The organism is Nonomuraea sp. NPDC049714, assembly GCF_044465295.1.
In the GTDB taxonomy this organism is placed as follows: domain Bacteria; phylum Actinomycetota; class Actinomycetes; order Streptosporangiales; family Streptosporangiaceae; genus Nonomuraea.
On sequence record NZ_JBITLM010000024.1, the window covers coordinates 1 to 84,993 of the forward strand.

Sequence of the window (84,993 nt, forward strand, 5' to 3'; positions counted from 1 at the left end):
ACCTCCCGTTGGTGCTGGGGCTTGCGGACTTTGAACCGTGCGATGGGTTTGGTGGTGGTGCGGGCGACCTCGGCGATGATCTGGCCGGCGTGGGTGATGCGGAAGGTCCCGTCGGTGTCTTCGATGGTCACGGTCGCTCCGGCGTGGCCAATGCCGACGCGGATGCGCTGTCCAGCGATGGAGAACTGGCCGCGGCTGCTGACCCGCCGCTGCACGCGGACGGGCTCGATGGCTGGTTGGGGTTCGGGGCCGGCGGGGCGGGTTATCTGGGGTGCCGTGAGAGCGTCAGGCATGTAAGGCATGTGGGCTTTCGTGAAACGTGCCTGACAAGTTATCTGGGGTTGTCAGGCACGTTGGGCACCGGGGAAAGGGTCATGCGTGCCGCCCTTGCGCGGTGTGTGGAGGGGGCGGGACCACCGACATCGCCCTGATGGGCTGCGTCCTGGCCGACGGAGCGTTGCCTGGAGGCTGTCGCCCGCCCTGGTGGCGGCGCTGCACCACGACGGCCCGGTCGTAGTGGAGGACTTCCAGCTCTAAGAGCCTGCTGACAAAGGAATTTGGCGTCGGCGTGCGTAAAGGGACTGCCGGGGTGTGGTCATCGTTGAGCTGTTAATCCGTGAACAGGAGCGGGCTCCCGGTAGCTGAGGTGTTGTCTAAGCAGCTCAGCGGCCAGGAGCCCGTGGTTGTCTGTCTACACGCCTGCGGTCGTGAATGCCAGCGGTTGCGCCTCACCGGGGTGCGAATGTCGCGGCCGGAAACCGGCATACCCGTCGGATCTCACCGACATCGAATGGGAGGTCCTGGAGCCCGAGGCTCGGGCGATGATGGCCGAGCTGGTCGTGGTCACGGGCAGGCCGATGATACATGATCTGCGCGCGAGGCTGGATGCGATCAACTACGTGACCCGGTATGGGATCGAGTGGCGGGCCCTGCCGGTCGACTTCCCGCCTCATGCGGCGGTCTACGCCTTCTTCCTGCGCTGGTCCCGGCGTGGTCTGCCCGAACGGCTCGCCGGACGCTTACGCGGCCGCCTGCGCATCCTGGCCGGACGCGGCGAGCTGCCCACGGCCGGGTGCATCGACTCCCAGACGGTCAAGGCGGCCGAGACCGTCGGCGCGGCAGCCTGCGGGTACGACCCGGGCAAGAAGATCAAGGGGCAGAAGCGGCATATCGCGGTCGACACGCTCGGGCTGCTGTTGTGCGTGATCGTCACCGCCGCGTCGGTCCAAGATCGTGACGGCGCACACCCGCTGCTGGCCCGGCTGCGGGAGAAGTTCTCCACCATCGCGCTGGTCTGGGCGGACGGCGCCTACGCCGGGCGCCTGCTCACCTGGGCGCGCGACGTGCTCCACCTGACCGTCACGATCGTCAAGCGCTCCGACGACGTCCGCGGCTTCGTCGTGTTGCCGCGCAGGTGGGTGGCAGAACGAACCTTCGCCTGGCTGACCCGCTACCGCCGGCTGGTGCGGATCTACGAACGCAGGCCCGAGCACCATGAAGCCCTGATCTGGTGGGCCATGGTGCACCAGATGACCCGTCGCCTGACCCGCGAACTGGCAGGCCGGCCACCCCCGGGCCGATGGGCCGACCCGCCGCCACTGCCGGACCTGTCCAGCCCCGACCGGCGCGGCAAGGTCCTGGAACTCCTGGCCGGCCAGCCCTGGCGGGCCTGGAAAGGGGCCGAGCTGGCTGCCATCCTCGGAATCGAGAACGTCAACAGCTTCCGGGTCCAGCTGTCCCAATGGTCCCACCAGGGCTACATCAACAAGATCGGACCAGCACTCTACGGCCCCATGCCCACGAGCGCTTAAGGCTTCGTCAGCAGGCTCTAAGACTTCCTCAACGCCGCCGACCCGGAACTGGTCTACGACCTCGACGAAGCCGAGGAAGGCGTTCTCCTCCCGAGCGTGACCCCAGCCCCAAGGTCGAGTGATCGTCGCAGGTCGCCCCTCGTGACGGCTTCTCATGGCAGGTGCGGGTTTCGGTCGGGACAGCCGGGGATGAGAGTCCGGCGGCTTGTGCCGCGATAACGATGACGGGCACGTTTCCGCAGGTCGTGGTGCTCGCTACCGGCCCTTATTGTCAACCCGTGCACGGGCGTCTGGCTACTCAGCGCTACCTGGCGGCGCGGGACATGTTCGGGAGCGGAGAGCTCTCTAAGAACGGTCGTCAGCTGCTCCCTGACGATGGTGCCGGGGTGAGCGATTTCCACGTGGCTCACGCGGCTACGGGCCTACTCTTTGTCGGTGTTGTCCAGCATCAGAGGTTGGCGGAGGCCATCCGCGCGCGTATGGCGGATCTTGCTCTGGGCGGTGGTCCTGGTGGAAACGGCCGCTATCGTGCTCTCCTGGCAGCTGTCGCCGGAGCCCGCGACAGAGCAGCCCGCGCCGCATGCTCGCGCCGCTGCCACGGAGCTGTCGTTTCCTGAACGTCAGAGTTCCTGCCCGGAGATCTTTGGCCGCTGTCTGGGAGCCCGTTTCGCCGACGTCGACGGCGACGGCCGACGCGACGTCGTCGGGCTGACCTTCAGTAGCGCCGACAGCACGCCGGACGCGCTTGGCACGCTGGTGGCGCATGTCCTGCTGGCCGACGGGACGGTCAGGCGCGAGGCTTTGTATCCCTACAGCTCCCACTCCGATGTGCTTTCCCAAGTCGGCTGGATAGGGCTCAGCGACGTCAACGGCGATGGCCGTGCGGAGTTGTTCGTCGCGCATAGTGACCTCGGCCTGGACAAGGGGGACTACGTCGCCCACGTTTATGCCTTCACCCGGACGTCGGCCCGTCCCGACGAGCCGGTGCCGCACTCGGTGGTGATCGAGCGCACCGAGAGGGATCCCCTGTGGGAGCCGTTGCGGAACATGACCAGGATGACCCTTTCGAAGAGGAGCGGATTCATCTGCGGAACGGGTGAGAGCGGCCGTCCCCAGGTCATCGAGTGGGGCATCGGGCGCAGCGGCGGCATCGACCCGCAGTATTACAAGTTCGAAATATTCTGGGAGGCCGGGCCCGACGGCGTCTTCCACTACGCAAAAGAGCTCACCGATAAATCGCCCACGAAACCGCAGAAGGCCAGCCATCCCTCCGGAGCGCGGTGTGCCGGGCTCTCGCCCTTTCCTCAGCGGTAACCCGGCCGGGGTCAGCTCGGGCGAGAGCACGCCTTAAAGCCCTTGGTATGCGACATGCGCATCGTCTGGTAATCAAACCACCAGCCGTCCTGATACGGCTTGGCACGGCAGGCGGCGACCCGGAACGGCTGCCCATCCTGATCCTTTACGATCAGAGTGCGCACTCCGCGTTCACCTTCCACGGCGTATTGCACATGGAGCGCGAACTGCGCGGTGTAGCGGCTGGTGGTGGCGTGCACAACCAGGATCGCGTCTTTGTCCTTAGGCCGGAACAGGAGCGTCCTCTTGGCGAAGTAGGCGGCTCCTGGGGCATCGGCCCGTGGCGCCTCCCGGGCGACCGGAACCGGAGCATCAAGATCGAAATACAGTTCGGAAGAGGGCTGGCCGCCCTGGTCGCTGACGATGACGACCGTGCCGTTCAGGGGATCGGTACGCCGCAACTCCTCTACGGTCACGTTCGTTACACGGACCTCCTTGTCGGTCAGACGCTCCAACCGGATCTGGACCGCCAACGCGTCGAGGTAGGCCCCGCCTTCCGTCTTGACTCGCGCGGCCAGCGCCTGCAGGTCGCTATTGGGGTAGGCCTTCAGCTGGGTTTGCTGGGCCTGGTCGAGCGGCTTGGGCGATACCACCTTCACGACGCTGCTGTCCGTGCCGACCAGGTGCGCAACATGGCCGACGCGCAGCGGGGCTCCACTACGGAGCGGTTTGCTCACAGCCGGGTTGCTCACGGGGCGCTGCTCGGGGGGATTCATCAGCACGTTGATGAGGACCGCTCCGAGTCCGACGGCGAGGATCCCGGCGAGCCATGTGCTCATACGGGCCCACCTCGAGGGGATGGCGCCTTCGACGATGTGGCCCGGCTCGTGAGCCGGCGGGTAGTGGTGATGGTGTTCGACGCCGACGGCCTTGTTGATGGCGTTGCCGTGAAAGTCGATGTGGTCGCCTTCAGCGGGGCTCATCTTCGTCTTTCGCAGCGGGGGAAGGCTCAGGCTTCAGGCTGGAGACGTGCTTTCCGACGACTGTGCCGTGGAAGGTGTTGTGGTGAAACTCGATGTGGTCGCTGCCATAGGTGCGCTGGTGATCATCAGTCGGATCTTCTTGCCGGTGGGCTGGGCTAACCGCTGGCTCCGGCGAGCGCGATGGGCCCGTCGTGGCCGGGCCAGCGGTGGTGCCGGAGGCTGAGACCTGCGCTTGCCGGTGTTCGGCACGTGTCTGCGCCTGCAGCGTCACCATGGCCACCACCAGCCCGGTCAGACCGAACGCGATCCCGGCGAACATGCTGATCACGCTGGCCCGCCAGCTCAGTATCTCCACCCATTTGTCCGGAACGGCCAGCGGATCAGCGAAGAACCAGATGAGCCCGGCCGTGAGCGAGGCTGCCAGCACCACCGCTGCGGCGATCGCCATCCTGCGCCATGGCCGTGCGGCAGACGCTCGCGTCGTTTCTCCTAAAGCTCCAGGCATACGCCTAGCGTGCTCTTGAATCAGCACGAGGGTGGCCGCGGTGACAAATGCGTTACCCGCGCCTATCTTCCGGGCCCGGCACTCCGATAGGGGGGTCAGAACTGCCCAGGATCCACATTGAGGGCGGACCAAGTACGCCAGAGAGGGGCAGCGGCTTGACATAAAGAGACTTAGCGAGCACCACGACCTGCGGAAACGTGCCCGTCATCGTTATCGCAGCACAAGCCGCCGGACTCATCCCTGGCTGTCCCGACCGAACACCTGCCATGAGAAGCCGTCACGAGGGGCGACCTGCGACGATCACTCCACCTTGGGGCTGGGGCCACGCTCGGGAGGAGAACGCCTCCTCGGCGTTCTGTTCGCTCGGCACGCTGCTCCACCGGTTGCTCGGCCGTGAACCTCCGCTCTGTCCATCGCGCCGGGCACGTCCCCCGCTACAGAACCGTGAGCGGAACGCGTGGCGCGTGGCCAAGCCGCTCGCCGCGATGGTGGAGCTGACGAAGCTGATCGAGCCGGCCGATCTCGTCGGACCGGATCACGGCTTCGACTGGCTGCCGATGCCGTACGGCTCGGGCCGGCGGCTGCCGCACGCGGCCACCGACCCCGGCCCGACCAGCCACGGTTGGCGATAGCGAGCGACGGGACCTGGTAGCGAGGGATGCTCCACGAAGATGGGGACGGCCGCGTAGACAGCACCCGGGCCCTAGTCTCCGAGCGCGAGCCGGATTCCGAAGGCGGCGATCACGGTCCCGGTGACCCGGTCCAGCAGCCGCCTGGCCCGCTCCTTACGGAGCCATCCGCGCAGTCCGCGGGCGAAGGCGACCAGGGCCGTCGACCAGAGCAGCCCGAGCGCGACGTGCACCGAGGCGAGCAGGATCCCCATCGCCAGATGGCTGGTCTGTGCCGGGATGAACTGCGGCAGCACGGCGACGTAGAAGACGCCCACCTTCGGGTTGAGCAGGTTCGTCGTCAGGCCCTGCCGGAAGCCGCGGAGCATCGTGTCCGTTCCCGAGGTGACCGGGTGCCCGTCCATAGGGGTGGCCGGCTCTCCGTCGGCCGCCTTCCTGCGGAAGGTGCCGGCCAGCATCCGGGCGCCCATCCAGACCAGGTACGCCGCGCCGGCCCAGCGCAGCGCCTCGTACGCGATGTGCGAGGCGGTGAGCAGGGCCGTCACGCCGAGCGAGGTGAGCGCACCCCACATCAGGGTGCCGGTCTGGATCCCCAGGACCACGCCCCACGCGCTGCGGTGGCGTCCGAGGGCCGCGGTCCTGAGGATCAGGGTGGTGTCCAGCCCCGGGGTGAGGGTGAGAAGCCCGACAATGAGCGCGAATTGCCATATGGAGGTGGTAACTGCCACGGCAGGCACCTTACCCGGGGGCCGGCGGTGTCACGCGTACAGCAGAGAGACGTCGATGCTGGAGATGTAGTTGATCGCCATGTAGACGGCCCAGTTGCAACCGGCGGTCCCGGTTCCGGTGGACGACTGGCCCTTGTAGATGCCGTAGGCCCGGTTGGCGTTGAACCAGGGGCCCCCGCTGTCACCCGGGTAGCACTTCAGGTTGGCACCGGACACCCGGATCCAGGTGGCCGCGCAGGTGGGGCCGTCGCAGGCGTTGCGCCAGGTCGGGCGGTAGGAGATGGTGCTGACCCGGCCACAGCTGTAGCCGGTGGACTTCCCCCGGTGACAGACGTAGTCGCCGTTCTGGCCGCTCCGCACCACGCGCCCGGTGACCGGCCGCGTCGCCTCGGTGCTGGCGGCATGGAACCTCGCGTAGGCGACCATGTTGGGACGGGTGTGCCACTGCACGTCGCTGGTGGCGTTGCGTTCCTGCCTCCGGAAGGAGGTCGTCACCCAGGTGCTGGAACCGTAGAGGCGGTACCGCTGCGTGTTGCCGCAGTGCCCGGCGGTGAGGATGCCTTTCTCACCTGCGCCGTTCCTGACGGAGAATCCGCTGGTGCACGTGTCCATCCGCAGTCCGCCCCGCTGGCCGTCGCCGGCGGACTGCGGCGTGAGCCTGATCTCGGCGGAGCGGATCTCCGCGGGCAGGGAGGCGGGCAGCGTCGCCCGCAGCGAGGTGATCACCTCCTCCCGCGAGCGGTCGCCGGTGGCCGCGCCGACCATGTCCAGCACGAATCGCTCGTTGGTCGAGTCGTAGAAGACGCCGTCGACCGCGCCGTGCGTGTCGAGGGTGTTCCCCGTCGAGTCGATGATCTTCTCGGCTTGGGCGAGGCTGTATCGCGCACCCGCTTGGAGGGTGACCCCCGGCACGCCCTTCACGATCTGCGCGGCCTGCTCGGGGACCGTGTCACCGGTGAAACGGACGCGCAGGCCGAAGTCGCCCTCGTGTTCGACCGTCGATCCGGCGAACGTGTCGGGATGGGCCGCTTCGATCTCCTCCACCAGGGCGCCGAAGTCGTTCTGCGCCGTGAGCCTGGCCCGCGCCTGCTCTGTCGTGACCCCGAACTCCTTGGCGTAGGACTCGGCGTCCACGGCGAGACCGTCCTCGGTCCCACCGGCCTCGGGGTCGAGGTCCCCGGGGTCGTCGTCGACCACGGCGACGGACGCCGCCTGCACCGGGACCGGCGCCAGTAGTCCGCCCATGGATAAGAGGAGTACGGCCAGCACTCCCGGCACCCGCTTGCTGATCCCCATCTTCGTCCCTTCCTCGTCCGCCTATAATGGTGATCATCGGCGGACTGGATTAATGATCGTTGCACGCGTCGGCAGCAGCGTGGAATACGTCGGGAATACGCCCGGTCTATCCGGCATCGAGAGATGACTTCGGGCGGAGCCCCTTTGCCGGGGGCGCCTGTCTTTGCAGTGATGCTGAAGGAGCCGGGGGGTAACGGCGATCAGCGGCCAGATGCGCCGGCAACCCAGGTGATCGTCAGATTGCACGATCACTCTGGACGCCTCATCACGGACCGCTAACAGGCGAAGAAGCCCCAGGTCGCTACCGCCAATTTCGGCACTCAGCCTCCCCGAAGGCCTATTGCTCGGTGGGCGGTCGGCAAGCCGGAACGGGAGGTCGCGGACTACTACCGTCGTAAGGGCGCTCAGTTCGGGGTCTCAGTAGCAATGGAGCAGGATCCAACGGTGTTGCTACTGACCTGCGGGAACTCCTCGAGAAACACGATCACGGGACGGCGGGCCTAGCTTCCATCCACGCAGGTCAGACCCATATCTGTTGGATTTTCCGCGATTACTACCGGGACCCCGAGGAGTGGGAGGCGGCGGTCAAGCGCCCGATCGTCACCGATGAGATCTACGGGATCGGTGGGCTGGAGGCGCGCACCTACAACCGGATGCCGGCGGGGACCTCAACGCCGGACGAGACGGCCGCCTACCTGGACAAGTGGGCGCTCGCGCACGCCCAGGCCGACGGCCGCGACGTCGGCGAGCGTCCGGTGTCCGGCGGGCTGGCCCGGATGTCTCCCCTGATCGAGCTGATGACCTTGACGGACCGCTCCAGCGCGTTGCGTGAGGAGTTCCTCGCCCACATGACGTCCACGCTGCGCACTGTGCTGCTGCCCGATCTCGACATCGACCTCACCCACGCGATGACCGAGCTGGAGGAACTGCTGCTGACCTACGGCGGCTGGGAAGAAGACGGCGGGGTGGAAGCCGGTGAGCTGCCCGCCCCGCTCGCCGCTGGCGCCGCCCTGAACGCGCTGCGCAGGGTGTGGGACGCGATCGCGCCCACCCAGGGCGAGCGCGCCACCAAGGCCGGGCGGACCGGCCGCCTGCTGGCCAGTGACGGCCGGTATGAGTTCGTGCCGCTGCGCCTGGTCGACGTCGAGGCGGCCGACGTCGACATCCTCGCCGCGGCGGCCCGGGTGCTCGGCGACCCGAGCGCGAGCGACGCCGTACGCGAAGGGCTGGAGGAAGGCCGCGCCAGCATGCCCGCCGGCGAGCTCGTCATGCGCGCCGCCCAGCTCGCCGGGCTGCTGGACCTGGCCGACACCGACGACACCGAGCTGCTGCGCGAGCGCCTGGCCGCCGCCGGCCCCGCCGACGACGTGGTGCTCACCGAGACCGAAGAGCAGGCGTACCGGCGCACCGTCGACCGGGTCAACGGCATGTGGACGCTCGGCGACCCAGTGGAGCGTTTTCGATACGACGGCGACCGCAGGGGGCGGCCATGACAAACCCGGCCTGCTACTCCCTGCCGGTGTTGCTCAGCGCGGCCGCGCGCAGGCCAAGGTCGAGATCGACATCCACCAGCTGCGCCACGCCCACGCCACCGAACTCGTCAATGCCGGGGTGTCCATCGAGGCCGTGCCCCGCCGCCTCGGCCACGCCTCCACCGAGGCCACCCAGCTCTACGCGCTGCTCGACGACAAGGTCACCGACGCCGAAATCCGCGCCGCGCGACGCCGTCGCGACCGCGCCACCTGAACGGGGACGGTCCTCCAGGCCCCCGCACAGCTGTGCGGGGGCCTGATGGTGTCGCCCTTTCACCAGCGGGTCGTGCCGTGACGACCTTGCGGCTACGGAGACGCCTGGGTTTCAGCTCCGGAGCGGGTTCCCTCCACGCGGTGAAGACCACAACGCTGGTGACGTTCACCATGATGGCCAGGCCGTATAGGGCGAAGAGTGTGATCGATGGCTTAGCAACGTGGATGCTGGCCCCGATCGCTAGAAGAGAGGTCGTCGGGAATATGGAGCGAAGCCCCCAGTAGGCGAATCGTCCTCGCGGGAGCGGGTGCTGCTGGACGAAGTGCTCCCAGCCGAGATTATGGTGTCCCACGCGATCTTCCACTCCACTGCGGAGGTAAGCCGCAATACGAGTGATCAGGTGTGCCTTGTACAGCCATACGATGCCCAGGATCAGAGACAGCAGCGGGTAAACCAGGACGATTGCGGCGTTGTTATTTTGAAGCCCCACCGGCACGATGGCGCCGAAGGCTACAACTGTCAGCGTGATGATCTGAGACTGCAGACCTGTTAAGTGCACGATCTCGGCGCGCAGGGCGGTGAATTCAGCAACCGCCAGGGGGGTGGGATCCCACGCGGGAGAAGTCTCTGCCACAGGTGGGATATGTACCCACTTCCCCCGAGTGTTCCCCGCGACCGGGGCTCGGCGACCGTCTGGCTTGCCCCGTCCGGGACCCGACGCTACCGGCCCGGACGCCTGCCCAGCATTCCCACCAGCAGGCCCCCGCACAGCGCGTGCGGGGGCCTGCTGCTGTTCATGGAGCAGCCGTTGACACCCGGCCGCCAGACCTGACCGAGGCCCAAGCGGAAACCTCACTGACCAGAATCCCAGGACCCTGAAACCATCAAGATCACATCAGAGTTAGCGCACAGTGTTGCCCGGCGCTCAGGCAGCGCCGCCGCGCTCGTCGAGCCCGTCAGCCGTCCACCGGTTGGTGAGGATCATCGGCAGGCCGGCCACCACGGCGACCGCGACGACCGGCGCCAGGACGTGCAGCGCCAGCCCCCAGAGGCTGAACGTGTCGGCGACCCAGGGCAGGTGGGGCCAGCCGCACAGCACGAGCATCACCGCGAGGAACAGCCGCTCGATCCGTACCAGCTTCGGCGAGCGGATCGGCTGACCGCGCGTGATCAGGTAGACGCGGGCGCCGAACACGGCCAGTACGAGTAGCGACATCGCCGGTCCGATCAGCCACCCGGTTACCCACTCGCGCGTCCAAGGGGCGGATCCATCTGCGGCGACACCTTGAATCTCAACGCTGGTCCAGGCCAGCGCCAGCGTCAACACGATCATTCCTGCGACTGCCAGCCGGTCGGCGGCGTTGGTGGGGGCCATGCGGTCACCTCAGCACGCGCGGGCGATTGCCGAAAGACGATGTTGGCGGACCTCGCGGACAGGCTTACGCGCCCGTGCGCGACACTCACGTACCGATGCATCTTTGACGTACGGGTTGCTCCGGCATGCCCAGTTGCCGAACGCGCGCGGGTAGGCCGGAGGACATGAGCAGACACACTCCCTGGGACAAGGAAGCCGCCGCCCGGGTGCAGTCCGCGGTCGCCAAGGACCCAGACAGCCCCAGCGCACGCGACGGCCTGGACCGCGAAGCGCAGTCACAGGCCGACAAGAACGAGCACCAGGACGACGAAGACGACTGCTGATGAAGTGGGCCGGCAAGTGAAGGTCACCGAGTCATTTGGTGGCCGTGGGACTGGACGTGGTGGTCGGCGTGGGTGATCCTGGCGAGTTGCCCACAGGGTCGTCGACACGAACCTCGGGAACCTGGCCGGGGGGAGCTCCCTCCTTGACCTTGTCGACAACTGGCGCGATCGCGTTGTACATCCGGAGTGACAACGGATCGGCTGGGCCGCTCTCCGGGAATGCGTCCGATCCCAGGATCCGCAGGTAGTCCACGAGCTGAGGGCCGGACAGGTCGACCGTGACCAACCTGCTGGGGCCGGGAGTCACCTTCGCCGCCTTGATCTCCGGATCGTTATATCCGCCGATGGACGTTCTTTCCCACAAGTCTTTTACGCACACGATCCGGAACGTCGTGAGGCCCGCGGCTTTCCGCAGCCGGCTTTCGTGTTCTTCGGGGGGAGCCCCGCATCCGACGATGCTGGCGAGCATCATGCTCGCCAGCGCGACCGCACTCCACGTACGAGCCAGTGTCACGGCCTGCCTCCCTCGCCGTCGCCAAGCCCTGATGGCCCTCAGGCTCGCCGCGCCCCGCCCGCCAAACAAGATCCCTCATGGGTCACGTGCGGGACACAAAGGTGTGGCAGCAGCCTGGCGCGCCCCCGAGGTTTCCCCTTCTCCGCCGGCAGGCTCAACCGGCACGCACAGCGAGCCGAAGCGGACGATCCAAGATCCTCAACGATTCCCTTCACCAGTCTGGCCACCACAACCTCAGCAATATCTGACAGTCCTCATTGCCCGACATCATCATCAGATGTCACCATTCACTTAAGGTCAAGATCGGAAGAAGAACCCAGGTATGGCTGACGCCATACGAAGGACCGAAGAACCGCAAGTCAGGTGCGGTGCGGGGTGGGTGGAGGTGATCGGGCGTGGCGTGGGTGACGGTGCTCGGTCCCTGCCAGGCGCAGATTGACTACCGGCTGAACGAGGGCGCCGGCTGCGATCAGGTCGCCTACCGCCTCGCCGATGACAGCGCCCGTGGCGAGCTCGCCGGAGGTGAGCAGGAGCAGGGGCGCGGCCTGACGTGGATCGGGTCCGGCCTCGCCCAACTGGGCTTGGAAGGCAAGGGCATCGCAGCGGGCCTGCCGCTGACCGCCGAGCACCACAAGGCCGCCCGGGCGTTGATGGACGGCTGCCACCCGGGCACCGGTGAGCAACTGGTGGAGCCGAAGAAGGCGAGCCATCCGCTGTCACGCCTGGCCGCCATCGGCTTGCTGCAGGCGCTGCAGCAAGCCGCCGGCGAGGCCGACGTCACCGTGGAGACTCTGGGTCATGTGGCACCGATCGGCGCGGCCGGTGCGTGGGCAGGTGGGGGATCCGCATCTGCACGCTCATGTGATGTTCGCCGGCATGCTGCGCGGCACCGACGGCACGTGGGGCGTGTTTGGTGACGGCGGCCGCGACCTGCACCGGCACGTCAAGGCTGCGGGCACGCTGGTGCAGGCGCGGTTACGGCGGCTGCTGAGCGAGCGGTACAGCATCGCCTGGCGGCGCGATGAGCACACCGGTGCGTGGGAGATCGCCGGCGTCGGCGCCGAGCTGCGCGCGCTGTTTTCCAAGCGGGGCGGCCAGGCCGCCGCCGAGCTGCTGGCCGCGATGGGCCTGGACGACATCGCCGTGGCTACCACGGTGGCCAGCACGGCGCAGCGTAAGGCCGCCGGTGCCAAGACTCGCGCGGCCAAAGACAGTGTCCGGGCGGGGCCGGTGGATGCGCGCACGTCCTGGCGTGAGCAGGCCCGCGCCGCCGGCACCGAGGCAGCCGCCCTGACCGCCGCCTGCCTGGCGGCCACGCCCGGCCTGGCGCAGCGGCCCAGCCCGGCGGAGATCGCCGCGTGGATCTGGCGGCCGGAGGACGGCCTGACCGGCCACACCAAGACGGTGTCGCGGGCCGACGTGCTCGCCGAGGTGATGGACGCGTTGCCGGACGGCGTCGAGGGCCTGGCCGACGCCGACGCGCTGACCGACCAAGTGCTGCGGTACGGCCCGGTGGTGCAGGTGGAGAGGCCCGCCGGGGCGGCCACCTTGTCCAACGGCGAGCGCTACACCTCCACCGACATCACCGGCGCCGAACAGGATGGCCTGGCGGCGGCGCGCGCCGGGTACGGGGCGGGCCTGGCCGTCGTCGACGACGCGGCGGCCGCGCTGGCCATCGACGCCTACCAGGCCGGTACCGGGCTGGCGCTGTCGGAGTCGCAGCGGCAGGTGGTGGAGCGGCTGGTGGGCGGCGGGCACGCGGTCGAGGCGGTCATCGGGGTGGCCGGCGCGGGCAAGACGACCATCATGGCCGCCGCCCGATCGGCGTGGGAGAGCCGCGGCCTGGTGGTCGCGGGCGCGGCCACCGCCGCGGTGGCGGCGATGGGGCTGGCCGCCGAGTCCGGCATCGCCTCTCGCACTATCGCCGGCTGGTTGCAGCGCATCGAGCGCGGGCCCGGCCTGGACGGCGTCGACGTCCTGGTCGTCGACGAAGGCGCGATCGTGGACGACCGGCAGCTGGCCACCCTGCTGACCGAAGCCGCCCGCACCGCGACGAAGGTGGTGCTGATCGGCGACCCGGTCCAGCTGCGCGCGATCGGCGTCGGCGGGTTGTTCGCGGCGATCCACCGACAGGTCGAAGGCCTGGTACTCGGCGAGAACCGGCGCCAGCGCGATGCGGGCGAGCGGGCCGCGCTCGCGCTGTGGCGGGCCGGGAAGCGTGAGCAGGCGTTGCGCACCTGGAGCCAAGCCGGGCGGGTGCACGCCGGCCGCCAGGCTGAGGACACGATGGCGCGCATGCTGGCCGACTGGCAGCGCGCCCGCGCCCGCTACGCCGGTGACGTGCACGCCGAGCTGGCCGCGGTGGCGCTGCTGGCCGGCAGTAATGCCGACGTCGACCGGCTCAACAACGCGGCCCGCGCGGTGCGCCGGGCCGCCGGTGAGATCACCGGCCCCGATACCCGCTACCACCAGGTCGGCGGCCGCACGCTGGCCCTGGCCGTCGGCGACCACGTGCGGGTGCACAAGAACGACTACCGGGCCCGGCGCGGCCACGGCGGCGCGGACGTGCTCAACGGCTACCGCGGCCGCGTGCGGGCGATCGACGATCAGCGGCGGGTGCTGGTCGAATGGCGCGCCCCGCACCCCGACGGGCCCCGCCTGCAACAGGAATGGATCACCTCCGACTACATCGCCGCCGGCGGCCTGTCGTACGGCACCGCGATGACGGTGGCCGCCACCCAGGGCGTCACCGTCGACCGGGCCTTGGTCTACGGGATGCATTTGGACCCGCACAGCCTGTATGCGTCCATGTCCCGCGACCGTGAGGCGGTCCGTCTCTACCTGCCGCGTGAGCTGCTGGAGACCGACGCCGACCGGGCCCGGCTCGGCGAGCCGGACGGCTACCCGGTCGAGCTGCAGCGCGCACTGGCTGCCTACGCCAACATGCTGCAAGGCGACCGCGCCGACCGGCTCGTCACCGTCGAACCCCACCCCATCGCCCGCCAGCACGCCGAGCGCGTGAGTGAACTCGAGCTCGCCCCGCAGGCCGACGCCCAGCGGGCTGTCGAGCGGCTGGCCGACTGGGCCCGTGACCGCGCCGAGCGTGACACCGGGCGAGACGCTGAGCCTGAAGCGGGGCGGGAGGGCACGCCCGCGCCGGGGCGAGATGCCGGCGGCCGCCAGGACGACGCCGAGCGCACCCGCAACGCCCCGTCGGCGGGCGATGGCGGGCGGCTGGTCGACCAGGACGCCGAAGTCCTCGCCCAGGCTCGTCAGCGGCTGCAGGACGCCGAGCGGGAGGCGCGGGTCGCCGTACAGCGAGCCGGCGCCCTGCTGGCCCTGAGCCGGCTCCCGCTCGGAGCGGGCCTGCTCACCGACGCGCAGCTGGCCGCCCGGCGGCGGCCGCTAACCGAGCGCCTGACGGCGGCGGCCGCCTCCGTCCGGGCCGCCGAACAGCAGGCCCGCCGCCACGCCCGCGACGGTGGCGGCCCCGCCGAAGCCGCGCTGCAGCGGCTGCGGGACCGGCTCGCTGAGCAGGTCCGCCAGATCGACGCGGCCGACGCGGCCGCCCGGGAGTTGCAGCGCGCCCGGCAGAGTGTGATCGACGGCCGTGAGCAGATCCGTCGGCTGAGCCAGCGCGAGGCCGACCTCCAGCGCGAGCTCGCCTCGCTGGGCAGGCTGCGCCCCTCACACCGGGCCCGCCGTCGCGAACTGCAGGCCGACGTGCCGCGCATCCGTGCCGAGCTGGCGGCCGTGCGCGAGCGGCTGGAGCAGGTCCGTCGGCAGGGCCCGGCCTTGCAGGCGGCTGCCGAGCACGCCGCCACCCAGGCGCCTTCGGGCAACGTGTGGCCGCTGGTCCGCCGCCGCCATCACGACCTCGAACGCGATCTCGACAGCGCCCTGCGCGGCGCCCGGGCCCGCGACGTCGACGATGCCGGCCAGCGCGCGACCCGGGCCCGCCACGACCACGACCTGGCCCACGCCGAGCTGGCGGCGGTCCAGGAGGAACAGCAGCGCCGCGCCGACCTGCCGCCCGACCGGCGCGACATCGAACGTGCCGCCCGCGCTGAGCACGCCCAACGCCAGCGCCAGGCCCGCGAGGACGGCCCCACCCGGCCGGCACCCGGCCAGCAGCGCGAACAGGAACGCCAGCGCCGGGAGGCATACCGGCCGCCGCCCAGCCACGGAGTCGACCGCGGGCCCGGCCTGTCCCGCTGACCTTCCCGGGCCCCGCCGGCTACGCCGACGGGCGGCGGGGACCCGGGGGGCGGTCAGCTCATGCTCTCGGCAAGCAGCTGGTCGACGCGGTCCGGCTCCACGCCGGTCGCGGCCGCGATCAGCGGCACCAGGCTGCTGACGGCCGGGATGTGCTGGCCGTACAGCGGGCCGATCCCCACGTGCGGCGCATCCGCGATCGGGTCGTCGGGCAGGTTGTCGCGCCACAGCTGCGCCCACCAGCTGCCAGTGCCTTCATCCCACCCCCACACGCTGCGGTTCTCCCAGCCCTCCACGTACAAGCCGAACGGCCCTGGATTTCTCATCCCGATTCCCCTCCATCAGCGTCCGCGCCTGTCTCGGCGGCCGCGTGCGTCAGTGAATCAGCCGCCGCCGACGCGGCCCGGAGATCAGCTGTCGCGCACCCACGCGCCTGGCTCGCGGTGTCGGCCGCCCACCGGGGCGGGGTCTCTTCGCCGAGGCCCGTCGTGATCGGTCTCATGATCCGTTGTACGCTGCCGGCACGGCCGGATGAGAGGGAAGCAGCGACATGACTGCTGATCTTGAATTAACTGCGCGTCAGGCCGCCAAGGCGCTGCGCGACTGGACCTGGCGGCAACCCGAGACGAAGGCCGGGGGGCGCGGCGGTACGCACATCGGAGTGGGCGTCCTGCGCTGTGCGCTGTGCGGCGGGACGCTGGTCGGAAGCGACATGGCGACGGGCTGGTATGCCTCGATCGCGTTATATTCCTGCGCCGATTCCGACTGTGAGCAAACTGGTGTGCCTGTAACCGAAGTGGATGGCGAGCTGGAGACGTTTACCCGGAAACGCCTGGCTGAGCCTGCGGTCGTCGCCCGCTGGCGAGCCGCCTACTTGGCAGAGTTGGATGACCGGATCGCTGAAGCCCGTCCCGTTCTCCCATGGTGCCGCGATCAGCGGCGACGCAGGCAACTGAGTCGTAGATTGGCGCTGTTCGACGGTTCGGCCAGGTGTGTGAGCTCATCCATGGGCAATCTGTTCTTCTTCGGGGCCGAGCTGGCGGACGTCGTCTACGAGCGGGTCCGTACGGCTGGGGAATCGAAGCAAGGCCGCTCCATCAGGGAGCTGACACAGGCGGCGGCGGAGTGGAGAACTCTCTGGCGCGACATCCACGGGGTAGCGCGACGAGACGTGCGTCGCGTGCTCGGACGCCGGCACTTAAAGGAGATCTACGACGAGTGGGATCGGCTGCAGGAGCGACTGTGGGATCTGCTGAACGAGACTGACTGGCAGTATCCATATCCGGCACGACTCCCTCTGCAAGACAGGGCCATGGACCAGAAATGGTCACAGTCCCCCGGTGTCATGGCGCGGCAGCGACGATCTTTGCTGGCCTACGCGCTCGGCGACGACCAGCTGGTGGTAGCCGCAACCAAGGCCGCCGGATCCCGTGTCCGGGTCGATGCCCCCGCCAGCGATGACGCAGAACAGAGCTGACACGCCCACGACCCGCTCGCCGGACCGCGGCATGTGATAGCCGAGCTGCTGCGCGCCCACCGCCCCGGCACCAGCGGACTCCTCAAAGGGTCACAACCGTCGCAGCTCGGCGAAGCTCCGATCGACCAGCTTAGTGTCGTCGTGCCGCGCCCTGTCGGGTGGTGGCTCTTGGCGCACGGGCGCAGCCGTACGGCGAGGCGATCAACGGCGCCGGGCGGCCACTGGTCCAGGCACTCGCAGGCCTGATGACCGGTTCGTTCTTCCCAGATGGTGGGCGGTCTGCCAGGCGCAGTACAGCGACGACAGATCTCCGTCTGGATTGTCGCTCGGGGTCGCTAGGGTCTCGATCCACCAGCACATGATCACGTTGGAGGGGCAATGGCTGGACTGCTTCGAGGTGTCGAGGACGAGGTGCCGATCTCGTACGGTCGCTTCGACCTTCGTGACGGATCCGGGCTCGGCCTGGAGGCCGAAGAGGAGGATGAGGTCGGCTCGTTGCTGACCGGCCCGGACGCGATCGCCCTCGGGCAGCTCAGGATCAAGAGCCAGGCGCGGGCGCGTACGGCGCGTGTCCGGATGGAGGCATGGGACGCCGAGCCTCCTGCGCCCGGTGAGCCGTGGGCCGAGGCCGGGCAGGTCGTCTACCTCAGCCCGGGCGGCACGGTGCTGCTGTGCGGCCTCATGCACAGCCCTTCTGGGCAGGCTCTGCTGCTGGGCCCGCCGTTCTTCGCCTACGGCGTGCGCGCTTACACCGGGCCCGTACGCACCCAGCCGGCTGACTACGACGCGAGCGTGAGCGAGGCCGTCGAGGAGGCGTGGCTGCTGAGGTTCTGGCCGCTGGCCGATGCCGCCGGCCCGGTTCTGCGCGCGGAAACGGAGGCGACCGGATGGGATCCCGAGAGGATGCGTGACGTTCTCCCGCTGGCCTCTGACACCACCGTGGCACGGCCAGAGCGCTGGCCCGCACTGCTTCCTTCGGCTGTGCCCGAGTTTCCGGTCAGGGTGCCGCTCCCGTTTTCTCCTGCCCAACTGGAGCGCGTCCCCCGCGACGAGTTCATCAGCCGCCAGTTCATTCCTCAGGAGACCGCCGATGCCTGGCGGCGCATCGAGGAGACGCTGGGCGATCTGCGTATGGACATGCTCGGCAACCTGCCCAGGAACATCCAATCCTGGCCGCAGTCGGAGCTCGATCTGTACGCCGTGCAGTTACGGGTGAGCATGCGCATCGGCGAGGAGTTGAACCCGCACGACGCGCCAACCTACCGACTGGATCCCTCCAGCGTCCGCACCGTTCTGCTCAGGCCCGCTCCCGGGATCAGCGGCCGCGCCTGGACATTTGGCAAGGACGACAACGACCATGCCGAGGTGTTCTCGGTCGACCGGCAGATCATCGCCCGTGACCGCATCCGCCGACTCACCCTGCTGACCGGGATCGTCACCATCCTGCGCCACGAGAACGAACTCGTCGAAGTCCGCGCGGCGACCGAGGCCGAGGCGGCCCGGGTGCTCATGGTCGAGAAGATGCGGGGCTAACCGTGCGCCTGTGCGTCATGATCCGCGCCCGCGCGGCCACCGCTCCCTCACGCCGGTAGAACCGATCGAGGGCCGGCGGGCGCCGAAATTGCGAAGGGCGCGTGACGTTTGTCCACGCGCCCTTCTTCTAGGGTGAGCTCACCTAATCTTCTGCTGGTTCGCCTTCCAGTTCGCCTTCCAGCTTTGCTCGCAGTTCCTCGGGAAGGTCGTTTTTGATCTCCGATGCGACCTTGAAGAGCTTGTAGGCCACAGCGAAGCCCTTCTCTGGAGCGTCTTGGGCTAGGTTTCGGAGGCCATCTTCGTCATCCAGCACAGTGAGGGCGTCGTCATACCGCTTCCAGAGCGAAGACGAGGTGTTCTTGCTCTCCTTCGTGGTGTTCGGCTGGAGGTAGCCCAGGTCAATAGCCGTTTTCTCCAAGGCGGCAGCCGACTTTCGGCCGGGCGTTGCCTTCCACACCTCGATCGCAGCATCGTGGCTTACGTCGTACCAGACCGGGGCGATAGCGTGCCCCTGACCGGCGCTGATCTCTTTATCCGAGTACTGAGCCAGTCCCTGGATTACTGGACCGATCAAGATGAGACGGTTTCCGTAGGACGCTGTCCAGTTCCAGCGGATGCGCAGGTACTCAGGCCACGACTTATAGCCGCTGGGTTCCCACTTCTTGCCGTCCCGGATGTATCCAAGCAGCACGCCAAGCTCGCCGTAGAACTGGCGGTGGATCGTGGTGATCCGGTTTTCGATCTCCTCCAGTGAGGAGTTGCCGTCGATCTCGACAACAAATTTGTTGTCGAGATCCGTAGAGGAGACGATCTTCCCGTCGATCGGCTCAGGATCGGATGAGGCTTCGACATCCGCCCATGGTGGAGAGACGTCACCCAGTTCTTCACGTCGGGCGAGAAGTTCGTCGAAGCCCTTGCGCCTGTTCTGCTTGCTCATGGGTTCATCCCTGGCCGCCGTCATGCGCGGGCCCCGTGGACCCGGCCGATGTTGAGCAGGAGTTCGGTGTGTACGGCCGCGATGTCCTCACGGATCTTCGGCGCGTACCGCTCGTTCCAGCGAGTGATGGGCACGCCCGCTTTGAGGCTGTTGGGCCAGGCCCGGTAGAGCCGGACGAACGAGTGGAAGTGCGGTATGCCCTGGTCTTCGAGAGTCTTCCAGGCGTCCATCACGTGATCAGCGCCGACTTGAGGGTTGGCTTTGGTCACGACCACGGCATGCGGGATGCCCAGTTGGGCTACCCGCTTGGCAGTTCGCAGCGTGGGGAGAACCGATTCTGGCTCATGGTCGTAGGGGATGAGGACGAAGGTGGAGGCCTTGACGATCTGGGAGAGAATGTCGTGGCCCTCCAGACTGCCGGGGCAGTCGACGAAGATGGTGTCGTACTGGCGCATCTTGCGTACGTTGGCGACCTGGCTCGGGTCCAACTCGTGCACCACGTCGTAGCCAGGGGTCTCCATGACGCTGGTCAGATCGTAGGCGTTGGCCTGTGGGTCGATGTCCCAGACGAACGCCTTGCCGTTGGCCTTGGCCGTGTGGGCGGCCAGGGATAGCACCAGCATGGTCTTGCCGACGCCGCCCTTTTGGTTGGCGATGGTCACGAGAAATGTGTCGGTGCGGCGAGTGATGGCCGCAGTGGTTGCGCCGCTCGGAGCGGTGGCATTTGTGGTCATGGGCGCCACGATCTCACATCGGTGTGCACGTGTATCGGACGCTCGCCATAGTGATCATGGGTCAGGTGGTCTCATGGTCGGAAATCATGTCGCTTGCCCTCGTTCTCCCCACGTCACACAAGGATCGTCCAGGAGGGGGGTCAGCGGCCGTAGTCGTCCGTAACGTATTCGAGAAGCTTCTCGGCCGACTTCACGACTTCCTTGGCGAGCGCCCGGGCGGATCTGTTCTTCCGCATCTCTGCCAGCCGCGCCGCGCGTTCGTCCTGACGGCAGTTCAGCGGGTGCAATCCATAGTTCATGATCTGTAGCTCCAGGCAGCCGATCACGAACGCGAAGTCCTCGCGCGTGCCCTCTTTGTACCAGCTGAGGAACTCGTAGATCAGCCCCACAGATTCCGAAACTTCTGTGGGGTCCCAGCAGCGTTCCGTCAAGCAGGAGGCCCATCGGTAGGCTTCCAGCATCCGCTCTCGCTCGGTCACCTCGCCCGCGCCGTATGCCCAGGCAGTTGCTCCGTATCCCGGCATGCCCATCGTGGCCCCCTGCTCAGGCAGTTCCACGTACTCGCCGTAGAGGTCTTGCCCCTACCTGATCAGGTTGTCGCCTTCTTCGCGCATGCGAAAGGGCCCCGACTGAAGCCGAGGCCCTCTTCTTGCGAAGTCAGTTTGACGGTGCTCTGTACTCCGCCGCAGCGTCGTCAGCCTCAACCCACGGCTTGTCCATCGCCCTGGCGAGCGCGTCCACGCCGTCCATCGCCGGTGTGACCCCGAGGGCCCTCAACAACATTGACGCCGCGGTGGAGGCTAGGCGCTGATCGCCTGGGCGGTCGGTGTCGAGCCCGTGCGCGTGCAGTAGCTCCCGCACCTCGCGAACCAGGTGTGTCGGATCGAAGTACTGCCGGTTGGTCGTCACGCGCCGGGCTCCTTCCATGGCATTCCAGTGATGCGCTCGTAGACCTCGATGTACCGGGCCCGGGTGGCCTGCACGATGTCGTCGGGAACTGGCGGGCCCGGCGGGGTGCGGTCCCAGTCCAAGGTGGACGACCAGTCGCGGACAAACTGCTTGTCGAGCGCGTGCTGCGCCCTTCCCGGCTCCCAGGAGTCCGCTGGCCAGAAGCGGGAGCTGTCGGAGGTGAGGACCTCATCGGCCAGGACTAGCGTGCCGTCGTCGGCGACGCCGAATTCGAGCTTGGTGTCGGCGATGATGATGCCGCGCTCGGCGGCGATCTCCGCACCGCGCCGGTAGATCTCCAGAGTTACGTCTCGGAGTTGAGCGGCGGTGTCGGCGCCGATCTGGTCGACGACGTCGTCGAAGGTGATGAATTCGTCGTGCCCGGCCGTCGCCTTCGTGGTCGGCGTGAAGATCGGTTCGGGGAGTTTCGAGCCCTCAAGCAACCCAGCCGGGAGCGGCACCCCGGACACCGTGCCCTTCGCGCGGTACTCCTGCAATCCCAGGCCGGCCAGGTAACCGCGGGCGATCCACTCGACCGGCAGCATCTCCAGGCGCTGGCACCGTACGGCGCGGCCAGCCCACTCGGCGGGCACGTCCGTGTTGATCACGTGGTTTGGGAAGACGTTGGCAAGCTGGTCGAACCACCACAGGCTGAGCTGCGTGAGGACCTTGCCTTTGTCGGGGATGGGCGTGGGCAGCACGACGTCGTAGACGCTGACGCGGTCGGAGGCGACCAGGATGAGGTCGTCGCCGTCTGCATAGACGTCGCGGACCTTGCCTGAATGGATCAGTTCCACAGAGAGGTTCCTTAGTCTTCTAGTTGATCTCGAACTCATATGACTGCCACCGCTCCGGAGCGGACACGTACTCGCCGTACTCCAGCACTAGACCGTCGCTGTCGTAGATCCAGTTTCGGCCTCGCAGGACTGGTGACCCAACAGGAACCCTTAGGTCCTGCGCATCCTGCTCAGTGGCAGCGCTAGCAGCGCTCTGCTCCCGCGAGGTCTTGATGGTGCTCCCGGCAACTTCCTCGATGTAGCCGAAGGTGCCCTGCAGGATCCTCTCGGTCTGCAGGAGACGCGGGGCGAGCTCGGCAAGCTGGCCGTCGAACCAGCTCGTGGACGCGGAGACAGGCTGATCTCCGCGATACGTCACGCGCTGCCGGCGAATGGCGGGAGCGCCGGCCTCGATACCCAGTGCATCGGCCACGTGCTCTGGCGCGTCAACCAGCGCCGCTGACTTGATCTTTGCGTGCTCGTCAGGCGGGTAGATGCGCCCGGTACGCCGGATTGCCACGGCCCGGTCTGTAGGGGAATGCGAGGCGGCAGCGGTCTTCACGACTGTTCCTCGACCGGGCGATGCATCTACAAGGCCTTCGCTGCGCAACGTGGTGATCACCTTGGTAGCTGTCGCGATCGCGACGCCCCATTCCTGCGCGATCTGGCGGCCAGTCGGCACGCGATCGCCTTCGCGGAGTTCGCCGGACATGATCTGGCGTCGTAGGTGGTCGACGATCTGCAGGTAGGGCGGGTCGGGTCGGTTCAGTTGCGGGGCCATAGGTAATCGTCCCAACACGGCGAGATGGACTAGTGCAACTTCAGCGTAATGCACTAGTTCAAGTCAGCCGACGGGGTGGACTTTGCACTAGTCCAAAGTTAACTTTGGACTAGTGCGAGCCGTGTGTCTCGTGCACCGAGTGTCCCGTTTACCTGGAGGAGCTAGATGAGCTCTGCCGTATCACGAGAACTCGTACTGCAATTCGTACAGGTGTCCGGCCTTGGCCATAATCGTGGCTTCGATAGGACGTTCGTTGTCGCTGTACACCACGCGAAAGGTCCGGAGGATCGGCAGCTCGCTGGGCAGCTCCAGGAGTTCGTACTGCTCTTGGGTAGGGACTCGCGCCGAGACGTGGTCCACACACTTGCGGGGCGGGTATCCCATGCTGGCCAGCAAGGTGGGAGTACCACCGCGGATCTTGCGATGCTCCAGCAGGGCAGTACCAGCGGCGATCTCTGTCGGGTAGTAGGAGGTCACAAGCTCCGCTGGTTCGTCGTCCAGCACGAGCAGTTGCCTGCGCATGACGGCGGTGCCGGTCTCGGTGAGCTGCAGCGCTGCCGCCGCATCCTGCGGCGGGCGTACTTCGCCGACTTCCAGAAGCCTGCTACTGGCCTGCCAGCCACGCTGGTTGGCCTTGGCGATCCACGGATAAGACTCGTTCGGTGGTGCCGGCGCCACGAAGTCGGCCGGCCGAATAGTGCGCTGGCGGTGTTGGCGCACGCTAACGCTGGCCCCCGCACGGCCAACTACCAGGCCCTCCTCCTTCAAGAGCTTCAACGCCTTCTGGACTGTGGCGTTCGAGGCCCCGAAGCGCTCGGTGAGCTGGAGAGTTGATGGCAAGTTGGCTCCAGCGGCGAGCTCGCCCGACAAGACTTCCTCACGCAAGGCTGCGGCGATCCGTTGATGAATCGGACGCGAGTCGACGATTCGGCGAGCGCTCATCAGATCATCATTTCGTAGCGAAGCCGCTGGGCGCTGGCAGGGGTGACCATCATGTCCGCCTGAATGGGCTGGCCTTGATCGTTCAGGATCACTCGCGTGAGCACCAGGATGGGGCTCGTTGGCGCCAGGCCGAAGGTTTCACGTTCGGCGTCGGTGGCGTGGCGGGCGCCCACCTCCTCCACCACACGCCGTCCTACATGTCCCAATTTGGCCAGCAATGTGATCGCGCCGCCCCGGATCGGGCGCGGCACAGCCAGGGCGGATCCCTGGGCTATGGCGGCCGGGTAGTAGGAGTCGGTCAGTTCCAGCGGGACGTCATCGAGGTAGATCACGCGCCGCCGCACTATGGCCGTCTCCTCAGGCGAGAGCCCCAGGAGGCCTGCTATCTCTGCCGGCGGTACGGTCTCGCCAGCTTCCACGATGCGCTGGGTCCCGCGGCGATTCTCGGCGGCCGCCGCGGTTGCCCACGCCTCGCTGTGGCCTGGCGGTTGAGCGGTCAGGTATGGCACCGACGTGCTGACCCACTGCTGATCAGCCATGTCCCCTCCCTTGATCAAGAGTCCGAAACCTTACTGCTTTTCACAGTAAGTGCTCAGGACTCTTACTCGCACGCTACCTTGATGCTTTTCGCGAAAAGCGTTACGTTCTCCGTGCGAGCCGCGTGCTGCACGCGACCGATGTCCGGTTCTCAATGCAAAGCGGCCCCGGTGGTGGTGCACCGAGGCCGCGGCGAGTCGCGACACCTGAAGGGAAACCCGACTCATGACAATCATCGCTGATCTGTCCGCGCTCGGCGACAGGCTGCTGACCTCGAAAGAGGTTGCCATCCTCTTCCGCGTCGACCCCAAGACGGTCGCGCGGTGGGCCGCAAAGGGCCAGCTGCCCGCACTCCGGACCCCCGGCGGCCGGGAGCTGCGCTTCTACGCCAGAGCCGTGTACGAGGCACTGCGGAACGGTGCCATCACCATCGCTGACGCAGAGGCGGTGGCCTGAATGGGGAAGCGAACGAGCATCGTCGGAGCTGCTGCATCAAGCGCGGTCAAGTGCGCGGCACTCACACTGATCCTGATCACCGCGACGCCCACAGAGGTCACCCAGCACAAGGCCTCCTGCGCCCAGTGCCAGGAGGCGGTCCGATGACCATCACCCCGCCTGCACGGACCCCCGCCGCCTCCGCCGAGCAGGCCAAGGCGCTGCTGGCCTACGCGGCCGACGAGCGCCACTTCTCCACCCCGTACTACGACGACACCCACGTGATCCTGCAGGAGCGGGACGCCGCCACGGCGCTGTACGCCGCTCAGGCCGCGACCGCGACCGCAATGCTGGCCGTCGCCGGCGAGCTCGCCGAGCTGCGCGCCGAGATCCGCCAAGCCACCGCCATCCGGTCGGACCTGGCCGACATCGCCACCGCGGTGCGCGGTCTGGCCAGCGCCGCGGTGGTGACGTCCGCCTCGCCGACGGCCGACGTCGCCAGCGCGGTGCGCGAGCTGACCACCACGCTCGGCGAGCGCATGGATGAGCGGGCCGACGAGGTCGAGGCCGTGCGGGACGCGGTGGAGGAGGGCCTGGCCGACGTCGCCGACGTGGTCGAGCTGCTGGTCCGCCCGCGCGGCGGCTGGTGGTCTGGGCTGCTGTGGTGGCGCCGGCGCAGCGCCGAGAAGGTCGCCGCCGAGATCATCACGAGGGCTGCCCCCAGCGGCGACGCCGAGCTGCCCGGTGACGTGGGGCGGTGTGCCTGATGACGACCTACTGGGACCCGAAGGCCACCCGCGCGGTGGCGGCCGCCGACGCTGAGACGCGCCTGGCGCAGGCGGAGGCGACGCGCGCCGAGACCATGCTGCGCATCGAGGCACAGCGCGCTGAGCAGGCCGAGAAGCAGCGCAGGGAGCGTCACGAGGCGCAGGTCCAAGCCCGCCGGGAGCGGCTGCAGCTCAAACAGCAGGCCCAGGTGGAGCGGATCAAGCGGCGCAAGGCGCGCGGTCAGGCTCGCCGGCAGGCCTTCCACGCGGTGGCCGGCGCGGTGAGCGCGCGGGTGCCGCTGCTGGTCGGCGTGATCGCGATGGGCGCGCCGATCGCGATCGCGTGGGACGGCCAGCTGGAGTTCGGCGAGCAGATCATGAGGCTCGGCGCGCTGGCGTTCACCGTGCCGGTGGCGCTGGAGGGCAGCGCCTGGTATCTGGCCTGGCTGACGCACACGGCGCTGGAGGCCGCCCGGCCGACCGGGCGGCTGCGGGCCTGGACGTGGCTGCTGGCGCTGACCGCGGCCGGCATGAACGTCTGGCACGGCGTGACCGGTACCGCGTTCGGCGATGACGGGCTGCAGGTCGGCCTCGTGCGCGGCCTGGCCTCCCTGCTGGGGGTCGGGCTGTGGGAGCTGACCGTGATGGCCCGCAGGCAGCGCAACAGCGGCCGGTCGCTGAGCGAGCTGCGGACGGCGCTGTGGCGGCGGGTGCGCTACCCGCGGCTGTCGTGGCAGGCGGCCAGCATCGCCGCCGCGCGTGGCGTCGCCTACTGCCCCGATGAGGCTTGGCGGGCGGCGTGGATCGACCGCTACGGCGTCGGCCCGGAGGCCTGCCGCCGCGAGCGCCGGCTGGCCCGCCAGATCATGCGCCGCCAGGCCAAGGCCGATCGAAAGGCGATCAAGGCGGGCCAGGTGGCCATGGTCGGCGGCCTGATGATCGGACGGCCGGTCCCCCCGGTCATGCCCGTCGATCGATTCCCTCTCACTCCGGTGCATCGGGTGGCGACGCCCGCCGCGTCGATCGACGACCCGATCGAGCCCAAGCGGATCGATCCTCCCAAGCGTCGATCGATCGAGGCCGCGCCGAAGCCGATCGAGTCCAAGAGGATCGACGCCAAGCCTGCCGTCGATCGACGCAAGCGTCGATCGATCCAGCTGCCCGTAGCGGGGGACGGCCCGGCGCCGCGTCGATCGATCGAGGAGCACCGGCAGATCCTGCACGAGCTGATCGGCCAGGCACGGATCAGCTCCCAGCCGACTGCGGAGGAGATCCGCACGACGCTGCGGTGCGCCCCCAAGACGGCCGCCACGCTCCGGGAGGAACTGGTCAGGGGGGTGGCGGCATGAAGAGCCTCCCCATCGTCCAGGGCCTGCTGATGTGGTCGATCGATCGGCAGCCGATCAACGCGATGCTCCGCTACGACATCGGCGACCCGTTCGCGGTGACGCTGGCCTTCGTCGACAACGCGGGCCGCCAGACGGTGTCGTACCTGTTCGGCCGGGCGTTACTGATCGACGGCCTGGAGGGGCCGGCGGGCGAGGACCTGATCCTGATCGGCCCGCATGAGGCGGACGGTTTCACGGTGGTCACGCTGACCCCCGAGCACGGCGCCCTGCCGATGGAGTTCCACGTGGCCACCTCGGTGCTGCGCAAGTTCGTCGAGGCCACGTGCCGGTGGGTGCCGCTGGGCCGCGAGATCGACCACCTGGACCTGGACCAGGCCGTCGCCTACCTGCTGGGGGCGACGTCATGACCACCATGCTCACCAGCACGACCAGGACCGAGACGCCGGCGCGCGATGAGCTGGTGCTGCTGGCGGCCGCCTACAGCGAGCTGCTGGCCGCCTCCCGGGCGAGTGTGGCGGCCGCCGCGCTCGGCGAGACGGATCCGCTGGTCTACGTGCGGGAATGCCTGGCCGGGCACGGCCAGCTCCCGCTCGCGGGGGCGCGGCCGTCGCGGCTGCTGGCGCAGTCGGCCGTCCCGTCGACGCATCGGGCGGGGGTGGCGTAGATGACGAGCACGATCACCGTCCCAGCCGCCCACCGGCAGGTGTTCCCCGGCTGCCCCGAATCGATCGGCCAGGCCCGCGCATGGGTGCTGAGCTGCCTGCCGGCGGGCTGCCCGCGCGCCGACGACGTCGCCCTGGTGGTGAGTGAGCTGGCCACCAACGCCGTGCTGCATTCGGCCTCCGGGGCGACGGGCGGCCGGTACGCGCTGCAGGTGGAGCTGGACCGCCAGTCCCACAGCGTCGGGGTGACCTGCATCGACCTGGGACCGGCGCTGGTCAAGGCGGCCCGGCCCGCCGGTGAGGGCGGCCGCGGGCTGGCCCTGGTCAAGGACCTGGTCGATGTCTACGAGGTCCGCGCCGAGCCGACGTGCCGCACCGTGTGCTGCTGGCTGGACTGGGCCGAGCAGGCCGGGAGCGGGCGATGAGCGCCCGCGCCGTGGTCGCGGCCCTGACCGGACACGCCAACCCCAAGCCTGGCCCTGGCCTCGAAACGCTGTCTGTTTCGTCTGTTTGGTCTGTTTCACAAGGGGGTTCGGTGGTCACCGAGCCGCTGTTTTGGCTGGTAGCGGCTGTGGTGCTGGCCGGGACGATCGCGTTGGGGGTCCGGGCCGGTCACGCCGGGATCGATCCCCGGGCGCTGTGGCGCAACGAGCGGGATCTACGCCGTCCGGGCCGGATCTGGCGCCGCTACGCCCGCGTGGTGCTGGCCGCCGGGCTGCTGACGGTGGCGTGCGCGGTCGGCGCCGCGCTGGTCGCGCTGGTGATCGGCGCCGCGCTGGTGGTGCTGGCCGGGGGGCTGGTCTGGTACTGGCTGCGGATCGGCGCTGACTGGGTCGAGCCGCGGATGAGCGCCGCCGACCGGCGCATTCTGGGCCGGCCCGACCCCTACCCCCACCTGCGCGACTCCGCCCACGACGACCGGCCCGGCGAGCTGCTGGCTGAGCTGGGCGGCCAGCCGGAGACGTTCGAGCGCGCCCGGCCGGGCGCGCCTCACCTGGCCGGCCCCCACGACCCCTCGCCGCCGTCCGGCGGCGTGGTGGTCCTCGTGACCCACAACCCGAAGGAGTAGCGCATGGCCCGACACGAAGATCTCGCGAACCTGCCGACCAGGACCACCGAGGACGTACGCGCCTACAGCCGCGAACTCGACAAGATCGCGCTTGACCTGATCACCGAGCTGGAGTGCCGCGCCCACGAGCTGCGCGGCGCGCTGATCGCGATGCTGAAGTACTGCAAGGCCAACCAGATCGGGGAGGGCAAGTCGATCGGCTGGAAGGCGTCGCGGTCGGTGGCCACCCTCTACACCGCCACGGTCGCGCTGCGCGCGGTACGGCTGTCGGCCAAGCGGATCTACCCGCGGATCGAGAAGTTCTGTGGCGTGGAGCTGGAAGAGCTGCGTCGGCGCAAAGGCAAGACGAAGTCTCCCGATCACGACCCGCTGGACGTGTGAGGCACACCATGAACGGATTCGACGACGAGCGCGGCGCGGCCCGGGCCATGCGCAAGCTGTCGCGGCAGATGAGCACCGACCGGCGCACCGACCGTGAGCAGGGCTATGAGTTCCCCAAGGCACTGCGCATCGGCGCCCCGTGGGCGCTGATCCCGCTGACCTTCGCGGCCGCCGCAGTGCTGCAACTGGCCTTCTACGCCTGGCAGGTCGAGTGGCTGGGCGGGCTGCTGTTCGGCGCCTCCGCCGTGGCGCTGAGCTGCCTGCGCTGGAAGCTGTCGCATCAGCGCAAGTGGTGGCGCAAGGCGCTGGAGGTGGCCGATGTCGCCGCGCCGCTGACGCTGATCATGCTGGTGGTGGGGGTCGGCTACCACGTGGAGGTGATGCTGAGCTTCGTCGCGGTCGGCATCACCCTGGCGATCGCGCACAACATGCGCCATGCCCGCCACGGCGAGGGCGGCGAGCTGGCCACCACCGCAGGTCAGGCCGCCGGCGGCAAGGACCGCTCGGCGGAGTGGCGGGCCTGGACGGCGGAGAACCTGCCCGCCGCGCACGGCTCGCAGCTGACCGTGCTGGAGGACTCCAAGGAGCGGCTGATGGCCGGGGTGGAGCTGCGGCCCGGCCAGGTCCCTGAGGACATCACCGAAGATCTGCCGCGGATCGAGTCGTGGGCGGGCGGCATCCGTGAGGGCGCCACCGCCATCGTCGGCGGCTTCCAGAACAAGCTGCTGCTGATGGTGCCGCGTAAAGACGCTCTGGAGCGCCCGATCCCGTGGCGGGGGCCGGACGGCCCCGGCGAGAACATCATCGAGCCGATCCGGGTCGGCCTGTACCGGGACGGCTCCCCGCTGGTCATGGTGCTGCCGCACACCAAGGTGGCCGGCAGGCCCAAGGTCGTGGCGCACCTGCTGACCGCGGGCATGCCCGGCGCCGGCAAGAGCGAGGCCGGGCAGGTCAGCGACTTCGCCATCGCCTGCCGCGCCGAATCGGCGCTGATCTTGTGCGACTCGGTCAAGGCCGAGCAGTCGCTGCACGGCATCGACCAGGCCGCCGCCTACGTGGCGAGCAACACCACGATGATCCGCTGGCTGCTGACCCGGCTGGTCAACCACACCATCCCGGCGCGAGCCGCCTACCTGGGCAACCCGTCGGCCAACCTGCTGGGCAAGCACCTGAAGAACTGGGTGCCCGGGTGCGGGCTGAAGTTCGTCTCCATCCACTTCGCCGAGGCCGGCGCGCTGGTCGGCGTCGACGCGGTCACCACCATCGTGGAGCGCTGCCGCTCGGTGGGCATCTGGATCGACTACGAGGTGCAGCGCGCCTCGCACACCAAGGTCGACACCGACGCCCGCGCCATGTTCGGCGCCGGCCAGTCCTTCGGCGTGGAAGACGAGATCGACGGCCGGATGGTGCTCTCAGATCGGCTGGTCGACCTGGGCGCCGACCCGTCGGCGTGGGGCACCGACAACCCCGGCTACGTCTACATGGAGGCGCCGTGGGTGCCCAAGGCGCGCCGGACGATGCCCGCCCGCTACGACAACATCGGCGAGGCCGACCTGCAGGCGGCCGTCACCGAGTACCGGCACCTGTTCCAGGACCTGGACCCGGTCACCGCCGAGTCGCTCGGCAAGCCGTATGCCGAGTTCCTGGCCAGCCGCGTCGCCGCCCGTGACGCCGCGCCGCGCCAGCACTCCTTCAACCCGGCCGCCCACGGCCCCACGGCCGCACCTGCCGTCACAGCGCCGGCGGCCACGTCCCTTCGCCCGCCGACCCTGGACGGCATCGCCATGTTGATCCCCTCTCAGCCGGACCACCACGACCCCGACGAGCTCACCCCCGAAGAGGAGAACCAGATGAAGCACGAGGCAGCCGATGAGCTGGCGGCGTCGTTCGCAGAGATGGTGGACCGCGACGACGACCCGGACCTGGCCTTCGAGACCGCCGCCGAGCTGCGCGCCGCGACCGACGACGTCAAACTCGGCGCCGGCGAGCCGGCCGAGCCGGGCGAGTTCGTCCGCAACGAGGCCGCGGACGTGGAGTTCCCCGGCCAGCCGCCGGAGGGCCCCAAGATGTCCAAGGCCGAGGCGATGGCGGTCCTGGTAGAGATCCTGGCCGGGATCGGCGTGGGCAACGAGTTCGCGCCCAAGGACCTGTACGAAGCGGTGGAGGCGCGCACCGGCCATTCGGGGACCTGGGTCCGGCAGACCCTGCCGCTGCTGGCCAGCCAGGGCTACATCGACGCGACCGCGGCCCGCGGCCGCTACGTCGTCCTGGAGACCGAACCCCACCCCGAACTCAGCTACGCACGGTGACCGATCGGGGGTCTTCGCGGGCGTTGTTTGGCCCCCGTTGTTTAACAACGGCCCCTCCGCCGTTAAACAGACAAATCGCCTAATGATCTTGGTTTTCCTAAGGACCCGGGATGTCAAACAACGACTGTGAAACACCCCGGGACAGCACCGCAAACCCTCTCGCGCGGCCAGGCGGCCGCGCACGCACCGTAACCGTGAGACCTGCCACGTACCGACCGGAGGAGGCGCGTTTTCCCGTGACCTGGAGCCCTGCACCCGGCGCCCGCCCGTCCCGCCTGCCGCTCGTTTCCCCGCCGTCGCCCTGGGAGGTCCTGCTGCCGATGCTGCAGACGACGGCCCTGCTGGGCGTGGTCGGGTGGGCGGTGTTCCTGGCCGTCACCACCGACCCGTGGCTGGCCATGCTCGTGATCAGCCTGACCTGCGCTCTGGCCCACAAGATCGTGACCGCGGTCCGGGCCGCCGAGCGCGCCAAGCGGTCGGAGCCGGTGACCTTCGATGCCGGGCGCGTGGATCTGTACGACAACGAGTGGTGAGCGCCCGCCCCCGCGTGCCGTCCCTGGGCCGAAGCTTCGGGCCGCGCTGATCGCGGGAGGGCCGCACCCCCCACCATGATGAACCTTTTCATGATCGTTTCGCTGAGGAGAAGCCCACTATGGCAACCCGCCGCCGTACCGCCCGCAAGCCCCACACCGCTGCCCGTTCCCGTACTGCCGCCAAGCCCGCCGGCGCGGCCCGTAAGCCGGTTCGCCGCTCCCGCAAGAGCGGCAGCGTCGACGTGGCCGCCGCGGCCGCCTGGCTCATCACCGGTCTGTGGCGGGCGGCTTCCCGGTCGGTGGGCATCGCCGTGCGCGCCCTCGGGCGTGATGACGACGACCAGGCGCCGGCGGTCCAGGACCTGCGCGATGGCAGCGCCCTGGCCGTGCTCGCCGCCGCCGTCGCCCTGGCGCTCGCCCTCTGGCACCTGACGCCCTGGTCATGGGCCGCCACCGTCGATCAGGCCGCCCGGCTGTCGGCCGGGGCGCTGACCATGGCCGCGCCGCTCCTGGCCGCCACGCTCGCCTGGCGGATCTTCCGCCGCCCCGACCGTGGCCCAGCGACCGCGCGGGGAGCGACCGGCGCGGCGATGATGCTCACCGGGATCTGCGGCATCGTCCACCTGGCCGCAGGATCACCGTCCCCGGACGCGACCCGGGCCGCCGGCGGTCTACTCGGGCTGGTCGCCGCCGCCCCGCTCGCGGCGATCCTGCCCATGGTCGTGGTGGTGCTGGCCCTGCTGGCCCTGGCCCTGGCCGGGTTGTGCGTGGCCTGCGGCGTGCCCGCCGTCGAGGCCGTCCGCCGGGTGCGGGCGCTGCGCCTGCCCGCCCCCGCCCGCCAGAGCGCCACCGGCGCGGCCGCCGTCACCCCGCAGACCGGACAGTCACCCGCCAGCTCGGTGCCGCTGGTCGTCTCGCCACTGCCGCCGGCCCTGCCTCAGCCGCTCGCCCCCGCCGAGACCGATGAGCAGCCCGCACCCGTCACGTTCGATGCCTCGCCCGCCCCCCGGGTGCTGCCCGGCCGGGTGATCGACCCTGAGCTGATCGCCGATAGCACGCCGTTCGATACGCCGTTGACGGCCTCCGGCGCGGCCGCGCCCACCCGCGACGACAGCGACGAAGACGACAGCGAAGACGAAGAGGGCGGAGAGGAGACCGCCGGCGCCGGGCCTGACACCCCGCCCGCCGCAGCGGCCGCCACGGCTGCAGTGCCTCAGGATGCCTTCGTGCTGCCGCCGCTCACCCTGCTGCAGACCGGGCCGGCCGTGCGCGAGCGCACCCAGGCCAACGACACCGTGGTGGCCGCGCTCACCACCTGCCTGGCCGACTTCAACGTCGACGCCGTCGTCGCCGGACTGATCCGGGGCCCGCAGGTCACCCGATACCTGATCAAGCCCGGCCGCGGCGTCAAGGTCAAGACGGTCACCAACCTCAAAGACGACTTCGGGCTGGCCACCGCCTCAGCGTCGGTACGGATCCTCACCCCCGCGCCGGGACACGCCGCGGTGGGCGTGGAGATCCCCAACCCCGACCGCGACATCGTGATGCTCGGCGACGTGATCCGCTCGCCGGAATTCGCCGCCGAACGGCACCCGCTGACGGCCGGCCTCGGCCGCGACATCGAGGGCCGCACCATCGTGGCCAACCTCGCCAAGATGCCGCACCTGTTGATCGGCGGGGCCACCGGCGGTGGCAAGAGCGTGTGCGTCAACGGGCTGATCTGCAGCGTGCTCACGCGCGCCACACCGCAGGCCGTCCGCATGATCCTCATCGACCCCAAGCGCGTCGAACTCGCGCCGTATGAGGGCATCCCGCACCTGATCACGCCGATCATCACCAACCCGAAGAAGGCATCCGAAGCGCTGGCGTGGGTGGTCACGGAGATGACCCGCCGCTACGACTTGCTCGCCAAGGCGGGCGTCAAGCACGTCGACGACTACAACCGGGCCATCGCGGCCGGCCGCCTGCGCGGCCGTGACCCGCAGCCCTACCTGCTGACCGTCATCGATGAGCTGGCCGACCTGATGATGGTGGCCCCCAAGGACGTGGAAGAGGCCATCGTCCGCATCACCCAGCTCGCCCGCGCCGCCGGGATCCACCTGATCGTGGCCACACAGCGGCCCTCGGTCGACGTCGTCACCGGCCTGATCAAGGCCAACATGCCGTCCCGGATGGCGTTCGAGACCTCCAGCGGCACCGACTCCAAGGTCATCCTGGACGAGGTCGGCGCCCAGGACCTGATCGGCCAGGGCGACGCCCTGTTCCTGCCCACCGGCATGTCCGCACCGCTGCGGCTGCAAGGCGCCTACGTCACCGAGAAAGAGATCGCCCGGATCTGCGCGCACTGGACCAGGCAGAACCGCACCCCGCCCCCCACGCTCACCACCACGGCGCACGACACGAGCGGCACCACCGGCATCGCTGACGGCTCCCAGCCCGGCCCGCACGACCAAGCGCTGCTCAGCCAAGCCGCCGAACTGGTCGTCACCACACAGTTCGGCTCCACCTCCATGCTGCAACGCAAGCTGCGCGTCGGCTTCGCCACGGCCGGCCGCCTGATGGACGAACTCCAGGCCCGCAACGTGGTCGGCCCCGCCGACGGCTCCAAAGCCCGCGCCGTCCTGGTCGCCCCCGACGACCTTCCCGCCCTACTGGCCGACTGGTCCGACGCCCTCGTGCGCTGACACCCGCCCCCGGCGAACCCGTCCACCACCCCTGCAAAGGAACACGCCATGCGCATCAAGAAGGTCGCCACGTACGTGGTCCTCGCCTTCGTCGTCTTCTACCTGTTCACCCGCCCGGCCGAGGCCGCCGCCACCGTCAACGGCGTCTTCGACGGCCTCATCACCGCCGCCAACCAGCTCGCCGTGTTCCTCACCGGCGTAGCCGTCTGAAAGGAAAAACGCTCATGACCCTGCCCACCACCCCGGCGGCCCCGCAGCCCGCCCCCGAGGCCGCGCTGGCCGACCTGGCCCGCCTGGCGCTGCAGCTCGGCACCGCCACCGGCCTGCCGGCCATCACGCTCGCCGTCAGTCCGGGCGTCGACGTCGACCCGGACGTCGACCCGCTGGTCGGCGTCCAGGAGACCGACTGCCATCCCGCCACCGTCCTGCACGTCGACCAGGCGCTGCTGTACGCCGACCCGGACAGCCCGGCCGGGCGCGCGGCCGCCGGCGCCCTGGCCCACGAGATCGTCTGCGCCGCCACCCCGTTTACCCGTGTCGGCGTGTGGCTGGACCGCGCCCTGCCGGTCCTGATCGTCGCCCTGGCGGCCGGGCTGGGCCTGGCCTGGCCGGCCTGGCTGGCAGGCCTGCTGGTGGCTCTGGTGGGCCTGACGCTGCTGGGGCGGGCGGTCGTCGTGGGCGCGCGCGAGGCCTTCGTCGACGACGTCGCCGCCAACCGGCTGACCACCTTCGGCCTTGACGGCGACGCCTGCATCACGGCGATGTTCGACCAGCACGCCGCCACCACCACCCGCGCCGAGCAACTCCTGGACCTGGTGCAGTACGGCACGCCCACGATCACCATGCGCCGCCGCGCGCTGTCCCACGCCCGGACCCAGGCCGGCCAGAGCGCCGCCTGACCAGCACCGCCGTACCCCACACCCGATCACGAAAGAGATCCCGCAATGGCCAAGATCCTCCTCATGTACTGCGGCACCTGCGGCGGCGAACTGCACCTACCGGCCAGCGCGCTGGACCAGCCCGAAGGCCCGGTCTTCCTGCACTGCCCCGGATGCCGCGCCGACGTCCAGGTCACCGGCTGAGCCCACGCAGACGGGCGCGCACCACCGTGGACCTTTCCTCCAAGACCGGCCACGACGGGCGCGCCCGCAACCCCACCAATCCCTAGATCAGGAGGTAGCACCATCATGTCCCAGATCCCGGCCGCCGATCGAGTCGGTGGCCGCGTCACCGCCTTCCCCGGGGCGCCCGCCGCGCTGCAGCGTGAAGGCGACGCTGTGCGCGCGGAGTTGGCCCGCATCGACACCAAGGCGTCCGCTCTCATGGGATGGGCGGGCACCGCGTTCGCCATCCTGGCGGCCACCGCCAGCGTCATCCGCCTTCCGCTGCTTCCCCTGCTCGCGGTCAGCACCGGCGCGGCCCTGCTGGCCGCCGCAGTGACCGTCCTGCTGTGGGTGATCCGCCCCGCACTGCCCGCCCCCGGCGCGGGGTACGGCTTCGTCCGGCACGCGGCCGCCAAAGACGCCGGCGAGCTGCTGGCCATGCTCGGCGCCTACGCCAACCTCGAACAGCGCCTGGCCGGCGAAGCGCTGCGCCTGTCGAAGCTGGCGGTGACCAAGTACCGCAGGCTGCGCACGGCCGTGGACCTGCTGCTGGCCGCCCTGGTGTGCCTGGTGGTCGCGCTGCCGCTGGGAGTCCTGTCATGACCGCCCCCGGCACCGGCACCGGCACCGCGGTCATCTGCGCCGACATCGTGCTCACCCCGGTCCCGTACGCCTTCTACCTCTCCGAGCAGGAGCAGCTCGCCACCACCACCGCCTACACCACCCGCGAGCCCGGCCTGCTGATCCGCAGCCGCGACCCGCGCGAGGACGAGGACAGGTCGCGCTGGCTGATCGCGCACTGGCAAGGCGAGGCGATCCAGGGCCGCCGCGACTACACCTCGTCGTGGCGGGCCCTGGCGGTGGCCGACCAGCTCGGCGCGCTCGGCGTCGACTGGAGGCGCACCAGCGCCGCCCTGAAGGCCGACGGCGAGCCGTACGGGCTGTGGGAGGCGCTGCTGCCCGGCGCGCTGTCCGACCGCGCCGGGCAGCTCATCGAGGCGGTCACCCGCGCAGGCGACCCCGGCCGATGGGACTGCCACGAAGCGGTGATGGACCTGCTGTCCGTGGGCTGGACCCCGGCCGCGCTGACCGGACGGCTCAGCGAGGACTCCACCGCGATCCCGCTGGTCCGCAGGGTGCGGCCGCTGCTGGAGGCGCTCGCGCCGCTGGACGGGCGGCCGACCTGGTGCGGCCAGTGCCTGCCGGTGGCCCGCCAGGCCGTCGACGCCCGCGGCTGGCTGACCTGCTGCCCGCGCTGCCACCCCGGCCGGCCCGACGCGCCGCAGGTGGTGGCCGGATGAGCGCCACCTCCACCCCTGCCGCCGTCCAGGGCGAGGCCCGGGTGCTGGCCATGCTGCGGCAGAGCGTCAACGTCACCAAGATCGCCGACGCCACCACCTGGCCGGTCGCCGCGGTGCGCCGACTCGCCGCCCGTGAGGGGCTGCTGCTCGACGAGCACGGCGTGCCCCACGTGCCGGGCGCTTCCCCCACCCAGGTGGCCCTCGCCCAGGCCGACGTGCGTGAGCTGCTGCGCCTGGCGGCCGCCTGCCCCGACCCGCAGGTCAAGCGGGCGCGGGCCAAGCTGGAGCACGCCGTGGCAGTTCTGCGGGGCTGCCTGGTCGAGGCGGAAAAGCGTAAGGAGCGTCAGGCGTTCGCCGCCCAGGTGATCGCTGAGGCCGAACGGGACATCGCGCGGTTGACCGCGCAGCTGGATCAGGCCAAGGCCCGGCTCGGTCAGGCCAAGGAGATCATCGGCGGCGAGCGTCGTGCCCGCCTGCCGGGCCCGCGGCGCTACCGGCCGGGCACCGACTACGACACCAAGCAGGCCCGCGCCTGGGCCAAGGCCAACGGCCACGGCGCGCTCCTGCCCACCTCCGGCCGGTGGGTGCCCGATGAGGTGATCGACGCCATGCGCGCCGCCCAAGGCGCGCCTCAGACGGCGTCTCCGGCGGCGCCGGAGAACCCCTCATGAGCAGGGGCAGCGCGCGGATGCCGTTCTGGGACCCCGACGGGTCCCGGTTCGGCGGCATCCCCACCTACCCCTGGCGGATGGCCCCGCTCGGGCTGGCCACCAAACGCCAACTGGCCGCCGACGGGCTGCGGCCGGGCGGCCAGCAGGTGTGCGCGCAGCTCATGTGGCGCACCCGGCGCACCAGCGGCGCCCGAGGCGTGCCGCGCGGCATCGGCGTCGCCTACCTGTACGAGCGGGCGCTGGCCAAGCCCAAGCGCCAGCCCAGCGCCGCCCAGCTGGAGGCGATCGGCAAAGCGCTGCGGGCCCGCCGGATCTGCCCCGAGTGCGGCATCGAGCAGCCCTACTGCCTGCCCCGCCGCTACGGCGCCTGCCAGCCCTGCCACGGCTGGGAGCTGAGCGCCTGATGCCCATCCGACCCGAGAACAAGATCCGCTACCCGGCCGACTGGCCGCAGATCAGCGACCGCATCCGGTTCGAACGCGCCGGCGGGTGGTGCGAATCCGCCGGCGAGTGCGACCGTCACCCCGGCCAGCCGTGCACTGCCGTGCACGGCGAACCGCATCCGGTCACCCGGTCGCGGGTGGTGTTCACCGGGCCGACCCCCAAGGACCTCGGCCCCCCAAGCGGCGTTCATCCCGCTCACCGTTTTGCGCGACAGCCTGCCTGGAGGCTCAGCATGAACAGTCGATCAAGCTCGCCATCACCCCGGAACGTCAGCCGCCACCAAGAACAACAGGGTCGAAGCGAGGAACGGCTGAGAGCCGAGCCCTTCGAGCCACCCTTCGGCCTCGGGCTCGAGATAACCGGCATCGATGGCCCGGACCACGTTGCGACGCAGCCCGAACACCTGATCGGCCGTGGTGAAGTCACGGAATACCGGCGCCACCGTCGCCACAGTCCGCACCATAAGGCCCGCCTCCACGCACAGCCGGGCCAGGCTGCGGCCGATGGTCGCGTTGCGGACCATCTCCGCGACCAAGAATCGGCTCAGCCCTCGACTCATGGCCGGCTGAGGGGAGTCGATCAGCAGCCCCTCCCAGTCGGGTTCGGCCATGACGATCCGCCCGCCGGGCCGAGCCACCCGGCGAAACTCCGCCAGCACCTGCGCCGGATCAGCGACATGCTGGAGCGCGCGGTCGGTGCGAGCTCGATCGACAACGCTCTCCTCCAGCGGCAGCGCATGGACATCGCCGGAGCGAACCTCGATCAAGGGCTGTCCCGCGAGGCGGCTACGAGCTTCCGCGATCATCGCCGGATCCCGATCGATCCCGATGACCTGGCCGGTCGGCGCGACAGCGGCTGCCATCGCCGCCAGGTCGGTCCCCGGCCCGCAACCGAGATCGAGCACGGTCTGCCCGCGCTGGAGATCGAGCAGTTCCAGCACCTGCTGCTTATAGCCCCGGCCGGCCGCGCTGGCGGCCACCTGGTCGAGATAAGCGATCGGGTCAGGTCTAGACAAAGAGTCGCTGCTGATCATGATCACAGCCAACCAGACATGGATGCAGTTTCCGAGAAGAAGGTGTCGAGATCTCGTGCATCTCGCGCGCGACTCCCACGATCCAGGCACTCCACGCCTGGCGATCGTTACCTCTTATTCGCCATAACTTGCCACCTGGCCTGCGACCAAGCCCTGCACCGCGCCAACGCCGCCCGGACCCGCCATGCCCGGCGCACCGCCGGCATGGACGCGCTGTTCGAGATCCCCGAGGCGACAGCCCTGCTGTCCCCCGAGCACCCCCGCCTCATCCAGCCCCTTCAAGGGAGATGACCCATGTCCATCACCACTGCCATCCCCGCGACTGGCTCCGTGCCGCCGAACCTGGCCGCCATCGCCACCCGCTCCTACAGCGGCCAGGCCGCCCGCCGCTTGGCCGCCGTCACTCGGGCCGCCAAGCAGAGCGCCGGCCTCGATGTTCTCGATCATGTCGCGCTGGCGTGCCTGATCGGCGCCGGTCACGCCGCGATCAGCACTGACCACTCCGGGCGCGGCGTCGGCTACCTCACCGCGGCCGCCCGGGCGCTGGACGAGCACCGCGGTGACCCGCTGGCCGTCCATGAGGAGATCGCGCTCATCGACGCCCTGCTGGCCGCCTGTTACGCGATCGCCGGAGGCCCGGCTGAGCAGATCGCCGTCCACCTGGGCCGGGCCGCCGCCGAATTCGACCGGCTGCCCGAGCAGGACGCGCTGATCCCACGGGCGCTGCTGGCCCTGGCCTACGCGCTGGCCGCCAAGGCGGCCGCATGAGCACCACCGACACCACCGACACCACCCCCGCCCTGAGCGTCGACGCGCCGCGTCTGGTCCGCCACCTCGACAAGAGCACCGGCGTGCCGCAGGCCCGCTTCACCACCCACGTGCTCGGCGAGCGGCAGATCCGCACCTACACCGCGATGTGCCGGCAGGCCGGCCGCCGCCCCTACGAGCTCGCCGGCGACCTGCTGCTGGCGGCCATCCGGGACGCGCAGCGCGATCCCGAGGTCCAGGAGGCGATCGCCGAGCTGTCGGCTGTCCTGGACGCCGACAGCGATGGCCCGGCCTGCCGGATGTGCGGCTGCACCGAGAACGCCGCGTGCATCGGCGGGTGCGCCTGGGTGCCCGACCCGCTGATGCTGGGCGAGCTGTGCAGCGCCTGCCAGGCCTTCATGGGTCAGGCGGAGGAGGCGGAGCCGCAGGAGGTGTCGGAGCCCGACGCGATCGCCGCGCTGCTGGCCCGTCTGCCCCGCGCGGACGCCGCCGAGCTGCTGCGGCTGGCCGGTAGCTGCCCGGCCGCGCACATCGCCGGCTTCGCCGTCCAGGCGGCCGACCTGCTGGAAGGGCTGCGTGCCGAGCTGACCGCCGTGGTCCAGGCCGCGCACGGCGAGGCCCTGGCCGCGCAGGAGTGGCTCGCCTCCCTGGAGAACGACGACGACGCGCTCGCCGAGCTCGGCGCCGCCTGACCATGCCGACTCCGCCTCGCCTCCCGCACCCCGCCGAGCCCTCGCCCGCTTGCCCGGGCGAGGGCCTGGCCCTCAGCCCCATCCCCTGGAGGAGCACATGAGCCAGACCTCAGAGCAGGCCATCACGGTGCTGCTGAGCGAGTACGACGCCCTCAAGGCCGAACAGCGCTCCCGGATCGGCTTCCGTGACCAGCTGCTCTACGCGGTGCTCACCGCGGCCGCCGCCATCACGGCGGTCACCGCGACGGCCGGACGGCTGGAGCTGCTGCTGGTGCTGCCCCTGGCCGGGACCGTGCTCGGCTGGACGCACCTGCACAACGACCACATGATCACCCAGATCGGCCGGTACGTGCGCGAACGGCTCGGGCCACGCCTGCACACGCTGACCCACCACGACGCCGGCGACAGGCCGCCGATGTTCGAGTGGGAGAGCGACCACCACGACCCGCGCCACGCCTCACGCAAGCTGCTGCAGCTCAGCGTGAACCTGACCGCCTTCTGCCTGCCCCCGGTGGCCGCCCTGATCGTGGTGTGGGCGAGCGGCCCGCACCCGGGCGTGCTGGCCGTCTGTCTCGCCGAGCTCGCGATCGTGGCCGTACTGGCCACGCAGATCATCGGCTACGCCGACCTGGCCCGCTCCTGATGACGCCAGCTGCCACGATCGCCTGCCCGGTCCTCCCCTGTGAGGGCCGGGCAGGTCGACGTCCGCGAACGGCGGGGCAGGGCGCGCAGTTGCTGCCTGCCCGGCCGCTGGCCGACGTCGGCCAGCGCATGCTCACGCAGATTGCGTCGCCCAGCGCGGTAGCCGCCGACGCGCGACGCACGAGCGGGCGTCAGCAGCCCGTCAAAGGCGCAAAACGGGCACTGGCCAGGCTTTCTGACAAGCGTGCCGCACTTGTTGTCAAGGAGATCGCCCTTTTTGTCAGGATCTCTGGTAGGAGTGATCAATGCACAGCGGTGCCGTTCGCGGCCGGGACCCACCCGCGCCCGAGCGGTGTCCGGCTGCGCCCCCGCTGTCCGCTTTGCCTGCGCTTGATGCTGCGTTATGCGCGACACGCCGGGGTTTCTTTGCCCGCGACCGTGTCCTCACAGCCTGTCAAGGTGGAAGGATGCTGGACTGACTCGACTTTGATCACGCCGGGAGGCGACCAGGACAACAAAAAACGCCCCGCTGGCTGCGGGGCGTGGACAACAACTTCATTGAGTAGAGCGCGTCTAGTTCGATCAGCTCGGATGCTTTGGCCGGCTACAAGCGGATCGACGTCGACGGGTTTTCGCACGTCTGGAGACCGACGATAGCAGGCACCCAGGCGGTTAGCCCACCATGCCCTGGCATCGACACGCCGGGATTTTCGGCTTCCGCTGTCCCGATCCCTTCCGCAGTCCCGTCCGTGGCCCAGCTCGAGGCCCTGGTCGGAGAGTTGGACGAGCCCCGGCTGTTGCGCGTCCCGCATTACGAGAGCGCCGATGAGCTGCCGCGGGTGCCCACGGTGTTGTGGTGGCGGCTGCTGCGGCTGCTGATCACGCGCGGGGAGCACCTGCACCCGTGCGCGGCCCGGATGGCCCAGCACGCCGCGCTGGAGGCCGACAAGCGCGGCCGGATCGACGACATCAACGCCTTCCTGGACAAGTACGCCGCCAAGCACCTGGTGACCAGGCGGACCGCGTGGATCGATCTGGACCGGCTGCTGCAGGCCGGATGGATCCGTCAGGCCCTGGCCCCGTGCCCGGGCCGCAAGGCGCGCTACGCGCTGGCCGCGGACCTGGCGGCGCTACCGGACGACCTGCCCAAGGATCTGGCGGCCGAAGTGCGCCGGCACGTCGACAACCCGATCACCATCGCCAAGGGCGGCCAGACCAAGGCCGCCGTCGATGAGAACCTGGCCGACTGCGAGGTGGTCCGCCACGGCTCAGCGACCCGCCGCGAGCCGATCATGACGGCTGTTGGCTGTGGACGACTTCACACGTCTCCTTATACGCGAGAGGGACTCCCCCCTCCCCTGTCACATCCGTCTCAGGAGTCACACCGGTCGCGTCGGCGCCAGGCTTTTGGGGGCAAAAGTCGCAGCGAGGAGGAGGGCGACGCCCTTTACTTTGTACAGAGCCTGGCACCGGACTGGGCACAGCAGCGAGGCGGCGAGGTCCTCGCCGATGCCGAACTGGCCGAAATCGCCCATCTGGTGATGCTACTGCTGCGGCACATGCCGCCGTCGGAGGCGCGCGAGCTGCTGACCCGCCAGGTCGCCACCGCCGCTGACCTGGCGGGCGTGCTGCGCTGGCGGATCGGCCGCGCCCTGGCCGGGCTGCGCCGTGCCGCCCGGCGGGCCTCCCTGCTGGGGGTCGATGACGACGGCGCCCGCCATGCCGCCTGGCTGGCCGCCAACGCCGCACGCAACGCCGCCAACGCCGGTCGCCGCGCCGAGCTGGTCGACCTGGCCGAACGGCTGCGCCTGCAGGCCTCCGAGCCTCGGATCGCCGCTGAGCGGGCCCGCCTGGATGTCCGTACGGCACCCCGCGACGCCTCACGGCCCTCAGAAGCCCTCAGCGGCCTCCGAGTCCCCTTCCGGGGCCACGCCTCCAGCAACCCCGAGAACGCCGTCGGACGGCAGGCTGGGAACGCTGCTACGCCGAGAATCACGATCACGCCTCCGCCGACCGTGGACGTCGACGACGACGGGGCCCGGCACGCCGCCCTGCTGGCCGCCAACGCCGAGCGCAACGCCGCCACCGCGGTCCGCCGGGCCGAGCTCGTGGAGCGGGCCCGGGCGATCGCCGAGCGGCGCGCCGGTGAGCCCACGAGCACCAGGCCCCGACCGGCCGGGGTGAAACCCGCGCTGGCCGACCGGCTGGCCGCGCTGCTGGCCGGCCGCTCCGGTGGCACGTCATGACCCGCCGCCGCACCTGCCCGGCTTTGCGTCGTGGCGAGGCCTCGCGCGGCCGCCGCGACGCTATTCGGCCCTCGGTACTGGTGGGGTCGCGTATTCAACTGTCGCGAGTTGTCGTTGCCCTAGGCCCTACTGGTGACGTTCCGTGCTCGCCGGAGGCGTGGCGGTTCAGTCGTGGAACCCGCGGAAGACGCCGTCCGCGTCGGCGCTCTCGGCGAACTCGCCGAAGTCCATGTTGGCAATGGAGAGGTTGGCGTGAATCACGGGGATCTCGGAGGGGATGACGCGCATCTCCCATGTGAATTCCAGCTCGATGACCAGGAACGGCATCTCCTGCGAATCGACGGTGACCTTGTCGGCGATGACGAGGATCGGGTCCTGGTAGCCGTCCGGGAGCAGGGCGAGGATCTGCTGCGCGGTAAGGCCTTGATAGGCGGAGTCCTCGACGACCTTCACCTGGCCTGAGAACTCCTTTGCCCAGCCGTCCTTGTCGATGTCGCCGAGCGAGTTTCGTACGGCCTGCCATCGTTCCTGGTCAGAGAAGTCGGCACGCACCACGAGCAGGGCGTCGACTTTGGGCAACATGTCCATCTGACGATCTTCGAGACAATGCCAGTGGCTCCGCAAGCTCACCGACGACCGTAGTGTCCGTAGTGGCGTTTTACTGGTGGAGTCGCCTATACGACTATCGCGAGTTCTCGATGCCGAGGGCCGTGGTAGTGACTTTCCGTGATGTCAGCGGCAATAAGCCGGGCTCTCGGACAGCAGGTGTGCGCGGAAGGGTGAAGTGGGCCTGACTATGTCGGTAGGGCCTGCCAAGATCGCGACATGACCATCGATGCGCTGACGCCGTTCCGCTGGCTGCAACCGCCGTACGGCGAGCGGGGCGACCTCCTCGGCGAGATCTACTGTGTGACCTTGCTGCGCGGCCTCGACCCGGCCGAGGTGCTGCGCCGCTTCGGCGCCCGCACGAGCACGGAGATGAGCTTCGCCGAGCTGGAGCTGGCGGTCTCCGACTTCACGGTGGCGACCGAGGGTGGTGACGGAGGTGGTTATGTCGGAGTGGTCGCCACCGGCGACGGGTGCGCAGCGGTGGAACCGTACGGCTGGTCGGGGACGGGCGTCGGGATGCTGGCGCGGCTGTCGGCCGGCACCGACGTGGTGTCCGTCTTACGGCATAACTACGCCTGCGACTACTTCCACTACGCCGCGGACGGCATGCTGATCACGGCCTTCGACCCGACCTTTCCCGAGCGTCGCTCCGGCGCCGACACCGACCGGCTCGCCGGCCTCATGCGCGAGTTCGGCCTGCCCCTGGAGGCCAGCTCGGACGAGGACGGGGACCAGTGCTACGACGACCTGTTCCGGCACGGCCTCGCACGGATGTTCGCGATGGCGGCCCGCCTCACCGGCGTGACGTTCACCGCTGACCTGCTGGACGGACCACTCCTGGTGGGCGCGATCGCCGACCTGCCACCGCCACAAGAGCCCAAGCCCGGGAAGAGCCTCGGTGTTTTAATCGAGCAGCTGAAAGCGGGAAGCGGCCCTAAGCCTGATCACGGCGCCGCTTAACCCTTATGGGCCTCCGGTACTGACTGGTTACTGGTCAACTCGTCTATTGAACTGTTGCGAGTTTCTCGCTGAAGACGAGCCTCACCATGACTGTCCGTGCTCTCCAGCGGCGTACCGGTTCCAGGCACCACCGCCCTCGTTGAGGAGTCGAGCGGTGGTTTTGTCGTGGTAGCCGAGGGCGTCGGCGACAACCGGGGCAGGCATCTCCAGGAGTTGCTGTCGTATAGCGGCGCCGCGGGCGGCCGCAGCGGGGATGCCGATCTCTCTCAGAAGCGCGGACAGATGGTCGGGACGGCAGGGCTGACCCGCTGGCTCCACTTCCTCCTCTGGCCCGGAGCCTGCGCGGCGGACGCGGTGGCAAGGTCCGGCTCAAACTTCTACTCACCTTCCTCTGGATGCAGACCAAAGACCGCGGAGTCGCACTCGCCTATCCCGCACAGGTCTGGGCACGCCTACTCGATCTCGATCAGCCCGAGACCGCCGGCGCCCGGCGCATCAACGAGGCCCAAGCATGGCTGGAAAAGCACGACTTCATCGTCACCCAGGCCCAGCCAGGCCGCGCCAACAAGGTGTCCGTCTTGAGCGAGGCCGGCGACGGCAGCCTCTACATTGCCCCCGGTGCCGCCGCCAAGGCCCTCAGCAACGAGCCGGACAAGGCCCGGCAGCACTACTACGCCCAAATCCCGGCCACCTTCTGGACTAACGGCTACATCCAGCTCATGACCGGCCCGGGCTTGGCCATGTACCTGATCCTGCTTGACCAATACGCCCTCACCGGCGGTCCACCCCAGCCAGTCTGGATCAGCCCGGCCGCCTTCAAGGCCTACTACGGACTCAGCCAGGACACCCGGGCCGCCGGCGTCAAGAACCTCACCGAACTCAGACTGGTCACCACCGGCCGCCAGTCCATCAACCCTGACGACTTCGACCTCGAACGCATCCGGAACGTCTACACCCTCAAACCCGAGCAACTCGATGTACCAGCCCGCCGCTTACCCCCCAAGCCGTCCGCGGCTCTCGCGACGAGTTCCTCGACCTCGTAGACCCCCACTAACGGCTGAAGGGAGAGGATCACCGGTCCGGGGACGCGGTCGGCGGATGGTCGGCGAGACGTGTTGCCTTCCCCACGCTCAGTCGAAGACCTCGGCGACCGAGACCTTGATCCGCCGGGGATAGCTGTCGACGACGAGATAGGCGTCCCGATCCCGAACATGTCCCCAGCCCCAAAGTGGATCATTCGCGCAGGTCAGAGCACTGGCTCCCGGGCCGGTTTCGGCGGCCTGTGCCGGTCCAGCGGCCCGACCGGAACAGTGCCAGGCGCCGCTCCGGCGCGCTGACCTGCGCAGAAGCCATCCGGGAAGTTGGGCAGAACCCATGTCCCTACCTTCAGGCAAAGCGGTTCAGGTCGCTCGTGTTGACGGTTCCGAGCATCGGGGACGAGGAGATCTGCGTGGCGTCGGGGGGCGAAGAGGATCGGGCATCGTTCTTGTCTTGGGTGGCGGCTCGGCGTTGATGAAGCTCGCGGAGCCTGCCCTCGATGTCGATCATGGAGGCGAGGGAGTCCAGCGCGGATGCCGTCGTGCGCTCCAGGTAGTTGTCGAGGGCGACGTTCGGGTCTTCGGCCATGTGGTCACTCCTTTCCTGGTCGTCTAGGTGCCGATCAGCGTCTAGCTGCTGATCGGTCTAGGTGCTGATCGGCACCTAGACGTTGATGGGTTAGCCGACGTCGCCCATGAGCTTCAGGAGCTGGGCGATCGTGGCCCGGCCGTGGCGGAGGTGCGAGCGCACCGTGGCCGGGTTGCGGCCGGTGAAGGCGGCGATCTCTTCGGCGGTGAAGCCCTGGATGTGCCAGCCCATGACCTCACGGCGGTCTTCGGGCATGTTGTGCACGATCTGCAGGAGCTCGCGCACGCCGTCGTTGAGGTCTGCGGCGGGCGCGAGGTGCTTACCGCGCATGTAGGCGGCCTCGGCGGCCGCGGCGTGCGCGGCCTTCCCGCGGAAGGCGCGCACCTTGTTGGTGACGGCCCGGCGGGCGTACGCCAGCGGCGTGTCGATCGTCTCCCAGCGGTCGGCGATGGAGACCATCACGTCCTGGACGAGCTCCTCGGCCTCGAAGCGGGAGACCCGCTGCGACATTCCGTAGAGGACCAGCTTGGGGAAGTCGTACCGGTAGTACTCGTCGAACGACGAGGACTTAACGGTCGGCTGCTGGCCTTCGGGAGAAGTGAACATAGGGGACGCCCTTTCCTGTATCTCTCCACGTCCTCAGCCCGGTTGCCGAGGAACGCAAGTGGAGAGCCGGCGCCACGATCGGGGGAGGGTGTCTCCTCAAGGGAGATCACCACCCCCCCTCGGACGCAGACGGCGGCTAGATACATCCGGGCTCCTTCATCGGAATGGGCGGCGCTGATGCGCCCCTGTCACTATGTAGACGCTTGGACCCGGAGAACGTGCAAACCGTCCCGAAGATTTTTCGGGACGGCTCGCGAGGGGGGCCTACCGGTAGCGGCGCCCCAGGAAGACGAACACCAGCGCCATGACGGCGGTGATCACCGTGACGGGCAGCGAGTGCGTGGTGGCGTAGGCCGCCGGCACCCCGACCAACGCGGTGTTGGCCACCGCCGCCAGCTTCGCCGCGCCGTCCCCGCCCGGCGCCGCCGGCGGAGGCGACGGGACCTCGCCGGCGGGCCGGTCGGCAGACTGTTCAGCAGGCACGTCGGCCATAGCGGGCTCCCTTCAGAACCTGGTCACACCAGGTAGACAGTGAGCACCTCGCCTCTGTGCAAAGAGACATCCCCACCGCCGCCCTTCAATAGGTCCTTCACGCCGTCCCGGCGGCGAAAAAGTCACGCTCGGCGCCTTCACGGAATGTGCAACCGGGGGTGGGCAAGGCCTTGCCGTCCCAGGTCAGAGGTGGGCAACCCCAGAGGTGCACCTTGAAGAACCGTCCGCGAGGGCTACCTCTGCGACCGCGGCCGGTTCGCGAGTATCAGCCGCTGCTCGCAGTCGACGGCGTACGCCTCGATCAGCTCCTCGAGACCGGTCTCCCGGACGGCTTGTTGGCCCTCGGGGAGGAGTGGAACGATCAGTGGCGCCAGTGTGTACAGGAAACTGCACACTCGTTTGCGTCCGGCCGCGGCTATGGGAGCGGCGCAGGTCAGCGGCGCTCGAAGGGATTGATTCCCCAGGGGTCGTGGTGCGGCTCGCCGCGCTCGCGCAGTTCGATCTGGTAGGCCCGCCAGATGTCGGCCTCCGTGAGCGGTGCCGGGGCGCGGTTGCGCAGTGCTCCGGACCGGGCCCGTTCGCGGTACCTGCGGTTGAAGGCGGCATACGACAGGCCCGGCTCGGCCAGGCGGCGGCGCAGCTCAGCCCGCCGGTCGCCGGTGGTGGCGGCCTGGTCCAGGTCGGTCACCGCGCGGGCGCGGGCCAGCTCGTCGATGTCGTAGGCGATCCGGCGCAGCACCGCGGCCACGCGGGCCAGGTCCACCCCGACGTGGTAGGCGTCCTCGTCATCGGCCGGGCGCAGGTTCACCACCGGGGGGAACCCGTCGCCGGCGAGCCGGTCGACCCATTCGGCGCACTCCAGCACCCAACGCACCTCATCGACCAAGCGGTCGGCGATGCTGTTGCGGCCGTCCAGCTCCTCATCGTCGCTGCCGGCGGGATCCTCCGGAGCCGGCCACCCGGCCTGACGCAGCTGCGCCAGCGCCGCCTCCAGCTCCGGCAACGGTGCGGCCGCCGTGGCGATCTGCTGAATGCGCGAGGGTGAACGCCCCGCCTCGACCGCCACCGCCCGCACCGGCAGGCCCTCGGCACGGGCCGAGGCGATGGCCCACTCGTGCTCGATCTCAGCCTGGCGCAACCGCCACGCCGCCCGGCGCACCCGGCGCCGCAGCCGCCGCTCCCGCCGTACCTTCGCCCGTAGCTCGTCACGATCCACGCTAAGGATCATGTCACCGGCCGCCACACGGCGTGCAGTTTTCTGCACGCGATGGCGCCACTGATCGTTCCATTCCTCCCCGAGGGTCGGCCGATGGCGTCAGCCTTACCAACGGGCCGTCACCCGGTCAGAGGATCGCCATCTGCGCTAACGCCATCGCGTGTACCTGATGTCAGCAGTACTACTGACACCCCGACACGGCCGGGTGCCCTATGTGTGCAGGGGTAGGTCTGGGCCGTCCCAGAGTTGGGCCACTTGACGAAGCAGGACCGGATCCTTGATCACGATCCGGCGATAGCCGACCTCGATCAGGTCATGGGTGCGCAGGTATCTCATGGCTCGCTGGACATGGGTGCTTGACACACCGATGAGGCTGCCGACTTCCGTCTGGGAGAGTCCGTCGATTTGGTCAGGCGGAAAGCCGTGGCGGCCGGCGAGGTCGAGCAGTACTCGTGCGAGTCGGGCGTTCGTGTCAACGGCTGCCGTGTCCCGGCGTCGCCGGTTGGCCCATTGCTGGCGTTCCCTTGTGTCTTGGATGAGAACGGCTGCTAGCCCTGTCGAGTCTGAGTGCAGGATTGAGGAGAATTCGAGCGCGGAGATGCCGTATCCCCTGGCGTCCTGGCTGAGGATGATGGTTTCCGACGCGTAGCTGTTGGCCATCACATCCTGATAGCCGATCAGATCTCCGGGCCCGTGGAGGTCCAGAAGTACGAATAGGCCGGTTTCATCGTTAATGCCGCTTTTGGCCCCTCCGGACAGGATCACGAACACAAGGGGGGAGCGCATCCCCTCGCGGATGAGGACGGTGCCGGCTGGCTGTTTGAAGGGCCTTGCGACGCGGCGAATGTCGGTGATCACGTCGGGAGACAGCCTGCTCCAGACCCCCGACGGCTGGTCTGGGGTCCGGAGTGAGGGCTGGGTCCTATTCACCGGCTCTCAGGGTGATCGCTAGAGGCCGGGGGCGGAGTAGATGGCGTAGACGAGCGTGGGTAGGACCACGAGCAGGGAGGCGACAGCCGCGAGGGTGCCGACGATTAGCTTGGTGTTTGGGCTCTTTGCGCGAGTCAGGACCCGGAGGATGTAGCTGACCAAGAGAAAAAAGGCCAGAGTCACGATGACTCCGGCGATGACGGCCACGACGAACTTGTCGGGCATGTGTGCGGCTCCTTCACGGTCTTGGCTGGGATGTGGGACTTTCGTCATCCCCGCAGCCGGTTCCGTGAGCCCCGAAGGCGAGTAGAAACAAGGGTGGAAGCCTTACCCGCCTCTCGCGGCCGTCGCGAGTTGAGGTGACCGTAGCTCGTCACCCTGCGCGAGGGAAGGCCCAATTGTCGGGGCGCGCCAAAGAGGCGACTCCGGTCGGGCTTCCACCTCCGGCCAGATCGCCTCTGGCAACGGCGCCCACATCCCAGCCAGAGACTGGTGCCGTCTAGGAACCTCATGATGCGGTGCTGCCGCACGGCGGATTGCCTCAGATGGGGGAATCAGCAGGAGAAGTTTTGGATTTCTTCTCGAAGTGGTCGACAACACACGCGCACTCGTCAGCTGATTGCCTCAGATGGGGGAATCAGCAGGAGAAGTTTCGGGTTGTGACCTGCCTGAACGTTCTACTTTGTGCCTGGTGACACGAACCCGAGCTCCGGGCCGAGAAGATCAGCACCCGGATCAAGGTGCGGCCGGAGTTCGCCAAGGCGATGGAGTACGCCCGCACCATCAAGCAAGCCGTCCCGCACCAGCGTGTGATCTTCACGGTGCACGAGATGAAGCGCCTGGGCCGGGGCGCGGCAGAGCTGCTTGCCATCGGGCGGCTTCGGACAGCATGTCTTTGGCCTGCGCGGACGCGATGAGGCTGCTTCAAACCTGATAGGGGGTCCCTGCGGTGACCCCTTGGGGCAGAGGAGTATCTGCGTTACACCGCCCAGCGCCCGGGCCTGGACCCCGAGGTGGCCCAGCTCCTGCAGTCCGTCCTGCAGGAGTGGGACAGCTCTGCCGCTGGAATGCGTGCATAAGCCGCTTCCGGTGGTGATTGATCACGCCGGATGGTCCCGAGACCGCTGGCTGGCGCGCAGCGCGGCGAGGATGGCCTGTTCCACGCTGTGATGCACGGTCAGGATGGGCCTGGCTCCGGTGTTGGTCAGCAGGCGGGCGGGGGATTCCTGCAGGGCGGCCAGGTGCAGGTCACCCCCGTGCCGGCGGGTCAGAGCCCGGACGTTGAGCAGCACTCGCAGGCCTGAGTGGCCTAGGAGTGGTACTTCGCTCAGGTCGAGCACCACGTGGTCGCCCGGCCGCCGGCGCGAGCGGCTGATGAAGGTGTCCAACCGGTCGGCGTTGGCGGCCTCCAGGTCTCCGGCCATCGAGATCACGGTGACGCCGGGCATGTGCTGGCAGGCGAACGTCAACGGGGTCATCGCGGCTCTCCGGTAGCGGGCGATTCTTCCGGCAGGACGGGGACAGGTGAGCGCGGTCATGGGCTCAGTCCTGCGTGCGCGCCAGGAAGGTCATGACGGCCAGGGCGAGGCCGACGAACCCGGCGAAGCCGCCCGCCCCGGCCAGGACGGCCAGCGGTACGGGGGTGCCGCCCAGCCAGGCGAGGCCGCCGCCGGAGAAGGCGACGAAGAGACCGGCGGTGACGATCACGGCCACCCAGAGTCCCCGGATGCTGTTCATACGTTCCTCACGTCGTTGTGGAGGGGGTCGAAGTCGTGGAGCGCACCAGGCCTGCCTGCCCTGACCCGGGCAGCGGCGCCGGGGCGTGTCCGTGCCCCCGGGGTGCGCTCCCTCCATGCCTAGTGCCTGGCCAGCACGCCGCTGAGCAGACAGATCGCAATCACGTCGATCCGGAACGAAGGCGTGCCATCGCGCGGGTTTCTCAGGGCTCTGGTCGGGCGCTCCCGGTGCTCGGGCCCGTGCCCTGATGCTGTTCTGTGGCTTCCGCCGTGCGCCGTGCCGCCGTGTCGTGGCGTTCCGGATCGTCCCGCGAGGCCGTTCCGGAACGTCCCGCGCGAGACGTTCCGGAACGATCCGGGCCGGTGAAATCCTGCGCAAGAGACCGTTCCGGATGACGGGGAGCAGGCCCTGTCGTACCGGCTCGTTCCGGATGGGGCTGACGGGGTGATGTGGGTCTCAGTGCCGTGGCGAGTGCGAGAGACTTTTGCTTTCTGTTTACTTCAAGGTGCACTCTGTGATTGGCGGTGACCGCCACGATGACTGGCCGTGTGGTCGACGCTCCCCTGGAGCGGCTCTATGAAGAACTGCGGCGGCTGCGCCGTAAAGCGGGTGATGTCTCCTATGGGTACATCGCCCGGAAGAACACGCGTGGCCTGAGCAAGACCACCGTGGCGGCCATCTTCACCGGCCAGGGCCGTGTGGGGCCGCCGCGCTGGGAGAACATCGCCTGCGTCTTCGATGTCCTGCACGCCAAGCTGGACAGCACCGGTGTGGAAACCGATGGCCTCGGCACCAAGCAGGCTCTGTATCAGCTCCACCAGCAGGCCGTCGACGCCCCGGAGAGCGAGGCGTTGGCTGGGGCGCCGCAGGCGGCTTCGACGGGCCTGCCGTCCGCCGCAGCGGTCAGCATCCCGGCGCCGGCGCCGGCGATGGAACTGGACACGTTGCTCGAGCCGGATGGCATCGCGGATGGGGCCAAGCCCTGGCCCGCAGCGGAGGACCTCCCCGCCGCGCCGGCATCGAGCCCGGCTCGTAACGAGGCCGGGGGCGGTGGGCTGTCCGTCCCCGTGTTGCCGGACCTTGCCCCTGACGGGCCTCAGGCGTCGTGTCCTGAGGTTCGTCACATGGAGGAAGACGCTCAGCCGGTGGAGAAGGAGGCCACCTTCGCCGTCTGGGGTGGCCCGCTGCGTGGGCAGGCCACGGTGGATCGGATGCGCAACTGGTTCGGCCCGTGCGGTCTTCAGCTGCTGCGCGATGCCGACAACGGCCACGCCCTGGCGGCCTTCCGGCTCGGCGTTCTGCTCATCAACAGGGATGCCCCGCAAGAGGGCTGCCTGTTCCTGCAGCGCGCCGTCGACGGGAACACCAAGCTCAGGCTCACCCTGCCCGATCTCGTTGTGCGCGATCGACTGTGCGGTGCCATCGTCACCGACATTTGCCGTCACGTCGCCGATGCCTACCTCACCAGCGGTATGCCGGTTATGGCGGAGCGGTGGAACACCTATATCGACACCATCAACACCAGGTTCCCGCTCGCAGCCCTGCTGTATCGCCGCACCCAGCCCTTCGGCCGCCACGCCCGCGATGTCAGCCACGATCTGGTTCACCTCGAAACCAGCGAGATGAACCAGATCAGCACCATCTACTGGCCCAAGCGTGCGGTCGGCGCCCCGCCGAAGACGGCCCTCGCCGGCGCGGTGGTCGCCGCGCCGTGTCCTTCGGCCGCCCCTGCGCAGGCCAGCCACTGGAAGCCCCTGTGGGGTCATGTCTTCGGCGATCACGAGGATGCCTTCTGGAAAGAGATCACCACTCGCGGTGTCAAGACCGAGCCCCCCGCTCGGCGCCGGCGAGCTGACGCCGAGCTGAGATGACCGCCGAGCCGAACGGCACACACCGGAACAATCTGATCTATCTGGCCCACTGCCGTCACTGACCAGAAGCCTGGCGGCACAGGGGGCGCATTGTGTACACCTATGCCTCATGGCTCACAGTGACACTGACCCGGCCGCCGCGAACGCGGCCGCACCGGCGACCGGTACCTCGACCGAGGCGGCGGCCGGGCCGGCGGGGCGGGAACTGGGCATCCGTGAGGCGCGCGGGCAGCTCGGCGAGTTGGCTGACCGCGCCCGCTACCTGGATGAGATCACCTACCTGACCAAGCACCGCACCCGCATCGCCGCGGTGGTGCCCGCCGAGGCCGCGCGCTCACGCGGCCAACTGCAGGGCACCGTCGAGCAGTCGGCCGCCGAGGCGGAGCGGACGCGGCGCGACTATGAACGGCTGCACCGGGCGGCCGATGCAGTGCTGAACGCGGACGAAGTGCTGTGGGTGCGCGCCTACCTGCGGTTGTGGGACCTGCTGCAGCAGATGGATGGCGCTTTCGAGGCCGCGCTCGAGGACGCCCTGGCCGCCGAGCGCGACCGTGCCGACCCCGCCGAGGGCGCTGACGATGAGGAGAGGTGGGCGAGTGACGATGCCGTCTACTACGGCGACCCCTACCTGGGCGAGCTGCGCCGTCTGCGCCAGGAGGAGCGGGCTCGCCTCGACTTCGCCCGGCAGATAGACCAGGAGGTGGAATCGCACGTTGAGGCCGACGTCCGCTACCCCGGCCGCGGTGAGGTGCTGGACTGGCACGCCTGGGCCTCGCGCATCGACAAACTGGCCCACACCATCGCCGCCGCCCGCGCCGCGGGCGCCGACCGGCCCCAGGTGTTCGGGGCGCGCACTCGGCTGCGTGACGCCCTGGCCGAGGCCTGCGCCATGCTGGAGGACCTGGAGGTCACCGCTCCGGCTCAGCCGCCCGCCGACGTCACCGATTATCTGGCCCGCGAGATCTGGACTGACGCCGCCAAGGTGCCGGCCGGGCCGCTGATCGTCACGATCGCCGCCTTCGTCCGGGGCTCGCACTTGCCCGCCGAGGCGGTGCGCCGTGCCCTCGGCGAGCTGCGTACGGCAGGCAAGATTTCGTGCTACCGCTACTTCCGCGGGCAGCAGACCGAGATCGACCCCACCCGGCTGATTCCCGAGGCCCAGTTCCACCTGGTTCTGCACGGCCAGCTCGACGGGCTGGACCTCAGCCACATCCGACCGGCCGTCATCGTCGACCTGTAGCAGGACCCGCGCGATGCCTCCGGCACCGGACGCGGCACGTAGGGGAAAGCTTCCCCCGAGCCGAGGTCGTCGGCCGTGCCATCGGGGGTCTCAGTAGCAACGGAGCAGAATCCAACGGTGTTGCTGCTGACCTGTAAGTTCCGGCGCTAAATGGCCGAGGTTTCGGCGCTATCTGGCCGACGGGGCACGGGGGCCGAAAGTGCGGATCTGCAAGCGGGGTGGCGTTGACCTGCGATGACGCTGATTCCGTCACGGGACAGAGCCTGGCTTCTGTCTGGTCAGCCTGTCGAGCCCGGCCAGATAGCGCTGAAGATCCTGGCCGGATTGCTCCGAAGGTCACACAGCGACGAGCCACCCTTCTAGGTCTAGACGTGTCAGCGGGAATCCGATCAAGGAGGATGACTGAGGCCACGTTCGGACAGGTCATAGACGAGGTTGAGGACTTCGCGAAGGTTGATGCTGCGGTGCCACTGACCGAGAACACTTTCGTCATTGCCGCCTGACAACAAGGGCGGGCGCGCTTACCGTCAGGGCATGGCCCGTAAGCGCCCCAATCCCAAGAAGGACAAGTCGGCGCGGCGGCGCCGGTCACAGGTGCCTGGAGGGCTACGACGAGCCCACCTCAATCAGCAGGCCGTCTTCAAGGTGATGATGGGCGCCTCGCCTGAGGCGCTTCCGCTGGTGGCGCTGGCGGGCGTGTGGCTGTGGAATGTGGCAGAGGACGGTGCCGCCGCGGCGCACTGCGTGGACGGCTGCCTGACCCTGCGGTACGCGCTGGCCCAGTACGGGATCGACTCGCGCGTGGAAGCAGTCGGCCTGCAGCTCCAAGGGAACGGCACCCACACCCGTTACGGCGACGTTGAATCCGGCCCCCGCTACAACGCTGACGGCAGCTTCAACGGACACACCGTCCTGGTGGTCCCGCCCGCAGGCCGCTTCGTCGATCCGACCCTGCAGCAGTACGCCGAGGTCCCCCACACCGAGAAGGCGATGCTGCCGGTGCTGTGCCCGCTCCCCACCCCCAACGGCCTTGGCGACGAGCCCATCGGGGTCGACCGAGGCGATCACCTGGTGATATATCTGCCCGCCCCTCTACAGCAGCGACAGGCATGGCAGCTCCCCGCCCACACCATCCGAGCTGAGGAGTACCGGCAAGCGGCGCAGAACCTCGCGGCCAACGTGTTCGCCATGATGCGACTGCCCATGCTCCGGGAAAAGGTCGAGGGCGGGCCCTATCCCCGGCTGCGGACCCTGCTGGCCGCGCTGGAAGGAACAGAGCCGGTTGCCGACCCGCGTGGTTTCCGGTTCAAAGACCCGGCAACCGGTAGAGAGATCTGGCTGGCCGACGTGCCTGACCAGTGAGCTGATCGAAAACAGGGCTTTGCGCTCCCGCTCGACTGCCCCCTCATCGCGGGTGGGTTCCTGCGACCAGTTAGTTCGGTGGTGATCACGTCGATACGGTGACCGCCGTGGGCACTGCGAGCACCGTTCACCAGATCAAGGTCACCCTGCGCGAGGTTCACCCGCCGGTGTGGCGGCGCGTTCAGCTGCCGTCGACCGCGACCCTGGACCAGCTGCATGAGGTGATCCAGGTCGCGATGAGCTGGCAGCAGCACCACCTGCATCTGTTCGGCAAGGGCGATGCCGAGTACGGCGACAACGCCCGCGACGAGACGAAGGTGACGCTGGCCGCACTGATCCCGCGCGTCGGGGACTGGCTGGGCTATCGCTACGACTTCGGCGACATGTGGGATCACGACCTGGTGGTGGAGAAGGTCCACCGGCCGGGGGCGAAGGCCGTCTACCCGCGCTGCAGCGCCGGCGGCCGCGCCTGCCCGCCGGAGGACAGCGGCGGGCCGGAGGGGTACTTCGAGCACATGCGGGCGCTTCGGCATCGCAAGGGCTGGAAGTACCGGGTGGCCAAGGAGATTCTCGGCAGCACGCGGTGGGATCCGGCCAAGTGGGACCGCGGCGAGGTCAACGCCGGCCTGGCGAGGTTGGCGAAGCTGTGGGCCAAGCAGGCCGCCCTGGCGGCGAAGGCGGCGGCCGCCGACCGGGCCGCCCCTGAGACGGCCACGAAGCCCGTCACGAAGCCCGTCACGAAGGCCTCCACGAAGACGACGAAGAAGGCGGCGAAGGCGACGGCCGCGACCGCGCCCCGGTCCGCTGGCGCGGTGCCCGCTCACGAAAAAGGGCCGTCCCAGAAACGGTGGTTTCCGGGACGGCTAGGCATCAACGACCAGCCGTTCTACACGGCCAGACTGGCAGGAGGCGGGTTGTTCTGCTGGAACCGCTTGATGCTGATGGCTCGCCAGGCCCCGACCCACTGGTCCGGGTCGGCCTCGCAAGCGGTGACGATCGCACGGACGGCGCGCAAGGGCGGCATCCGGGCGAACTTGGCGTTGAGCGTGTCGTGCACGGTGGTGTACGCGACTCCGCTGCGACGGTGGTCGTCGTAGCCGCTGTGGCGGCAGATCTCGGGGATGCTCACACCAGCCCATACGCGCAGCAGGCTCAGCTGGTAGCGATACTCTTGCGGCGTTTTGGCCTGCCATGGATCCGGCGGAGCGGGCCCCTGCTGCGCAGCCGTGACCGTGGCCTGGCGTGCGCTGGTCTGGCTCTTGGCCGGCGCTGCCCGCCCTGGGCGGCGTGGCGTGGCGTCGCCGGCCTGGTCGGTGGCGGCGTGGGCGAGCCTCCACAAGGTCGGCCACGGCTCCTGGCCGGGCAGGCCGCCGCAGGCGATGACGAAGTGGGTGACCACCTCCCAGGACGGGCAGCGGTAGCCAGCGGCGGCGTCGGCGAGCACCGAGCGCGAGAAGGTTCCACGCTCGGCGAGCTGGGCGTAGGTGGGGATGGGATGGCCCGTGAGCTCCCGCAGGCGGCGGAGCTCACGGGCCAGGTCCGCGATCGGTCCATCCCAGGTGATCGGCTTTTCAGGCCGTGCCATGTCGGACGATCCCTGTACGGCGGGGACGCGTTCGGTAGGTCAGCGGCCGTACTGGGCGAGGTCGCCGACCGTCGCGGCCAGTGCAGCCAGCACCACGCCCAGCGCGAGCGCCGGGTCGCTGCCCAGAGCGGTCAGGACGACGACGAAGGCCAGCACCAGCACCCAGACGACGATGCGGGCCGCCGGCCGGGACGGCTGGCAGGCGAGGGGACGGTGGGGCAGGGCGAGCATGAGCGACATGGGGCCTTCTCCAAAGCGTGATGGTCCGGACGAGCAGGTTGGGGTGCGACATCGCGCCCGTGATGCCTCGCGGTTTGCCCTCCGCCGAGGCGAGCATGAACGTCGCTGGATTCATCATTACCGCATGCGGCGTAGACCGGGTACGCGCCCGTACGCGAGGCGGCGCCCGGACAATCCCGTTGCCGAAGGCCGGGTGGGTCGACACGATGCAGCCAGGTCAGCCCGGGGCGTGAGCCACGGCGGGCCCGGTGTAGCGGCTATCGGAGTGGTCCGGGGAACATCGGCTGCAGACGGTCTGGTCCGGCTGCGAGGTTGGACAACTGACGCACAGTGCATCATGGAACCCACAGCCGTTGGTCTAGACCCCGCGGCGAGGTCGGCCCAGGTCGGCCGCCCCAAGGCGTCAGTTCGTTGGTCCGGACGAGCGCTCAGGGAGACACAGAACGGCCTTCCCGATTTGCCCCGGGAAGGCCGTTGTCTTCTCACCAGGCCCGGACAATCGCGCCGGACAACTCGCCCTCGAACGCTGGTAGCCGGGGGCGCCGGTTGGAGGGAACAGGTGCCACGGAAGAGGTGCTGACGAGTGTCCCGAATGCGGGTCACAGCACGGCAGGGCCGGGCTGGGCGGTGTAGCAGCGAGGACAGATGACCACCCTGGCGCTGCCCGGGACCTTCCAGTGATAACGGCACAGACGTGTGCGTCGACAGCGGGTGAGCGTGTCGTTCGGCAGCAACTCGCCCACTTGAAGCGGGCCGGCGCGGCCGCAGGAGGGACAGGTCCATTCCGGCGGCGTCTGATCCCCGTCGACCAGGCGCCCGTCGATGGTGGTGAATCGCACCAAGACTCGCAGTGGGGCTTCGTGTTCGCTGGCCGTGGTGCCGCAGGTCGCGCAGCGCACATAGCGAGGATCGCCGGACAGGTGCCGGTTGAGCGCGATCGAGATCAGCATGCGGATCATAGGGCGGTCCCTGACCTTTCTGAAGGGAAACACCGCGGCGCTTGGATCGTCCGTCCGCCCCTCCGTCGTGACAAGCGCCGGCCGTTATCGCAGATAGTGAGTCACTATCTGCGACAGCGTGGTGCCGTCCTGAGGGAACACCCCGCCGCAGCACCGGCCACTCCCGCTGCTTATCTGCGATAGCCCTGTACGGCGGTCAATGACGGCGTCGGTCGGGGCCCTCTCTGTCAGACTGCTGTGATACATGGGACACATGAGCGCCCCGGTGGCTGATCAGGGGCATCCAGATAATCCTGTGGTAGTGGGCTCTCCTCCACGGCGATGCCGGAACCACCGGCCCCGTTTAGCGGAGTACTCGCCGCGGCGAGCCTTTCAGGAAGGCGGCGCGCTCACGCTGCGACGCCTGCCGGACTTACCACGCCGAGGCTGCCGAGCGCTGCCCGGAGCGGCATGTTCCTCCACGCGTACGAAAACAGTCGTGCGTGGGACAGCTAGTCCGGCGCCACGAGACCGTGCAACTCCAGGGAGCCACTGTGGCCAGCTCTTATGAGCTTGCTGAGCCCGTCCGGAATGACACGGTAGGCATTGCGCGTCCGGTGCTGCTCGTCGAACGACGTATGGGCGACAGGTCTTCGCTGCAAGTCAAGCAGTTCGTAGTCGACCAGCTCGCGCAAGCCTTTGCTGCGGATCTCGTCGCTGAGGTCATAGAGTTCGCGGCCGATGCGAGGGGAGATCCAGATGGTCTCTCCAACGCGCCCACGTTCTTCGTGGAGAGCGACAAGATACATCGCGACAGCTGCTCCCGATAGTTCACTCACCCAGCCCTCGGTCCAGAACTCACGGTTGAGTTGTACATAGAAGTGCCGTTGGCGATCTTTGGCTGAGCGTCTCGGTGCGGGTTTGGCCAGTGGGCCTGGTTGGTAATAGCGCTGACCCGATCCGGCATCGTCGAGGAGATGCACCTGGGTGGCCTCGCCGGGGCGGCGATCTAGCGCCAAGAAGCCCTCTTCCTCCAGCCAGCGGAGCGCTGTTTGGACACGTCGAACGCCAGCTCCTTCGGTTCCGGGGAGTCCCACCAAGGCGGCGAGTTGTTGAGCCGGGTAGGCGAAAACGGGACGCTCCCTACCACGCGCCAGCCACAGCAGGGAGAGGTAGAGCTTGAGTCGAGCGACTCCTCCGCGGCCGCCGCTGCCGCGGAGGATACGTGCCATCGGAGGGGGCGGTGCTGCTGCGTCGGGTCGAGCGATGAAGGAGTAGCGGATCGCAGCACTCGTGGCGCCGGCTTGGACGGCAGCCTGCTTGGCGATATGTCGCTGGAAATCGTCCTGGCTAAATCTCCGGCTTCTTTGCATGCCTGCATTCCGAAATCTTCGAGAGGGGGTGAGTGATATGTCTCTAAGTGATACAGTCCTCTGTGGCTTATCTTACCTACTAGGACAAGGCTAACGGTAGGGGTTACCTCCTTCTAACTTCAATTGATCAGAATATGGGAGAGGGTCATGCGGCTCCAATCGGCCACTGGATGTGAGATATCGTCGAACCCATGCTATGGTGTCATCCAAGGTCGAAGGAACGAGGCGGATGAGATGCGAGGCAAGCCAGCCTGAGCTCTCGCGTTTACGCTCTGGACACCCCAGCGGCAGGAGTCGACCGCGGGCCCCAAGGTCAGAAGGTTCACTACCTTCGGGGGTTCCGTACACGTCTTGATCTAGGCGCAAGCCAAGCTGTCCGTGAGAAAGGCCCCGGGTGCCCGGGGCCTTTCTTCGTCTCGTCCCCTCCTACAGCGTCTGGTTGCTACTCCCTCACCCGGGACTGGTGATCCTGGTGCGCAGCTCGCGCAGGTCGGGGATGTGGTTGTACAGCGTCCCCGCGCTGACGCCCAGCAGCTTGGCGATCGAGGTGATCGAGTTCTCCGGGTTGGGCAGCATGTCGCGGGCGGCGCGCAGCAGCTCGGGGGTGATGACGGTGGGGCGGCCGCCGGTGCGGCCGCGGGCCTTGGCGGCGGCCAGGCCGTCGCGGGTGCCGGCCACGATGAGCTCGCGGATGAATTCTGCGAGCGCAGCGAAGACGTGGAAGATGAGCCGGCCGCCCGGCGTGGTGGTGTCGAGGTTCTCATGCAGCGAGGTGAAACCGATCTCACGCTTACGGAGTTCGCCGACCATCGTGATGAGGTCGGCCAGCGAGCGGCCGTAGCGATCCAGGGACGGCACGACCAGCGTGTCGCCTTCGGTCAGGAACGCATGGCAGGCGGCGAGCTCGGGCCGCTCGGCGGTCTTGCCGGACCTCTTGTCGGCGAACACCTTCCGGCACCCCGCCGCCTTGAGCGCGTCCAGTTGGCGCTCGAGGTTCTGGCCGGCGGTGGAGACGCGGGCGTAGCCGATGCGGATCTCGCTGCGGTAGGCGGGGAAAGCGGCCAGCGGGTCGGCGGGCGGCTGCAGGGCGTCGGTCACGCCCATCATTCTCTCAACAAACGGTGTTTCGAGGTTGTTGAACCGCCGGGGTTGTTGAACGAGTTTTTGAAGGCGTTCGAGGCCTTCTAGCGGCTGGTCGGACGGGTCTTCAAAAAACGATCGTTAAATGAAGGCTTCGAACTCTGTGGGAAGCCGTCTCACCGTGGGTCTGCCGCCAGCCCATTCCGCCTTCAGGCCGAACGAACGCATAGGTCACAAGTTCCGCAAGAACCTGTCCATGACACAGATCATCGAGGCAGCCCACGCCAGCAGGAGCGCGGTCGCCGTGGAGAACTGGGCCGGTCTACATTCACCCGCCGAGGGACCATTAGGCATCCGATCGTCGGGGAACGTGTGGGTATCCAGACGAGGTGCGGGAGCTGGGTGACCGATCTCCCGCCCCCTCGCCCCTTGGACTACTTCGGGTTGCCCTGGCCTGGGTTGGCGTCGTGTCCGTGGTCATCCTGTTCCCGCACGCTGGTCTTGCGGTCGGTGCGGTTGCGGTGGATGCCGGCGGCGAAGGTTAGGGCGGCGCCGGTCAGGTTGAGCGCGCTGGCGGCAAGCGGCATCCACTCGATGATGTGGTGCATATTCGGCTTCCTGTCGGTGGTCGTGGGGCGGCCGGCCGGCACGCGGTTGATTACTGGACGCAGCAGACCAGGCACCGGCGGGGTACGGCAGCGGATGCGGATTAAGCCGGAGGAAGCCTGGCAAGTGAGTGGCGTGGGAGAGGGTGAGGCGGCAGGCTAAACGGTGATGTCATCTGACCGGCCGGTGGTGGGGTCCGAGGGGTTCGCCGCCGTCCGAGGTCGTGGCCGGACAGGCGCGGCGGGCCGGTCGACCAATCTGAAAGAGCCGCATCGCGATGTCTCACCACATTTACGACGGCGACGGCGATCACGATGTCGTCTCGGATCCCGACCCGACAGGGGTGCATACGCCTGGCGAGCTGGCTCACGCGCTGGACGTACTGCGTAGGGCGCGTAGGCTGTCCTATTCCGATCTGGAGAAGGCGGCGCGGCCAGATCGGATGCCCGCCAGCACGATGAGCGACCTGCTTAAGAAAGGCCGACCGTCGGTGGAGACGCTGGAGGTGTTCCTACGCGCCTGCGGTGTTCCCCGCGAGCGGCACCGGAGGTGGCTAGCGGCGCGGGAGCGGGCGCTGTCGACCGATCTGCCCCGGGCGGCGGGGGCGATCCGGGTGGAACAGGCATCGCCGCGGCTGCTAGGGGTGCACAAGCCCATCGCGGTCCCCGGCGCTTCTGAGGAGATGCCGGTGTATGTGCCTCGCGATACCGACATCGCCGAAGACGGGATTCGTGACCTGCTGGCTAAGGCGATGGCCAAGGGCGGGGTAGTGGTACTAGTCGGTGAATCGTCCTCGGGCAAGACTCGGTGCGCGTTTGAGGCGGTGCGAGCGCTGATGCCTGCCTGGTGGCTGGTGCATCCGGCCGGGCCCGCGCAACTGGCCGAGTTGGCGGTCGATCCGCCGACTCGGGTGGTGGTGTGGCTGGATGAGCTGCAGACCTACTTCGACGGCGAGCGCGGTCTCACCCCGGCAGTTCTGCGCACGATGGTGAGTGCCGGGGCAGTGCTCGTGGGTACGTTGTGGCCGGAGCGCTACGCCGCTTACATCCGTCTACCCGAACGCGGTAAGCCGGATTTATGCCAAGAAAAGCGGGAAGTGCTCAAGGCGGCCGAGGTGGCTCACATCGCCCCGGTGTTGAGCGCTGCCGAGCGGGAACGCGCTCGGCAGGCTGCGAAAGCCGATACCCGGATCGCGGTGGCGCTGAAATCGGCCGACTACGGAATGACCCAGGTCATGGCCGCCGCACCGCAACTGGTCGATCGCTGGCACACCGCCGACCCCTACGCTCGCGCCGTGCTGGCCGCAGCCGTGGACGCCGCCCGGCTCGGCGTCCGGGCACCGCTGACCGCGGAGATGCTGCGCGCTGCTGCGCCCGGCTACTGCGACGCTCGGCAGCGGGCGGCCGCCCCGGCCAACTGGTTCGAGGCCGCGCTGGCCTACACCACCGAGCAGGTGCATGGCGCCGCCGCCGCGCTGGCGCCGGTCGCCGAACAAATGGGACAACTCCCAGCTGGGTATGTACTGGCGGACTACTTGCTGCAGTACGCCGGACGGCAACGCCGCACGGCCAAGATCCCCGCCACCACTTGGCAAGCCCTGGTCGACCACGTCACCGACCACGCCGACCAGGCACGCTTGGGCCACAGCGCAATATCCCGGCTGCTGTACCGCTACGCCGAACCCCTCCTCAGCAATGCCGCCGATGCCGGCCATGAGGACGCTACCTACTGGCTGGCTTTGCTGTTAGCCAGCCAGAGGCGGGTAGAGGAGTTGCGCGTGCGGGCCGATGCTAGCGACGGGGCCGCCGCCGAACGGTTGGCCGAGCTGCTGGCGGTGCAGGGGCGAATAGAAGAGGCATTGACGCTGTGGCGTACATCAGCCGATGTCGGCAACAAGTTCGCAGCCCAACAGCTGGCTTCGCTGTTGGCTAGTCAGGGGAACGTGCAGGAGTTGCGTGCGCGAGCCGATGCTGGCGACGGGGCCGCCGTCATCTCGGTGGTTGGTTTGCTGGCTGCGCAAGGGCATTTGGAAGAGGCTCTGGCTCTGGCGCATGCCCGAGCCGCCGCTGGCGACGAAGATGCGGTTGAGCTGCTGGCCGGTTTGCTGGCCGAGCTATTGGTCGTTCGGGGGCGGGTGGAGGAGTTGCGTGCGCGGGCCGATGCTGGCGACGGGGCCGCCATTTGCCGACTGGCCGAACTACTGGCCAGCCAGGGGCGGACGGAGGAGGCACTCGCTCCGCTGCGTGTGCGAGCTGATGCTGGCGATCGGAGCATTGCCGTCCGGCTGGCCAAGCTGTTGGCCGAGCAGGGGCGGGTGGAGGAACTGTGTGCGCGGGCCGATGCCGGCGACAGGGCCGCCGCCAATCGGTTAGCTGAAGTGTTGGCCGAGGAGGGGCGGGTGGAGGAGTTGCGTGCGCGGGTCGATGCCGGCGACGGGTTCGCTGCCGAGCGGCTGGCCAATGCGCTTGAACGGTGGGGCCGAGTGGAGGAGGCCGAGCAGGTGCGCAGGTTCGGGCTGTCCGCTGAGGAGTAGAAGGTGGAGCGTCCGCCGCCGATAAGGGCACCCATCTCGCAAGGGCTAGCCACCCGTCGAAACCTAAGCGCTCCGATTCAGCTGAGAGAGGCCGTCCCGAGACGGTCGTTTAAGGGACGGTTCCGCGACGCCGGAGCCGTCTCCGCGGATTCCCAGTTCGGACGATTACGCGATTCTCGGCGATCGTCCCGAAACCCGTTGTCACTTTTCGAAGTCGTGTGCACGGCTGTCCTGGGGCTTCGGGGTCTGTGCAGAGGACTGCGAACGTCCGGTGCGTCCATAGTCTTGTGCGCTACCGTGCGTTTTGTTCCGTACTCGTGTGCGCGACGGTGAGGTCCCGGCATGGACAGCGGGCGGGCGCAGGTTGTCGAGCGGGGCGTGCTGACAGCCCCGGATGAGACGTGGGACGTAGCGGTACGCCGGGCCGAGGTGATCGGCCGACTGGCCGCCGAGCCGGGGGTGGGATTGGCGGCCGCGGACGCGGCGGCGGCCGAGCTGGGCCTTTCGCGGCGCCAGGTGTACGTGCTGCTGGGGCGGTGGCGTGCGGGTGAGGGCGTCGTCTCAGATCTGCTTCCCCGGCGCTCCAGCGGCGGCCGGAGACTCGGCCGGGTGCCGGCGGCGGTCGAGTCGATGATGGCCGAGGTGATCCGTTCGCGGTATCTGGACCGGCAGCGGCGCTCGGTGGCGGCGGTCTACCGGGAGGTCGTACGCCGGTGCCGGGTCGGCGGGCTCCCGGTGCCGGCCCGCAGCACGCTGGCGCGGCGGATCGAGGCGCTGGATCCGGTGGCGGCCGCCACGGCGCGGGAGGGTGTCGAGGGCGCGCGCCGGCTGCGGTCGGCGGGCGGCGACCCGCCGACCATCGAGGGCCTGCTGCAGCAGGTGCAGATCGACCACACGCCGGTCGATGTGGAGGTGGTCGATGAGCGGCATCGGCTGCCGATCGGCCGCCCGTACGTCACCGCGGCGATCGATGTGGCCAGCCGGTGCGTGGTCGGCCTGGTGGTGACCCTGGAGGCACCGTCGGCGCTGTCGGTGGGGCTGTGCCTGGCGCACACCGTGTGCGACAAGCGGCCGTGGCTGGAGCGGCTCGGCCTGCAGGCGGTGGTCTGGCCGATGAGCGGCAAACCGCACGAGATCCACGTCGATAACGCCGTGGAATTCCACAGTGAGGCGCTGCGCCGGGGCTGCGTGCAGCACGGCGTCACGCTGGCGTACCGGCCCAAGGGCATGCCGCACTTCGGCGGCGTCATCGAGCGGCTGATCGGCACGATGATGCAGATGGTGCACGAACTGCCCGGCACCACCTTCTCCAGCGTGGCCGAGCGTGGCAGCTACGACAGTCAGGGCACGGCGGTGCTGACCGTCGCCGAGCTGAACCGGTGGCTGGCCCTGGCGGTGGCCGCCTACCACGGCCAGGTGCACGCCACGCTGGGCCAGACACCCGCCGGGCGGTGGGCCGAGGGCGTCGCGGCCGGCGGCCGCCCCTCGACGGTGACCGGTGAGACCGCGTTCCTCATCGACTTCCTGCCGGTGATCCGGCGGACGCTGAGGCGGACCGGTTTCACCATCGACCACGTGCAGTACTACAGCGACGCGCTCAAGCCGTGGATCGCCCGCCGGGATCGGCTGGAAAAGTTCGTCCTGCGCCGCGACCCGCGGGACCTGTCCCGGATCTGGGTGCTGGACCCCGACGGGCACGCCTACCTGCCGGTGCCGTACCGGATGCTGTCGCGCCCGCCGATCAGCGTGTGGGAACAGCGCGCCGCGATCGCCCGGCTGCGCCGGGAGGGCCGCGCCCAGGTCGATGAGAACGCCCTGTTCGCCATGGTGGAGCAGATGCGGCAGATCACCGAGAACGCGGCGGCCACGACCCGCCGGGCCCGCCGCGATGCCGAGCGCCGATTGGCGACCCCCGCGCCGCGACCAGATGCGCCGGCGCCCCCGCCGCCACCCTCGCTGCCGGCCGAGGAGGGCGCGGAGGGCGCGGACGATGAGCCCGTGCAGCCGTTCGAGGTGATCGAGCAGTGGTGACCAGTCGGCCAGGCATCGAGCTGGAGCCGGGCCCGGAAGAGGACCTGTCGCACCTGCATGACAGCGTCCGGCCGGTGGCCAGGCTGCCCGCCGCCGAGCGGCTGGCCCGGGTCCGGGCGGATCGGTGGATCGGCTACACCCGCGCCACCCAGGCACTAGACCAGTTGCACACGCTGCTGGACTGGCCGGCCAAGCAGCGGATGCCGAACCTGCTGGTGATTGGGCCGACCAACAACGGCAAGTCGATGATCGTGGAGAAGTTCCGGCGCTCGCACCCGCCGATCTCGCACCCGGAAACGGAGGAGATCCCGGTGCTGGTCGTGCAGATGCCCTCCGATCCGCACGTGGCCCGCTTCTACACCGCGCTGCTGAGCGCGCTTGGCGCGCCGCTGCGGCCCCGGCAGCGGCTGGCCGAGCTGGAGCATCTCGCGGTGCGGCTGCTGCGGCAGGCCGGCGTGCGGATGCTGGTGATCGACGAACTGCACAACGTGCTGGCCGGGCGTGACGGGGTGCGTCGCGAGTTCCTCAATCTGCTGCGCTTCCTGGGCAACGAGCTGAAGATCCCGCTGGTTGGCGTCGGTACCCGGGACGCCTACCTGGTGATCCGCTCTGATGACCAGTTGGAGAACCGCTTCGCTCCGTTCGTGCTGCCGCGCTGGGAGGCCGGCCGGGAGGCGAGCATGCTGCTGGCCAGCTTCGCCGCCGCCTTCCCGCTGCGCCGCCCCTCCTACCTGGCCACCGCGGAGATGACCGACTATCTGCTGGCCCGCAGCGAGGGCACCATTGGAGAGTTGGCCGCGCTGCTCACCGAGGCCGCCGTCGCGGCGATCGAGTCCGGCGAGGAGGCCATCACGCAGCGCACCCTGCTGCTGGCCGGCTACGCCGGGCCGACCGAGCGGCGCCGCAAGTTCGAACGCGAGCTGCTGTGAGGAGCGCGGGCGTGCCGGACGGGGCGCGCCGCTGGCCCGTGCACCCCGAGCCCGCTCCCGGCGAGGCGCTCACCTCCTGGCTCGGCCGTCTGGCCGGGCTGTACCGCCTGTCGGTCGAACAGCTGCTGACCCATAACCTCGGTCCGGCGTCAGCGCAGTTCGACGTCGTACGCCCACGCGACGCAGCCCTGGACTACCAGGTGCCCGCTTTTGACGTCGTACGCCCACGCGACGCAGACCTGGACTACCAGGCGCCCGCTGCCGTCTTACGCGCGCTCACCGCGCGGACCGGCATCGCGGTAGGCCGACTGCGCCGGATGACGATCTCCGGGTGTGTGCCGTGGCTGGCCGACACCCTGGATCCCGCAGACGGCCCGAAGGCATTCTCTGCTTATGTCCGGCAGGACTCGGTACTACTGCCGCCGGGCCGGGCCGGATATCACGTCGTCAACCACTGGGTGCCCTGGCTGCCAGCGCGCAGCCGCCCATGGCGGACGGCACGCCGGGTCTGCCCCACCTGCCCGGCCGACCGCGGCATCCTCCTGCTCGCCGCGCTCCCCCTCATGATCAGCTGCGCGGAACACGGATGCCGCCTGGAACGAGTCCACGAGGTTCGCCGGGCCCACCGCTACGGCGAGCCCCTGACCCCCCGCCCGGTCCCCGACGCCGTCGCCGCGCTGGACCGGCTCACCTTCGAAGGCATCGCCACCGAGAGCGTCACACTACCCTCGCGCACGGTGCACGTCGGGGAATGGCTACGCCTGCTGCGTACGCTGCTGGACGAGGTCAGCATGGTCGCCTCCCGGGCCGGCCCCGGCTCGGCCGCCATGCTGCACCAAATCTGGGACACTGCGGACTTGCCGTTCCGGGCTGGTCTGATCCTCTGGCGGCCGTACGAGCGGCTGAGCCCGGCACGTCAGGAAGCGATGCTGCACGCGGCGGCCACCGCAGTGCAGTTGGCCGCGGACGGGAGGATCATTCCCGGTGGCGCGCTCGGCGCGGCGCTGCAGCCCGCTTCCCATCGGCGGTAGGGGAATACGCCCCGGCTTAGCCGATGAGGTTCACAGCGCGGCGGAACGTCGCGGCGGCGGCTTCCAGGTCCGCGAGGACCTTGCGCCAGCACACACGGGTCGTCGAGCGGGATCTGCGGCAGCGTCACGGCGTGCTCCTCAGAGCACGTTGCTGAACTCTGACGGGTCGATGACGTCGATCCCCAGGAACAGCACGTCGGCCGCTCCCGGCACGGGGTTGAACAGATACGGTCGCGCTCTGCAACGAGAAGGTGGACACCTACTTCGACGGCGAGATCACAGCTTGCTCGCTCCGTAGCCCACAAGCCCGACCGGCGGCAGAATGGGGCTCGTGCGCAAAGCGGTTGCGGTAGTGGCGCTGGCGAGCCTTCTGGCGGTGCCGACTGTGGCCTGGACCTTCGTCGATCTCGGCGCGAAGATGCATCTCGGCGACCTCGGCGCGCTGCTGTTCGCCGGGGTCCCGATTGGCCTGCTCCTGATCTCGTACCTCCGCGGGAAGACCGCGCAGCAACCCGCGCTGGACGACGACGGATTGCGCATCGCGGCGGAGTTGCTGGCCAGGCAGGTGGGCGAGCAGTGGCTCGCCGAGGTCAGGATGTGGTCGCTGCACAACCCCGACCCCATCGCGATCTCCTGGGAGCTCACCAAGGATAAAAGGCTCGTGCAGCCGGGACGGCGCTACGCCTTCGGCGGCGACAGCGCCGCCATCGAGAAGATGGCCGAACGGTTCCGCAGGCTCGACCGACGCAGGCTGGTGATCATCGGGGAGCCCGGGACGGGCAAGACGACGCTGGCCGTACAACTGCTGCTGCTGTTGGCCAGGACACGCAAGGACGACGAGGCCGTACCGGTCCTGCTGCCGCTCGCCGACTGGGATCCTGCCGAGCACCCGCAGTTGCAGGATTGGCTGGCCGCTCGGGTGGCACGTGACTACCCGGCGCTGAACGCCGCCCACGGCCCGGCCGCCGCCGCGCAACTGGCCGCGGCCGGGCTGATCCTACCTGTCCTGGACGGCATGGACGAGCTACCCAAGCAGGCCCGCCCAGCCGTACTCACAGCGCTGAACGCCTGGCTCACCGACCGCGACGAACTCATTTTGACCAGCAGAACCACGGAGTTCGCCGGAGCGCGGCGCACCATCAACGCCGGGACCGTCATCACCTCCACGCCGCTGGTGCCCGGAGTAGCCGCCGCCTACCTGGAGCGCTGCGTGCCCCCCGGCGGTGAGTGGGAGGCGGTACTGCGCGCGCTGCGGACGGGCTCCGCGCCCGCGCTGGCGTGCGTGGTGTCCACCGCGCAAGGACTGTGGATGGTCAAGACCGTGTACGCGGAGACGGGCGCGGACCCGAGACCCCTGCTCACCACGTACGCGCGCAGCCCAGCCAAGCTGCGCGGCCACCTCCTCGACCACGTCGTGGAGGCGCTGGTCGCCACCAGGAGGCCGGGCCGTTCCCCCGGACCGTTCCGGCCGCGCAGGCAGTGGACCGCAGACCAGGTTCGCGCCCGGCTGGAGTACCTGGCCCGCCTGCTGTCCGAGCACGACACCCGCGAGCTGGCCTGGTGGCGGATCGCCGGATACTTGGCCAAGCCGCACCCGCCTCCCACCGTCGGCGTCGTCATGCTCCTGCTGGGCAATTTCGTGGTGGGGTCCATGGGCCGCTCCAGGGTCAGGCTCGCGGCCGAGCTGACGGGCCCGCTGCCGATCCTGATCTACGTCGTCAACCTACTGATTGGCCTGGTCCTCACCGCCACGATCGCTATCATCACCGTGGACCTGGTCAGAGGCGGCCGCTGGAAGGGCTCGCCACTCGTGTGGGCCAAGCTGGTCGCGGAGGAACCAGGCACCGTCGCCCTCGGCCTGCGCGGCCGGATCCGCCCGTTACTGCGGCTGCTGGCCTTCTGGGGCCTGACGGGAGGCGTCGTGGGGACCGTAGGGGTTCCGATCGTCAGCGCCTCGGGGCAGTGGGACCTGTCGCTCTTCCGCACGATTGTCGGCGCGGTGGCCGGACTGGTGGTGGGCCTGCTGCTGGGCTTCGTACGCTGGGCCTCACGGCCCGCGCCGACGGCGGCCGCCCTGTCGCCGCCGTCCACCTGGCGCGGCGACCGCACACTGACCCTCATGCATGTGGTCGTGTATGTGCTGCTACCCGGACTGGTGATCTGCGCAGCGTACTGGGCGCAGGGCGGCATGGCGGCAGGGCTCAGCGCCGGTCTGGTGCTGGGGCTGGGCGGCGGGCTCGGGTTTTGGCTGGGGTACGGCGAGCACCACGCCTGGCTGGCGTACAAGATCATCGCTTTACGGCACCGGCGCCTGCCGTACCGCTTGATGGGTTTCCTCGACGACGCCCACCGGATGGGGCTTCTGCGGGCTGTTGGCCCGCACTACCAGTTCAGGCACGCCGAGCTGCACGATCACCTCGCCCGCTCCTCCACGGGGAGGCGTGACAGCCGAGGAGTTTGACCAGAAACTGGTCGACCGCTCCTTCAGGGAGTCGGGGGCTGGTCAGTGGGGTTGCCCTCAGCAGCGGCTGCCAGGGTTTTGTGGACGACGCCGACGGAGACCTTCACCCCGGCGGCGATGGCGCGGATGGATTCCCCGCGCCGGCGACGGTCGAGGATCGCGGCCCGCTTGTCGTCGTCGACCACGGGGCGGCGGCCTCCGACCCTGCCTTGCTTTCGGGCCGTCTCCAGGCCGTTCCTGGTCTTGCGGACGATGTCGCGGCGGCGGTCCTCGGCCAGGGCGAGGGCCAGGTCGAGGATGAAGGAGCGTTCGGTGTGCTCGCCGGCGCCGATGCCCTCCAGGACCTTGACGCCCACGCCCTGCTGGAACAGGTCGTTGAGGACGATCAGTCCTTCCAGGAGATTGCGGCCGAGACGGTCGACTTCCTGGACGGTCAGCAGGTCGCCCTCGCGGATGTAGGACAGCGCGGTGAGCAGGTCGGGCCGGTCACTGGTGGCGAGCTTGCCGCTGGCCTTCTCCTCGATGACCTTCAGGCAGATCGGATCGAGGGCGTCATGCTGCCGCTGGGTCTTCTGCTTGTCGGTGCTGACCCGGACCAGTCCGATGAGCGCCACGGCGAAGCACCTCCGTTCATCAAACGTCAAGCGCGAGGTACCTGAACGGTAGCAGGGCACGGCCGAAGATGAACGGCAAAATGAACATCCAAACCGGACACTGCGCATGGGGTCCCCGTTCGGCCGGGCGTCCTGGGTTGCGTTCGTCAAACGCTCGTTAGATGAACGCCGCACCTGACGGTCACGGAGTCGCAGAGCCTGGGAATCGCACCCCACGTTCTCGCAACCGCCAACTCGTCACAACGTCCGGGCATCCCGGAGCTGCAATTGACCGCGACGGCCGATCACGTGCCGGTGCCAGGCGGTCCAGCCCCGCACCTGGTAGTGGTCCAGGCCGACCTGGGCCCTTGGCCGCCTGGAAGGACTCCTCCACCGCCCACCTCTACTTCGCCGGCCTCGGTTTGAGGAGGCGGCGCACTACACAGGCGAGCACGATCAGCGCCGCCCAGCGCGAGGACGAGGTCCTGGGAAGCGGCGCGGGAACGCGGGAAGTAGGGCGCGGGACGGCGTAGACCAGCCTGAGTAGCACGGGGGCCGCTGCCGGCATCGCCAGGACGATGACGACGACGGCCAGCCAGGCGGGAGTGGGGTTCCAGTACACATCGGCGTAGGCCAGAAGCAAGCCCCCGAGGGCAACGGCGATCACGAGGGCGTAGCGGACGGTGCCGAACGTGCCCTTCGACAGGTGGCGGGCGATCTTCTTGGAACTGACGGTGGTACGGCGAATCCGTCGACGGATCACCGTGATGAGCACCAAAACCGTGGCGAGGTAGGCGTACACCACGGCGATGAGCCAGGTCGGGGGGTGCGTGTCAAAGGCGACGTAGAGGTAGTCCAGGCTCGTGGTTGACAACAGCAGGACCGCGAGCGTCGCTACGCCGTGCAGGACGGCACGCGCCAGGCGCTCCAGGTCAACCGCGCCCTCGGCGCCGCCGTCCTGTTCCAGGTGGGCGGCGATGAGCCAGGCGACGCCGCTGGTGAGGGCGACGGCGCCGACGCCCAGCAGGCCACTGGCGATCATCATCTCGGACCAGATGCGATAGCAGGCGCCGCCCTTGGGTGTCTCCCCGGCGATCACGGCCAACAGGTAACTGTTGAGGGCCAGGGCGGCGAACGCGGCGAGGAACAGGCTGATGGCCGGGATCCTGCGGCGTCTGGGCCAGGACTGACTGAGCATCACCACGATGCTGGTGAACACGAAGCCGGCCAGAACCCCGGCCAGCTGGGAGAGCACGGGGGCGAGGGTGACCGGGTTCCACCCCGGCTCCGGGCACAGGTCGTTCACGATTGCCAGTGTGAGGGTCCAGCTCTCAGCGGGCTGGATATGGCCGGAATCGGCCGGGGCCGAGCAGCCCAACCAGATCTGGCCGGTCGACCAACGCCTGGCTCGACCTGTGGATGATTACCCCGTTCGGCAAGCCGGATGGTCTGCACGCCCGTCAGCGTGCAGACCACTTCGCGCATCCGTGCACACGACTTCGAAAAGTGACACCCGTCCCGAAACATTCCCCATCGACCTTGAGTTTTGGGACCCTTTTCGGGACTCTGGAGGAGTGAACGCCTCCCCCGCCGTATCCGCCGCGCCGAGTAACGCGATCCGCATCGGCTACGCCCGCGTCTCCACCCGCGCCCAAGACCACGCCGCGCAGCTGCAGCTGCTGAACGCCGCCAACTGCCGCGAGATCGTCGAAGAGACCATCTCCACCCGCCGCAAGGACCGGCCCAAGCTGCAGGCCACCGTGGCGTCGCTGAAGGCCGGCGACACCCTGGTCGTCACCAAACCCGACCGGGTCGCCCGCAGCGTGAAGGAGCTGCTGGTCTTCCTGGAGGACGAGCTCGCCCCGCGCGGTATCAACCTGGAGATCCTGACCGGCATCTGCGCCGGCCTCCACCGCCCCGACGGGCAGACCATCGCCGACAAGCTGCTGTTCATGGTCGCCGCGATGGCGGCTGAGATGGAGCGCAACCTGATCAGCGAGCGCACCAACGAGGGCCTGGACGCCGCCCGCGCCGCCGGCCGCGTCGGCGGCCGCCCCACCGCGGTGACCGACGACGTGCTCGCCGCCGCCCGCGCCCGCCAGGCGCGCGGCCAATCCGTCACGCAGATCGCCCGCGAGCTCGGCGTCGGCCGCTCCACGCTGTACCGGGCCCTGGAAGACGACGAACCCGGCCGGCACGCACCCGCTCACGACAGCGCCGTCCCGCAACCGGGCGGTACTCCCGACCCGCACAGCGACGTGATCCTGGTGGCGCTGGCCAAGGCCTTCGACCGCAACACCGCGATGCGCGACGCGTTCCTCGCCGACCAGACCCCGGCCATGCGAGAGCAGTACTGGAGTGAGGTGGCCGACGCTCAGGCACGTATTCACCTGCGCCACAACGCAACGAAGACGACCTGACCGGCCTCATGGTCCGCATGTTCCCCGTTGCGACCATGTCCCGCCGGTCACACGTCATGCTTGTTTGTGGCAAGATGACCCGTTCAGGCAGTGTCGCGAGTGGTCGATCTCACAGTGCGTTAACGCAATGTCTCGGAGAGCGGGAGGCGCCCAGAGCGCCCCGAACCGGTCAACGGTCCGAGGCGCTCTGGGCGGAATGCGCGCTTTATCCCAGCATTCGTTCCTCGTCGAATCCGAGTTCCTCTTCTATCTCCAGTTCGACGGCGGCGTGCCATCGGACAACGTCGGGCCATGACGGCGCCGTCATCTCCCGAACGCGGTCGAGCGCCTCCACCGTGCCGATCGCACCCAACGAAAAAATCACCTTCTGACACAGCCAGTACGCGGGCGCATCCGCCTGCACTGAACGTTCGGCCACTCTGAAGAGGCACGCGACCGCGTCCGTCGCCTGGATATCACCCAGGATGTCGACGAGGTCTTCGTTGTTGAGCCCAGGGACATCCGCCTCAAGGATTTCCCGGAGAACCTCGCCAAGCCCTGGAGCCCTCAGAGGGGCGGCAAGATTGGCGAGCCGCTCTACCCTGCGCCAGTTGTGTGCACGAGCTGCTTCCCGGATCCAGGTGGCGATGGATTCCGTCGTCTCGGGGTATTCGGCCGCGATGGCCTGGGCATGCTGCTCGCTTACACCTCCCGTCACAAGGGAATCCACCTTATCGGCCGAGGAATTGCTATTACTCGGGATGGTCACCAGTCGTCTACCCTTCCAGATCCGACGATCCTTGAGTTGAACACGCCAACGGATCCTGGCCTCAGCCCGTAAGTGTTCCATCCGCGCTCCGACTTCAGGTGCACGGAATTGGGATCTTGGCCGATTTGGTCCGGGGTCTTACTTGCAGCGATCAGTGCGTCGCGAGTTCCCGGCGCCATTTCATAGCGTACCAGAACTACGTACTTGTCGGCATTTCTTCCTCCCTTTCGGGCAGTCTGCCGCCTCAGGCCCTCAAGGTATTCGCGGGATTGAGTGACGAAGTTCTCCGTTCCCTTTACGGTGATCTCGCCGTTCGGCCCCAGTTGATTGAATTCCTTCAAGCTCATTGCTCGATAGAAGAATTCGGGGCTGTCGGGGATGTCGATTTTGTTATCGAGCTTTTTGTTTCTAGGCAGGGTGGGCCCAAGCGGGTTGCGCCCACCCAGTCTGCGTCCGAGTGGGAAGCCCGCACCACTTTCTGCCTCGACATCGTCAAGCGTCAGGCCATGCGGCTTCAGCTTCTCATTGATCTCTTTCTCTGCTTTGCAGTAATCATTGGCATCACAGAGATCGTTCTTTAACTTTTCGACGGCCTGCCGAAGTTTGTTCGCTGCCTCCTGCACTCTCCATTGGGTCGACTTTTTCTTTCCGCTTGTGTGATGAGTTTCAGCGAAGGTCTGGTCGGATTCCCGAGTGCCGGTGTCAACCCTATGGCCGTCTAGTTCGACGCCGTTGATCGGGTTGCCGCCGGCAAAGGCGTAGCGGTTGGAGGTCCAGGGGTCAAGGCCGAGGCCGAGGTCATCGAGTGCGCCGTTGTAACTGTCGAGGTTGAGGAAGCGGTTGAGGTTGGGGTTGTAGTCGCGGAACCCCATGTCGTACATGCCGGTGGAGTTGTCCCAGCGCTTGGCGTTGAAGCGGTAGGGGTTGTACTCCTCCTTGGCGGTGGGGTCGACGGGATCGGGCTTGTCGACGCCGGTGAAGAGCTTGTCGTCGTTCTTGCCGTAGGCGGTGTAGCCGTAGGTGGCGCGGGTGTCACCGGTCTCGCTGGTGATCTGCTCGACGTCGGTGTGCGGGTTGTAGCCGTAGTAGGAGGACTCCTCGCGGCCCTCGTCGGCGACCTTCACCTGCGACAGGCGTTCGCCCCACGCCGAGTATTGGAAGGACTTGGTGAGTTGGCCGGCGACCTCTTCGTCCAGGACCTCGCCGGACATGCCGAGGTAGGCGTAGGTGGTGGTCTTGGCGGAGGCGGTGCCTTCCTTCTCCGTCTTCGACGTGGTGCGATCCAGCGGGTCGTACGTGTATTTGGTGACGGTGCCGGTGACGCCGTCGGCGCCGAGTTTCTCGTGCTGGGTGACGTGGTCGAAGCCGTCGTAGGTGTACTTCTCCCAGACCTTGCCGCCACCCTGGATGGTGCGCAGCCGCCCGTAGGGGTCATAGGTGTAGGTCGAGGTCTGCCCGCCGGACACCGACGTCATGAGGCGGTTGCGGTCGTAGGTGAAGGTGGTCTTCTTGCCGAGGACCTCTTCTTCCCAGACGTTGCTGTTGGCGTCGTGGGAGTAGGTGTCGGTCTGCGCCGTCCCGCCGCTGACCGGGGTTTTCACCGACTTGGTGATGCGGTCGCGGGGATCGTAGGTGTAGGCGTAGACGTGTTCCAGGTAGGCGCCGGGGTTGTCGGCGTTCTGGATTTTGGCGTGGTCGCGGGAGCGGTGCAGGTTGCCCTGGTAGCCGATGGTGTGCTCGGCCACGACCGTGGCGTTCGGCTTCTTCTCCAGGCTGTGCCGTAGAACGCCGGACAGGAAGTAGTCGTAGGTGACGGTGTTGCCGTTGGCCTTGGTCTCGCTCAGGCGTTCTGCGCGCGGGGTGTAGGTGTAGCGGGTGGTCTTCGGTGCGGTGTCGGTGGCGCTCTTCTTGTTGACCACCTCGTCGACCAGGTCACGCACGTCGTAGCCGTAGGCGGCCAGGGTCTTGTCATGGGTGCGCTGGGTGACGGCGCTGTTTTCGTTGTAGGCGTAGGTGGTGGTGTTCTTGACCGTGCCGCCGAGCTTTTCGACGATCCGGTCGATCTGGTTCAGGCCGGTGTAGGAGACGTCCCACAGGTCGATCTTGGCGGCCGGGGAGGCGTCGGTGATCTGGGTGAGGTTGGCGTTGGCGTCGTAGGCGTAGGCGAAGTCCTTGACCTCGGTGTCGGACTCGCCGCTGTTGTCGCGCACCAGCTTGACGGCGTCGGCCACGACGGTGCCGTTGGCGTCGTCGGTCAGGGTGACCGAATGGGCCAGGCCGGCGGTGAAGGTGTAGCTGCCGAGGTCGACCCACGAGCCGGGGTTGGCGCTCTGGTCGACGGTGACCTGCGCCTGGCCGCCTTCGTGCTGGATGGTGTAGGTGGCGTTGGTGGCGGTCGCGCCGGCCGGGTAGGCGGCCTGCACCTTGTAAGTGCCCGCGGTGGGGGTGGTCAGGTTCCAGGTGAAGGCCGACTCGCCGGTGCCGGCGGGGGCGGTGGCGTAGTCGTAGCCGACGAAGCCGGTAGTGGCCGTGGTCTGCGGGCCGGCGATGTTGGAGGCGCTGGTACCGCCGCCGGTCTGGGTCCACGATCCGGTGGCGGTGACCTGGCCGGTGTCGGAGTTGTCCGACATCACCACGTCCAGGCCGAGGGGGACGCCGTTGTCGGAGTGGGTCTTGAGCTTGCCGTCGGGGTAGTAGGACCACTCCAGTGCCCGCTGGCTGGAGCCGCCCGCGGAGGTGACGGTGCGGTTGGTCTGCAGGCCGAGCTGGTTGTAGTCGTAGGTGGTCTTGATGTCCCACGGGTCGGTAGTGGTCTTGGACCAGCCGTTGTCCCAGTAGGACATGGTGGAGACGTTGCGGATGCTCTGCCCGTGCGAGGGCGGGTGGGAGATCTCCGTCAGCCGCGACACCGCGTCGTAGGCGTATATGACGCTGTCGGGGGTGTTGTAGACCGGATCGTCCGGATCGAACGGGTAGATCTGCTCGACGGGCCGGTTCAGCTTGTCGTAGCGGGTCTCGTTGACGAAGTCGGCGGGGTCGTCGGCGGTCTCCACGCCGCGCGGGGTGATGGTCTTGGTCTGGTTGCCGACCGGGTCGTAGGCGAACCTGGTGGTGACGTACTTGATCTCGCCGTCGGTTTCGGAGTGCGGCACGCGCGTCTCGGCGACCTCGCCGCGCTTGTTGTAGGCGGTGTGGGAGGTGTTGTTGTCCTGGTCGGTCTGGGAGATGACCAGGCCGTCCAGGTCGAAGGCGACGCTCGTCTCGTGACCGGCGGCGTCCTTGGTGCGGGTGACGCGGTGGTTGCGGTCGTAGGTGTAGGACGCGGTGTAGTCGGTGGTGTCCGCGGTGGCGTTCTTGCGCGGGTCGACGACCGTGGTGACGTTGCCGACGTTGTCGTAGGTGTTGGTGATCTTGTGCTGGTCGGCGTTGAGGACGTCGGTCAGCTGGTAGATCGGGTCGTAGACGTAGGTGGTGACGAAGTCGCCCGCCTGCGTGGTGAGGTTGCCCTTGGGCTCGGTCTGCGTCTTGAGGTTGCCGGCCAGGTCCCAGGTGAAGCTGGCCTTGCGCACCTCACCGGTGTCGCTGTCCTTGGGCAGCGTCGACTCCAGCAGCTGGTCGGCGTCGTCGTAGAGCGCGGTGGCGACGGCGCCGTTGGGCGCGGTGGTCTTGGTGATGTTGTCGTTGGGGTCGTAGACCGGCGCCGGGGTGGTGATGAGCACCGGTGGGGAGGCGTCCTGGTCCTTGGGGACCTTCGTCTCCAGCGGCCGTTTGAAGATGTCGTAGGTCTGGGTGGTGGTCTTGCCGAGGGCGTCGGTGACCGACCGCACGTTGCCGCGCACGTCGTAGACGGTCTTGGTGACCTTGTCGTAGGCGTCGGTGATCGTCTCGGGGTAGCCGGAGGGGTGGTAGTCGCCGAAGCCGGTGGGGTTGCCGTTGGCGTCGGTGGCCGTAGTCAGCTGCCCGAACGGGTCGTAGTCGTAGGAGGTGGTGTAGTCGCCGGCGGCGGCCGACTCGACGCCGAGCGGGTCGGTGACCGTCTTCAGATTGCCCTTGGCGTCATAGCCGAACTGCCAGCGGCGGCCCTCCGGCGAGGTCTTGCCCACCAGGTCGGCGACGTAGCCGTTGAGGAAGCTCTGGTAGGCCAGCACGGTGGGGGCGGTGTTGTTGTGGTTGGCCTCGGCGTCCTTCAGCTCCAGCGGGTAGCCGGTCTTCTGATCGAAGGTCCAGGTCGCGTAGGCGCCGTTGGCCTCGGTCAGTTTGACCACGTTGTGGTCGTCGGGGTGCCACTCCAGCGCGGTGGTCTCGTTCTTGGCGTTGGTGATCGAGGTCGGCCGGCCGTAGGCGTCCAGCACGTACTTGGTGGCGTGCTGCAGCGGGTCGGTGACGGTGGCGTGGATGACGTCGCCCTGCGGCCCGTCGGGGTCGACGTAGTCGAACCCGGTGACGCCGTCGAGGCGGTCGGTGAGGGTCTCGATCTTCCACTTGTCCTTGGGATCGACCGGCGCCTCGTAGTACTTCAGGTCGGTGGCGTTGCCGCGCGGGTCGGTGACCTTGACGAGTTTGACGTTCTTGTTGCCCTGGGTGGCGTGGTAGGCGAAGCCGAACGTCTTCGCGCCGTCGTCGCCGACGCCGTCGATCATCCGGGCCATCAGGCCCTTGTCGGTGTAGTCGAAGGTCACCTTCCGGCCGGCGATGTCGGTGATCGACTCGACGTTGTCGATGATGTGCGGGTTGGTCAGCTTCGTGCCCTCGGCTGGCTGCCAGGTCTCGTCGTCGATGTAGGTGTAGTCCTGGCCCTTGGCGTAGTAGTCCAAGGTCAGGGTCTTACGGCCGGCGGCGTCGGTGATGTGCTGCAGGAACTTGGTCGGCTTGTTGGCCGAGCGGCGGCGTTCGTAGGTGAACGACATGGTGTTGCCGTTCTTGTCGACGATCGCCGACTGGAAGCCCTCGCCGTCGAAGAAGAACTGCGTGCGGTCCGGCTTGGTGAACACCCACGCCCGCTGGGCGGCCAGCTCCCGGTCATTGGGCTGGCCCTCGAAGCCGGCCGGATCAACCCGCTGCAGGTACAGGTGCACACCACGCGGATGCGTGTAGTCGCAGGTGGTGAAGTCGCAGTCGTTCTTGTCCAGGCCGTGGGTGTTCAGCGTCCACACGTGGGTGGTGCCGTCGCCGTCGGTCAGCCGCACCTGGTCGGGCCATTCCTGGCCGGGCGGGTGGAACTGCAGTTGCGAGCCGAGCTTGGCCAGCGTGGAGGTCTGCAGGCTCCAGCCGTAACCGAGCGAGGCGGTGGAGGTGTCCAGCGAGTTGTAGGTCATCCTCGCGAAGGTCTGCGCGCCCCGTGAGGGGTTGGAGAAGGCGTTGTAGTTCCACACGACGTTGCCCGCGTACGGGTTGACCAGCGCGGTGGTGCCGGCGCCGGTGTTCTTGCCGGTGTAGGAGTAGAACTTCTCCAGCCCGAGCAGGTCGGAGGTGGGCGAGTGGACGCGGATCTGCTGCGGCAGTTGCGGCAGGTGGTGGGTGGCCGACTTCCAGTTGTTGGTGAGCGTGTCCTGCACGTCCCACACCAGTTGGACGCCCTCGATCTTGTTGGTGCCGTCGCCGCTGACATCAGGGGCCTTGACGTCGGCGTACACCTGGGCCGACTCGCCCGGTGCCAGGTCGTACGGCAGCGGCGTCTTGAGCTGGCCGGCGGCGGTGGAGATGTCGGTGCCGTCGGGCAGCTTCCAGTGGTAGCCGACCACGGTGGAGGCCGCCGGCCAGACCTCGTCGGTGGTGTTGGTGACGGTCAGCGGGATCTGCCGGGCGGCGCCTGAGTCCATCAACTCCGGGGTGCCGGGCACGTACCAGGCCGAAGCGCCCGCGTTCTGCTCGGCGTAGACGACCCGCAGCCGTGGCCGCAGCACCGCCTCGCCGCTCTCGCCGGACAGGAAGGAGACCGCCTGTTTGGCCGCGCCGGCCTCGTCGGCGACCTTGACCAGCAGGCCCTTGTTGGCGGCCGGGTCGGTGACCCAGGCGCGGGCCGCGTCGGTGACCGTCCAGCGCTGCCAGCCCGGCGCCGTGCTCATCCCGGACACGCTGGCGAGCACCGCCGCGTCGACGTCGCCGCCCGGACTGCTCCAGGGCGTGTTCCAGGTCGCCGTCTCGTCGAAGCCGCCGGTCAGCCGGTGGGCGTCGAAGCTCGCGCCGGTGCCGGTGGAGTTCGCCGCCCACAGCGACAGCGTGGTCTCGCTGATCTGCGCGTCGGCGGGGATCTGCGCGGCGAAGTCGTCGAACGTCACCGTGGCGCGGGTGGTGCCGAGCGCGGTGGTGGTGTTGCCCACCTGTAGCCGCTTCTGCCCGGCCACCTCATCGTGGCCGGTGGCGGGCTCGCCGGAGGCGAGCGTGGTGTCCGCGCCGCCGTACAGGGTCTTGGCGATCTGCCCGGGTCGCGGCAGCACCACCGTCATCTCCTGCGACGGCGAGCGCTGCCCGTTCTTCAGCACCGCCTCCACCCAGTAGGTCGCCTCGTGGATGTAGGACGGGTCGGCGACCGCGTCGGTCGCGCCGCCGCTGGAGGTGTCCACATACTCGGTGACGTCCGCCGGCAACGCCGTCACCAGGGCGTCGGAACTTGTGGAGTGGCCGTCACCAAGCTGGCACCCGGACGGGCAGTACCGGTACAGCTCGTAACCGGCCAGATCGTCGGAGGCGTCGTCCGGGGTCGGGTCGGCGTAAGCCGTCCACGACAGCGCCGCGCCCACCGAGGTGGTGGAGGTGACCGGCTGCAACGTCACGCTCGGCGTGCCGTACGTGACCACCAGGCGAGGATGGTTGACCGTCTCGCCGAACATGCCGTCGCCGCCGTAGACGTCCTCGCTGGATTCGTACACCGGCCCGCCGGCCTTGGCGGTCGACCCTTCGTCGGCCGCCCGCAGCATGAACCCGTACGGCTCCAGGTCGGTATTCATCCACTTGTTGACCACACTGGTGACGTCGAAGGCGTGCCAGCGCGACACCTCCCCCGGCTGCCGCGTCACCGTGGCCGCCGCGGTGGCCGCCACGGCGGGCTGGCCGTTCCAGGTGACCGTCCACGACTCCCACTCGCCGGTGATCTCCCGCGCCTCGACGGTGACCGGCCCGGCCTCACCCAGCGCCTGGTCGAAGTACGTCTCCAGGCGGGCCTCATCGACCTGGGTGCCGAGCGGCATCGGCAGATTGAAGTGCAGCAGCGACCGGTTGATCGCCCCCGCGCTCGTCTTGCCCACCGGCAACTGCCAGGCCGCGTCGAAGTTGGTGGTCTTCTTGCCGGAGTCCACGTACGCGTCCTGCGTCTGCGGCGAGATGCGCAACGTCGGATCGATCACCACCGGCCACTTGCGCTCGGCCGCCGCCAGCCAGCCCGCGTCCGGCGTCAGCGTGATCGTCGCCTCGCCGCCCTGCTGCCTCAGCGCCTGGGTGACCGCCTCGGAGTAGCGCATCCCGTACGGCGACGCCGGGTCCTTCTCCGCATCGATCATGAACGGTTTCGGAATGGTGAACGCCGCCGTGCCGTCCTGGCCAACGAACGCGATCGACCCATCCGGCCGCGCCTCGGCCTGGACGCCGCCGGTCTTGACGGTGAACGCGTACGAGGCACCCGCGGCCGGCGGCTTGGTCAGCACCAGGTACTCCTTCACCCCCTCCGGGGTGAGTTTGTAGACCACGTCGACGCCGTCCCACAGCCCCGCGTAGGTGACGGCCGAGGCGTCCACCTTCGGCGTGACCTGCCGGGCTTCCCCGGCCGCGCCGAGGGTGACCTGCCGGTCCCCCAGCTTGAGCCGCAGCAGCCTGTCGCTCCGGTCGCCGAACCGGGTGTCGAACCCGGTCGTGGCGTTGCCGTGGGTGAACCCGCCCTGCGAGCTCGCCTCGATCCGGGTGTCGACCGGCTCCCACCCGCCCTTGGCGGTGCGGTAGTGGACCGGCCGGGACGACACCTCGGCCTGCGACCTGCCGTCCTCCAGCTCGTACACCGTGCCGAAGCGGGACCGTTCACCGGCCAGTTCCTTCACCCGCTTACCCGGCGGTGGCGCGGCCTTCCGCTCCGGCGCGGTCGCGCCGGCACTGCGGCCCGGCAGCGAGATCTCCCCCTTGGCCGGGCGCATCTCGCCCTCGGGCTGCTCGGCGAACCAGCCCGCCACCGTGCCGTTCAGCCAGGAAGCGAACCGGCCGACCACCCCCGGCTCGGCGGAGGACGGAAGTATCGTCTGGGCCGCGACCGGCGGCGGAGCGAGCGCGATCAGGACAACGAACGCGGACAGGGCCGCCACATAACGCCGCCACCGTCCGTGACGATGGCGGCGGGACGATAAGGGGTCGGAACTCTGATCGGGGGGCAACTGCGCCATGACAGGCACTCCACTCCGCACGGCCGACGAGCGGCCGTACATAAAGAGGATCTAAAAAGATCCGCAGAGCAAAACACCCGAATCAGGCCACACAACAACATACCCGGTCAATGATCACCCACCGTGATATGTCGCCTTATCCGAACATCCGACGATCAGCCCACGACAGCGGCCCCCGGCTGCGAAGATCCACCCCGTCCGCCACCACCGGCCTGACCCATCGTCAACGTGACCGTCCGTAAACAACGCAGGTCGAGATCGACTGGTCACCATCGAGGCCGGAACGTGACTCACAGCCAACTCACAGCAAAACGGCCAACACCAGCACGGCCGCAAAATGCCTCTCTACCTGCACAAAGCCGACGATCACCCAGGTGCGCCCCAGAGATCACACGCACAGACGAACCGGAGGACAGCCATCTGCAGCGACCCAACGGCCCACACCGCCATCCGACGGAACCGCGTCAGCCCTCTTGACGACATGCCACCTCCCATGTCTAGATCAATTCGGCTCATCTGAAGATCCCGGAGGCTGCACTTGGCGCTGACCCGCCACTCACCGTCGTGACCCCCCGCGACCCATCACCCCACGACCGACCCACCCTTTGCGCCCGAGCCTTCGGAATCGCCACCGTCCTGGCCGGCCTCATGCACCTGGTCCTCGCCGCCATCCTGCTCGGCATCCCCAGCAGCACCCCCACCCTGGACCCGTTCGACACTCCCGACAGCGACGCCACCGCCCCACCTGCCGCCGCCCAGCCCGCATCCGCTCTGGTCCGGGACCACACCACCTCCGTGCCCGCAGCCGTGCCCGCAGCCTCCGCGCCCGCAGCCCGCATCTCCCCCACCACCGACACACCGCATCCGAGCACCCGGCCCACGCCCGGACGAACCACCGAACCCGTCCCCGCCAGGACCCGCCACCCCGCGCGCACCCCACCGCCCGCGCACACCCGGACGACGACAGCCCCCACCCGACGACCGGCCGGCAGGCCCGCCGCGACACCGCACCGCACGAGACCCGCCACACCCACAGACGACGACCCCCCGGCCACCACCCCCAAGCCCAAGCACACCCCTCCGGGGCAGACCCGGGAGCCTCCTGGCCAAGCCACCCGCAGAACACCTCCCGGCCAGCCGAAACAACCGCCTGGCCAGGCCGCCGACAAGGCTCACGGCCCGAAGGACCACCCGCTCGGCGACGCCGGCCACCCTGGCGAACGACTCGACGGCCCGAACAGCGCTCAGCGTGGAAACGCGATGAGTGATTCTTCCGCTGAAGGGCTCAGCGCAGCAGTGCCATCGCCGCGTTGTGGCCGGGGGTGCCGCTGACGCCGCCGCCTCTGCGGGCACCCGCGCCGCACAGCAGGATCCGCTCGTGCTCGGTCTCCACGCCCCAACCGCCCTCTTCCCCGTACGGCCAGCTCAGGTCGCGGTGGAAGATGTGGCCGCCGGGCAGGCCCGCCTCGTTCTCCAGGTCCACCGGGGACTTGGCCTCGACGCAGAGGATGCCGTCAGGGGCGCGCAGGAGGCAGTCCTCGATGGGCTCGGCCAGGACCTGGTTCATGGACGCGAAGGTGGCGCGAAGAGCCACCTCCCGCGCCTTGTCCGGACTTTTCCGGAAAGGGGGTCTTCTCCCAAACGCGGCCCCAGCCCCAAAGTAGCCCTGGGTAATCCCTTCAGTTGATCAGTGGGTACGGCGGCAGGATGCCAGGACCTCGGTGACCTTGGCGATGGCTTCGGCGCCGGGTTTGACGTAACGCATGGCGGTGCGGGGGTTCTTGTGCCGGGTCTTGCCCATGATGAGCTGGAGCGGGACTTCGGCGTCGCCGAGGTGGGTGGCGGCGCTGTGGCGTAGCTGGTGCAGGTCGAGACCGGCGTGCTTGTCGAGCAGGACGCGGGCGCGGTCGTAGCCGAGCCGGGCGCGGCCGGTGTGCGGGCAGATGTCGCCGGCGGCCGGGCGTCGTTCGGACAGGAACAGCGGGCCGCGGGTGCGTGTGCTGCCGTCCGGCAGCCGGAGCAGGCGGGGCAGCAGGTGCGCGGTGCCGCTGTCCCAGTACACCCACTCGATGGCGCCGCCCTTGGACCGGACGGGGGCGCGGCGGTGCTCCAGGTTGTCAGGTCTCAGGACCTGCGCGACAGATCTGGCTCGGGAGGTAGGTGACACTCCAGCTAGATGATCTTTAGTATGTCGTGTGGATGACAGTACCGCGGACTAGTGCGACTAGGGATGTTGAGGGT

General features: G+C 68.8%; 81 protein-coding genes and 2 pseudogenes. 46 read left to right on the forward strand and 37 right to left on the reverse strand.

Annotation, left to right across the window (positions count from 1 at the left end):
- Positions 1-215: pseudogene (locus ACIBQX_RS48795) on the reverse strand (IS481 family transposase); the annotation flags it as partial.
- Positions 216-707: 492 nt separating this feature from the next.
- Here ACIBQX_RS48795 and ACIBQX_RS48800 point away from each other — a divergent pair.
- Both ACIBQX_RS48800 and ACIBQX_RS48805 read left to right on the forward strand, forming a co-directional pair.
- Positions 708-1,544 (forward strand): annotated as a pseudogene (locus ACIBQX_RS48800) (IS5 family transposase); the annotation flags it as partial.
- A 768-nt stretch (positions 1,545-2,312) separates the two neighbouring features.
- Entirely contained in the window at positions 2,313-3,125 is an 813-nt protein-coding gene (locus ACIBQX_RS48805; protein WP_397017331.1) for an FG-GAP repeat domain-containing protein, read from the forward strand.
- A gap of 11 nt (positions 3,126-3,136) precedes the next feature.
- Here ACIBQX_RS48805 and ACIBQX_RS48810 read toward each other — a convergent pair whose 3' ends face one another.
- Positions 3,137-4,087 (reverse strand): hypothetical protein, encoded by a 951-nt coding sequence (locus tag ACIBQX_RS48810; RefSeq protein WP_397017333.1) that lies wholly within the window; start codon positions 4,085-4,087, stop codon positions 3,137-3,139.
- The gene (locus ACIBQX_RS48815; protein ID WP_397017335.1) at positions 4,074-4,535 is read right to left on the reverse strand and encodes a hypothetical protein; all 462 of its coding nucleotides are present in this window, start codon (positions 4,533-4,535) and stop codon (positions 4,074-4,076) included. The genes ACIBQX_RS48810 and ACIBQX_RS48815 overlap by 14 nt, the downstream gene beginning before the upstream one ends.
- Positions 4,536-5,056: 521 nt before the next feature.
- Between ACIBQX_RS48815 and ACIBQX_RS48820 the strand changes: the two genes are divergently transcribed.
- Complete coding sequence (locus ACIBQX_RS48820) at positions 5,057-5,224, forward strand: hypothetical protein (RefSeq protein ID WP_360657385.1); 168 nt, start codon at positions 5,057-5,059, stop codon at positions 5,222-5,224.
- Positions 5,225-5,295: 71 nt separating this feature from the next.
- On the opposite strand, the gene ACIBQX_RS48825 is transcribed toward ACIBQX_RS48820, so the two are convergent.
- Together ACIBQX_RS48825 and ACIBQX_RS48830 are read right to left on the reverse strand one after the other, a co-directional pair.
- A complete protein-coding gene (locus ACIBQX_RS48825) occupies positions 5,296-5,949 on the reverse strand; it encodes a LysE family translocator (RefSeq protein ID WP_397017337.1) in 654 nt (217 codons plus the stop codon).
- Between the two features lie 30 nt (positions 5,950-5,979).
- Positions 5,980-7,245, reverse strand: a complete 1,266-nt coding sequence (locus ACIBQX_RS48830; protein ID WP_355047060.1) for a S1 family peptidase — start codon at positions 7,243-7,245, stop codon at positions 5,980-5,982.
- Positions 7,246-7,898: 653 nt separating this feature from the next.
- Here ACIBQX_RS48830 and ACIBQX_RS48835 point away from each other — a divergent pair.
- Together ACIBQX_RS48835 and ACIBQX_RS48840 are read left to right on the forward strand one after the other, a co-directional pair.
- Positions 7,899-8,738, forward strand: a complete 840-nt coding sequence (locus ACIBQX_RS48835; RefSeq protein WP_397017340.1) for a hypothetical protein — start codon at positions 7,899-7,901, stop codon at positions 8,736-8,738.
- 64 nt (positions 8,739-8,802) lie between these two features.
- Positions 8,803-8,991 carry a tyrosine-type recombinase/integrase gene (locus tag ACIBQX_RS48840; protein ID WP_397017481.1) on the forward strand — a complete coding sequence of 63 codons (189 nt, stop codon included), beginning with the start codon at positions 8,803-8,805 and terminating at the stop codon, positions 8,989-8,991.
- Positions 8,992-9,916: 925 nt separating this feature from the next.
- On the opposite strand, the gene ACIBQX_RS48845 is transcribed toward ACIBQX_RS48840, so the two are convergent.
- A complete protein-coding gene (locus tag ACIBQX_RS48845; protein ID WP_397017342.1) occupies positions 9,917-10,366 on the reverse strand; it encodes a hypothetical protein in 450 nt (149 codons plus the stop codon).
- A gap of 164 nt (positions 10,367-10,530) precedes the next feature.
- Here ACIBQX_RS48845 and ACIBQX_RS48850 point away from each other — a divergent pair, with 164 nt between their 5' ends.
- Complete coding sequence (locus ACIBQX_RS48850; RefSeq protein ID WP_397017344.1) at positions 10,531-10,689, forward strand: hypothetical protein; 159 nt, start codon at positions 10,531-10,533, stop codon at positions 10,687-10,689.
- A gap of 31 nt (positions 10,690-10,720) precedes the next feature.
- Here ACIBQX_RS48850 and ACIBQX_RS48855 read toward each other — a convergent pair whose 3' ends face one another.
- Complete coding sequence (locus tag ACIBQX_RS48855; protein WP_397017346.1) at positions 10,721-11,203, reverse strand: hypothetical protein; 483 nt, start codon at positions 11,201-11,203, stop codon at positions 10,721-10,723.
- Positions 11,204-11,598: 395 nt separating this feature from the next.
- On the opposite strand from ACIBQX_RS48855, the gene ACIBQX_RS48860 reads away from it, so the two are divergent.
- Both ACIBQX_RS48860 and ACIBQX_RS48865 read left to right on the forward strand, forming a co-directional pair.
- Entirely contained in the window at positions 11,599-12,120 is a 522-nt protein-coding gene (locus tag ACIBQX_RS48860; RefSeq protein ID WP_397017348.1) for a hypothetical protein, read from the forward strand.
- Positions 12,068-15,421, forward strand: coding sequence for an AAA family ATPase (locus ACIBQX_RS48865; RefSeq protein ID WP_397017349.1), 3,354 nt, complete (start codon positions 12,068-12,070; stop codon positions 15,419-15,421). Before ACIBQX_RS48860 ends, ACIBQX_RS48865 begins: the two co-directional genes overlap by 53 nt.
- Positions 15,422-15,474: 53 nt before the next feature.
- Here ACIBQX_RS48865 and ACIBQX_RS48870 read toward each other — a convergent pair whose 3' ends face one another.
- Positions 15,475-15,744, reverse strand: coding sequence for a hypothetical protein (locus tag ACIBQX_RS48870; RefSeq protein WP_397017351.1), 270 nt, complete (start codon positions 15,742-15,744; stop codon positions 15,475-15,477).
- Between the two features lie 224 nt (positions 15,745-15,968).
- Here ACIBQX_RS48870 and ACIBQX_RS48875 point away from each other — a divergent pair, with 224 nt between their 5' ends.
- Together ACIBQX_RS48875 and ACIBQX_RS48880 are read left to right on the forward strand one after the other, a co-directional pair.
- Positions 15,969-16,895, forward strand: a complete 927-nt coding sequence (locus ACIBQX_RS48875; protein WP_397017353.1) for a hypothetical protein — start codon at positions 15,969-15,971, stop codon at positions 16,893-16,895.
- A 378-nt stretch (positions 16,896-17,273) separates the two neighbouring features.
- Complete coding sequence (locus ACIBQX_RS48880; RefSeq protein WP_397017355.1) at positions 17,274-18,428, forward strand: hypothetical protein; 1,155 nt, start codon at positions 17,274-17,276, stop codon at positions 18,426-18,428.
- 142 nt (positions 18,429-18,570) lie between these two features.
- On the opposite strand, the gene ACIBQX_RS48885 is transcribed toward ACIBQX_RS48880, so the two are convergent.
- The 8 genes from ACIBQX_RS48885 to ACIBQX_RS48920 form a co-directional block, all read right to left on the reverse strand.
- On the reverse strand, positions 18,571-19,365 hold the full coding sequence (locus ACIBQX_RS48885) for a hypothetical protein (RefSeq protein ID WP_397017357.1): 795 nt from the start codon (positions 19,363-19,365) through the stop codon (positions 18,571-18,573).
- A 20-nt stretch (positions 19,366-19,385) separates the two neighbouring features.
- The gene (locus tag ACIBQX_RS48890; protein WP_397017359.1) at positions 19,386-20,099 is read right to left on the reverse strand and encodes a ParA family protein; all 714 of its coding nucleotides are present in this window, start codon (positions 20,097-20,099) and stop codon (positions 19,386-19,388) included.
- Between the two features lie 140 nt (positions 20,100-20,239).
- Positions 20,240-20,656, reverse strand: coding sequence for a hypothetical protein (locus ACIBQX_RS48895; RefSeq protein ID WP_397017361.1), 417 nt, complete (start codon positions 20,654-20,656; stop codon positions 20,240-20,242).
- Between the two features lie 100 nt (positions 20,657-20,756).
- Complete coding sequence (locus ACIBQX_RS48900; protein ID WP_397017363.1) at positions 20,757-21,008, reverse strand: hypothetical protein; 252 nt, start codon at positions 21,006-21,008, stop codon at positions 20,757-20,759.
- Positions 21,005-21,883, reverse strand: a complete 879-nt coding sequence (locus ACIBQX_RS48905; RefSeq protein ID WP_397017365.1) for a phosphoribosylaminoimidazolesuccinocarboxamide synthase — start codon at positions 21,881-21,883, stop codon at positions 21,005-21,007. Before ACIBQX_RS48905 ends, ACIBQX_RS48900 begins: the two co-directional genes overlap by 4 nt.
- Positions 21,864-22,604 (reverse strand): GntR family transcriptional regulator, encoded by a 741-nt coding sequence (locus ACIBQX_RS48910; protein WP_397017367.1) that lies wholly within the window; start codon positions 22,602-22,604, stop codon positions 21,864-21,866. Before ACIBQX_RS48910 ends, ACIBQX_RS48905 begins: the two co-directional genes overlap by 20 nt.
- A gap of 180 nt (positions 22,605-22,784) precedes the next feature.
- On the reverse strand, positions 22,785-23,546 hold the full coding sequence (locus ACIBQX_RS48915) for a GntR family transcriptional regulator (protein ID WP_397017369.1): 762 nt from the start codon (positions 23,544-23,546) through the stop codon (positions 22,785-22,787).
- A complete protein-coding gene (locus ACIBQX_RS48920) occupies positions 23,546-24,085 on the reverse strand; it encodes a GntR family transcriptional regulator (RefSeq protein WP_397017371.1) in 540 nt (179 codons plus the stop codon). The genes ACIBQX_RS48915 and ACIBQX_RS48920 overlap by 1 nt, the downstream gene beginning before the upstream one ends.
- A 223-nt stretch (positions 24,086-24,308) precedes the next feature.
- Between ACIBQX_RS48920 and ACIBQX_RS48925 the strand changes: the two genes are divergently transcribed.
- From ACIBQX_RS48925 to ACIBQX_RS49010, 18 genes are all read left to right on the forward strand, one after another.
- Entirely contained in the window at positions 24,309-24,539 is a 231-nt protein-coding gene (locus tag ACIBQX_RS48925; RefSeq protein WP_397017373.1) for a helix-turn-helix domain-containing protein, read from the forward strand.
- Positions 24,540-24,682: 143 nt separating this feature from the next.
- Positions 24,683-25,285 (forward strand): hypothetical protein, encoded by a 603-nt coding sequence (locus tag ACIBQX_RS48930; protein WP_397017375.1) that lies wholly within the window; start codon positions 24,683-24,685, stop codon positions 25,283-25,285.
- Complete coding sequence (locus ACIBQX_RS48935; RefSeq protein WP_397017377.1) at positions 25,285-26,634, forward strand: DUF2637 domain-containing protein; 1,350 nt, start codon at positions 25,285-25,287, stop codon at positions 26,632-26,634. Before ACIBQX_RS48930 ends, ACIBQX_RS48935 begins: the two co-directional genes overlap by 1 nt.
- Entirely contained in the window at positions 26,631-27,041 is a 411-nt protein-coding gene (locus ACIBQX_RS48940) for an SsgA family sporulation/cell division regulator (RefSeq protein ID WP_397017379.1), read from the forward strand. The genes ACIBQX_RS48935 and ACIBQX_RS48940 overlap by 4 nt, the downstream gene beginning before the upstream one ends.
- Positions 27,038-27,298 carry a hypothetical protein gene (locus tag ACIBQX_RS48945; protein WP_397017381.1) on the forward strand — a complete coding sequence of 87 codons (261 nt, stop codon included), beginning with the start codon at positions 27,038-27,040 and terminating at the stop codon, positions 27,296-27,298. The genes ACIBQX_RS48940 and ACIBQX_RS48945 overlap by 4 nt, the downstream gene beginning before the upstream one ends.
- Positions 27,299-27,721: an ATP-binding protein gene (locus ACIBQX_RS48950; RefSeq protein WP_397017383.1), complete on the forward strand. Its 423-nt coding sequence runs from the start codon at positions 27,299-27,301 to the stop codon at positions 27,719-27,721.
- 110 nt (positions 27,722-27,831) lie between these two features.
- Positions 27,832-28,365 carry a hypothetical protein gene (locus ACIBQX_RS48955; RefSeq protein ID WP_397017385.1) on the forward strand — a complete coding sequence of 178 codons (534 nt, stop codon included), beginning with the start codon at positions 27,832-27,834 and terminating at the stop codon, positions 28,363-28,365.
- A gap of 3 nt (positions 28,366-28,368) precedes the next feature.
- Positions 28,369-28,746 carry a hypothetical protein gene (locus tag ACIBQX_RS48960; protein ID WP_397017387.1) on the forward strand — a complete coding sequence of 126 codons (378 nt, stop codon included), beginning with the start codon at positions 28,369-28,371 and terminating at the stop codon, positions 28,744-28,746.
- An 8-nt stretch (positions 28,747-28,754) separates the two neighbouring features.
- Complete coding sequence (locus ACIBQX_RS48965) at positions 28,755-31,055, forward strand: hypothetical protein (protein ID WP_397017389.1); 2,301 nt, start codon at positions 28,755-28,757, stop codon at positions 31,053-31,055.
- Between the two features lie 236 nt (positions 31,056-31,291).
- Positions 31,292-31,588, forward strand: coding sequence for a hypothetical protein (locus ACIBQX_RS48970; RefSeq protein WP_397017391.1), 297 nt, complete (start codon positions 31,292-31,294; stop codon positions 31,586-31,588).
- A 119-nt stretch (positions 31,589-31,707) separates the two neighbouring features.
- Positions 31,708-34,272, forward strand: a complete 2,565-nt coding sequence (locus tag ACIBQX_RS48975) for a DNA translocase FtsK (protein WP_397017392.1) — start codon at positions 31,708-31,710, stop codon at positions 34,270-34,272.
- 48 nt (positions 34,273-34,320) lie between these two features.
- Entirely contained in the window at positions 34,321-34,482 is a 162-nt protein-coding gene (locus tag ACIBQX_RS48980) for a hypothetical protein (RefSeq protein WP_397017394.1), read from the forward strand.
- Positions 34,483-34,496: 14 nt separating this feature from the next.
- A complete protein-coding gene (locus ACIBQX_RS48985; RefSeq protein WP_397017396.1) occupies positions 34,497-35,171 on the forward strand; it encodes a phage holin family protein in 675 nt (224 codons plus the stop codon).
- A gap of 45 nt (positions 35,172-35,216) precedes the next feature.
- The gene (locus tag ACIBQX_RS48990; RefSeq protein WP_397017398.1) at positions 35,217-35,354 is read left to right on the forward strand and encodes a hypothetical protein; all 138 of its coding nucleotides are present in this window, start codon (positions 35,217-35,219) and stop codon (positions 35,352-35,354) included.
- Between the two features lie 105 nt (positions 35,355-35,459).
- Positions 35,460-35,978 carry a Pycsar system effector family protein gene (locus ACIBQX_RS48995; RefSeq protein ID WP_397017400.1) on the forward strand — a complete coding sequence of 173 codons (519 nt, stop codon included), beginning with the start codon at positions 35,460-35,462 and terminating at the stop codon, positions 35,976-35,978.
- Positions 35,975-36,676, forward strand: coding sequence for a hypothetical protein (locus ACIBQX_RS49000; RefSeq protein ID WP_397017402.1), 702 nt, complete (start codon positions 35,975-35,977; stop codon positions 36,674-36,676). The genes ACIBQX_RS48995 and ACIBQX_RS49000 overlap by 4 nt, the downstream gene beginning before the upstream one ends.
- A complete protein-coding gene (locus ACIBQX_RS49005) occupies positions 36,673-37,347 on the forward strand; it encodes a hypothetical protein (protein ID WP_397017404.1) in 675 nt (224 codons plus the stop codon). The genes ACIBQX_RS49000 and ACIBQX_RS49005 overlap by 4 nt, the downstream gene beginning before the upstream one ends.
- Entirely contained in the window at positions 37,344-37,751 is a 408-nt protein-coding gene (locus ACIBQX_RS49010) for an RRQRL motif-containing zinc-binding protein (RefSeq protein ID WP_397017406.1), read from the forward strand. Before ACIBQX_RS49005 ends, ACIBQX_RS49010 begins: the two co-directional genes overlap by 4 nt.
- A 296-nt stretch (positions 37,752-38,047) precedes the next feature.
- Here ACIBQX_RS49010 and ACIBQX_RS49015 read toward each other — a convergent pair whose 3' ends face one another.
- On the reverse strand, positions 38,048-38,824 hold the full coding sequence (locus tag ACIBQX_RS49015; protein WP_397017408.1) for a methyltransferase domain-containing protein: 777 nt from the start codon (positions 38,822-38,824) through the stop codon (positions 38,048-38,050).
- Between the two features lie 294 nt (positions 38,825-39,118).
- Between ACIBQX_RS49015 and ACIBQX_RS49020 the strand changes: the two genes are divergently transcribed.
- The 4 genes from ACIBQX_RS49020 to ACIBQX_RS49035 all read left to right on the forward strand — a co-directional run bounded on the left by ACIBQX_RS49020 (position 39,119) and on the right by ACIBQX_RS49035 (position 43,172).
- Positions 39,119-39,592 carry a hypothetical protein gene (locus ACIBQX_RS49020; RefSeq protein ID WP_397017410.1) on the forward strand — a complete coding sequence of 158 codons (474 nt, stop codon included), beginning with the start codon at positions 39,119-39,121 and terminating at the stop codon, positions 39,590-39,592.
- Positions 39,589-40,284 carry a hypothetical protein gene (locus tag ACIBQX_RS49025; RefSeq protein ID WP_397017412.1) on the forward strand — a complete coding sequence of 232 codons (696 nt, stop codon included), beginning with the start codon at positions 39,589-39,591 and terminating at the stop codon, positions 40,282-40,284. Before ACIBQX_RS49020 ends, ACIBQX_RS49025 begins: the two co-directional genes overlap by 4 nt.
- Before the next feature lie 97 nt (positions 40,285-40,381).
- The gene (locus ACIBQX_RS49030) at positions 40,382-40,927 is read left to right on the forward strand and encodes a hypothetical protein (RefSeq protein WP_397017414.1); all 546 of its coding nucleotides are present in this window, start codon (positions 40,382-40,384) and stop codon (positions 40,925-40,927) included.
- A 748-nt stretch (positions 40,928-41,675) separates the two neighbouring features.
- A complete protein-coding gene (locus tag ACIBQX_RS49035) occupies positions 41,676-43,172 on the forward strand; it encodes a hypothetical protein (protein ID WP_397017416.1) in 1,497 nt (498 codons plus the stop codon).
- 165 nt (positions 43,173-43,337) lie between these two features.
- Here the strand turns inward: ACIBQX_RS49035 and ACIBQX_RS49040 are convergent, their stop codons facing one another.
- Entirely contained in the window at positions 43,338-43,760 is a 423-nt protein-coding gene (locus ACIBQX_RS49040) for a DUF6924 domain-containing protein (protein ID WP_397017418.1), read from the reverse strand.
- Between the two features lie 237 nt (positions 43,761-43,997).
- Between ACIBQX_RS49040 and ACIBQX_RS49045 the strand changes: the two genes are divergently transcribed.
- A complete protein-coding gene (locus ACIBQX_RS49045; protein WP_397017420.1) occupies positions 43,998-44,741 on the forward strand; it encodes a DUF6461 domain-containing protein in 744 nt (247 codons plus the stop codon).
- A 395-nt stretch (positions 44,742-45,136) separates the two neighbouring features.
- The gene (locus tag ACIBQX_RS49050; protein WP_397017422.1) at positions 45,137-45,784 is read left to right on the forward strand and encodes a hypothetical protein; all 648 of its coding nucleotides are present in this window, start codon (positions 45,137-45,139) and stop codon (positions 45,782-45,784) included.
- A 343-nt stretch (positions 45,785-46,127) separates the two neighbouring features.
- Here the strand turns inward: ACIBQX_RS49050 and ACIBQX_RS49055 are convergent, their stop codons facing one another.
- From ACIBQX_RS49055 to ACIBQX_RS49090, 8 genes are all read right to left on the reverse strand, one after another.
- Positions 46,128-46,367 carry a hypothetical protein gene (locus ACIBQX_RS49055; protein WP_397017424.1) on the reverse strand — a complete coding sequence of 80 codons (240 nt, stop codon included), beginning with the start codon at positions 46,365-46,367 and terminating at the stop codon, positions 46,128-46,130.
- Positions 46,368-46,457: 90 nt separating this feature from the next.
- The gene (locus ACIBQX_RS49060; RefSeq protein WP_397017426.1) at positions 46,458-46,973 is read right to left on the reverse strand and encodes an RNA polymerase sigma factor; all 516 of its coding nucleotides are present in this window, start codon (positions 46,971-46,973) and stop codon (positions 46,458-46,460) included.
- Positions 46,974-47,237: 264 nt separating this feature from the next.
- The gene (locus ACIBQX_RS49065; protein WP_397017428.1) at positions 47,238-47,465 is read right to left on the reverse strand and encodes a hypothetical protein; all 228 of its coding nucleotides are present in this window, start codon (positions 47,463-47,465) and stop codon (positions 47,238-47,240) included.
- Between the two features lie 433 nt (positions 47,466-47,898).
- The gene (locus ACIBQX_RS49070; RefSeq protein ID WP_397017430.1) at positions 47,899-48,681 is read right to left on the reverse strand and encodes a hypothetical protein; all 783 of its coding nucleotides are present in this window, start codon (positions 48,679-48,681) and stop codon (positions 47,899-47,901) included.
- A 210-nt stretch (positions 48,682-48,891) separates the two neighbouring features.
- Positions 48,892-49,539 (reverse strand): Crp/Fnr family transcriptional regulator, encoded by a 648-nt coding sequence (locus ACIBQX_RS49075; RefSeq protein WP_397017432.1) that lies wholly within the window; start codon positions 49,537-49,539, stop codon positions 48,892-48,894.
- 90 nt (positions 49,540-49,629) lie between these two features.
- Positions 49,630-49,836: a hypothetical protein gene (locus ACIBQX_RS49080; protein WP_397017434.1), complete on the reverse strand. Its 207-nt coding sequence runs from the start codon at positions 49,834-49,836 to the stop codon at positions 49,630-49,632.
- A gap of 875 nt (positions 49,837-50,711) precedes the next feature.
- Complete coding sequence (locus ACIBQX_RS49085) at positions 50,712-51,089, reverse strand: STAS domain-containing protein (RefSeq protein ID WP_397017436.1); 378 nt, start codon at positions 51,087-51,089, stop codon at positions 50,712-50,714.
- 64 nt (positions 51,090-51,153) lie between these two features.
- A complete protein-coding gene (locus ACIBQX_RS49090; RefSeq protein WP_397017438.1) occupies positions 51,154-51,348 on the reverse strand; it encodes a hypothetical protein in 195 nt (64 codons plus the stop codon).
- A 524-nt stretch (positions 51,349-51,872) separates the two neighbouring features.
- On the opposite strand from ACIBQX_RS49090, the gene ACIBQX_RS49095 reads away from it, so the two are divergent.
- From ACIBQX_RS49095 to ACIBQX_RS49115, 5 genes are all read left to right on the forward strand, one after another.
- Entirely contained in the window at positions 51,873-53,219 is a 1,347-nt protein-coding gene (locus ACIBQX_RS49095) for a hypothetical protein (RefSeq protein WP_397017440.1), read from the forward strand.
- A 109-nt stretch (positions 53,220-53,328) separates the two neighbouring features.
- Positions 53,329-54,459: a type II toxin-antitoxin system Phd/YefM family antitoxin gene (locus tag ACIBQX_RS49100; RefSeq protein ID WP_397017442.1), complete on the forward strand. Its 1,131-nt coding sequence runs from the start codon at positions 53,329-53,331 to the stop codon at positions 54,457-54,459.
- A 534-nt stretch (positions 54,460-54,993) separates the two neighbouring features.
- Positions 54,994-55,821 (forward strand): hypothetical protein, encoded by an 828-nt coding sequence (locus ACIBQX_RS49105; protein ID WP_397017444.1) that lies wholly within the window; start codon positions 54,994-54,996, stop codon positions 55,819-55,821.
- A 107-nt stretch (positions 55,822-55,928) separates the two neighbouring features.
- A complete protein-coding gene (locus ACIBQX_RS49110) occupies positions 55,929-56,918 on the forward strand; it encodes a plasmid pRiA4b ORF-3 family protein (protein ID WP_397017446.1) in 990 nt (329 codons plus the stop codon).
- Between the two features lie 129 nt (positions 56,919-57,047).
- Complete coding sequence (locus ACIBQX_RS49115; RefSeq protein ID WP_397017448.1) at positions 57,048-57,242, forward strand: hypothetical protein; 195 nt, start codon at positions 57,048-57,050, stop codon at positions 57,240-57,242.
- Between the two features lie 203 nt (positions 57,243-57,445).
- Here the strand turns inward: ACIBQX_RS49115 and ACIBQX_RS49120 are convergent, their stop codons facing one another.
- The 5 genes from ACIBQX_RS49120 to ACIBQX_RS49140 form a co-directional block, all read right to left on the reverse strand.
- The gene (locus tag ACIBQX_RS49120) at positions 57,446-57,646 is read right to left on the reverse strand and encodes a hypothetical protein (protein ID WP_397017450.1); all 201 of its coding nucleotides are present in this window, start codon (positions 57,644-57,646) and stop codon (positions 57,446-57,448) included.
- Positions 57,647-58,245: 599 nt separating this feature from the next.
- Positions 58,246-58,605 carry a hypothetical protein gene (locus tag ACIBQX_RS49125; RefSeq protein ID WP_397017452.1) on the reverse strand — a complete coding sequence of 120 codons (360 nt, stop codon included), beginning with the start codon at positions 58,603-58,605 and terminating at the stop codon, positions 58,246-58,248.
- Positions 58,606-59,096: 491 nt separating this feature from the next.
- Positions 59,097-59,603, reverse strand: coding sequence for a hypothetical protein (locus ACIBQX_RS49130; RefSeq protein WP_397017454.1), 507 nt, complete (start codon positions 59,601-59,603; stop codon positions 59,097-59,099).
- An 804-nt stretch (positions 59,604-60,407) separates the two neighbouring features.
- The gene (locus ACIBQX_RS49135) at positions 60,408-61,061 is read right to left on the reverse strand and encodes a recombinase family protein (RefSeq protein ID WP_397017483.1); all 654 of its coding nucleotides are present in this window, start codon (positions 61,059-61,061) and stop codon (positions 60,408-60,410) included.
- 410 nt (positions 61,062-61,471) lie between these two features.
- Positions 61,472-61,645 (reverse strand): hypothetical protein, encoded by a 174-nt coding sequence (locus tag ACIBQX_RS49140; RefSeq protein ID WP_397017456.1) that lies wholly within the window; start codon positions 61,643-61,645, stop codon positions 61,472-61,474.
- A gap of 275 nt (positions 61,646-61,920) precedes the next feature.
- On the opposite strand from ACIBQX_RS49140, the gene ACIBQX_RS49145 reads away from it, so the two are divergent.
- From ACIBQX_RS49145 to ACIBQX_RS49165, 5 genes are all read left to right on the forward strand, one after another.
- Positions 61,921-64,176: a hypothetical protein gene (locus ACIBQX_RS49145; RefSeq protein ID WP_397017458.1), complete on the forward strand. Its 2,256-nt coding sequence runs from the start codon at positions 61,921-61,923 to the stop codon at positions 64,174-64,176.
- A 342-nt stretch (positions 64,177-64,518) separates the two neighbouring features.
- Positions 64,519-66,207, forward strand: a complete 1,689-nt coding sequence (locus ACIBQX_RS49150; RefSeq protein ID WP_397017459.1) for a Mu transposase C-terminal domain-containing protein — start codon at positions 64,519-64,521, stop codon at positions 66,205-66,207.
- 20 nt (positions 66,208-66,227) lie between these two features.
- On the forward strand, positions 66,228-67,136 hold the full coding sequence (locus ACIBQX_RS49155; protein ID WP_397017485.1) for a TniB family NTP-binding protein: 909 nt from the start codon (positions 66,228-66,230) through the stop codon (positions 67,134-67,136).
- An 11-nt stretch (positions 67,137-67,147) separates the two neighbouring features.
- Positions 67,148-68,167: a TniQ family protein gene (locus tag ACIBQX_RS49160; RefSeq protein WP_397017461.1), complete on the forward strand. Its 1,020-nt coding sequence runs from the start codon at positions 67,148-67,150 to the stop codon at positions 68,165-68,167.
- 331 nt (positions 68,168-68,498) lie between these two features.
- Entirely contained in the window at positions 68,499-70,628 is a 2,130-nt protein-coding gene (locus ACIBQX_RS49165) for an NACHT domain-containing protein (protein ID WP_397017463.1), read from the forward strand.
- Positions 70,629-70,651: 23 nt separating this feature from the next.
- On the opposite strand, the gene ACIBQX_RS49170 is transcribed toward ACIBQX_RS49165, so the two are convergent.
- Together ACIBQX_RS49170 and ACIBQX_RS49175 are read right to left on the reverse strand one after the other, a co-directional pair.
- On the reverse strand, positions 70,652-71,242 hold the full coding sequence (locus ACIBQX_RS49170) for a recombinase family protein (RefSeq protein WP_397017465.1): 591 nt from the start codon (positions 71,240-71,242) through the stop codon (positions 70,652-70,654).
- Between the two features lie 382 nt (positions 71,243-71,624).
- On the reverse strand, positions 71,625-72,527 hold the full coding sequence (locus ACIBQX_RS49175; protein WP_397017467.1) for a hypothetical protein: 903 nt from the start codon (positions 72,525-72,527) through the stop codon (positions 71,625-71,627).
- A gap of 268 nt (positions 72,528-72,795) precedes the next feature.
- Here ACIBQX_RS49175 and ACIBQX_RS49180 point away from each other — a divergent pair, with 268 nt between their 5' ends.
- The gene (locus ACIBQX_RS49180) at positions 72,796-73,641 is read left to right on the forward strand and encodes a recombinase family protein (protein WP_397017469.1); all 846 of its coding nucleotides are present in this window, start codon (positions 72,796-72,798) and stop codon (positions 73,639-73,641) included.
- 205 nt (positions 73,642-73,846) lie between these two features.
- Here ACIBQX_RS49180 and ACIBQX_RS49185 read toward each other — a convergent pair whose 3' ends face one another.
- Entirely contained in the window at positions 73,847-74,389 is a 543-nt protein-coding gene (locus ACIBQX_RS49185) for a hypothetical protein (RefSeq protein ID WP_397017471.1), read from the reverse strand.
- Positions 74,386-82,674 carry a DNRLRE domain-containing protein gene (locus ACIBQX_RS49190; protein ID WP_397017473.1) on the reverse strand — a complete coding sequence of 2,763 codons (8,289 nt, stop codon included), beginning with the start codon at positions 82,672-82,674 and terminating at the stop codon, positions 74,386-74,388. Before ACIBQX_RS49190 ends, ACIBQX_RS49185 begins: the two co-directional genes overlap by 4 nt.
- A 726-nt stretch (positions 82,675-83,400) precedes the next feature.
- Between ACIBQX_RS49190 and ACIBQX_RS49195 the strand changes: the two genes are divergently transcribed.
- Positions 83,401-84,084 carry a hypothetical protein gene (locus ACIBQX_RS49195; protein ID WP_397017475.1) on the forward strand — a complete coding sequence of 228 codons (684 nt, stop codon included), beginning with the start codon at positions 83,401-83,403 and terminating at the stop codon, positions 84,082-84,084.
- Here the strand turns inward: ACIBQX_RS49195 and ACIBQX_RS49200 are convergent.
- Positions 84,038-84,346: a hypothetical protein gene (locus ACIBQX_RS49200; RefSeq protein ID WP_397017477.1), complete on the reverse strand. Its 309-nt coding sequence runs from the start codon at positions 84,344-84,346 to the stop codon at positions 84,038-84,040. The genes ACIBQX_RS49195 and ACIBQX_RS49200 overlap by 47 nt on opposite strands.
- Positions 84,347-84,439: 93 nt before the next feature.
- Positions 84,440-84,919: a tyrosine-type recombinase/integrase gene (locus ACIBQX_RS49205; protein WP_397017479.1), complete on the reverse strand. Its 480-nt coding sequence runs from the start codon at positions 84,917-84,919 to the stop codon at positions 84,440-84,442.
- Positions 84,920-84,993: the final 74 nt, after the last annotated feature.

Bases quoted from the DNA above. Each gene is read 5' to 3' on its own strand.
- ACIBQX_RS48810 (WP_397017333.1), bottom strand. From the start codon at position 4,087: ATGAGCCCCGCTGAAGGCGACCACATCGACTTTCACGGCAACGCCATC.
- ACIBQX_RS48815 (WP_397017335.1), bottom strand. From the start codon at position 4,535: ATGGCGATCGCCGCAGCGGTGGTGCTGGCAGCCTCGCTCACGGCCGGG.
- ACIBQX_RS48830 (WP_355047060.1), bottom strand. From the start codon at position 7,245: ATGGGGATCAGCAAGCGGGTGCCGGGAGTGCTGGCCGTACTCCTCTTA.
- ACIBQX_RS48835 (WP_397017340.1), top strand. From the start codon at position 7,899: ATGCCGGCGGGGACCTCAACGCCGGACGAGACGGCCGCCTACCTGGAC.
- ACIBQX_RS48845 (WP_397017342.1), bottom strand. From the start codon at position 10,366: ATGGCCCCCACCAACGCCGCCGACCGGCTGGCAGTCGCAGGAATGATC.
- ACIBQX_RS48850 (WP_397017344.1), top strand. From the start codon at position 10,531: ATGAGCAGACACACTCCCTGGGACAAGGAAGCCGCCGCCCGGGTGCAG.
- ACIBQX_RS48865 (WP_397017349.1), top strand. From the start codon at position 12,068: ATGTTCGCCGGCATGCTGCGCGGCACCGACGGCACGTGGGGCGTGTTT.
- ACIBQX_RS48870 (WP_397017351.1), bottom strand. From the start codon at position 15,744: ATGAGAAATCCAGGGCCGTTCGGCTTGTACGTGGAGGGCTGGGAGAAC.
- ACIBQX_RS48875 (WP_397017353.1), top strand. From the start codon at position 15,969: ATGACTGCTGATCTTGAATTAACTGCGCGTCAGGCCGCCAAGGCGCTG.
- ACIBQX_RS48880 (WP_397017355.1), top strand. From the start codon at position 17,274: ATGGCTGGACTGCTTCGAGGTGTCGAGGACGAGGTGCCGATCTCGTAC.
- ACIBQX_RS48885 (WP_397017357.1), bottom strand. From the start codon at position 19,365: ATGAGCAAGCAGAACAGGCGCAAGGGCTTCGACGAACTTCTCGCCCGA.
- ACIBQX_RS48890 (WP_397017359.1), bottom strand. From the start codon at position 20,099: ATGACCACAAATGCCACCGCTCCGAGCGGCGCAACCACTGCGGCCATC.
- ACIBQX_RS48905 (WP_397017365.1), bottom strand. From the start codon at position 21,883: ATGAGTTCGAGATCAACTAGAAGACTAAGGAACCTCTCTGTGGAACTG.
- ACIBQX_RS48910 (WP_397017367.1), bottom strand. From the start codon at position 22,604: ATGGCCCCGCAACTGAACCGACCCGACCCGCCCTACCTGCAGATCGTC.
- ACIBQX_RS48915 (WP_397017369.1), bottom strand. From the start codon at position 23,546: ATGAGCGCTCGCCGAATCGTCGACTCGCGTCCGATTCATCAACGGATC.
- ACIBQX_RS48920 (WP_397017371.1), bottom strand. From the start codon at position 24,085: ATGGCTGATCAGCAGTGGGTCAGCACGTCGGTGCCATACCTGACCGCT.
- ACIBQX_RS48925 (WP_397017373.1), top strand. From the start codon at position 24,309: ATGACAATCATCGCTGATCTGTCCGCGCTCGGCGACAGGCTGCTGACC.
- ACIBQX_RS48930 (WP_397017375.1), top strand. From the start codon at position 24,683: ATGACCATCACCCCGCCTGCACGGACCCCCGCCGCCTCCGCCGAGCAG.
- ACIBQX_RS48935 (WP_397017377.1), top strand. From the start codon at position 25,285: ATGACGACCTACTGGGACCCGAAGGCCACCCGCGCGGTGGCGGCCGCC.
- ACIBQX_RS48940 (WP_397017379.1), top strand. From the start codon at position 26,631: ATGAAGAGCCTCCCCATCGTCCAGGGCCTGCTGATGTGGTCGATCGAT.
- ACIBQX_RS48945 (WP_397017381.1), top strand. From the start codon at position 27,038: ATGACCACCATGCTCACCAGCACGACCAGGACCGAGACGCCGGCGCGC.
- ACIBQX_RS48950 (WP_397017383.1), top strand. From the start codon at position 27,299: ATGACGAGCACGATCACCGTCCCAGCCGCCCACCGGCAGGTGTTCCCC.
- ACIBQX_RS48960 (WP_397017387.1), top strand. From the start codon at position 28,369: ATGGCCCGACACGAAGATCTCGCGAACCTGCCGACCAGGACCACCGAG.
- ACIBQX_RS48965 (WP_397017389.1), top strand. From the start codon at position 28,755: ATGAACGGATTCGACGACGAGCGCGGCGCGGCCCGGGCCATGCGCAAG.
- ACIBQX_RS48975 (WP_397017392.1), top strand. From the start codon at position 31,708: ATGGCAACCCGCCGCCGTACCGCCCGCAAGCCCCACACCGCTGCCCGT.
- ACIBQX_RS48980 (WP_397017394.1), top strand. From the start codon at position 34,321: ATGCGCATCAAGAAGGTCGCCACGTACGTGGTCCTCGCCTTCGTCGTC.
- ACIBQX_RS48985 (WP_397017396.1), top strand. From the start codon at position 34,497: ATGACCCTGCCCACCACCCCGGCGGCCCCGCAGCCCGCCCCCGAGGCC.
- ACIBQX_RS48990 (WP_397017398.1), top strand. From the start codon at position 35,217: ATGGCCAAGATCCTCCTCATGTACTGCGGCACCTGCGGCGGCGAACTG.
- ACIBQX_RS48995 (WP_397017400.1), top strand. From the start codon at position 35,460: ATGTCCCAGATCCCGGCCGCCGATCGAGTCGGTGGCCGCGTCACCGCC.
- ACIBQX_RS49000 (WP_397017402.1), top strand. From the start codon at position 35,975: ATGACCGCCCCCGGCACCGGCACCGGCACCGCGGTCATCTGCGCCGAC.
- ACIBQX_RS49005 (WP_397017404.1), top strand. From the start codon at position 36,673: ATGAGCGCCACCTCCACCCCTGCCGCCGTCCAGGGCGAGGCCCGGGTG.
- ACIBQX_RS49010 (WP_397017406.1), top strand. From the start codon at position 37,344: ATGAGCAGGGGCAGCGCGCGGATGCCGTTCTGGGACCCCGACGGGTCC.
- ACIBQX_RS49015 (WP_397017408.1), bottom strand. From the start codon at position 38,824: ATGATCAGCAGCGACTCTTTGTCTAGACCTGACCCGATCGCTTATCTC.
- ACIBQX_RS49020 (WP_397017410.1), top strand. From the start codon at position 39,119: ATGTCCATCACCACTGCCATCCCCGCGACTGGCTCCGTGCCGCCGAAC.
- ACIBQX_RS49025 (WP_397017412.1), top strand. From the start codon at position 39,589: ATGAGCACCACCGACACCACCGACACCACCCCCGCCCTGAGCGTCGAC.
- ACIBQX_RS49030 (WP_397017414.1), top strand. From the start codon at position 40,382: ATGAGCCAGACCTCAGAGCAGGCCATCACGGTGCTGCTGAGCGAGTAC.
- ACIBQX_RS49040 (WP_397017418.1), bottom strand. From the start codon at position 43,760: ATGGACATGTTGCCCAAAGTCGACGCCCTGCTCGTGGTGCGTGCCGAC.
- ACIBQX_RS49045 (WP_397017420.1), top strand. From the start codon at position 43,998: ATGACCATCGATGCGCTGACGCCGTTCCGCTGGCTGCAACCGCCGTAC.
- ACIBQX_RS49050 (WP_397017422.1), top strand. From the start codon at position 45,137: ATGCAGACCAAAGACCGCGGAGTCGCACTCGCCTATCCCGCACAGGTC.
- ACIBQX_RS49055 (WP_397017424.1), bottom strand. From the start codon at position 46,367: ATGGCCGAAGACCCGAACGTCGCCCTCGACAACTACCTGGAGCGCACG.
- ACIBQX_RS49060 (WP_397017426.1), bottom strand. From the start codon at position 46,973: ATGTTCACTTCTCCCGAAGGCCAGCAGCCGACCGTTAAGTCCTCGTCG.
- ACIBQX_RS49065 (WP_397017428.1), bottom strand. From the start codon at position 47,465: ATGGCCGACGTGCCTGCTGAACAGTCTGCCGACCGGCCCGCCGGCGAG.
- ACIBQX_RS49080 (WP_397017434.1), bottom strand. From the start codon at position 49,836: ATGCCCGACAAGTTCGTCGTGGCCGTCATCGCCGGAGTCATCGTGACT.
- ACIBQX_RS49085 (WP_397017436.1), bottom strand. From the start codon at position 51,089: ATGACCCCGTTGACGTTCGCCTGCCAGCACATGCCCGGCGTCACCGTG.
- ACIBQX_RS49090 (WP_397017438.1), bottom strand. From the start codon at position 51,348: ATGAACAGCATCCGGGGACTCTGGGTGGCCGTGATCGTCACCGCCGGT.
- ACIBQX_RS49100 (WP_397017442.1), top strand. From the start codon at position 53,329: ATGGCTCACAGTGACACTGACCCGGCCGCCGCGAACGCGGCCGCACCG.
- ACIBQX_RS49105 (WP_397017444.1), top strand. From the start codon at position 54,994: ATGGCCCGTAAGCGCCCCAATCCCAAGAAGGACAAGTCGGCGCGGCGG.
- ACIBQX_RS49120 (WP_397017450.1), bottom strand. From the start codon at position 57,646: ATGTCGCTCATGCTCGCCCTGCCCCACCGTCCCCTCGCCTGCCAGCCG.
- ACIBQX_RS49125 (WP_397017452.1), bottom strand. From the start codon at position 58,605: ATGATCCGCATGCTGATCTCGATCGCGCTCAACCGGCACCTGTCCGGC.
- ACIBQX_RS49135 (WP_397017483.1), bottom strand. From the start codon at position 61,061: ATGGGCGTGACCGACGCCCTGCAGCCGCCCGCCGACCCGCTGGCCGCT.
- ACIBQX_RS49140 (WP_397017456.1), bottom strand. From the start codon at position 61,645: ATGCACCACATCATCGAGTGGATGCCGCTTGCCGCCAGCGCGCTCAAC.
- ACIBQX_RS49145 (WP_397017458.1), top strand. From the start codon at position 61,921: ATGTCTCACCACATTTACGACGGCGACGGCGATCACGATGTCGTCTCG.
- ACIBQX_RS49150 (WP_397017459.1), top strand. From the start codon at position 64,519: ATGGACAGCGGGCGGGCGCAGGTTGTCGAGCGGGGCGTGCTGACAGCC.
- ACIBQX_RS49195 (WP_397017475.1), top strand. From the start codon at position 83,401: ATGCACCTGGTCCTCGCCGCCATCCTGCTCGGCATCCCCAGCAGCACC.